General features: G+C 59.0%; 100 protein-coding genes, 11 tRNA genes and 7 rRNA genes (2 of these 118 cut by a window edge). 65 read left to right on the top strand and 53 right to left on the bottom strand.

The window, feature by feature from the left end; genetic code table 11:
* The 4 genes from ACP3TE_RS04990 to ACP3TE_RS04975 form a co-directional block, all read right to left on the bottom strand.
* Positions 1–133, bottom strand: the start of a protein-coding gene (locus ACP3TE_RS04990) for a CPBP family intramembrane glutamic endopeptidase (RefSeq protein WP_332595196.1). It extends 698 nt beyond the left edge of the window; 133 of the gene's 831 nt are visible here — the first part of the coding sequence; the start codon lies at positions 131–133; its stop codon lies beyond the left edge, outside the window.
* Positions 134–250: 117 nt separating this feature from the next.
* On the bottom strand, positions 251–934 hold the full coding sequence (locus tag ACP3TE_RS04985) for a response regulator transcription factor (RefSeq protein ID WP_332489276.1): 684 nt from the start codon (positions 932–934) through the stop codon (positions 251–253).
* Positions 931–1194, bottom strand: a complete 264-nt coding sequence (locus ACP3TE_RS04980) for an ATP-binding protein (protein WP_402697387.1) — start codon at positions 1192–1194, stop codon at positions 931–933. The genes ACP3TE_RS04985 and ACP3TE_RS04980 overlap by 4 nt, the downstream gene beginning before the upstream one ends.
* Positions 1179–2051, bottom strand: a complete 873-nt coding sequence (locus tag ACP3TE_RS04975; protein WP_426735598.1) for a histidine kinase — start codon at positions 2049–2051, stop codon at positions 1179–1181. Before ACP3TE_RS04975 ends, ACP3TE_RS04980 begins: the two co-directional genes overlap by 16 nt.
* 390 nt (positions 2052–2441) lie before the next feature.
* Here ACP3TE_RS04975 and ACP3TE_RS04970 point away from each other — a divergent pair, with 390 nt between their 5' ends.
* From ACP3TE_RS04970 to ACP3TE_RS04960, 3 genes are all read left to right on the top strand, one after another.
* Complete coding sequence (locus tag ACP3TE_RS04970) at positions 2442–2597, top strand: hypothetical protein (RefSeq protein WP_332504555.1); 156 nt, start codon at positions 2442–2444, stop codon at positions 2595–2597.
* A 53-nt stretch (positions 2598–2650) separates the two neighbouring features.
* Positions 2651–3193 carry a YaeQ family protein gene (locus tag ACP3TE_RS04965; protein ID WP_332504557.1) on the top strand — a complete coding sequence of 181 codons (543 nt, stop codon included), beginning with the start codon at positions 2651–2653 and terminating at the stop codon, positions 3191–3193.
* A 97-nt stretch (positions 3194–3290) separates the two neighbouring features.
* The gene (locus tag ACP3TE_RS04960) at positions 3291–4493 is read left to right on the top strand and encodes a glycerophosphodiester phosphodiesterase family protein (RefSeq protein WP_426735596.1); all 1203 of its coding nucleotides are present in this window, start codon (positions 3291–3293) and stop codon (positions 4491–4493) included.
* Positions 4494–4812: 319 nt separating this feature from the next.
* Here the strand turns inward: ACP3TE_RS04960 and ACP3TE_RS04955 are convergent, their stop codons facing one another.
* A complete protein-coding gene (locus ACP3TE_RS04955) occupies positions 4813–5628 on the bottom strand; it encodes a hypothetical protein (protein WP_426735594.1) in 816 nt (271 codons plus the stop codon).
* A gap of 711 nt (positions 5629–6339) precedes the next feature.
* Here ACP3TE_RS04955 and ACP3TE_RS04950 point away from each other — a divergent pair.
* Both ACP3TE_RS04950 and ACP3TE_RS04945 read left to right on the top strand, forming a co-directional pair.
* Complete coding sequence (locus tag ACP3TE_RS04950; protein WP_426735593.1) at positions 6340–6765, top strand: hypothetical protein; 426 nt, start codon at positions 6340–6342, stop codon at positions 6763–6765.
* 3 nt (positions 6766–6768) lie between these two features.
* Positions 6769–7347, top strand: a complete 579-nt coding sequence (locus tag ACP3TE_RS04945; RefSeq protein WP_426735591.1) for a hypothetical protein — start codon at positions 6769–6771, stop codon at positions 7345–7347.
* Positions 7348–7414: 67 nt separating this feature from the next.
* Here the strand turns inward: ACP3TE_RS04945 and ACP3TE_RS04940 are convergent, their stop codons facing one another.
* From ACP3TE_RS04940 to ACP3TE_RS04890, 11 genes are all read right to left on the bottom strand, one after another.
* Positions 7415–7810, bottom strand: coding sequence for a hypothetical protein (locus ACP3TE_RS04940; RefSeq protein WP_426735589.1), 396 nt, complete (start codon positions 7808–7810; stop codon positions 7415–7417).
* A 214-nt stretch (positions 7811–8024) separates the two neighbouring features.
* Entirely contained in the window at positions 8025–8642 is a 618-nt protein-coding gene (locus ACP3TE_RS04935) for a hypothetical protein (RefSeq protein WP_426735586.1), read from the bottom strand.
* Between the two features lie 220 nt (positions 8643–8862).
* Complete coding sequence (locus ACP3TE_RS04930) at positions 8863–9234, bottom strand: HNH endonuclease (protein WP_426735585.1); 372 nt, start codon at positions 9232–9234, stop codon at positions 8863–8865.
* A 73-nt stretch (positions 9235–9307) separates the two neighbouring features.
* The gene (locus ACP3TE_RS04925) at positions 9308–10243 is read right to left on the bottom strand and encodes a hypothetical protein (protein ID WP_426735583.1); all 936 of its coding nucleotides are present in this window, start codon (positions 10241–10243) and stop codon (positions 9308–9310) included.
* A gap of 11 nt (positions 10244–10254) precedes the next feature.
* Entirely contained in the window at positions 10255–10440 is a 186-nt protein-coding gene (locus ACP3TE_RS04920) for a hypothetical protein (RefSeq protein WP_426735581.1), read from the bottom strand.
* 4 nt (positions 10441–10444) lie between these two features.
* On the bottom strand, positions 10445–10762 hold the full coding sequence (locus ACP3TE_RS04915; RefSeq protein WP_426735580.1) for a hypothetical protein: 318 nt from the start codon (positions 10760–10762) through the stop codon (positions 10445–10447).
* Complete coding sequence (locus ACP3TE_RS04910; protein WP_426735578.1) at positions 10762–10941, bottom strand: hypothetical protein; 180 nt, start codon at positions 10939–10941, stop codon at positions 10762–10764. The genes ACP3TE_RS04915 and ACP3TE_RS04910 overlap by 1 nt, the downstream gene beginning before the upstream one ends.
* Before the next feature lie 5 nt (positions 10942–10946).
* Positions 10947–11084, bottom strand: coding sequence for a hypothetical protein (locus tag ACP3TE_RS04905; RefSeq protein ID WP_426735576.1), 138 nt, complete (start codon positions 11082–11084; stop codon positions 10947–10949).
* Between the two features lie 236 nt (positions 11085–11320).
* The gene (locus ACP3TE_RS04900) at positions 11321–12118 is read right to left on the bottom strand and encodes a hypothetical protein (protein ID WP_426735574.1); all 798 of its coding nucleotides are present in this window, start codon (positions 12116–12118) and stop codon (positions 11321–11323) included.
* A gap of 370 nt (positions 12119–12488) precedes the next feature.
* Complete coding sequence (locus ACP3TE_RS04895; protein WP_426735572.1) at positions 12489–12869, bottom strand: hypothetical protein; 381 nt, start codon at positions 12867–12869, stop codon at positions 12489–12491.
* A 448-nt stretch (positions 12870–13317) separates the two neighbouring features.
* Entirely contained in the window at positions 13318–13521 is a 204-nt protein-coding gene (locus ACP3TE_RS04890; protein WP_426735570.1) for a helix-turn-helix transcriptional regulator, read from the bottom strand.
* Between the two features lie 99 nt (positions 13522–13620).
* On the opposite strand from ACP3TE_RS04890, the gene ACP3TE_RS04885 reads away from it, so the two are divergent.
* Complete coding sequence (locus tag ACP3TE_RS04885) at positions 13621–14091, top strand: helix-turn-helix domain-containing protein (RefSeq protein ID WP_426735568.1); 471 nt, start codon at positions 13621–13623, stop codon at positions 14089–14091.
* On the top strand, positions 14078–15214 hold the full coding sequence (locus tag ACP3TE_RS04880) for a tyrosine-type recombinase/integrase (protein WP_426735566.1): 1137 nt from the start codon (positions 14078–14080) through the stop codon (positions 15212–15214). The genes ACP3TE_RS04885 and ACP3TE_RS04880 overlap by 14 nt, the downstream gene beginning before the upstream one ends.
* A gap of 57 nt (positions 15215–15271) precedes the next feature.
* Here ACP3TE_RS04880 and ACP3TE_RS04875 read toward each other — a convergent pair.
* A tRNA-Ser gene (locus ACP3TE_RS04875) sits at positions 15272–15362 on the bottom strand.
* A gap of 94 nt (positions 15363–15456) precedes the next feature.
* Positions 15457–15933, bottom strand: coding sequence for a tRNA adenosine(34) deaminase TadA (tadA, locus tag ACP3TE_RS04870; RefSeq protein ID WP_105658823.1), 477 nt, complete (start codon positions 15931–15933; stop codon positions 15457–15459).
* A 169-nt stretch (positions 15934–16102) separates the two neighbouring features.
* Between tadA and upp the strand changes: the two genes are divergently transcribed.
* Positions 16103–16750, top strand: a complete 648-nt coding sequence (upp, locus tag ACP3TE_RS04865) for a uracil phosphoribosyltransferase (RefSeq protein WP_105658822.1) — start codon at positions 16103–16105, stop codon at positions 16748–16750.
* Between the two features lie 35 nt (positions 16751–16785).
* On the opposite strand, the gene ACP3TE_RS04860 is transcribed toward upp, so the two are convergent.
* Together ACP3TE_RS04860 and ACP3TE_RS04855 are read right to left on the bottom strand one after the other, a co-directional pair.
* Positions 16786–18297: a sensor histidine kinase gene (locus ACP3TE_RS04860; protein WP_105662484.1), complete on the bottom strand. Its 1512-nt coding sequence runs from the start codon at positions 18295–18297 to the stop codon at positions 16786–16788.
* Positions 18294–19034 carry a response regulator transcription factor gene (locus ACP3TE_RS04855; RefSeq protein WP_105658820.1) on the bottom strand — a complete coding sequence of 247 codons (741 nt, stop codon included), beginning with the start codon at positions 19032–19034 and terminating at the stop codon, positions 18294–18296. Before ACP3TE_RS04855 ends, ACP3TE_RS04860 begins: the two co-directional genes overlap by 4 nt.
* A gap of 614 nt (positions 19035–19648) precedes the next feature.
* On the opposite strand from ACP3TE_RS04855, the gene ACP3TE_RS04850 reads away from it, so the two are divergent.
* From ACP3TE_RS04850 to ACP3TE_RS04835, 4 genes are all read left to right on the top strand, one after another.
* A complete protein-coding gene (locus tag ACP3TE_RS04850) occupies positions 19649–20434 on the top strand; it encodes a winged helix-turn-helix domain-containing protein (protein ID WP_105658819.1) in 786 nt (261 codons plus the stop codon).
* Positions 20435–20503: 69 nt separating this feature from the next.
* Positions 20504–21031 carry a SixA phosphatase family protein gene (locus tag ACP3TE_RS04845; RefSeq protein WP_105658818.1) on the top strand — a complete coding sequence of 176 codons (528 nt, stop codon included), beginning with the start codon at positions 20504–20506 and terminating at the stop codon, positions 21029–21031.
* 227 nt (positions 21032–21258) lie between these two features.
* On the top strand, positions 21259–22386 hold the full coding sequence (locus ACP3TE_RS04840) for a DUF1611 domain-containing protein (RefSeq protein ID WP_426735561.1): 1128 nt from the start codon (positions 21259–21261) through the stop codon (positions 22384–22386).
* An 8-nt stretch (positions 22387–22394) separates the two neighbouring features.
* The gene (locus ACP3TE_RS04835) at positions 22395–24008 is read left to right on the top strand and encodes an ABC transporter transmembrane domain-containing protein (protein ID WP_105658816.1); all 1614 of its coding nucleotides are present in this window, start codon (positions 22395–22397) and stop codon (positions 24006–24008) included.
* Here ACP3TE_RS04835 and ACP3TE_RS04830 read toward each other — a convergent pair.
* Genes ACP3TE_RS04830 through ACP3TE_RS04820 form a run of 3 tightly spaced genes read right to left on the bottom strand, consistent with a single transcriptional unit; the run spans position 24005 to position 27729 of the window.
* Positions 24005–24616 (bottom strand): TetR/AcrR family transcriptional regulator, encoded by a 612-nt coding sequence (locus tag ACP3TE_RS04830; RefSeq protein WP_105658815.1) that lies wholly within the window; start codon positions 24614–24616, stop codon positions 24005–24007. The two genes, ACP3TE_RS04835 and ACP3TE_RS04830, sit on opposite strands and share 4 nt — an antisense overlap.
* Entirely contained in the window at positions 24613–26943 is a 2331-nt protein-coding gene (locus ACP3TE_RS04825; RefSeq protein ID WP_426735559.1) for a YhgE/Pip family protein, read from the bottom strand. The genes ACP3TE_RS04830 and ACP3TE_RS04825 overlap by 4 nt, the downstream gene beginning before the upstream one ends.
* A 3-nt stretch (positions 26944–26946) precedes the next feature.
* Positions 26947–27729, bottom strand: coding sequence for an ABC transporter ATP-binding protein (locus ACP3TE_RS04820; protein ID WP_105658813.1), 783 nt, complete (start codon positions 27727–27729; stop codon positions 26947–26949).
* A 221-nt stretch (positions 27730–27950) separates the two neighbouring features.
* Here ACP3TE_RS04820 and ACP3TE_RS04815 point away from each other — a divergent pair, with 221 nt between their 5' ends.
* The 6 genes from ACP3TE_RS04815 (at position 27951) to ACP3TE_RS04790 (ending at position 36196) form a co-directional block, all read left to right on the top strand.
* A complete protein-coding gene (locus ACP3TE_RS04815; protein ID WP_426735557.1) occupies positions 27951–29867 on the top strand; it encodes an ExeM/NucH family extracellular endonuclease in 1917 nt (638 codons plus the stop codon).
* 328 nt (positions 29868–30195) lie between these two features.
* Positions 30196–31524, top strand: a complete 1329-nt coding sequence (locus ACP3TE_RS04810; RefSeq protein ID WP_388024335.1) for an ABC transporter substrate-binding protein — start codon at positions 30196–30198, stop codon at positions 31522–31524.
* Positions 31525–31620: 96 nt separating this feature from the next.
* A complete protein-coding gene (locus ACP3TE_RS04805; protein WP_400342927.1) occupies positions 31621–32784 on the top strand; it encodes a carbohydrate ABC transporter permease in 1164 nt (387 codons plus the stop codon).
* Positions 32777–33664: a carbohydrate ABC transporter permease gene (locus ACP3TE_RS04800; RefSeq protein WP_041648380.1), complete on the top strand. Its 888-nt coding sequence runs from the start codon at positions 32777–32779 to the stop codon at positions 33662–33664. The genes ACP3TE_RS04805 and ACP3TE_RS04800 overlap by 8 nt, the downstream gene beginning before the upstream one ends.
* Positions 33664–35082, top strand: coding sequence for a GH1 family beta-glucosidase (locus tag ACP3TE_RS04795; RefSeq protein WP_426735554.1), 1419 nt, complete (start codon positions 33664–33666; stop codon positions 35080–35082). The genes ACP3TE_RS04800 and ACP3TE_RS04795 overlap by 1 nt, the downstream gene beginning before the upstream one ends.
* Positions 35083–35182: 100 nt before the next feature.
* Positions 35183–36196, top strand: a complete 1014-nt coding sequence (locus ACP3TE_RS04790; RefSeq protein WP_286134377.1) for a LacI family DNA-binding transcriptional regulator — start codon at positions 35183–35185, stop codon at positions 36194–36196.
* Between the two features lie 77 nt (positions 36197–36273).
* Here the strand turns inward: ACP3TE_RS04790 and ACP3TE_RS04785 are convergent.
* The 3 genes from ACP3TE_RS04785 to ACP3TE_RS04775 form a co-directional block, all read right to left on the bottom strand.
* Positions 36274–36350 (bottom strand) — tRNA-Arg (locus tag ACP3TE_RS04785).
* A gap of 101 nt (positions 36351–36451) precedes the next feature.
* Positions 36452–37027 (bottom strand): GNAT family N-acetyltransferase, encoded by a 576-nt coding sequence (locus ACP3TE_RS04780; protein ID WP_332488285.1) that lies wholly within the window; start codon positions 37025–37027, stop codon positions 36452–36454.
* A gap of 59 nt (positions 37028–37086) precedes the next feature.
* A tRNA-Arg gene (locus ACP3TE_RS04775) sits at positions 37087–37163 on the bottom strand.
* A 317-nt stretch (positions 37164–37480) separates the two neighbouring features.
* Here ACP3TE_RS04775 and ACP3TE_RS04770 point away from each other — a divergent pair.
* The 3 genes from ACP3TE_RS04770 (at position 37481) to ACP3TE_RS04760 (ending at position 41088) form a co-directional block, all read left to right on the top strand.
* Positions 37481–39313: a phosphoenolpyruvate carboxykinase (GTP) gene (locus tag ACP3TE_RS04770; RefSeq protein ID WP_105658807.1), complete on the top strand. Its 1833-nt coding sequence runs from the start codon at positions 37481–37483 to the stop codon at positions 39311–39313.
* Between the two features lie 168 nt (positions 39314–39481).
* The gene (locus ACP3TE_RS04765) at positions 39482–40009 is read left to right on the top strand and encodes a PadR family transcriptional regulator (RefSeq protein ID WP_105658806.1); all 528 of its coding nucleotides are present in this window, start codon (positions 39482–39484) and stop codon (positions 40007–40009) included.
* Positions 40006–41088, top strand: coding sequence for an alpha/beta fold hydrolase (locus ACP3TE_RS04760; protein WP_426735551.1), 1083 nt, complete (start codon positions 40006–40008; stop codon positions 41086–41088). The genes ACP3TE_RS04765 and ACP3TE_RS04760 overlap by 4 nt, the downstream gene beginning before the upstream one ends.
* 68 nt (positions 41089–41156) lie before the next feature.
* On the opposite strand, the gene ACP3TE_RS04755 is transcribed toward ACP3TE_RS04760, so the two are convergent.
* From ACP3TE_RS04755 to ACP3TE_RS04740, 4 genes are all read right to left on the bottom strand, one after another.
* The gene (locus ACP3TE_RS04755) at positions 41157–42332 is read right to left on the bottom strand and encodes a globin domain-containing protein (protein WP_426735550.1); all 1176 of its coding nucleotides are present in this window, start codon (positions 42330–42332) and stop codon (positions 41157–41159) included.
* Positions 42333–42479: 147 nt separating this feature from the next.
* The gene (locus tag ACP3TE_RS04750) at positions 42480–42938 is read right to left on the bottom strand and encodes an RrF2 family transcriptional regulator (protein WP_332594999.1); all 459 of its coding nucleotides are present in this window, start codon (positions 42936–42938) and stop codon (positions 42480–42482) included.
* A gap of 77 nt (positions 42939–43015) precedes the next feature.
* Positions 43016–43486, bottom strand: coding sequence for a hypothetical protein (locus ACP3TE_RS04745; protein ID WP_105658802.1), 471 nt, complete (start codon positions 43484–43486; stop codon positions 43016–43018).
* A gap of 12 nt (positions 43487–43498) precedes the next feature.
* On the bottom strand, positions 43499–44932 hold the full coding sequence (locus tag ACP3TE_RS04740; protein ID WP_166650881.1) for a phosphomannomutase/phosphoglucomutase: 1434 nt from the start codon (positions 44930–44932) through the stop codon (positions 43499–43501).
* Between the two features lie 167 nt (positions 44933–45099).
* Here ACP3TE_RS04740 and ACP3TE_RS04735 point away from each other — a divergent pair, with 167 nt between their 5' ends.
* Entirely contained in the window at positions 45100–47220 is a 2121-nt protein-coding gene (locus ACP3TE_RS04735) for a RecQ family ATP-dependent DNA helicase (RefSeq protein WP_332498832.1), read from the top strand.
* A 30-nt stretch (positions 47221–47250) separates the two neighbouring features.
* Positions 47251–48165, top strand: coding sequence for a hypothetical protein (locus ACP3TE_RS04730; protein WP_426735547.1), 915 nt, complete (start codon positions 47251–47253; stop codon positions 48163–48165).
* A 159-nt stretch (positions 48166–48324) separates the two neighbouring features.
* Here the strand turns inward: ACP3TE_RS04730 and ACP3TE_RS04725 are convergent, their stop codons facing one another.
* Positions 48325–48576: a hypothetical protein gene (locus tag ACP3TE_RS04725; protein ID WP_426735545.1), complete on the bottom strand. Its 252-nt coding sequence runs from the start codon at positions 48574–48576 to the stop codon at positions 48325–48327.
* Between the two features lie 296 nt (positions 48577–48872).
* Between ACP3TE_RS04725 and ACP3TE_RS04720 the strand changes: the two genes are divergently transcribed.
* Positions 48873–49100, top strand: a complete 228-nt coding sequence (locus ACP3TE_RS04720; protein WP_426735544.1) for a hypothetical protein — start codon at positions 48873–48875, stop codon at positions 49098–49100.
* 708 nt (positions 49101–49808) lie between these two features.
* Here the strand turns inward: ACP3TE_RS04720 and ACP3TE_RS04715 are convergent.
* From ACP3TE_RS04715 to ACP3TE_RS04700, 4 genes are all read right to left on the bottom strand, one after another.
* Complete coding sequence (locus ACP3TE_RS04715) at positions 49809–50081, bottom strand: hypothetical protein (RefSeq protein ID WP_426735542.1); 273 nt, start codon at positions 50079–50081, stop codon at positions 49809–49811.
* A gap of 141 nt (positions 50082–50222) precedes the next feature.
* Entirely contained in the window at positions 50223–51329 is a 1107-nt protein-coding gene (locus tag ACP3TE_RS04710) for a tyrosine-type recombinase/integrase (RefSeq protein WP_426735540.1), read from the bottom strand.
* A gap of 89 nt (positions 51330–51418) precedes the next feature.
* Positions 51419–51507: transfer RNA gene (locus ACP3TE_RS04705), tRNA-Ser, on the bottom strand.
* 63 nt (positions 51508–51570) lie between these two features.
* The gene (locus tag ACP3TE_RS04700; RefSeq protein ID WP_426735538.1) at positions 51571–53658 is read right to left on the bottom strand and encodes a prolyl oligopeptidase family serine peptidase; all 2088 of its coding nucleotides are present in this window, start codon (positions 53656–53658) and stop codon (positions 51571–51573) included.
* A gap of 56 nt (positions 53659–53714) precedes the next feature.
* Here ACP3TE_RS04700 and ACP3TE_RS04695 point away from each other — a divergent pair, with 56 nt between their 5' ends.
* Entirely contained in the window at positions 53715–55730 is a 2016-nt protein-coding gene (locus ACP3TE_RS04695) for an FAD/NAD(P)-binding protein (protein WP_426735536.1), read from the top strand.
* 49 nt (positions 55731–55779) lie between these two features.
* Here ACP3TE_RS04695 and ACP3TE_RS04690 read toward each other — a convergent pair.
* Positions 55780–55867 (bottom strand) — tRNA-Ser (locus ACP3TE_RS04690).
* Between the two features lie 62 nt (positions 55868–55929).
* Here ACP3TE_RS04690 and ACP3TE_RS04685 point away from each other — a divergent pair.
* From ACP3TE_RS04685 to ACP3TE_RS04665, 5 genes are all read left to right on the top strand, one after another.
* The gene (locus ACP3TE_RS04685; protein ID WP_426736199.1) at positions 55930–56907 is read left to right on the top strand and encodes an NAD(P)H-quinone oxidoreductase; all 978 of its coding nucleotides are present in this window, start codon (positions 55930–55932) and stop codon (positions 56905–56907) included.
* A gap of 109 nt (positions 56908–57016) precedes the next feature.
* On the top strand, positions 57017–59251 hold the full coding sequence (locus ACP3TE_RS04680; protein ID WP_388024215.1) for a carbon starvation CstA family protein: 2235 nt from the start codon (positions 57017–57019) through the stop codon (positions 59249–59251).
* A gap of 2 nt (positions 59252–59253) precedes the next feature.
* Complete coding sequence (locus ACP3TE_RS04675; RefSeq protein ID WP_073707480.1) at positions 59254–59445, top strand: YbdD/YjiX family protein; 192 nt, start codon at positions 59254–59256, stop codon at positions 59443–59445.
* A gap of 153 nt (positions 59446–59598) precedes the next feature.
* Entirely contained in the window at positions 59599–60048 is a 450-nt protein-coding gene (locus tag ACP3TE_RS04670; protein WP_426735534.1) for a hypothetical protein, read from the top strand.
* A gap of 68 nt (positions 60049–60116) precedes the next feature.
* A complete protein-coding gene (locus ACP3TE_RS04665; protein WP_133835068.1) occupies positions 60117–60959 on the top strand; it encodes an aldo/keto reductase in 843 nt (280 codons plus the stop codon).
* A gap of 79 nt (positions 60960–61038) precedes the next feature.
* On the opposite strand, the gene ACP3TE_RS04660 is transcribed toward ACP3TE_RS04665, so the two are convergent.
* The 5 genes from ACP3TE_RS04660 to tmk all read right to left on the bottom strand — a co-directional run bounded on the left by ACP3TE_RS04660 (position 61039) and on the right by tmk (position 65580).
* Positions 61039–61791: a YqjF family protein gene (locus tag ACP3TE_RS04660; RefSeq protein ID WP_133835067.1), complete on the bottom strand. Its 753-nt coding sequence runs from the start codon at positions 61789–61791 to the stop codon at positions 61039–61041.
* 271 nt (positions 61792–62062) lie between these two features.
* A tRNA-Thr gene (locus tag ACP3TE_RS04655) sits at positions 62063–62134 on the bottom strand.
* Positions 62135–62216: 82 nt separating this feature from the next.
* Positions 62217–63752 carry an alpha/beta hydrolase gene (locus ACP3TE_RS04650; protein ID WP_426735532.1) on the bottom strand — a complete coding sequence of 512 codons (1536 nt, stop codon included), beginning with the start codon at positions 63750–63752 and terminating at the stop codon, positions 62217–62219.
* Between the two features lie 23 nt (positions 63753–63775).
* Positions 63776–64930 (bottom strand): DNA polymerase III subunit delta', encoded by a 1155-nt coding sequence (locus ACP3TE_RS04645; RefSeq protein ID WP_133835066.1) that lies wholly within the window; start codon positions 64928–64930, stop codon positions 63776–63778.
* A complete protein-coding gene (tmk, locus tag ACP3TE_RS04640) occupies positions 64927–65580 on the bottom strand; it encodes a dTMP kinase (protein WP_133835065.1) in 654 nt (217 codons plus the stop codon). Before tmk ends, ACP3TE_RS04645 begins: the two co-directional genes overlap by 4 nt.
* A gap of 147 nt (positions 65581–65727) precedes the next feature.
* On the opposite strand from tmk, the gene ACP3TE_RS04635 reads away from it, so the two are divergent.
* From ACP3TE_RS04635 to ACP3TE_RS04620, 4 genes are all read left to right on the top strand, one after another.
* Positions 65728–66885 carry a trans-sulfuration enzyme family protein gene (locus tag ACP3TE_RS04635; RefSeq protein WP_133835064.1) on the top strand — a complete coding sequence of 386 codons (1158 nt, stop codon included), beginning with the start codon at positions 65728–65730 and terminating at the stop codon, positions 66883–66885.
* An 85-nt stretch (positions 66886–66970) separates the two neighbouring features.
* On the top strand, positions 66971–67273 hold the full coding sequence (locus tag ACP3TE_RS04630; RefSeq protein ID WP_332499012.1) for a DUF2516 family protein: 303 nt from the start codon (positions 66971–66973) through the stop codon (positions 67271–67273).
* A gap of 128 nt (positions 67274–67401) precedes the next feature.
* Entirely contained in the window at positions 67402–68148 is a 747-nt protein-coding gene (locus tag ACP3TE_RS04625) for a phosphoglyceromutase (RefSeq protein ID WP_105658786.1), read from the top strand.
* A gap of 198 nt (positions 68149–68346) precedes the next feature.
* Positions 68347–68649 (top strand): DUF4193 domain-containing protein, encoded by a 303-nt coding sequence (locus ACP3TE_RS04620; protein WP_038993831.1) that lies wholly within the window; start codon positions 68347–68349, stop codon positions 68647–68649.
* Positions 68650–69074: 425 nt separating this feature from the next.
* On the opposite strand, the gene phoU is transcribed toward ACP3TE_RS04620, so the two are convergent.
* On the bottom strand, positions 69075–69728 hold the full coding sequence (gene phoU, locus ACP3TE_RS04615; RefSeq protein ID WP_133835063.1) for a phosphate signaling complex protein PhoU: 654 nt from the start codon (positions 69726–69728) through the stop codon (positions 69075–69077).
* 227 nt (positions 69729–69955) lie between these two features.
* Here phoU and ACP3TE_RS04610 point away from each other — a divergent pair, with 227 nt between their 5' ends.
* Together ACP3TE_RS04610 and ACP3TE_RS04605 are read left to right on the top strand one after the other, a co-directional pair.
* The gene (locus ACP3TE_RS04610; RefSeq protein ID WP_426735528.1) at positions 69956–71170 is read left to right on the top strand and encodes a sensor histidine kinase; all 1215 of its coding nucleotides are present in this window, start codon (positions 69956–69958) and stop codon (positions 71168–71170) included.
* Positions 71167–71847 (top strand): response regulator transcription factor, encoded by a 681-nt coding sequence (locus ACP3TE_RS04605; protein ID WP_105658784.1) that lies wholly within the window; start codon positions 71167–71169, stop codon positions 71845–71847. The genes ACP3TE_RS04610 and ACP3TE_RS04605 overlap by 4 nt, the downstream gene beginning before the upstream one ends.
* An 83-nt stretch (positions 71848–71930) precedes the next feature.
* Here the strand turns inward: ACP3TE_RS04605 and ACP3TE_RS04600 are convergent, their stop codons facing one another.
* Positions 71931–72470: a hypothetical protein gene (locus tag ACP3TE_RS04600; RefSeq protein WP_332488239.1), complete on the bottom strand. Its 540-nt coding sequence runs from the start codon at positions 72468–72470 to the stop codon at positions 71931–71933.
* Positions 72471–72823: 353 nt separating this feature from the next.
* On the opposite strand from ACP3TE_RS04600, the gene ACP3TE_RS04595 reads away from it, so the two are divergent.
* From ACP3TE_RS04595 to ACP3TE_RS04535, 13 genes are all read left to right on the top strand, one after another.
* Entirely contained in the window at positions 72824–73309 is a 486-nt protein-coding gene (locus ACP3TE_RS04595; RefSeq protein WP_038993823.1) for a CarD family transcriptional regulator, read from the top strand.
* A 119-nt stretch (positions 73310–73428) separates the two neighbouring features.
* On the top strand, positions 73429–74655 hold the full coding sequence (gene ispD / locus ACP3TE_RS04590) for a 2-C-methyl-D-erythritol 4-phosphate cytidylyltransferase (RefSeq protein WP_426735525.1): 1227 nt from the start codon (positions 73429–73431) through the stop codon (positions 74653–74655).
* An 87-nt stretch (positions 74656–74742) separates the two neighbouring features.
* Entirely contained in the window at positions 74743–76194 is a 1452-nt protein-coding gene (gene cysS, locus ACP3TE_RS04585; RefSeq protein WP_105658781.1) for a cysteine--tRNA ligase, read from the top strand.
* Positions 76195–76244: 50 nt separating this feature from the next.
* Positions 76245–77192 (top strand): 23S rRNA (guanosine(2251)-2'-O)-methyltransferase RlmB, encoded by a 948-nt coding sequence (gene rlmB, locus ACP3TE_RS04580; protein WP_105658780.1) that lies wholly within the window; start codon positions 76245–76247, stop codon positions 77190–77192.
* Positions 77193–77236: 44 nt separating this feature from the next.
* A complete protein-coding gene (locus ACP3TE_RS04575) occupies positions 77237–77482 on the top strand; it encodes a hypothetical protein (protein ID WP_426735522.1) in 246 nt (81 codons plus the stop codon).
* A 270-nt stretch (positions 77483–77752) separates the two neighbouring features.
* Positions 77753–79278, top strand: a 16S ribosomal RNA gene (locus ACP3TE_RS04570).
* Positions 79279–79875: 597 nt separating this feature from the next.
* A 23S ribosomal RNA gene (locus ACP3TE_RS04565) occupies positions 79876–83008 on the top strand.
* 151 nt (positions 83009–83159) lie between these two features.
* Positions 83160–83276, top strand: a 5S ribosomal RNA gene (rrf, locus tag ACP3TE_RS04560).
* The 16S, 23S and 5S rRNA genes sit together here, the layout of an rRNA operon.
* An 899-nt stretch (positions 83277–84175) precedes the next feature.
* Positions 84176–85600 carry an amino acid permease gene (locus ACP3TE_RS04555; RefSeq protein ID WP_359199746.1) on the top strand — a complete coding sequence of 475 codons (1425 nt, stop codon included), beginning with the start codon at positions 84176–84178 and terminating at the stop codon, positions 85598–85600.
* A 176-nt stretch (positions 85601–85776) separates the two neighbouring features.
* A complete protein-coding gene (locus ACP3TE_RS04550; RefSeq protein ID WP_332504510.1) occupies positions 85777–87153 on the top strand; it encodes an FAD-binding oxidoreductase in 1377 nt (458 codons plus the stop codon).
* A gap of 109 nt (positions 87154–87262) precedes the next feature.
* Positions 87263–87336: transfer RNA gene (locus ACP3TE_RS04545), tRNA-Pro, on the top strand.
* A 286-nt stretch (positions 87337–87622) separates the two neighbouring features.
* A tRNA-Gln gene (locus ACP3TE_RS04540) sits at positions 87623–87694 on the top strand.
* A gap of 48 nt (positions 87695–87742) precedes the next feature.
* Positions 87743–87818: transfer RNA gene (locus tag ACP3TE_RS04535), tRNA-Glu, on the top strand.
* Positions 87819–87876: 58 nt separating this feature from the next.
* On the opposite strand, the gene ACP3TE_RS04530 is transcribed toward ACP3TE_RS04535, so the two are convergent.
* Entirely contained in the window at positions 87877–88209 is a 333-nt protein-coding gene (locus tag ACP3TE_RS04530) for a hypothetical protein (RefSeq protein ID WP_426735520.1), read from the bottom strand.
* Between the two features lie 177 nt (positions 88210–88386).
* On the opposite strand from ACP3TE_RS04530, the gene ACP3TE_RS04525 reads away from it, so the two are divergent.
* From ACP3TE_RS04525 to rrf (ACP3TE_RS04500), 6 genes are all read left to right on the top strand, one after another.
* Positions 88387–88902 carry a GtrA family protein gene (locus ACP3TE_RS04525; protein WP_402735843.1) on the top strand — a complete coding sequence of 172 codons (516 nt, stop codon included), beginning with the start codon at positions 88387–88389 and terminating at the stop codon, positions 88900–88902.
* A gap of 519 nt (positions 88903–89421) precedes the next feature.
* Positions 89422–90947, top strand: a 16S ribosomal RNA gene (locus ACP3TE_RS04520).
* A gap of 597 nt (positions 90948–91544) precedes the next feature.
* A 23S ribosomal RNA gene (locus tag ACP3TE_RS04515) occupies positions 91545–94676 on the top strand.
* A 163-nt stretch (positions 94677–94839) separates the two neighbouring features.
* Positions 94840–94956: ribosomal RNA gene (rrf, locus tag ACP3TE_RS04510) — 5S ribosomal RNA — on the top strand.
* A 291-nt stretch (positions 94957–95247) separates the two neighbouring features.
* The gene (locus tag ACP3TE_RS04505) at positions 95248–96030 is read left to right on the top strand and encodes an SDR family oxidoreductase (RefSeq protein ID WP_426735518.1); all 783 of its coding nucleotides are present in this window, start codon (positions 95248–95250) and stop codon (positions 96028–96030) included.
* Between the two features lie 144 nt (positions 96031–96174).
* Positions 96175–96291: ribosomal RNA gene (rrf, locus tag ACP3TE_RS04500) — 5S ribosomal RNA — on the top strand.
* 128 nt (positions 96292–96419) lie between these two features.
* On the opposite strand, the gene ACP3TE_RS04495 is transcribed toward rrf (ACP3TE_RS04500), so the two are convergent.
* From ACP3TE_RS04495 to ACP3TE_RS04485, 3 genes are all read right to left on the bottom strand, one after another.
* Positions 96420–97487, bottom strand: a complete 1068-nt coding sequence (locus ACP3TE_RS04495) for an ABC transporter ATP-binding protein (protein ID WP_105659109.1) — start codon at positions 97485–97487, stop codon at positions 96420–96422.
* Positions 97488–97552: 65 nt separating this feature from the next.
* Positions 97553–98332, bottom strand: coding sequence for a trehalose-phosphatase (otsB, locus tag ACP3TE_RS04490; RefSeq protein ID WP_426735516.1), 780 nt, complete (start codon positions 98330–98332; stop codon positions 97553–97555).
* A 41-nt stretch (positions 98333–98373) separates the two neighbouring features.
* Entirely contained in the window at positions 98374–99837 is a 1464-nt protein-coding gene (locus tag ACP3TE_RS04485) for an alpha,alpha-trehalose-phosphate synthase (UDP-forming) (RefSeq protein WP_105659111.1), read from the bottom strand.
* Between the two features lie 400 nt (positions 99838–100237).
* On the opposite strand from ACP3TE_RS04485, the gene ACP3TE_RS04480 reads away from it, so the two are divergent.
* The 5 genes from ACP3TE_RS04480 to ACP3TE_RS04460 all read left to right on the top strand — a co-directional run bounded on the left by ACP3TE_RS04480 (position 100238) and on the right by ACP3TE_RS04460 (position 105150).
* On the top strand, positions 100238–101104 hold the full coding sequence (locus ACP3TE_RS04480) for a DsbA family protein (RefSeq protein WP_105659112.1): 867 nt from the start codon (positions 100238–100240) through the stop codon (positions 101102–101104).
* A gap of 171 nt (positions 101105–101275) precedes the next feature.
* A tRNA-Thr gene (locus ACP3TE_RS04475) sits at positions 101276–101349 on the top strand.
* 164 nt (positions 101350–101513) lie between these two features.
* The gene (locus ACP3TE_RS04470; RefSeq protein WP_426735514.1) at positions 101514–102464 is read left to right on the top strand and encodes a DUF808 domain-containing protein; all 951 of its coding nucleotides are present in this window, start codon (positions 101514–101516) and stop codon (positions 102462–102464) included.
* Between the two features lie 122 nt (positions 102465–102586).
* Positions 102587–104221 (top strand): HsdM family class I SAM-dependent methyltransferase, encoded by a 1635-nt coding sequence (locus ACP3TE_RS04465; protein WP_426735512.1) that lies wholly within the window; start codon positions 102587–102589, stop codon positions 104219–104221.
* Positions 104218–105150 (top strand): hypothetical protein, encoded by a 933-nt coding sequence (locus tag ACP3TE_RS04460; RefSeq protein WP_105659115.1) that lies wholly within the window; start codon positions 104218–104220, stop codon positions 105148–105150. Before ACP3TE_RS04465 ends, ACP3TE_RS04460 begins: the two co-directional genes overlap by 4 nt.
* Before the next feature lie 4 nt (positions 105151–105154).
* On the opposite strand, the gene ACP3TE_RS04455 is transcribed toward ACP3TE_RS04460, so the two are convergent.
* On the bottom strand, positions 105155–105772 hold the full coding sequence (locus ACP3TE_RS04455; protein WP_426735510.1) for a GNAT family N-acetyltransferase: 618 nt from the start codon (positions 105770–105772) through the stop codon (positions 105155–105157).
* Between the two features lie 409 nt (positions 105773–106181).
* Between ACP3TE_RS04455 and ACP3TE_RS04450 the strand changes: the two genes are divergently transcribed.
* Positions 106182–106258 (top strand) — tRNA-Val (locus ACP3TE_RS04450).
* A 56-nt stretch (positions 106259–106314) separates the two neighbouring features.
* On the opposite strand, the gene ACP3TE_RS04445 is transcribed toward ACP3TE_RS04450, so the two are convergent.
* On the bottom strand, positions 106315–107361 hold the full coding sequence (locus ACP3TE_RS04445; protein ID WP_402696643.1) for an LLM class flavin-dependent oxidoreductase: 1047 nt from the start codon (positions 107359–107361) through the stop codon (positions 106315–106317).
* A 201-nt stretch (positions 107362–107562) separates the two neighbouring features.
* Between ACP3TE_RS04445 and ACP3TE_RS04440 the strand changes: the two genes are divergently transcribed.
* Positions 107563–109233, top strand: a complete 1671-nt coding sequence (locus ACP3TE_RS04440) for a threonine/serine ThrE exporter family protein (protein ID WP_105659118.1) — start codon at positions 107563–107565, stop codon at positions 109231–109233.
* Here the strand turns inward: ACP3TE_RS04440 and ACP3TE_RS04435 are convergent.
* Entirely contained in the window at positions 109230–110003 is a 774-nt protein-coding gene (locus tag ACP3TE_RS04435; protein WP_426735507.1) for a uracil-DNA glycosylase, read from the bottom strand. The two genes, ACP3TE_RS04440 and ACP3TE_RS04435, sit on opposite strands and share 4 nt — an antisense overlap.
* Before the next feature lie 156 nt (positions 110004–110159).
* Here ACP3TE_RS04435 and ACP3TE_RS04430 point away from each other — a divergent pair, with 156 nt between their 5' ends.
* The 3 genes from ACP3TE_RS04430 (at position 110160) to groL (ending at position 113032) form a co-directional block, all read left to right on the top strand.
* On the top strand, positions 110160–110450 hold the full coding sequence (locus tag ACP3TE_RS04430) for a DUF3263 domain-containing protein (protein ID WP_105659120.1): 291 nt from the start codon (positions 110160–110162) through the stop codon (positions 110448–110450).
* 42 nt (positions 110451–110492) lie between these two features.
* Positions 110493–111098, top strand: coding sequence for a LytR C-terminal domain-containing protein (locus tag ACP3TE_RS04425; protein ID WP_105659121.1), 606 nt, complete (start codon positions 110493–110495; stop codon positions 111096–111098).
* A gap of 296 nt (positions 111099–111394) precedes the next feature.
* Entirely contained in the window at positions 111395–113032 is a 1638-nt protein-coding gene (gene groL / locus ACP3TE_RS04420; protein ID WP_105659122.1) for a chaperonin GroEL, read from the top strand.
* A 99-nt stretch (positions 113033–113131) separates the two neighbouring features.
* On the opposite strand, the gene ACP3TE_RS04415 is transcribed toward groL, so the two are convergent.
* The 3 genes from ACP3TE_RS04415 to ACP3TE_RS04405 all read right to left on the bottom strand — a co-directional run.
* Positions 113132–114022 carry a DUF4031 domain-containing protein gene (locus ACP3TE_RS04415; protein WP_426735505.1) on the bottom strand — a complete coding sequence of 297 codons (891 nt, stop codon included), beginning with the start codon at positions 114020–114022 and terminating at the stop codon, positions 113132–113134.
* A 43-nt stretch (positions 114023–114065) separates the two neighbouring features.
* Entirely contained in the window at positions 114066–114356 is a 291-nt protein-coding gene (locus ACP3TE_RS04410) for a WXG100 family type VII secretion target (RefSeq protein ID WP_038990044.1), read from the bottom strand.
* Between the two features lie 111 nt (positions 114357–114467).
* Positions 114468–115343: the 3' portion of a sensor histidine kinase gene (locus ACP3TE_RS04405; protein WP_105659124.1), read on the bottom strand. The gene runs 663 nt beyond the window's last position; the window shows 876 of its 1539 coding nt (coding positions 664–1539); the start codon falls outside the window, past its right edge — the gene reads right to left on this strand; it ends in the stop codon at positions 114468–114470.

Below are 115343 nucleotides of genomic sequence, written 5' to 3'. Positions count from 1 at the left end.
CCACCGGATTGCGCGGCCACGCGGCCAGGGCATTGGCCATCAGCATTGCGATGGCCATTCCAGTGACCATCAGGGTTGTGGAGATCCAGGTTTTATGCCTGAGGGAGGGCGATTTCTGCGTAGCTTCTGTCATTCTTGCTCCTTGTTCGCTACCCGATAGTGGGTGTGAACAAGACGCTACGGCGTTGGGGCGCGGGGCAAATCACCCGCGGGCAGGCACTTGGGATCCCCCGTTCGGGGGACCGGCGCGTCAGGACCAGTCGGCGAATCCCGTTTTGTGGGCGAGCACGACAGCTTGCACCCGGTCGCGCACCTGCAGCTTCGACAAGATGCGAGACACATAGGTTTTCACCGTTTCGGGACTGATCACCAGTTGCGCTGCGATCTCCGCGTTGGACAGGCCTTCGGCGATCAGCTGCAGCACTTCGCGTTCGCGCGCGGTCAGCGCCTCGAAGATGGCGGCGTCCTTTGCCGAGGGCCGCAGCCGGTCGCCGAAGCGTCCGATCAAGGAGCGGGTCAGCGCCGGGGCGATAAGCGAGTCACCGGCGGCAATGCTCCGGATGGCCGCGGCCAGTTCCGCGGGCCGGGCATCCTTGAGCAGGAAGCCGCTCGCGCCGGCGCGCAGTGCGTCATACACCAGGCCGTCCAGGGAAAAGGTCGTCACCACCAGGACCCGCGCCGCGTCGGAGGCCTGCGGCCCGGCAATTCTCCGGGTCGCTTCGATTCCGTCCAGCAGCGGCATGCGGATATCCATCACCACGACATCCGGGCGCTCACGGCGGGTGACTCGTACCGCTTCCTCTCCGTCCGCCGCCTCGCCGACAACCACGAGATCGGGTTGGGCGTTGATGATGGTGGAAAATCCGGTGCGCACAAGTTCGTGGTCATCGCAGATGACCACGCGGATTGGCGTGTTCGCTGGAGTGGAGGTCATCGAGGGATCCTCGCTTTGACCACGAACTGCTCAGCGAGCTGTTCGACCTGCAATTGGCCACCGGCCAGTTCCACGCGTTCTCGCATCCCGATGATCCCCCGGCCTCCAGAGTTCGATGCCGAGCCCCTGGCACGGCGGCCGGAACTGGCCACCTCGACCATGATCTCATCCTTGCCGTAGCTGATGCCTACCGTTGCGGCGCCATCGAGCGCATGCTTCAGCGCGTTGGTCAGGCTTTCCTGGACTACCCGGACAACCACCAGTCCCGTAGCCCCGGTGAGCGGGTAGGGCTCGCCTTGCTCCGCGAATTCCACATTCTGGCCGGAAGCCCGTGCCCGGGCGATGACCTCGGCGGCCTGCTGCTCGGCGGGTACCCGCGACTTTTCCGCTTTCCCGTCCAGTGCCCCGAGCAGGCTGCGCAAGTCCGCCAGCGTTTCCGGCCCCCGTCGGCGATGGAAGCCAGCAGCTGCTGCGTCTTGGCATCGAGCTGCGGGTGGAACCCTCCGGCCTCGGTCTGCACCACCATCGCCGTGACATGGTGCGTGACCACATCGTGCAGCTCGTGCGCGATGCGCGTCCGCTCGGCCAGGATGATCTCCCTTTCCAGCATTTCGGCGTGGCGCCGGCGCATCGCGGACTGCGAGCGAAGCCAGGAACCGAAGATCCACAGCGCCGCCAGCATCGCTCCGAAGGCGAAGGCGTCGGGTACCGTGAGCGTGGGGTCAATCCGAATCAGGGCCGCGACAAGCAGGACGTAGCCGGCTAGGAGCAGCGATACGGTCAGCGGCCGGTGCCGTTGCGCCAGCGCGCCGGCGCCTACCAGGGCCACCAGCAGGCCGAGCGCCGCGAACGTGGTGGGGAACCCGAGCAATTGGTAAGCGGCAAACGACGAAAAGGCGAGGGCCAAAGACCAATGCGGCCAGCGGCGCAGTACCGCCACCGAGCCGCCCTGGAGCACGATGAGCGCTATGCCAAGCAGATTCAGCGGGTGATCGGGGGAGTCCGCCAGCTCAAGGCCCTGCCGTGCCACCCCGGGGACGAATGACAAGCCGATGAGCACCGCAGCGGATACGGCGTCCCACTTGAATCCGGCCAGCGGCCAATGCACAGTCTTCACCCCAGAATCGTACACGTGCGCCCAGCGTTGCCACGGGCGAAAGATTATCCAGCAACTCTCCGGCGCCGGATCTCCAGCAGGTGGCCGGTGGGCTTTAAAGAAGACCATGCCGGCGGGACGTGAAGCCAAGGGGGGAACCGTGGCGTCGGCAGCCGGTCCGTGTGCTTGGGATAAGCGCACCACGCGGTATGCGCGCACCTCGTACGGGGCCTTTCGATCCTCGACGGTGGATAGTGCAAAGTGGGCTGTCAGATGAAACTGAGCGTAGTTCCGGTAGCTGCATGCCCAATACTGTTGAACTCTTTTGCCCGTGGCCAAGGGGGTGAGCGGAAAGCTGCCACCCGCTGAATAAATCTTTTATTCGTGAGCTGTATCAAATAGGATTTAGTTATGAAGACCCTGTTCGTTGTTTCTGCCATTCTTTTTGCTGCGTTTTCGGTACTTTCCTTTAGCGGGAATCCGATGGTTGGCATCTTTGCGGCCGTGGCCAGCTTGTCATCGCTGGCAGGTTTCTTCGTGGCTCGAAGCCGCGAGGCGAAAGCCTAGCCAGCTAGCCGCGCGTCGATCAGGCCATGGTGTTCACGGTAAACTCGTGAACTATGGCTATCGGCGCGACTATGCACACCTTTGAAATTCAACTTGCTGATGTGGATCGCGGGGTTTACGGGGATCTTTCGCTGCGAGTGGCGCAGCATCCTTCCGAAACCGATGCCTACCTGGTCACTCGTGTACTGGCCTACTGCCTCGAATATGAAGACGGTATTGCCTTCTCGGCCGGAGGCGTATCCACCGGAGAAGAGCCAGCCATTTTGGTCAAGGACCTGACCGGGCTCATTACCGCGTGGATTGAAGTGGGCGCCCCTGATGCCCAGCGCCTGCATTTGGGCAGCAAGCGGGCAGACCGCACCGCCGTCTACACGCACCGCGATCCTGCCAAGCTTCTGGCTTCTTGGCGTGGCAAGACGATCCACCAGTCGCAAGAGATCATGGTGCGCTCCTTCGACCCCAAGTTCATTGATGCAGCGGGCCAAGCATTGACCCGCCGCAATACCATGTCCGTCTCGGTGACTGAGGGGCAAATCTACCTTGAATTGAACGGGACGAATCTGGAAACCCAGTTCAGCACGCATGAGATTGAGTAGAAAAGCTTAATCTCTGATTCAGCTCAGTGTGGGGTCGCTGTCATCAGCGCGCGGAAACATGGCCGGTGTACACCAATGACACCAACGGAAGTGCTCCATGAAACTGCGCAATATCACCCTTGGCACGGCAACTCTGGCTTTGGCCGTCACCCTGGCCGCTCCTGCCGGAGCTGCTCAGATTGAACCGACTGGATCTGATCCACTGATTATCGGCCACCGCGGAGCCGCAGGTGTGGCACCGGAGAACACCTTGGCGGCCATCAAGGCAGGCAGCCAGTCCGGCGCCGAATTCATCGAGATCGATGTGCAGCTGTCCAAGGACGGAGTACCGTTCATCTTCCATGACGGAACGCCTTCCCGCACCACGAACGTGGCAGAGGTTTTCCCTGACCGCGTCAATGACCCCATCACGTCATTTACCTGGGAAGAACTGCAGCAGCTCGATGCGGGTTCCTACTTCTCAGACGAGTTCGAGGGAACGAAAATTCCCCATTTCGATGAGGTTCCAGGTGCACTGACCGGTGGCACGGGAGTATTCATCGAAATCAAAGATCCAGCCAAGTCCCCTGGCGTGGAGAAGCTGGTAGCCGACGCGCTGGCTGAGGATCCTGAATGGAAGGCACTGGCAGAGGCCAACAAGATCGAGGTCCTCAGCTTCGACGCAGCATCCAACCAGATCTTTGCCCAACTGGCACCTGAAGTACCACTGCAGCAGCTGACCGGAACCGTGCCTTCTGCGGCGGAACTGGCAACCTACGCGACCTACGCGGATTCTTTCGGCACTAGCTACCGCACCCTTGACGCCGCCGGTGCGCAGCGCGTGAAGGACGCAGGCTTGGGCCTGGGCGTCTACACCGTCAACGCCGTCGAAGCAGCCGATGCTGCACTGGCCCTGGGTGTCGAGCGAATCACCGGCGACTTCCCAGCACAGGTGAACCGCCACATCGCTGGCCAGAAGGATTTCCCTGCCAACAATGGCGTGGTGATTGCCAACGCGATCAATGACGTGCCGGGAGATGACATCGCCCCAGAAAATGGCGAGCACGTGATCCTGGAGAACACCGGAAAGCGCACCATCGATGTCAGCGGCTACATCATTCGCGATGCCGCTAACAACATCCTGGAAATTGGCGAAGGATACGAGCTGGAGACAGGCGATCAGCTGCGCGTGTACTCGGGTCCGGGTACCAACAGCGAAGAAGCCTACTACGTGGACGGACCGGGAATCCTGAACAACGGTGGCGACTCGCTGGCGCTGTGGGATGCCAAGGGCAAGCTCACCGATACCTTCGCGAACTAGCTCTAGGCACAGCAAAACCCCGGGGATCATTGATTCCCGGGGTTTTTCTGGCGGTGACTGTGGGATTTGAAACCTTTTAGATTAAGGGCGAGCTTGCAAAAACCGCGTAATTCCGAGCTTTTTGCTCACGTAGAGCGCCCCTCAATCACATTGAATTTAAAGTGAGTGTGCCCAAAATGTGCCCAAAAAATTAGGCAAGGCTGTAAGTGGGAACGAGTCTCTCACCTCGAAACTCGACACGAGAACTAGCGACGTCGGATTGCTATTGGTCAGCATTTGAGATGCGCCGCTATCGTCGTCCGCAATGTTCTGCCTTGGGCTACCCATGGGAAAGCTCCTGGTAGCGTCTCACGCTAAGTTCAAGCATTTTCACGACCTCAAGCAAGAAATAAGCCAGCACGCTGTAGTTGCCGGTTACTCTAAAGGTTGCTCCATATTCATGCTCCGAACCCGGAATTTGCTCTAGCATATGAGAGCTTAAAGTGGCCCAATTCTTACCATGCGCATGTCCGCTGGCCAGTTGCCACAATGCTAGCCAACTAAAGCGGGCAGCCCCGTGAAGACGCTCTATTTGCTTGAGAGTCTTAGTCATGCTTGGAAGTGGCGATTTTCGCAAACTCCATGATCCTAGTTCGGCTTCGCTGGCTATTTCCTGTAACCTCGCGAAGTGAGTTCTCTTGTACTCCCGATGTTCTATCCCCGCGCTTGCGCGGAATGACGAAGCTTTCATTACCTCGTCAAGATGCAGCATGAGCAACCGCTTGATGCGCAACGTGCCGTTGACGGGTTCCATAAGCCACAGCGCAGATGCAAGGCAATCTATCGCATTTCGTATCAGCGCGAAATAGCCATATGGTGCTATTGCTAACGAAACCTCGTCTTCTGATTCTCGTGAAATCATGTGCTCCAACGACTCCAAGCAGCCCGTCGCAACAACCAACTGACTATGCGCATAATTCGATACTCTGCGAGTAGGAACGCGCTGATCATCTTGATCTAGCTTTGATCCAAGTTCTGGAGCTGGCATATTCTCCAGCACCTCAGCTATGCTTGCGGCTCGTCGCAAAAGGCGATATACGAGCTGACTGTGTTCAATCTCTGTAGGGTCATTTTCTGGCACGGGATTATTGGTCATACGCTTAGCGTATATGCGCCCTCCAAGCCGATCATTTTCCCTGAAGACGGCAGTTCTTCGCCGGAATTGGCGTGGACGATAAGCGATGCTCACCCTTGGGTGTCCGCTAGCGCGTAGCACTCCTTGGCTCGCTCGTCTATCCTGTCCTGCGTTTTATGTAGACTCGCCGTAAAACTGTTTGAAGAAAGTGCGCATGAAAACCAAACCGCTAATAATCTTCGCGCTAGCCCTAGCTGTGACATTTCTGCCTATGCCGTGGTGGCTACGCTTTCCAGCTAGCCTGGTTATCCTCGCAACTGCGATTGCCTTCGTGGTGAAAGGCCACAAAGAGGAACTGGGAAAATGACCGTTCGTTACTTGTCGCTGAATGGCGTAGCTCAGCACCTCGGCATTTCTCCGCATACCGCTAAGAAATATGCGGACGAAGGGCGCTTGCCCGCTCCTGACGCGGAAATTGGCGACCCGCCCCGCAACACGCGGGGCTGGTTGCCAGAAACTATCGCCGCTTGGAACGCCTCGCGCCCTGGGCATGGCGGGCGGCCGAAGAAAACCAGTTCATAATGTCGCCGGTTGACGTTAGACTTTTATCAAACATCACTTGGAGGAATTATGTCGCGCTCAGCTAAGCGAATCCTAGGGAACATCTCCGTGCTAGTCGTCCTAGTGGCGCTCGCGACCGTTCTCGTAGTTTCAGCTACAAGCCCGTCACTGTTGAAGAATGACGCGAAGCTGACCGCCGAAGCCAATGCTGGTACGCCGATTGTTCAAGCGCCACGCACTCCGAAGCCAACCCCGGAGGCGGCCGCGTACACTTCAAGCGCACCAAAAACTATGAGCGAGCAAGGCCAGGACTGGGCAGACGAAAAGATCAACCAGTACCTGAACGGAAATGGCGCGCATAGCTTTAATGCTTTCCCCGGCAGTGTCCATGGTGACACGTTACGTTGGAGCTCTCCAGCGGACGGTGAACTATTGATCACTGTGAAGAACGGCTGGCCTTCAAGCGCCCTGGACTCCTACGCTAACCTGTTCCTAATTACAGTCGGGCACGAATCCCCTGAACTAACCAGTGTCACCGTTAAGACTGAAGACAATTCAGTGATTGAAACCGAAACCGACAAGACCCCTTGGGAATAGATCTTGAAAAAAACACTATTGCTTCTCCCTGTGCTGGCCGCTCTCGCGCTCACAGGTTGCTCTGCGGACAATCAGTCAGCGGACGCCAAGCCGAGCGCCACAGCAGCTTCCGGCGCCCCAACGACAGCCAGTGCAACACCAAGTGCAACCACGGAATCCGTTGCACAAACGCCGCACAAGCCAAAAGACACCGGAATAAAGTTCGCTGGCGCATCGGATGAACTGAAAAACTTAGCAATCCAGGAATACGCCGATTGGGACGAATACAACGAAAAGGACTCACACCGATTCCGTGGCGCCTATAAGGCCGGTCACGTGGTGATGCTTCCAGCCAATGATCCCGGCCTGGAAGGGGAGTTCATCAAGATTCTTGAATGGAACGCACCCGCAGAAAACGAGATTGTTGTGCGCATTGAAGGCAATAGCTGGTCGAAAAATGACCTTCGCGTTCCTGGTGACTCCGTATCATGTGCGCTACTAGATCCGAACGGTGAAAATTACTTTGCCACCTTCACAACTGCCAACGGCAAAGTGAGCGCTACGCGGGAATGCCGGAACATGCCACCTGAAGCTAACAGCTAGATCACTTAAATGACGAAAAGTCCCCACACGAGAAATTAACTCGCGTGGGGACTTTTCTATATTGCTCTTAGGTGTTGTAGTTGAGCCACTGCTGCCAGGTCTTCACCACGTTGGCGTCTGCCCAACCGATAGTGCAGCTGTAGCCAGCGCACTTGCCATACATGTAGTTTGGCTTGCCGGTAATACCAAACAGATAGCCAGCTGCGTCGCCCATGGCCGACTTGGTCATTGGGCCAAGCTCTCCATCAAGTTGCCCTTCATAGAAACGGGTGCCATCTGGGAACTTCTGCCACCGTAGGTACTGCTGAATACCCAGAGTGGTCCAATAACCCCACACGCCATCGCAGTCGCGGTTGCTTGCGTAGGCACCGCGTGCCTTCAGCCAGTGCTGAAGATTGACTTTGTTCTGCCAGCTAAACGTACCGTCGATGTTCGGATCGTCCTTGGCCGGATATGTAGCCATTTCAGTGGCTCCGTTCTGCCCATTTTTGGGCGTAAAAGAGCCCGCGCCGGTTGACGCGGGCTATGGATGAAACTTTCAGCCTGTTAAATCAGATCGAAAGTTGTTAAATTGGGATTACGTTCTGCTCCCTGTATCGGGTGTTTGAATCCCCGGCGTTATGGGTTAGCGCCGGGGATTCTTTTTGCCCTAATGCGGACGCTTACGAGCACATGACCTAGTCCGCTGATGCCTTGTATTTGTTAATTGAAGTACCAAGCTTGTTTATGGATTTCGTCATTTCTTTGATAGACCGGCTAACTTGCTGCATGGTTCCTGGTACTATCGCGGATGCACCTCGCCAGTCGTTCATGTCGATGACATATTTCAGTTCAGGTACAGGACCGAATGGCCCATCAGCATTAATAACGAACGTAAAACGCAAATCCTCGTCTTTGTCATTAAGGATTTCCCCGCCGAATCCAAGACCCCAGCTTAGTTCTCGTCCAGGCGCAAGTGATGCGTGTCCTGTGGAGAACCGGCCGATAGCATCCTGCAATAGTTCAGTAGCTGTAGAACCAACTGTCGGCAATGGCCGGTCAGTCTCAATTCGAATATTCTCTGCCAGTGTTTTGCCGCTGTTGCCAACATAGAGCATGAGGTGGGAGCCATCCGTTACGCTGGGGCGAACATCTGCCCAAACGTAAGGCTGAGCATCATCCTTAGCTATTTGTCGCTGCACTTTGACCTGCTCTTGAGCTGCATCGGAAGTATTCTTTGCATGCACTGTCGCAATCAATGCGACGCCCAGTGAGAGCACGGCAATAATTAACATTCCAAAGTCCGTAAAGTTCATACTCGAATCCTTGCGTTTAAATAGGCGAGATGTCTAGCGCCCCGCCTGTAGAGCTCAAAACACGTCAAAAAATGTCCATATGCCTAAAACAGGGCATTCTTGAAAAGCTGAACTGACATAGGGAAATGCTCGGGGGGAGAAAAAAGCTATGCCGGAGGGGCTAGCCTTCGACTGCTCTCTAACCCCCTCCCCCTACCCTTTTTGACGGGGCTGTGTGGCTTTACCATTGGCGACTGGTGCGAAGTGGCGTAGTTATGTCGGCTTTGGTGTTTGCGTTGCTCTGCTGGGCGCTGGTGGCTTGTGCTGGGTCGATGGTTACAGCGCGACCTAGTTGTATGTTGCGCCCTAGCTTTGCGCCCATGCGTCTGTTGCATCCTGCGCAGATGACGCGAAGGTTTGAAGCTGCGTTGGTTCCTCCGAGTGCAACGGGCGTGATGTGGTCTACTTCGGGTCGGTTGGGGTATTGCCGGTTATCCCAGTCCAGGGTGTTGTTGCATAGTGGGCAGGTTGTTTGCCCGTTGGCGCGTGCGTGCTTCAGGTGGTAGTTGCGCACGAATCGCCATTGGTTGCTGCCTGTGCGATTGCTGGCCATTGGTTGCTCTTTGGTAGTGCGAACGGCCAGCCTCCGTGTGTGGAGGCTGGCCATTGCGGGGCCGGGCTGTGTGCTAGTTGCGGGCTTCGTACATGAGGTTCTGAACTACTACGGGTTCGCCGCCGTCGAGTTCGGCTAGGGCTTCAGCTTCGGCCTTGCGGTATTCGCTGAACTCTTCGCCGTGGGTTGCCGTGTGCCATTCGTTGGCAGTTGGGAACCATAGTGAGTGTTGCTGATCTAGGACTTGCACCCACCATTGCAGGTTGTCGGTGGCAATGTTGCCCTTGAAGCCGGGCAAGGTCATGTATGCGGCTTCATCCGTGAAGGCTTCGGGCGCGTAGAGCATTGAGCGAAGCTGGCAAGCTTCATCAAGGGTCGCTGCAATGTGTGCGTTGGCTTCGATTAGTGCGGCGTGCGTGAAGTCCTTCGCATTCACTGCAATGTCTAGGTTCCACTGCTTGCCGGGGTGCTCTTCGATCAGTGCGATTAGCTCGGCCAGGGCGGGGAAGAATAGCTTTTCTCCGATTTGGCGGGTGATGTGGTCGGCATTGTCGTTGACGGCTTGAAGGTAGTTTGCGCGGGCAATTTCTTCAACACGTTCGGTTAGTGAACCAAACGTCTGGTTCCACGCTGTATATCGTGCGAGGTGCTTCATGGGGTCTTCCCCGTCAATGACTGCCAGCGCGGCATTGTCGAGATTTTGGCTGTGTTGGTTGCCAAGTTCCGTAACACGTTGTTTAGCTTTGGTGAGGGTGTTAATGAAGCCGTCATGCATGATTTGGGGCGCGTTGATTTCATGCTTCTTCACTGCCTGGCTGATGCTGCGAAGGCGTCGTGGAAGTCCGCGATTGAGGCCGGGGTACTTTGGGTTTGCGTCGGTGTTTTCGGTGAGCTGGAAGTTTTTCGGGCGGTAGGACTCTTCGATTGCCGGGTTATTGATCTGCTCTGCGCTGCTCATGGTTTCCTCGGTGTTGTCGGTGGCTGGGCGGCTGAAGTCTGGGTTGGTCATTTGTTGGCCTTTCAAATGGTGTGGCGGTTGGTTTCAGCTCGGGCGCTGAAGTAGGGGCGGGCAGTGCGGGATATGCGCTGGGCAACTGACACCATTAGGTCAGGGGCTAGCCCGTCGAGTAGTTCGGTGTCCTCTTCATCGAGGCCGTAGCTATCGGCAATTTTGTATTGCAAGTCTTCAAGGCTTTCTTCGCTCATTGGGTCATTCGCTTTCTGCTGGGCTGGTCGGTAGGGGTATTTCTTCGGTTCCATCGGCTGCAGTGAGTCGCGGGCGGGTTGCTGTACTGATTCTTTGAATGTTGTTCCCGTGCGATTCAATCCGGCGTACTGGTTCTAGGTCTGGCAGGTTCTCGGCCGCGTCAACGATTCGGTCAGCCAGGGCGAAGGCTTCGGCTTTAGTCAGGTGCGCCGCGATGCCTGCGAAGCCGAATAGAACGATTCCGCTGATGTGTTCGTCGCCTCGGGTGTTCCACACGTCTTTGTAGATTCGTGAGATGTGCGGGCGAAAGTCAGGTTGCATTAGTTGCCTTCCTCGGTGCAATAGTGTTCGAGCATTCGGCGCTCTGCGGATTCGGCGCGTGCCTTCCAGTAGTTCGCGTTTTGTTCCCAGTGCTTGGCACGTTCCCACAAGACGGCCGCTTGGGTAGGTTCCGGCCAGTGCTCGGATTGCAAAGTTTTGTCGGTGTAGACGTAGGCCATGGCGGTCAGTCCTCCTGCTCGGCAATATCAGCGAGAAAATGTAGTTCGCTGTGCAGCTCTGAGTTTTTGATTCCTTGGGCTACGTGGTCGGCTGCGCGGCGAAGCAAGCTCACGACTTGTTCAGTGCTGTTGGGGTCGATCATTTGCGTGTCCTTTGGGTAAAGCATTGGAGGCCACCTGAAGCGGGTTAGCGCTCCGGGTAGCCTCCATTTGTTGAAGGTTCGGTTAGAGGATTTTCGTTTATGGCCCCGCTTGCTCCAACAGACGGGGAACTGGCGCAAGTCGGGGTGAAGCGCTTCAGAGGTTTGTCCTCCCGCGATATGGTCGGCGCTTGTGCGCAGTAGCTTCACAACCTGCGCCCGGTTCAAGGGGTCAAAGGTTAGGCTGCATTTCCCTTGCACTGTCGTGCGAGGTTGGCGGCTTCAATGACTCGCTGAGTCAGCGATAGATCAGGATTCGACTCTTCTACGGTGGCCACTAGCCCGGCTCCGTTGTCTTTAAGAGTTTGAAGGAAGTCACGGGCGGCGGCGTATCGTTGCTCAATCGAAATTTCAGATTCATCATCGACGGAATCAAATTTCGAGTTGCGCGCCTCTAAACTTGCGTCCAAAAGCCGATTGTTTTCCTCCCAGTTGTTCCTAGGTGTTCCTTGGGTATTCCTTGGGGTAGCTAAATTGGCTACAGGTTGGGTAGCTGATTTGGCTACACCCTGCGTAGCTGATTCGGCTACAGGTTGTGTAGCCGATTTGGCTACGCTCGATGCCGGTTTAGCTTCATTCTGAGTAGCTGAATTAGCTACCCACGGGAGAGAGCGCTTTACGGGTTTCCACTGGACAGAGCGACCCTTGCCCACAGGCTCAAAAGTGGTTTCGAGGTCCAGAGATAGCGCATAGTTTGCACGAATGCCGGTTCGAGCTTGACCGCTAGACACGATTGCACCGGCCTTACGCAGGCCGCTTAGAATCTTCATGACGCTTGCCCGAACTGATTCGGGGTTTGCAGTGCCCCGGCTCAGTCCGATAGCCGTAGCCATGTCTTGGAGGTCGCCAAAAAATACGGGCGGGCAATCCTTATCTAGAGAGATGTTCGCCATGTAAACCAGTGCCAGCAATTCGCGTTGTGTCAGGCCCGACGCGGGCCAATTTACAAACACCTTGGCAACGTTGGTAGCTCCCATGCGCTCACCCCCTCTTTGATGCGTCGGTAATAGTGGTTCCTTGGTTTTTAGGCGTGCTCTGCTGGCACGAGGCGGTAAAGGGTCAGCGTTGCCCGTAGCCCGGCGATGTGAGCACGGCTAACAGCTTTTTCGGCCGGGGCAAGCGATAGGTAAATGCGGCGGCGATGCCGGGGCGGTACGTGGCCGCCCTGAAGCTTGGGCTGGCACTCGACCACGACGGCATAAACACCGTCCATGTTCGGCAACTCGGGTTCAGCGGGATTAGTAGACAATCGGTGCTCCTGCGACTAAAGCGATGATTTGGGGGATGATGACCAGGGCGAGGAAAATGCCCATGTAGAAGACGGTGCGGACTGCGATTTGAATCGTCTTATGCATTGTTTGCCCCGCCGTTCGGGATGAAGCCGAGCGAGGCATAAGCGTTGAACAATGCTTTGACGTCAACTGCAGTGTCGAGAGCGTAGCGAATGAGCTGGTGAACCGTAGTTCGTTCGGACGCGCCCCACTCGATCAAGCGGGCGTGCAATTCGTCTTCGGAGTATTCGGGCTCTTCGGACGCTTCTACGGGCTTAGGTTCATCTGGGGCGGTGTCGGCGTGCGCAATGAAGCGCGGGCGAATGTGTTCGACCTGTGGGCTGATGCGGTAGAAGCCGACGTAACCGAATTCATCTTCAGTAGACGCGACGCGGTAGAGTTCGCCGGTTTCGGTATCGCGCACAATGTCGCCGGGCTTGAAGGTAGAGTTAGACATGAAATCACGTTCTTTCTGAGTGTTGGTTTCGTTGGCCGTAGCGGTGACTTTGGCGAGTCCGCTACGGTCTTTTCTCTGCTTTGGCTAACGTCGTTTACACACAACATGCTTCAGCCTCGCGCCGTGCCCGGTAATCGGCTAGATACTGCTCTAGCACTACGTTTTGTACTGCGTTCTCGCCCGTCGTGTCGGCATAGGTAAGAGCGATTTTCTCGGCTGGTGCCGAGCGTTGAGCCTCTGAGGAAAATTCACTGAGCATAATCCCTTGCGCCAAACGGTGCGCCGTTCGATCTGAGATAGGTTCTCCCGTGTCGGCGTAACGCTTGCGGAGCTCACGTTTCAACTGGACAAAACTTGTTTTGGGCATGGCGAACTTTCTTTCTAGAGCCCTGGGGCTTGCCGCCAAACGGCGGGCTTTTGCGCTGCTGGTTTTACTGTTGTTCTCGCTCTAGGTGCGGTCTCGCGTCTGCTGGTCGAGCCAAGCTTGAACATCTGTAACTCGGTAGCGGACTTGCTTGCCGAGCTTGATGAATCGCGGCCCCTTGCCCATGTGTCGCATTTGAGCCAACGCCGGTACGGATAGCCCTAACCATTCGCTCAGTCCTGCTGGCGGTAGAAGCTTGTCGGCTTCTGTGCTGGTAATCGCGGTCAAAGTTCCTCCTGATGATATTGGTCTTATTGCTGGTAGGGATAATCATTAATCATAGACATGGCTAATGTCAACCCACAGAGGAACATGTAGGATATTCCCATGAGTGATATTGATGAAAAGGGGCAAGAGTCCGAATCTACTTACGTTCGGTTCGGTGAGATTGTCCGCAATCTGAGGATGAAAGCTGGACTGACTCAAACACAGTTATCTAAGGCCTTGGCTGAGTATGGATTGGACATGCGGCAGAACACCATAACCAAGCTCGAAAAGGGCGCTCGTCCAACTACCCTGAAAGAATGTATTGCCCTTGCGCAAGCGTTGGGGATGCAGCCAGCAGAACTATTTCAACAGGCGTTCCCTGCGACCGCCGTGCACTCGAATGAGCTTCAACGACTGCTTGCAAAGGAGGCGCAACTTGACAGAGAACTCGATGAAGTCGAATCTCAAGTATCGAAGACGTCCGAAAAGCTTGAAGCATTGAGGCTGGCTCATTCGAAGCTGGTAGAACAAATCTGGCACGTTCGGCATGAGATTATGCAGCTTGAGGGCTCCGCAAATGGCGACGATTGAGGGCTACGAGACTAAAGCCGGTCGCCGGTACATGGTGCGCTATCGCAAACCTGACCGAACTACGACAAAAAAGCGCGGCTTTAAAACTAAGCGCGATGCCAACCTATTTTTGGCGTCGGTAGAGGTCGATAAGGCTACGGGCGCATTCATTGACCCGGCGCTAGCCAATAAGACCATTGCCGAGCTGGGGCCGTCCTGGTTGGAACGAAAGCAAGGGCTGAAACCTTCGGCATATCGTCCGCTAGAGATTGCTTGGCGCGTGCATGTCGAACCGGTCTGGGGAAAGTTCCCAATCTCGAAAATCGTCTTTACAGACGTGCAAGCATGGGTAACCAATCTGTCAATTGGTGATGAGAAAGCGAAGCCCGCCAAGAAGCCCAAATCAGCGACAACGGTTATTCGCGCATACGGTGTGCTGGCCGCGATTCTTGATGACGCCGTTAAAGATCGACGGCTCCAGGCTAACCCGGCGCGAGGTGTCGACCTTCCGCGCAAGTCCAAGAAAGAACATGTGTTCTTGAGCCATGAGCAAGTGCGAGACCTGGCCGATAACTCTAAGTATCCTGCGCTAATCCGCGTGCTGGCCTATTGCGGGTTGCGCTGGGGCGAAGTTACCGGGCTGCGCGTGCAAGACGTAGATATGATTCGGCGCCGGTTCAACGTCAATCAAAACGCTGTAGACGTTGGCGGGAAAATTAAAGTAGGCACACCGAAAAGCCATGAGCGCCGGTCGGTTCCGTTTCCCGAGTTCCTTGCCCCGGCGATTGGTGAAGCGTGCAAGGGCAAACACCGCGAGGATTTGGTTTTCCCGAATCCTGATGGAACATACCTGCGGGCTATTAGTGGGGGCAGCGGGCGCGGTAGCTGGTTCCTCAAGGCAGTTCAGCGCGCCGGGGTTCCGCGAGTCACGCCTCACGACTTGCGCCACACGGCTGCAAGCTTCGCCGTGAGTGCCGGGGCGAACGTGAAAGCGGTTCAAAGAATGCTCGGCCATAGCTCCGCGTCAATGACGTTGGACGTGTACGCGGAACTGTTCGATGACGATTTAGACGGCGTAGCGGTAGCTTTGAATCATGTCGTGTCACAAATGGGTGTGCCCAAAACGTGCCCAAATCCTGCCTGAGAAAACAAAAAAGACCTTGAAACACCTATTTGACTAGGCATTTCAAGGTCTTTCTCTTGGCGGTGACGGTGGGATTTGAACCCACGGTACGGGGTTACCGTACACAACATTTCGAGTGTTGCACCTTCGGCCGCTCGGACACGTCACCAGACCTGATAACTCTATAACGAACATCAGGCGAAAACAAAAACGAGAGCGCTGTTTTTGGCCTGAAGTGTTCCGAAACACATCAACGTCGGTTTCTAGCCGCGCTTGCTCCGGAAGAATTCACGCAACAGGTCACCGCATTCTTCTTCCTTGACCCGCGAGTACACCTCGACCCAATGGTTCAATCGCGGTTCACGGACGATATCGAAGACCGAGCCGCACGCGCCGGCCTTCTCGTCCCAGGCCCCGAAGACCAATTTGGGAATGCGCGAAAGGACTATTGCCCCGGCGCACATGGCGCAGGGCTCAAGGGTCACCACCAGGGTGCAGTCGGATAAGCGCCAGCCATCATCTTGTCCCTTGGCTTCCAAGGCCTTGACCGCATTGCGAATGGCGACCACCTCGGCATGCGCCGTGGGGTCCTTGATGGCCTCGCGCTCGTTGCGTCCGGTGGCCAGGACTTCGCCTTCGGGGGAGAGGATGACGGCGCCGATGGGTACGTCATCAGTGGCCAGCGCTTCGCGCGCTTCAGCCAAGGCGAGGTCCATCCAAGCATCAAATTCGTGCACCATAGTGCTTTCACTTTACGTGTTTTGGGACGGTAGCCGGGCGCCCGGAGTGTGGTGCACTGCGCACTGCACTGAAGTTTGCTGTTTCCTTGGGCACACCAAAGTGCTTTAACGGCGGGAAATCGGGGATATCTCTCGATTTGCCTGAGTCGGTGCTGATAGATTTCTACTTATGCGCGTACAGGTAGTCGACCACCCACTGGTGGCACACAAGGTTTCGGTTCTTCGTGATAAGAACACCCCATCCTCGATTTTCCGCCAGCTGACCGACGAACTGGTCACCCTGCTGGCTTATGAGGCAACCCGCGAGGTGAAAACCGAAAACGTTGAGGTGCAGACCCCGGTCGCCACCACCACCGGTACCTCCATTGCCAAGCCGACCCCGCTGGTTGTCCCCATCCTGCGCGCCGGCCTGGGCATGCTCGAAGGCATGACCCGCCTGGTTCCGACCGCTGAGGTCGGCTTCCTGGGCATGGCCCGCAACGAGGCAACCCTGGACATCATCACCTACGCTGACCGCGTGCCAAATGACTTGGCCGGCCGCCAAGTGTTCGTGCTGGATCCGATGCTGGCCACCGGCGGCACCCTGGCCGAGGCCATCAAGTTCATCTTCGAACGCGGCGCAGAATCCGTTACCTGCATTTGCCTGATCGCTGCCCCTGAGGGCATCGAGCGTCTGAAGGAAATCCACGGTGGCGATCATCGCGTGCACATCGTGCTGGCAGCGATGGACGAAAAGCTGGACGAGAAGTCCTACATCATCCCAGGCCTGGGCGATGCCGGCGACCGCCTGTATGGCGTGACCCCGCCCATCGCCTAGTTCCAGCTAAGCGATGTGCCCGAAGGCTGCGGTGACTACACCGCAGCCTTCGGCGTTTCTTCACCGGTTTCGGGCGTGTCCAACGGAAGCCGGACCTCGAAGACGGTATCTCCTGGCTGGGAGGTGACCGTGACGGTGCCCCCGTGGGCTTCGACGATGCTCTTGGCGATCGGCAGGCCCAGCCCGGTCGTGCCATCGGAGCCAGAACGCGCCTTGTCGGCGCGGGTGAAACGTTCGAAGACCCGAGGCAGGAATTCCGGGGCAATGCCCTCACCGGTGTCGTGAACCCGGATGATGGCTTCATCGGTGTCTTCGTCTTGGTCCACCGAAACGGTGACGGTGTTTCCGGCCGTCGTGTGCTTGCGGGCGTTGGCCAAGAGGTTGGTGATCACCCGGCGAAGCGAGGCCGAGTCGCCATTGACAATGGTCTGCGGCGCCTGGCAGTCGAACTCCCAATGGTGGTCGCTCGCGGTGAGCTTGAAGTCCTCGGTGATATCCGATGTCAGCGAGCACAGGTCAATTTCGCTGCGTTTGAACGCATTCTCCTCATCCAGCCGAGCCAGGAGCAGCAGATTCTCAACCAGTGAGCTCATTCGGCTGCTTTGCTGCAGAACGCGGTCCACCGAGCGCTGCCCGTCCGGGGAGAAATGCTCAGTGGCCGAGAGCAGCTCGGTGTAGCCGCGGATCGCCGAGAGCGGAGTGCGCAGTTCGTGCGAGGCATCGGCGACAAATTGGCGCATCTGGGCCTGGGACTTCTCGCGGGCGGTCAGTGCGGTGGAGACGTTGCTGATCATCGCGTTCAGCGCATTGCCGACATTGCCCACCTCGGTACCGGGGACTGCATCTTGCGCCGGGACGCGCTGGGTCAGGTCCACCTTTCCTGAATCAAGCTCTTCGGCGGCAACCGAAGCAGCCACGGTGGCCACGCGCTTCAGCGAGGCAAGCGAGCGGGAGATCAGCCACGAACCGGCCAGGCCCGCACCGGCGATCAGGATCAAGGCGATGAACAGCGTCAGCCAGGCCATGCCGCGCAACGCCAGATCGGTGCTGTGCAGGGGCAATCCGACAATCAGGATGCCGTTGGATCCAGAGTCCTTGACTGCGACGAGGTAATAGTCGCCCACAGTCAGGTGGGCACGTACCGGCTTGAACTGCCCGCCGGCACGCAACGTGCTCAGCTCCAGATCCACCATCGGGATGGCATCTTCCTGGCTCAGCTGCTTCAGCACGCCGGTGCGTTCGTCCAGCACCCCGCCGTTGAAGACGTATTTGTCGACGAACCGCGCGGTCAGCGTGCCGGCGGACTGGCCGGGGGCATCAAGCCGGGAGTTCACCGCTGGTGCACCCTGCGAATAATTCAGCGCGCGTTCGGTGGTGAGCCGCAGCTGGCTGTTGAGCTGGTCCATCAAGGTCTGGCGCATGCCCGCGTTATAGAGCAGGCCGAGCAAGACAGATACGGCGGTGACCGAGGTCAGCAGGATGAGCAGCAGTTTGCGCTGCAGCGCGTGCGGCGAGCTCACCCTGGTATTCGGGGAAAAGAAACTCATGCAGCCGGCTTCAGCACGTAGCCAACGCCACGCACGGTGTGGATCATCGGTTCCGCGTCAACGTCAATCTTCTTGCGCAGGTACGAGATGTACAGTTCGACGATGTTCGCCTGGCCGTCGAAATCGTAGTGCCAGACGTTGTCCAGGATCTGCGACTTGGATACCACGCGGCGGGCGTTGTTCATCAGGTAGCTGAGCAGGTCGAATTCGGTGGCGGTCAGCGAAATTTCGCGGCCTGCGCGGGATACGTCGTGCGAGTCCATGTTCAGCACCAGATCGCCGACGACCAATTCAGCGGAATCCGCAGTGGCCGCACCGGAACGTTCCACGAGTCTGTGCAATCGGATCAGGACCTCTTCGAGGCTGAAGGGCTTGGCGACGTAGTCGTCTGCACCGGCCCCCAGGCCCTCGATACGGTCTTCAACCGCGTCCTTGGCAGTGAGGAAAAGTACGGGGATTTCAGGGAAGTGGGTGCGCACCTTGCGCAACACCTCGGGGCCGTCGAACCCAGGCAGCATCCAGTCGAGAACCAGTACGTCCGGCGCTAGGGAGCGAGCGGTGGCTACTGCTTCGGGCCCATCGTGGGCCATCGTGGCTTCCCAGCCGAGCATGCGGGTTCCCATGGCGACCAATTCCGCCAATGAAGGTTCATCATCGACCACGAGAACTTTGATTGCCGTGCCATCAGGGTGAGTCAGCCGGGGCAATTGCGAAGGGGAGAATCGTGATTCATTCATGTTAATCAGCTTGTCCTATTGCCATGGGCCGAGAATATGTTTTTGCTGTGTGCCAGCTATGACTATAAGTCGATTTTATGCGGGGAAAACCCGAACCGATAGTGGTTAATTTGGTCAACCCCTAAGAACGACGAATGATTGAAGCGTGGACGGACCATAGTGATGAATGAATATTCAGGCCTATGAATGGACCGGACATAATGACGAAGTTCTATTGATATGTTGACCATATTGTTTAGTTAAGCGCTTAGGTAGCCTAGAATTGTCTAAAGTGTTGTGCGTCACGTTTGGAAACATTCGTCTCACTATGTGGACGCAGGTGTTCATTGTTACTTGCAAGTTGCCAATGTTACGAGGAAACTAGAGGTGTGAGTACGGCGCAGGACGGTAAAAGCACCTCGGATTCCAACATCGAGTTGCCCAAGATCGTCCTCAACGAATGCTCGGCGTCCATGGCCTCCAAGCCGAATTATGAGTGATTTGTAATCCGATTTTGGGAGTTATTGACGGGAAACCCAACTGCTGAACGTGGACGAAGGCCGCGAACAGCGCAAGCAAAACCCGAAGCATGAGCGCCAAACCACTTGGCCTTCGCACTAAAAGAGGAAAAGATTATGTCGGCTGGTTCCGGATACGTCCACGTTTCAATTCGCAATGCGCAGAACCGCGCAGCAGCTGCGCAGCGTTCAGCTTCTGGCAGCTATGCACCAGCGGGTTACCGTCCGCTGCGCGCGGTTTCCAATGTTCATGAAACACGTGATGCATCGCATCAGCCGGCTAGCACTCCAGTGCAGTCAACAGGCCAGCCAAGCGCCGACACCTCCGCACGCGGCTTCGTGCTCTACGTGGGCCTGGATGAAACTGCCGCCCAGGCGCAGGGCACCTCGCTGGGCAAGCTGGCCACCCAGGTCCGCGCCTTCCTGGCCACCTTGTCGCCGCAAGCGCAGACCCATGCCGCCGTGGCACTGGCTCCAACTAGCGCCCAGGGTGAGCCCATCGATGTAGTTCGCCAGGCTTTGGGCGATCCGACGATTTCCCGCCGGCCACGCGCTGAAGCCCGTCCATCCACCCCGCGCCCATCTGGCGTGCTGATCGACCTCTCGCGCCGCGAAGTCTACCTGGATGGCGAAACCCTGAACCTGACCTTCAAGGAATTCGAGCTGCTGAACTTCCTCGTGGAAAACGGCACCCGCACCGTAGGCCGCGAAGAGCTGCTGGAAAACCTGTGGCGCAATGCCGAAGAAGTCCCTAACGAACGCACCATCGACGTGCATATCCGTCGTCTGCGTTCCAAGCTGGGACGCCTGGCCAATACCGTGCGCACCGTACGTGGCCAGGGCTACCGCTTCTACGAGCACCCAGAAGTTGTTGTCTGGGCAGCTCCGGAATACTCCATCTAGCATCAGCTGGCAGCAGTGGCGGGCAAACCGGGTTCGGTTTGCCCGCCACTGCTGTCTTAAGCTGGAACAATGAACACCATGCATTCCCGCAAGCTCATGCTGATGCGCCACGCCAAAGCCGACTACCCGCTGGGCGTCGCGGATCACGACCGGCCGCTGGCGGCCCGCGGGCACCGCGAAGCCCCGGCCGCCGGAGCCTGGCTTGTGGAGAATGGCCTGATACCGGACTACATCATCTGCTCCGACGCGCTGCGTGCGCGCTCCACCTGCGCCTGGGTGCTTTCCGAACTCGGCGAGAAGGGCCCGACCCCCTATGTCGATTCGCGCATTTTCACCGCAGGAGTCTCGCAGCTGTGCTCCATCATCAATGAAGTTCCCGATACGGTCAGCAACCTGCTGGTGATCGGGCACCAGCCGGTGCTCCAGGAATTGGCGCTGCGCTTGGCGGCAATGGACTCGGATGAAGAAGCCGTTTACGAGCTGGCGATGAACTATCCGACCCTGGGAACCACGGTGTTGGAAACCAAGCATCCGTACTCGCACCTGGATGCCCGTGATGCGCGCGTCACGCATTTCACCGCACCGCGGCCCGCATGAGAGAAGTCTCATCAAGTTTTTTCTAATGCACTAGTCAGCCCGTAAATAAGCGGTGATCTGCCTTTATGAGAAGCAGATGATAGGCCTCTCATCGAATACACCTCGCCGCCTCATGAACCGTTCACTTTCAGTTAACCATTGCTCGTTTCACTGGGAATCGTTGGCAGCACGGCCAGCACCGGCAAACCGCAACGGCGGGCCGGAAACACTGAAAGAGGAATAGGCAGATGGCCATCATCGCAGAATCACTTCCAACGCAGACCCCCGCAGCGCGCAATGAAGTGCAGCAGCAGATCGATGCACAGCGCGCCCGCACCATCCGCGCTGCCTACACCACCCGCTTCGTTGCAGCCGAGCTGCAGCGCAATCCGCAGGATTTCGAGATCGTGCGCCGCGCAAACATGGTGCCGCGTGCCGGCGACGTCGTCATCGCGACTGTGACCGAGCTAGGCAAGCACACGCACCTGCAGTCCCCGGTTTCCCGACGCCAGCTGATGTTCGTCGGACAGGAAATCATGGTCGCCTACGGCCACCGCTACGCACCAGACCAGTTCCTGGCCCATGTGCCGGATAACCTGGGTCCATGCCAGCTGGTTGCAGGCGGCGGTGTCGCCAGCGAAGTCATCGAACAGCACGCCTCGATCGATATGGCGACACAGCTGCAGCCCGCAGGCCTGCTGATGCGCCACGGCAAGGTCGTGAACCTGGTGGACTTCGCTCCACTGGGCATCGAGAACGCATCGCCGCGCGCAGCGCAGGTTGCCGCGCCGCGCCCGCCGGTGATCGCAGTGCTGGGCACCTCGATGAACTCCGGCAAGTCCACCACCCTGGGATGCCTGGTCAACGGACTGGTCAACTCCGGCATGGAAGTTGCCGCAGGCAAGGCCACCGGCACGGGTGCCGGCAATGATCCGAACCTGTTCACCGATGCCGGCGCCTTCAGCGTCTGCGACTTCACCGACTTCGGCTTCCCAACCACCTACCGCTTGGACTACGAAACCGTGCGCGACCTGCTGGTGGCGATGATCCGCGAGCAAAGCGCCACCGGCGCAGACGCAGTGGTCATCGAGATCGCCGACGGGCTGTTCCAGGGCGAAACTTCCCGCTTGCTGCGCGACCCGATTTTCGCCGAGCATGTAGACCGCGTGCTGTTCAGCGCCCAGGACGCCTTGGGCGCCCAGGCCGGAGAGCGAATCCTGCGCGAAGCAGGCCTGGATGTTGCCGCGGTTTCCGGGGTGCTCACGGCCTCCCCGCTGGCCGCGATGGAAGCCCAGGCGCAGCTGTCCACCCCGGTCATCGGGACCTTCGACCTGTGCCAGGCAGAGGTTGCCGCCGCCCTGCTGCCAACCCGCTAGGAGCCAAGATGCTGGACCAGAAGATCGCCGTTGAGCAGCCGGCGCAGCCTGGGCGCCTGCCGGCGCTGGTAGCGCCGGGGCGGCGGATGCTGCTGGCCGGATTGCTCAGCCTGGGCATTCTCGCCGGCTTGCTCTCGATTGCCATCGGCTGGCTGATCGGACAGCTTTCGGCCCGCATCAGCTGGGCAGCTCTTGGCGCGGTCCTGGGCTTGGTGGGATGCTTCTTCCTGGCCAAGTACGCTGAACGGGTGCTGGCCGAGAAGCTCGGCCAGCATTATGTGGCCCAGCTGCGCCGCGGGCTGGTCACGCACGCTTTGCGCAGTGCACGCGGTCCGTCCATGGGCATCACCATCGCCCGTTCCACCAACGACCTGTCCTCGATCCGCAACTGGATTGTGCAGGGCATGGTCCCGCTGGTCGCCGGCTTGCCATTGCTGATTGTCAGCGGTGCGGGCCTGTGGTTCCTGCATCCGCTCCTGGCCCTGAGCTTGGCCGCGACCCTGGTGCTCGAGGGCGTCCTGCTGGCGGCCTTGGCCGGGGGTACTTTCCTGAGCGCCAGGACCTTGCGCCGGCACCGTGGGAGCCTGGCCTCGCGCATTGCCGATACCGTCGCGGCGCGGACAGCTATTGCGGCCGGCGGCGGCGTGGAACGTGAAGTGCAAAGGGTGCAGGACTCCTCGCAGAAGGTGATCGATGCTTCGGTGCATCGCGCCCGGTTCGCCGCCGCCCTGCGTGGCGGGGCGCTGGCCATTCCGCTGCTGGGTACCGCGCTGGTTGTGGCAGCGGCCTCGATGGCGCAGCTTCCGCCAGCTGCCGTGGCGACCGCCCTGACGCTGATGGGAATTTGCGCAGGAACCCTGGGCGAGTGGGGCCGCGTGGTGGAGTACCGGCAGAATTACAAGGCGGGCCGGCGAATCATCGCGCCGCTGCTGGCCGAGCAGGAACGCTGGCGGGCCCGCGAAGAATCTTCGGCAAGCACCCGCGATGCCAAGGAGCTGATGCTCCAGCCTTCCTCGGTGCGCATCCAGGTGCCCGCAGGGATGGCCGACCAGTTTTCCACCCTGCGGGCACAGCCCGGGGAGCGAATTGCGCTGCGTGGAAGCCAGGGCCAATGCGCGGCGCTGCTTTCGGCCATTGCTACCGGCGCCCTGGTGCACGGCGCCGACCCGCAGGCCGGAGTCTGGATCGCCGAGGGGCGCAGCGAGGATCTGCCTGCTGCCGGCCGCCGCAAGCTCGTGGGCTCCGCGTTGGAATCCATGGTTCCCGAGCGCGGAAGCGTCGCCCGTGCGCTGCGGTATCGCCATCCGGGCGCTTCGCTGCGCAAGGCCGTGGCGCTGGCTGAAACCTGCGGTTTGAAGATGGCCGATTTGCCCGGTGGAGCGGAAGCCCGCTTGCGCCGGGGCGGCGAACCGCTTAGTTCCGGGCAGCAAGCATCGTTGCTGGTGGCACGGGCGCTGTTGCGCGAACCGCCCTTGCTGGTGGTCGATTCGCTGCTGACCCGCTTGCCCGATGGAGCCTACGGCGACGTGGCCGAACTGCTCAACGGCTATCCCGGGGTGCTGCTCTTCAGCGCCGGACTGCCTGGCATCAGGGAAACCGCCAGCTGGGACGCGCAGGCCTAGGAGCCGGCCGCCGGACGGGTAGCGCGAAGCCCATCCACGGTGAGCAGCACGGCGCGCACCGTTTGCCCGCGATCCAGGCCGGTCTGCCCCGAGGCGCGCATCCGGGCGGTAAACAAGGCGGCACCGAAAATACTGGTGGCTACCGAGAGCTTCTGGTCGGGCTCGAGCACGACCAGGCGTTCGAGCACCTCGATGATCAGCCCGGTCACCTGCGTGTGCAGCGGGGTGCTGGCGAACGCAGTGGCGGTGTCCGCGCTCAGCTGCTCCTGCATCCACAGATGGGCAAAGGAGGGGTAGCTGGCGACGAAGTCCATGGAGAATTCCACCATCTGCCTCAGCGCAAGGTAGGGGTCTTCCCCGGAGGCCGCACGTGCCAGTTCGCCCATGAGCTTGTGCGCGCCGTAGCTGAGGATCTGGCTGACCAGCTCGTCTTTGGAACCGAAATTGTAGTAGACCGTGCCCTTGGAAACGCCGGCCGCGGCCGCGATCTCGTCCACCGAGACGGACTCGGGGGAGCGCGAACCGAGCAGCTGCATGGCCGCTTCGAAGAGCTTCTCCTTCGAATCCGTGGCCCGCACACGGCGGCGTTGGCCCGTTGGCGTTGTCATTCTTTCAGCTCCGGTTGCAGTGTTTTCAAGCTCCAGGTCTTGTTCTTGCGTACCGCAAGCATACTCAAGACTAGTCCAATGGCGGTGTAGAGCAGCAACGAACCGGTAACCGATGGCAGCACTCCCAGATCCGCGCCGTACATCAGGTGGCGCATGCCGATCACCACATTGCTCATGGGCAGGATCCGGTGCAGCAGGTGCAGCGAATCAGGCAAGGTCTCCCAGGGGAAGGTGCCGCCTGAGGTGACCAGCTGCAGGACCATCAGTACCAGCACCACGAACTTTCCAGCGGTGCCCAGCAGCGCGAAGCACCCCTGGATCAGCGCACTGAAGCATAGGGCAGAACCGGCCAGCAAAGCCCAGATCAGCCACGGGTGGGCGGCATGCAGTCCCAGCCCGAATCGCACCACCGCGTAGAGCAGGCTGGTTTGCAGCACTGCGATGGCCGCGAAGGGCAACCAGCCGCCGATGGAAATTTTCCAGTTGCTGCCGTTGGAAGCCAGCGCGCGCTTGGTCATCGGGCGCATCACCTGGGTCAGGATCAGCACGCCGATAAAGGTCGCCAGGGTCATGAAGAAGGGGGCAAGGCCTTCGCCATAAGCCTGCGCTTCGGCCTGCTTGCTATTGGAGACAGCTACCGGATTGCCCATGACTTCGGCCAGTTGCCCGCTGGTGGACTCATCGGGGTTCGGCACCTTCCCGGTGCCGTCCTCCAGGCCGGCGGCCAATTCATCTGAACCGTCTTGCAGTTCTTCGGTGCCGTCCGAGAGCTCGCCGACTCCATCGGAGAGCTGCACCAGTCCGTTGTGCAGGGCTCCGGTGCCGGCGAGCAGCGTGCCGGCACCCTGATCCAGTTGGCTTGCGCCATCAGCCGCGTCGGTGGCGCCATTCAATGCGGACTGCTGGCCCTCGGCCAGGGTCTTTGCCCCGGTATAGGCTTCGGCGGCGCCGGAGGCGAGCTTCGCCGAGCCTTGGGCTGCCGAGCCGATGCCCTTCGCGAGTGCAGGCATGGCGTCATCCAACGCCTTGGTGCCATCCGCGAGGGTGCCCAGGCCGGTGGCCAGCTGCTGGTTTCCTTCGGCTACCTGCGCCGATCCGTCGGCGAGGGTGTGCAGCTGCGTTTGCAGGGTAGATAACTCGGTATTGACCTGGGTCACTTTGGTATCCAAGGCATTGCCGAGCGTAGAATTCTGCACGCTTTGGCTGACCGTGCTCTGGATGGAATCAGCCTGGTTCTGGGTGAGCACGCCACTGCTGACCAACTCGTCCAGGCGCTGCTGCGTATCTTCCTTGACGCTATCCAGCTGCGTTTTCGTGTTGGCCTGCAGCTGGTCGATTACCGCGATGGCCTCATCTGCCGTGCTGGCCAGCTGCTGGTTGCCGTCTGCGACCTGCTGTGAACCGGCAGCAAGCTGGTCGGCGGCTTCTTTCGCGCTGGCGGCGCCTTGATCCAGCTTCGAGACGGAACCGGGCAGCGCTTTGGTCTGCGTCTTCAAGGTGTGCAGACCGTCGCTCAGCTCTTTGCTGCCGTCGGCCAGCTGCGCGGTGCCGTCGGCCAGTTCGGCGCTGCCGTCGCGCAGCCGGGTTTGGCCGTCGACCAGTTGGCCCAACCCTCCCGACAGGTCGGCGGTGCCATTCTTCAGGGTCTTGGTGCCCGAGTTCAGCTCGGTGCTGCCATCGACGAGCTTGGTGGTGCCATCGGCCAAGGTGACCACGCCATCGCCCAGTCGCAGGGTGCCATCGTAGAGCTTCCCGGCGCCGTCTGCGGCTTCGCCCATCGAATCGTGGATGTCCACGAATCCGGCGATCATCGCCGAAGCCGTTTCGGTTCCCACTTCCTGGGCGACCGAGGTGCGCACCGTGGTAGCCAGCGTTTTGGCGAAGTTGGAAACCATGAAGTTATTGGCATCGTTGGTCAGCAGCTCGATATTGGCCTGTTCGGCATCATCGAAATCGCCCGGCGAGACCAGGGCCGAGGAAAAGTCCTCGGGCAGGATCAGCGCAAAGGCGTACTGGCCGGTGGCGACGGCCTGCTCGGCTTCCGCCTTGGAATCCACGTGCGCCCAGCTGAAGGTGCCGTCGTCTTCCAATTCCTCGACGACGTCGTCGCCGACTCGGGTTTTCTCGCCGTCCTGTTCGGCGCCTTCATCCAGATTGACCACGGCGGCCGTGACCTTGTCGAGGTTTCCCTGGGGGTCCCAGTTGGCGTAGAGGTAGAGCGCGCCATAGAGCAGCGGAACGCAGGTGACCGCGATGAGCGCCAGTTTGGGCAAGGTGCCGCGGCTCATCCGCTTGAGCTCGGAGAGGGCAAGTCGCAAAGTTGTCATGGGCTATTCCTTTGCTTCGCACTGAACAGCGTCAGCAAGTTCGTCGGCTGGGAGGAAGAAATCGTGGTTGTCCGCGATGCCCTCGGCCATGGCCAGGTGATCCAGGCCCAGATCGAGTTCGCCTTGGATGAACCCGGTGGATGGATCGGGCAGTGGGAGCACTGCTGGTTCCGGGTCGGCGGCCTGCCCGGTTTGCGGCTGCCAGCACTGGGGCAGCCGGCTGACGATAGCCAGGACTGCGAATTCCCGATGCGAGGAAGCGAAGTTCTCCAGGGTCTCGAGCCAATGCTCGTCTTCCAGATCGTGCCGGTCCGGTGAATCGACGATGAGCAATTCAAGACGGGGATTCTCGGCAGCCAGCAGGAGCTGGAGCTCGAAGAGGCGGCCCGGATCGATGGCATCGCTCCAGCAGCTGGCGATATCGTCGAATCCATGCTGCGCCATCCACTTCCTGGCGCCGGGCTTGCGCCAGCTTGGCCCCGGGATCAGCCCCAGATCTTCTGCGACAAGATCGCAAACCTTCAAGTGGGATTCGGGTTCATTGATCCCCGGCGAATCGACCAGAGCGCTGTGCTTGCGCAGGGTTCGCAGCTTCGGATCCGCATTCCACACCACCGTCCCGGAGCTGGGTGCCATGCGTCCGCTCAGTACAAGGGCCAGCGCGGTCCGGGAAATCTGCGGCTCGGATACCAGCAGCTGCAGTTCACCTCTTTGCAGTTGCACGGAGGTGGGCCCCACGAGCTGGTCGTGGCGTCCCTTGACGGTAATGGAATCTGCGGTAAGCACAGTTAAAGACTAATTGAACTGACCAGTCAGTTCAATTAGTGAAAAGGTTCCTTTAATCACTACTGGACGTAAAGCGTTTGATGACCTTTGATGGTTGTTGGGTACGTCACGAAAAAGCGGGGCAGAGTTCAGGTGCAGTTAATCGGGCTTTGCTTACCTTGGAACCAGGCCCATGCACGCGGCAGGGCCGCCGCTGCTTGAATATCTACCTAGGGAAAAACATGATCAATAGACGTCCCACTCGCATCGCTGCCGCGGTGCTGGGAACCGCGCTTGCGGTTTCGAGCTTCTCGGCGGCGCACGCCGATACTGCCGAAATCACCCCCATCGAACAGATCCAGGGGACCGGCGACAGCTCACCCATGGCTGGCCAGGACGCAACTGTGCGCGGTGTTGTCACCGGAGCCTACGCCGACGGCGGATTCCGCGGTTTCTATCTGCAGAGCGCTGGCAGCGGCGTAGATGCCTCGGGCCAGGCGAGCTCGGCGATCTTCGTGTACGCGCCGGACGAGGTTTCCTCGGTGAGCGTCGGCGACCATGTCCAGGTTTCTGGCGAAGTGTCCGAATACTATGGCTTGACCCAGCTCAAGGCCGGCAGCGTCGAGGTGCTCGATGAACCGGCGCAGGGCGTCAAGCCGCTGGCGATTTCACTGCCGAACAGCGATGCCGAGCGCGAGCGCTTTGAATCCATGCTGATCGAGCCGCAGGGCGAGTTCACCGTCTCGGACAATTACTCGCTGAACCAGTACGGCGAGCTGAGCCTGGCCATGGGCACCAGCGAGATCCTGCCCGGCGAACGGCTGCTGCGCCAGCCAACCGATGTCTTCAAGCCGGGCAGTGCCCAGGCCAAGGCTCTCGCGGCGGAAAACGAGCAGCGCTCGATCGTGGTCGATGACGGGGCCACGCTGAACTTCTCCACCAGCAAGAACAAGCAGATCGCCCTGCCGTACATCGACGCGCAGCAGCGCGTCACCGTGGGCGCTGACGCATCCTTCATCGCACCGGTCATTTTGGACTACCGCTACGATATGTGGCGTTTGCAGCCGCAGGGCCAGGTGGTCGGCGCCGATGATGCCGATATCGCCGTGAACTTCGAGCAGGTCGACAACGACGCTCCGCAAGAGGTGGGCGGCAATGTCAGCGTTGGCAGCTTCAACGTGCTGAACTACTTCACCACTACCGGCGACATGCTCGATGGGTGCTCGTACTACACCGACCGCGAGGGCAATCCAATCAATGTCCGCGGTGGTTGCGATGCGCGCGGCGCGGCGACCGCTGAAAGCTTTGAGCGCCAGCAGTCCAAGATCGTTGCCGCACTGGGCAAGTTCACCGCAGACGTGGTGGTCCTGGAAGAAATCGAGAACTCGGCACGCTTCGGACAGAACCGCGATGCCGCCCTGGCTCACTTGGTCAACGAGTTGAACCAGGAAGCTGGCCAGAAGGTTTGGAGCTATGTCCCGACCCCGTCCGTTGTGCCCGCTGACGAAGATGTTATCCGCACCGCGATCATCTACCGCGACAAGGCCGTGAAGCCCATCGACGAGTCGGTCATCCTCGACGATCCAGCATTCGTGAACGCCCGGGATCCATTGGCCCAGGCTTTCCAGCGTGTTGGCGGAAACCAGAACACCCGCTTCCTGGTCGTTGCCAACCACTTCAAGTCCAAGGGCTCGGATCCTGCTGATGGATCGGGCAATGCCGACAGCGGCGATGGCCAGGGCGCTTGGAACGAAGCCCGTGTCGGCCAAGCGGAAGCGCTGGTTGGCTTCGCGGACGAGCTGAAGAAATCGCGCAATACCGACCAGGTGCTGCTGGCGGGGGATTTCAACTCCTATTCGGCTGAAGATCCGATGCAGGTTCTGGTTGAAGCCGGGTACGTGGACCTGCGCGCCGCAGCCGATTCCCAGAGCTACCTCTACGACGGCTTGGTGGGCTCGCTGGACCACATCTTCGCTTCGGAGAAGCTGGCGGGCAAGGTGACTGGAGAAGACATCTGGAACATCAACGCCCTTGAATCCGTGGGCTACGAATACAGCCGCTACAACAACAACATCACTAACCTGTTCGCGGCTGACCAGTACCGTTCCTCGGATCACGACCCGGTGCTCGTCGGACTGCAGCTGGATAAGAAAAACTGACTTTTCCCGCCTGCGCGGTGGCCGGGCGCTCTTCTTCCCTGAAGAACGCCTGGCCACCTTCTTTTAACCCGCTTTGGGGAACCCAAAGGGGTGCTGGCTGCGGGGCGGAGAATTCTTTGGGGGAAAAGGCTTGACAGAAAACTTCCATCGTGGAGAATTGTTGGAGAAGATTTGTGAGAGCGCTCACAAAATGTTTGGCAGAGTCGCTTTCATCGTTTCAGGCATCCAGGAAATCGCAGGAATTTTCTTTTTTGCCGTATTTTGAGAGCGCTCTCAAACTTGTTGGCGCTCGCCCGCTCGCACGATTCATATCCGAAATGGAGTCACCGTGAAACCCTCACGCAAATCCCCACTGGCACTGGCCACGGCCGTTGCCGGAAGCATCGCCCTGGTAGCAACCGGCTGCGCAGCCGACGCAAGCAAGGATGCCCAGCCGGCCTCGGCTGATAACCCGGTCACGCTGACCGTGACGACCTTCGGCACCCAGGGACTGGACCCGCTGTACGAGAAGTACCAGAAGGAAAACCCTGGAATCACCATCGAGGCCACCAACATCGACACCGGTGGCAACGCGTTGACCGACTGGAAGACCAAGCAGGCTGCGGGTGCCGGCCTGCCAGATGTCCAAGCAGTGGAAGAAGGCTGGCTGGGCCAGGTGATGTCGGTTGCAGATTCCTTCACCGATCTGCGCGAGTTCGGTGCCAATGAGGTAGCGGGGGATTGGGTTGACTGGAAGGTCAAGCAGGCCACCGACCCAGAAGGCCGCGTCATTGGCTACGGTACGGACATTGGGCCGATGGGCATCTGCTTCAATGCCAAGCTGTTCAAGGACGCTGGCATGCCCAGCGAGCGCGAAGAAGTTGCCGAGTTGCTCGGTGGCGACGACGCAACCTGGGAAGACTTCTTCAAGGCAGGCAACGAGTATGTGAAGAAGACCGACAAGGCCTTCTACGACCAGTCCGGTTTCGTCTGGAATTCCATGGTCAATCAGCTCGACGAGGGCTACTACAAGGCTGACGGATCACTGAATATCGAGGGCAACGCCGAACTGCGCGAGCGCTGGGACCTGCTCTCCGATGCTGCGTCCAAGGGGCTGTCGGCCAACCAGACCCAGTGGGACTGGGGCAAGGGCCAGGCCTTCGTTGACGGTTCCTTCGCCGTCATGCCTTGCCCGGGCTGGATGCTTGGCACGGTCAAGGGCCAGGTTGAGGGTGCCGGCGGAGACTCCAGCGCAGGCTGGGACTTCGCAGATGTCTTCCCGGGCGGCGCGGCCAACTGGGGCGGCTCGTTCCTGACCGTGCCGACCACCTCCGAGCACCCGGCCGAGGCTGCGAAGCTCGCCCAGTACCTGACCAGCGCATCGTCGCAGGCGACCTCATTCGAGGAAGCCGGCACGTTCCCTTCGAACCTGGAAGCGCAGAAGTCCGAGGCAGTGACCGGCGCGAATGAGATGAGCGAATTCTTCAATAACGCACCGGTGGGCGAAATCCTGGGCAACCGCGCCAACGGCGTCCAGGCCCAGTACAAGGGCCCGCAGGATTCGGTGATCCAGGAGCAGGTCTTCGGCCCGGCTATCAAGGCGATCGATGCTGGCAGCGACAGCGAGACCGCCTGGAACAAGGCCCTCTCGACCCTGCAGGAACTGGAAATCAAGTAATCCCGTAGCCCGCTTCGAATCCAGGCAAGGGCCGCGGCACGCAACGAGGTTGCGGCCCATGCCTGGACAGCTACTGCAGCAGGAAAGATGCCACTGATGAGCACCACAACACACGATGCCCCGGAACAAGACCGGGACGCCAGCGCGCCCAGTCCGCAGCCCCAGCGTTGGAACAAGGGGAACAATGCTCCGGCCGGGGATACGCCGGCCGAGACCAGGGACGAGCGCAGGACGCGCCGCCGGCACCTTCGCGGGCGGTGGGATTTCAAGTACTCCCCATACCTCTACATCTCGCCATTCTTCATCCTCTTCGGCCTGGTGGGCCTGTTCCCCCTGATCTACACGTTCGTCGTCTCGATCAATGACTGGGATCTGCTCGGCGGAGCAGGAGCCTGGATCGGCCTGGAAAACTACAAAGCCGAACTGACCTCTCCGCTGTTCTGGAATTCCCTGTTCAATACCTTCAGCATCTTCCTGCTTTCGGCCATCCCGCAATTGGTGATCGCGACGTTCATCGCGGCCATGCTGGACCAGAACATCCGCGCCAAGACCTTCTGGCGCATGAGCGTGCTGGTTCCCTACGTGGTCACGCCGGTGGCCGTCACACTGATTTTCTCCTCGGCATTCGACGAGCAGTATGGCGTGCTGAACAACCTGCTGGCCGCCGTGAATATCGACCCGATCGCGTGGAAGACCGAGGTCTTCCCGTCGCATATGGCTATTGCGACCATGGTGAACTGGCGCTGGACCGGCTACAACGCGCTGATCCTGCTGGCAGCCATGCAGGCGGTGCCACGCGAACTGCATGAATCGGCGGCCATCGACGGCGCCGGCGTGATCCGCCGCTTCTTCTCGATTACCTTGCCCAGCATCCGCCCCACGATGATCTTCGTGATCATCACTGCCACCATCGGCGGCCTGCAGATCTTCACCGAACCCAAGCTGTTCAACCCCAGCAGCTCGGTTCCAGGCGGCCCGGACCGCCAGTACCAGACCACGGTGCTCTACCTCTGGGACCTGGCCTTCAATCGCGGGGACTTCGGACGCGCCTCGGCCGTGGCCTGGATCCTCTTCCTGATCATCATCGTGATCGGCGTGATCAATTTCCTGATCTCCGGATCCATCGCTTCCTCGGCCGACAAGAAGGGCGCCGGCAACACTGGCCGAACCCGAGCGGCACGTCGGGCAGCTGCCCGAGCCCAAGCCAAAGCAGCAAAGCCGGCCAACGGAACGCAGAGCGGAAGTGCAGCAAATGAGTAATGCAACAGTGGAACGCCCCGCGCGCCAGGTCCGTGCGCCCCAGCGCCGCGGCAAGAACTTCTCCATGGACCGCCGTCCTGGCTTCCTCACCTACGGAATCCTGCTGGCCTTCCTCATTGGCAGCACCTACCCGCTGTGGTATTCGTTCGTCATCGGTTCCTCCACCGGTGCGGTGTTCGCCTCGGCGTACCCGCCGCTGCTGCCTGGCGGCCAGTTCTGGACCAATGTCGCCGAAGTCCTGGACTCCGTCGATTTCTGGGCGGCCCTGGGCAACAGCATCATCGTCTCCTCGGTAATCACCTTCTCGGTGGTTTCCTTCTCCACCCTGGCAGGCTACGCTTTCGCCAAATTGCGCTTCCGCGGACGCCAGGGCCTGCTGGTCTTCGTGATCGCGACCTTGGCCGTGCCCACCCAGCTGGGCATCATCCCGATGTTCATGATGATGAAGCAATTCGGCTGGACCGGCTCGCTGGGAGCCATCATCATCCCGACCCTGGTCACTGCCTTCGGCGTATTCTTCATGCGCCAGTACCTGGTGGAGAACATCCCCGATGAACTGATCGAGGCCGCCCGCGTGGATGGCGCCTCCATGATCGGCACCTTCTGGCATGTCGGGGTTCCAGCGGCTCGCCCGGCGATGGCGATCCTGTCGCTGTTCACCTTCATGACCGCCTGGACCGACTACCTGTGGCCCATGCTGGTGGCACCGCAGAACCCAACCTTGCAGGTGGCGTTGAGCCAACTGCAGTCTGCCCGATACGTTGACTACACCATCGTGATGACCGGGGCCCTGCTGGCCACGATCCCGCTGCTGGTGCTCTTCATACTTGCAGGCAAACAACTTGTATCCGGAATTATGGCAGGAGCTGTAAAGGGCTAATGATGAACCACCTATCCCAAAAATTCGCGTGGCCTAAGGAATTCTTGTGGGGCTCGGCTACGGCAGCAGCCCAGATCGAAGGCGCTGGCCATTCCTACGGCAAGGAAGATTCGGTCTGGGACGCCTTCGCCCGGAAGCAAGGGGCCATCGCAGGAGGTGAGAACCTCGAAGTCGCAGTGGACCACTACCACCGCTACCGCGAAGATGTGCAGCTCATGCGCGAACTGGGCCTGGACTCCTACCGGTTCTCCACCAGCTGGGCTCGCGTGGTCCCCGGGGGCCGCACCGTGAACCCCGAAGGCCTGGATTTCTACTCCCGGCTGGTCGACGAGCTGCTGGAGAATGGCATCCTGCCGTGGCTGACGCTCTACCACTGGGATCTGCCGCAGGCATTGGAAGAGCGCGGTGGCTGGACCAACCGCGAGACCTCCTACAAATTCCTCGAATACGCGGAGGCTGTGCATGAAAAGCTCGGTGACCGCGTGAAGCACTGGACGACATTCAACGAACCGCTGTGCTCTTCGCTGATTGGCTACGCCGCCGGCGAGCATGCCCCGGGACGCCAAGAACCTCAAGCCGCGCTGGCAGCGGTGCACCACCAGCATCTGGCCCACGGGTTGGCCACCGCCCGACTGCGCGAACTGGGCGCGGAGCATATCGGCATCACGCTGAACCTGACCAACGCGGTCCCGAATAATCCCGGCGATCCGGTGGATCTGGAAGCAGCGCGCCGCGTCGACGCATTGTGGAACCGCATGTACCTGGACCCTGTCCTGCGCGGTTCCTACCCCGAAGACCTGCTTGAAGACGTCCAGGGTTTGGGGCTGGCTGAAGTCATTGAAGCAGGAGACCTGGAGATCATCTCGCAGCCAATCGACTTCTTGGGCGTGAACCACTACCACGATGACAACGTTTCAGGCCATCCGCTGCCCGCCGGCCAGCCGCAGCCCGTGGTGCCTACCGATTCGCCGAAGTCTTCGCCTTTTGTCGGCAGCGAGTATGTGACCTTCCCGGCACGCGACCTGCCGCGCACGGCCATGGGCTGGGAAGTGAATCCCGAAGGGCTGCGCGTGCTGTTGAACCGGTTGAACCAGGACTACGCTAACCTTCCGTCGCTGTACATCACGGAGAACGGCGCTTCCTACACCGATACGGTGACGGAGGCCGGAACCGTTGAAGATCCCGAACGCGAGGAATACATCCTCAACCACCTTGATGCTGTGGCCCGCGCGATAGAAGACGGCGTGGATGTCCGCGGCTACTTTGTCTGGTCTTTGCTGGACAATTTCGAATGGGCTTGGGGCTACGCGAAGCGCTTTGGCATTATCCACGTCGATTACCAGACCCAGGTGCGAACGATTAAGAATAGTGGCAAGGCCTACGCAGGGTTGATTGCCGCAAACCGTACAATGGCATAACACCTGAGCATGATGGTCCGCAGCCTGCCGATGGTGCTGCGGACCATCATCGTGTTTCACCGACGGACTACTTCAAGGCACCTGGATAAAGATCATGATCATGCACGAAGCGCGGAGCCCGAAACCGACCCTCGAGTTGGTGGCAGAACGCGCAGGTGTCTCACGGGCCACGGTCTCCCGTGTAGTGAACGGATCGGATCGGGTGAAGCCAGGGGCTCGCAAGGCTGTTGAATTGGCGATCCGCGAACTGAACTACGTGCCTAACCGTGCCGCCCGTTCGCTGGCGCAGGGCCGGACCAATTCCATCGCCTTGGTGGTTCCCGAGAACACCGCGAAGTTCTTCGCAGACCCGTACTTCGCCAAGGTCGTCCAGGGCGCTGCCCAGTACCTGGCCGATACCGAATTCATGCTCACCTTGCTGCTGTCCACCGAAGCGGATCCGGTGAAAACCACCCGTTACCTGCAAGGCAGCAATGTTGATGGCGCACTGGTGCTTTCGCACCACGCGGATGACCGTTCCTATGCGGATCTCGGAACTGTGTTGCCCATGGTTTATGGCGGACGCACCATGAGCACCGATCAAAAGGACATCTATGTTGTCGATATCGACAACATCGCCGCCGCCAGGCAAGCGACTGAGGTCATCCTTGGCCAGGGACGCACCAAGCTGGCAATTATTGCCGGGCCACAGGACATGGGCGCGGGACTGGACCGTTTGGTGGGATTCAAGCAGGCAGTTGAACGCGCGGGCCTGGAGCCTGCGGCTATTGAGATCGGCGACTTCACCCCGGCTAGCGGACGGCGCATCATGCAGCAGCTGCTGGACGCGGATGTTGCGGTAGACGGCCTGTTTGCCGCCAGTGCCCAGATGGGCTTCGGAGCTTTGCAGGCCCTAGGGGAAGCTGGTGTGAAAGTGCCGGAGGACATTTCGGTAACGTCCGTTGATGATGACTCTTTCGCGCGAAGCTCGACACCGCCGTTGACGACCATTGCGCAGAACCCGGAGCGCCAGGGCGAAATCATGGCGGAACTGTTGATCAAACGCATCAACGGAGAACAGGTACCCGAGTGGAGCATCATGGACACGAAATTGGTGTTGCGCGCTTCGCACTAGTCTGTTGCGGCACCGCTGCCGTTCCCCGCCGGGATTTAACAAAAAAATTCCCACTCGATCGAGTGGGAATTTTCAGTTGGTGCGCCCAAAGGGATTCGAACCCCTGACCTTCTGTTCCGTAGACAGACGCTCTATCCAGCTGAGCTATGGGCGCATATTCATTTATTAGCCGTCTTGACGACTTGAATAACTTTACACGAGATTTCCGGGGAGCAAGAACCAAAACAGCAAAAAGTGCCGTGATTCACAAAATAACTAGTCGACTACGGAATCACTGGGATTGGAAGCCGAATGATCGTGCAAGATCGCTTGGTAGAGGTTGTGGTTCTGCCAGCGTCCTTCGATCTCCAGATAGTTCGGCGCCATGCCAATTCGGACGAAGCCGTTCTTTTCAAGAACGCGCTGCGAGCCGTAATTGTGGGGGAGCGTACTGGCTTCCAGCCGGTGCAAGCCCAGATCGTTGAGCGCCACCGTGCGCAAGGTGGCCACGGCTCGGGAAGCCAAGCCCCGCCCGGTGTATTCATGATCGATCCAGTAGCCCAGGCTGGCGCTTTGGAATGCGCCACGGGCCACTCCGCTGATATTAAAGCGTCCGATGAGCGCATCCCGTTCGAAGAGCCCGAAGGGAAAGGCCAATCCGCTTCGGCGAGCTTCTGAGGCGGCTGCGAGGTGTGCCGCTTGCCGCGTCTCGGTGAAGAATTCTGCGGGGCGAGCCGGCTCCCAGGGCTCCAAGTGCTGTCGATTGCGCTGGTAGGACTCAGCGACTTGCTTTGCGTCGGCGACTTCCAGCAGGCGCAGGCTGAGCTGGCCGCCTAGAGCAAGCTGTGTCATCGGGCAATCCTTTGGGGGAAACAAAAAATTCCCACTCGAGCGAGTGGGAATTTTTCAGTTGGTGCGCCCAAAGGGATTCGAACCCCTGACCTTCTGTTCCGTAGACAGACGCTCTATCCAGCTGAGCTATGGGCGCATATTCTTTTGTGTGGCTTGTTCTCACGAACCTCGAATAACTATACAGGTCGATTTCGCGCTGTACAAATCGACGGGCAAAGCTAGTGGGTCCAGATGAACATAAGGTTATGTGAAGACGGTGAAAGGGTACCGGTCTACGTGACCTTCGTCACATAATCGAGTCAATTCGTTTAGACCAACCCCCGGAATTTCGGGAATTTTTTCCTTCTGGTCCTCCGGGTTTCACTTTCATGAGGTTTCGATCACACGGCGCTGGAGTTGAGCACCTAATAGCCTTGATTTATTGCAAGTTCAGCCCAATGGAGGGAATGGATAATGAGCACGAGCTCGGATCAGAACGTTATCAGCGCAGCACCTACTTCGCACGAGAAGTTGGCATCCTGGGTTGAGGAAGTTGCCGCACTGACGAAGCCGGATCGTGTTTATTGGGTTGATGGGTCAGCTGAAGAAAATGATCGCCTGACTGCCGAGCTGGTTGAAGCCGGCACCTTGGTCAAGCTGACCGATCCGAACTTCCCTAACTCTTACGCTGGTTTCTCGGACCCCAAGGATGTGGCCCGAGTCGAAGAGCGCACCTTCATCTGCTCCGAAAAGGAAGAAGATGCAGGCTTCACCAATAATTGGGAAGACCCAACCAAGATGAAGTCCATGCTCAGCGGCCTGTTCGATGGCTCGATGCGCGGACGCACCATGTACGTCATCCCATTCGTCATGGGCCCGCTGAACGCGGAAGTGCCTGCCTACGGCGTGGAGATCACCGATTCCGCCTACGTCGTTGCCTCGATGCGCATCATGGCCAAGATCGGCAATGAAGTACTGCGCAAGATGGAAGCCGAGGACGCTTTCTTCGTTCCAGCGCTGCACTCGGTAGGTGCACCCCTGGAGCCGGGCCAGGAAGATGTTGCCTGGCCATGCAACGAAGACAAGTGGATCGTGCACTTCCCCGAAGAGCGCGCCATCATGTCCTACGGTTCGGGCTACGGCGGCAACGCGCTGCTGGGCAAGAAGTGCTACTCGCTGCGCATCGCCTCGGCGATGGCCCGCGATGAAGGCTGGCTCGCAGAGCACATGCTCATCCTGAAGCTGACCAGCCCGCAGAACAAGTCGTACCATATTGCCGCGGCATTCCCGTCGGCCTGCGGCAAGACCAACCTGGCGCTGCTGGATCCAACCATTGAAGGCTGGAAGACTGAGACCCTGGGCGATGACATCAACTGGATGCGCATCGGCAAGGACGGCGAGCTGCGCGGCGTTAACCCCGAATACGGCCTGTTCGGCGTGGCGCCAGGCACCGGCTGGTCCACCAACCCGAACGCGATGCGCGCCATCTCCAAGGGCAACAACATCTTCACCAATGTTGCGCTGACCGATGACGGTGGCGTCTGGTGGGAGGGCATGACCGACGAGGCTCCTGCGCACCTGACCGACTGGTTGGGCAACGACTGGACTCCTGAATCCGGTCGTCCGGCAGCGCACCCTAATTCGCGCTTCTGCACCCCGATCGACCAGGTCGACATGCTTTCCGAGGACTACTACTCGCCTAACGGCGTGAAGATCGATGCGATCCTCTTCGGCGGCCGCCGCAAGACCACCATTCCGCTGGTGACCGAAGCCCGCAGCTGGACCAACGGCATCTTCATGGGTTCGACCCTTTCCTCCGAGACCACCGCAGCCGCTGCAGGTGCGACCGGAGTGATTCGCCGTGACCCGATGGCGATGCTGCCATTCATCGGCTACAACGCAGGCGACTACCTGAACCACTGGGACAAGATCTCGAACAAGCTCAACCCAGAGCAGATGCCGAAGATCTTCTTGGTGAACTGGTTCCGCCGCACGGCTGACGGTGGCTTCGCGTGGCCAGGGTTCGGCGACAATTCGCGTGTGCTCAAGTGGGCTGTCGAGCGTATCGAAGGCACCGCGGACGCCCGGGAAACCATCATCGGAAACGTCCCGACCGGCGAGTCCCTGGATTTGGCTGGCCTTGAAGGGTTCACCCCAGCCGACGTTGAAGCGGCAGTAGCTGTCAACAAGGATGAATGGGCTACCGAAGTCGAGGCCATCGAAGAGTGGTACGCCAAGTTCGGCGATGCGCTGCCGGCTTCGCTGCGTGCAGAGCTCGACGGCTTGAAGGATCGCCTGAACGCGTAGTTGACTAGGATCTCCAGCAGATCCGCACATGAGAACGCCCCGGTGACTGGAATTCCAGTCACCGGGGCGTTCTCATGCGCCACGGAGGAATTGTCACAATCCGGGTACAGTTTCCACACGCCGGGGCAAAGTGGGTGCAAAATCAACTATTTATGAAAAGATTGCTCTATGGTTTTGGCACGATTGATTCTCGGGCTGCTGTGCTTGTCGCCCATGACTGGCTACGAGCTCAAGAAGCACTTTGACTCCTCTATTAACCACTTCTGGAACGCAGACAAGGCGCAGATCTATCGCACTTTGGCGCAGCTGGTGGACAAGGGGTATGCCACCGTGCGCACCGTCGCGCAGTCGAATTACCCTGACCGCCAGGAGCACCACATCACGGAAACCGGACGTGCGGCACTGGCCCAGTGGCTTTCTGCTGGTGCGGTGCAGTCTCCCGAGCGTGATCCCTTCATGGGGCAGGTGTTCTTCGCCGCCGAACTCGAACGCGATGATATCCAGAGCTTGCTGGAGGAACGCCGCCAAGCCACGCAGTTCATCCTCGATGACTACCTCTCCCAGCGCGAAGGCATTGACATGCGAGCCGCTGCGGACCGTCGCAGCTTCCTGATGGCTGCCACACTTGACCATGCAATCCGACAACAAGCCGCGGAGCTGGAATGGCTCGACGCGGTATTGGAGTACTTGCCATGACTGCAGCCAAAGACCAGAACAAGACCCCTGCAAGCGGTGCCGGGCGCGATGCCACCGATTATCCGGAAGTGCATCCCGGGCGGCATCATGATGGGCAACGGTCGATGAAGACCCTGGTCTTCCTCCACGGCGGAAACGTCGGCAACTGGAGCTGGGACCCGCAGGTTCTGGCCTTTGGCGACTGCAACATCCTGACGCTGCACCTGCCGGCCTTTGGCGCCCGGTTCGAGGAGACCTGGGATGGCCTGGAATCCGCCGCCGATGATGTCGCAGCCTTGATCGCCGACGAGGTTTCCGAAGGCGGCGTGCACCTGGTTGGCATTTCCCTGGGCGGAGTGATTGCTTTGCACGTGGCCGCCCGGCATCCGGAGCTCGTTGACTCCGTGCTGATTACCGGCACTCCGGTGACCGGTGTGGGCCAGGCGGCCCGGGCTTTCCAGCGGATGCAGCTCAAGCTCATTGGCAGCGAGTGGTTCTGGCGTTTCCAGGCTGGTGCCTACGGAATGGTGGATGATGAGCGCGAGCTGTTCACCGAGCACGGCGTGAAGCTCAAAGCCGAGAACATGCGGGCCATCATGGACGAGATGGACCCGGGGGGATTGCCGCAGAAGCTCGGCTCCTACCGGGGCCCGGTACTGGCCCTCGCTGGAGCCAAGGAGCCGAAAGTTGTGCAGAAATCCTTTGACGCGCTGCGCGCAAGGCTCCCGCAGGTGATCACGCGCGTGGTTCCGGGCATGCACCACCAATGGAATATCGAGAACCCGATCCTGTTCAACTCGGTGCTGCGCAAGTGGATTTCCGATGCGGGCCTGCACCAGATCCTAGTTGATCCGCAGGCTGCGAAGCCGGCACCCGGCGCGAAAGCAACACCGGTGGAACAAGCCGCTGAAGCGCCGGCGAATCAGGACCTGGAAGCCGGGGAGCCAGCGCCGCCAGCTCAAGAAGCCGGGCAGAAGAAGCCTGGCAGGTTCGCCGGGAAAATCGATCCTCGAAAGCTGGACCCGAAAAAGTTCGATTTGAAGAAGAAGGCACCGAAACAGGGCGGCAAGCCGGATCCTCCTGCGGATACCGGAAAATAAAGGCAAAAAAAGTGCTGCAGGCGGATTCCCCATGGATCCACCTGCAGCACGGCTCTGTCACCAAGAAGCTAGGCGGCGAGCCATACATCCGGGCCGAAGACTTCGTAGTGGATACGCTCGGCCGGGATGCCGGCTTCCAGCGCCTGGTTGCGCATTGCATGCATGAATGGCAGCGGGCCGCACAAGTAGACCTGGGCATTCCCGGTCAGTGCGCCGGCGAGATCCATGTAGCCGGACGTGGCGTTCAGCCCCTCCGGCAATTCCCCGCGTTCGAACCAGGTGCCGATGGTGGCTTCTGGCAGCTTGCCGATGGATTCGAGCATCTGCTCGCGCAATGGCCAGGCGGTGGCCGTCTGGTCTGCGTGCAGCACGGTGACCTTGCGGGTGGAGCCGCGTGCGGCCAGGGTTTGCAATGCGGCCGCACTCGGGGTGCAGCCGATTCCGGCGGTGGCGATCACCAGTGGCGAGCCATCGTCATCGATGACCAGGTCGCCATACGGATTCGATAGTTCCACCACGTCGCCGAGCTTCAGGCCATGGTGGATCACCGGGGAGAATTCGCCGTTCACATCCAGTTTGACCGTGACGGTGCGGCGGTCGGTTCGCTCGATGTCGCCGCTCAAGGTGTACTGGCGAACCTGGCGCAGGCCGTCGGCCATCGGCATGCGGACCGAAACGAATTGGCCCGGCTTGGCGACGGTGGCAGGGGTCCGGTCAGCTGGCTCGAAGCTGAAGCAGACCGAATCAACGCCGGTTTCGATGCGCTCGACAAGCTTCCACGGGGTGTAGATCTCGGCGTTGGCCTGCTGCGCGTACAAGCCTTTCTCGATCTTGACCAGCGCGTGGGCCATCAGCCAGTAGACCTCGGTCCAGGCCTCGGCGATCTGCGGAGTCAGCGCCTCGCCCAGGTCTTCGGCGATGGCGTCGAAGAGGTGCTTGTAGACGATGGGGTACTGCTCCTCGGCGACACCGAGGGAAGCGTGCTTGTGGGCTACGCGCGCGAGCATGGTTTCCGGGGTGGTGCCCGGGTACTTGACCAAGTAGGTTGCGAAGACTGCGATGGATCCCGCCAAGGCCTGCTGCTGGGTGCCGTTCTTCTGGTTCGAACGGGAGAAGATTCCGTCGAGCAGTTCCGGGTGCGCGGTGAACAGGCGGTTGTAGAAGTTCGGGGTAATGCTGGAAATGCGCTCTGCGATGATTGGCAACGTGGCTTCAACGACCGGGAAGGACTTCGTGGACAGCATCGGGTCTCCTTGACGTAGGCGATAACTTGTATTACAGATACAAGATTTATGATTCATTTCTACGCCTAGTAGAAAAGGATTGCAAATCCACCGGCCGGTATTCGTAACAGAAATCGGCGATGCGACCCCCGGGGGGACGCAGGGGAATCAGGAAAGGGCGCGCACCGTCGGGAAGGGGAGCGCCGTGAAGGGCATCGCGGATGATGCCGGGCAGATGTCCTGGATGGTCAGCGGGTCCAGGGAAGCGTAGAAAGCTTCGCGAGCCTGCCGGAAGACTGCCCGCAAGCGGCAGTTGCCCGAAAGCGGGCAGTTGGATTGCGCGTCATGATCGGAGCAATCCACAATATCGGTGCGCTTGTCCAACTTGCGCAGCAGTGAGCCGAGGGAAAAATCCAGTGCTCCATCGCTCAGCTGCGCGCCGCCATTGCGGCCGCGGGTGACCTGCAGGATTCCCAGCGTGCGCAGTTCCAGGACGGCTTTGGCAACGTGGTTGTAGGGAACCCCCACGGACTCGGCGATCTGGCGGCTGGTCAGTTGCCCGGTGCCGGGCGTTGCAAGGACCATGACGGTTCGCAAGCATACGTCGGTGAAGGCACTGAGTTTCATGATTCCTACTTTACGTGGGAAAAGCATTCCGGGGTCAGCATAGTGACTATGCCGACCCCGGAATCACCAACTGCGGTCTAGAGCGCGTTGGCCCAAATGGCTTCCGCCGACTCTGCCGCTGGCTCGTCGAAGATCCATTCGCCGCCTGGCTCTGCAGGCATGGTGTACGGCTGCACGATGGCCAACGCCGCACCGACACGGTGCTCGGCCACAATGTGGATGGCGTCCTGGTCGTTTTCCTGGAGCAGCACATCCGAGGCGACGGCGATCGCCTGGAAGTGGGTGCCCTGCTGGTTCAGCACCTGCATCAGGTCCGCAACCATGGCTTCGGTGTCGATGTCGGCTTCCGGATCCTCAGGATCATCCGTTGGCGGAACAGCGATCAAGCGCAGCTCCGGCTCGTCTTCCTCTTCCTTCGGCTCCAGCGCGATCGCGAAAGGCAGGAACACACCCTGCTCTTCGAGCTGTTCGCGGGCCACGCCCAGGGCGGTGCCCAAGACCTTGTTCAGCGCGTCCTTGACGCCCTCATCCAGTTCTTCGAGGTTCATGTCTTCCCTTTGCTAGTTGGTGACGTTCTTTTCACGCACGATAGCCAGAACGGCATCGCGGATGGGCTCAATGATTTCTGCGGTCCGGCCTTCGCCGTTGAAACGCAGGAATGGTTCGGTGTTCGATGGGCGCAGATTGATCCACCAGCTGCCATCGGCCGCTGAAATGGTCGTGCCGTCCATGGTGATCACTTCTACTGGCTGGTCTTGGAAATGCGACACGACCCGGGCAGTGGCACCTGCCTTGTCCTCGACCTCTGAATTGATTTCACCGGTGGCAGCGTAGGGTTCGTATTCGGCACCCAGCTCGGAGAGCGGCAGTTCCTGCTCGCCCAAGGCGGCCAGCACATGCATGGCAGCGAGCATGCCGGTATCGGCATTGTAGAAGTCGCGGAAGTAGTAGTGGGCGGAATGCTCGCCTCCGAAGACCGCGCCCTGGGAAGCCATTTCAGCCTTGATGAAGGAGTGGCCTACGCGGGTCATCACCGGAACGCCACCGGACTTGGCGACGAATTCAGGCACCGCCTTGGAAGTGATCAAGTTGTGGATGATCACCGGGGACTCTTCGCCAGCTGCCTGCACACGGGCGATTTCGCGCACCGCGACCAGTGCGGTGATAGCCGAAGGGGACAGCGGCAGCCCGCGCTCGTCGATCACGAAGCAGCGGTCGGCATCGCCGTCGAAAGCCAGGCCGAGATCGGCCCCGTGCTCCAATACTGCGGATTGCAGGTCCTTGAGGTTTTCCGGTTCCAGCGGATTGGCCGGGTGGTTGGGGAAAGTGCCATCCAGCTCGAAATACAGCGGAACAATTTCGAGCGGCAGCTCAGCGAGCACCGTGCCCCCAAGAACTGCAGGGGTAGTCATGCCGCCCATGCCGTTACCGGCATCCACCACGATCTTCAGCGGACGAATGCCCGACAAGTCCACCAATTCTCGCAGGTATGCTGCATAGTCGGCCAGCACGTCGCGCTCGCTGATGCTGCCCTGCGGGGCGTCACCGGAGACCGGCAGTCCCTCGTCAAGGTACTGCTGGGCCAGGTCGCGAATGTCGAAAAGACCGGTAGCCGAAGAAATCGGGCGGGCGCCAGACTTGGACATCTTAATGCCGTTGTACTGGGCGGGATTGTGGCTGGCGGTGAAGACAACACCGGCGGCATTGAGCTTGCCCGATGCGAAGTACAGCTCATCGGTGGAGATCAATCCGAGCATGATCACGTTGGCGCCGCGGTAGGTGGCGCCACGAGCGAAGGCTTGGGCGAATTCTGCGGAAGACGGGCGCATGTCACCGCCAACCAGTACTTCCTTGCCGGACAGGGACAGGACGTCGACAAAGGCCGCGCCGATGGCTTCAATTGCTTCGGCATCCAGGTTCTCGCCGACTACGCCGCGTACGTCGTAGGCCTTAAAGCTCTGATTAAGATCAATTTCTTCACTCACGCCTTTCAGCCTACCGGTTTGACTGATTCAAATCATTGAGAACTAGGCGATTGCGGATGGGAAATGCCTAACATTTCAGCTATTTTCCCCTGTCGGCACCGCAGCTCGTGAGAGCTCATCCACAATTAGCGGACGCCACGGGCTAAATCGTGGGCAGGAACTGAAATACTGGAGGCATGGATGGCTCAACGCAAGTGGATCTGAAAACGCTGGCACTGCAGAAACTGCGCGCACTGGTGCAAAACCCGGACGCGCAGTTCCATGATGGCCAGTATGAAGCGATCAGCGCACTGGTGGCCGAGCGGCGCCGCGCACTGGTCGTCCAGCGTACCGGCTGGGGCAAGTCCGCCGTGTACTTCATCGCTTCCCTGCTGCTGCGAGAACAGGGCTATGGGCCAACACTGATCGTTTCCCCGCTGCTGGCATTGATGCGCGACCAGGTTGCGGCCGCGGAGCGTGCTGGGGTCCGCGCTGCGGCCATTAATTCGGCCAATGTGCTCGAATGGCGTGAAATCCTCGAAAAGCTGCAACGCAATGAGCTCGATGTGCTGCTGGTGTCCCCGGAGCGTTTGAACAATCCATCCTTCCGCGAGCAGCAGCTGCCGATGCTGATGCAGCGCTTGGGCCTGCTGGTCATCGACGAGGCGCACTGCATTTCGGACTGGGGCCACGATTTCCGCCCGGATTACCGCCGCATCCGGGACCTGATCGCTCGATTGCCTCAGGGACTCCCGGTTTTGGCGACCACTGCAACAGCGAACAGCCGAGTAGTCCAGGACGTTGCCGAACAGCTGGCCGGCGGCACCGAGGAGGTCTTCACGCTGCGCGGCACCCTGGCTCGCGACTCGCTGCGCCTAGGTGTCCTGCGTCTGGCTTCGCCGCGCATGCAGTTGGCCTGGTTGCTCAGCCACATCGAGGACTTCAAGGGCTCGGGCATTATCTATACCTTGACGGTGTCTGCGGCCGAGGATATTGCTCGCCTGCTCAAGGATGCCGGGCACGAAGTTGCTGCCTACACCGGGCGCACCGATTTGGAAGAACGCGAACGCCTTGAACAAGCGTTGAAGAATAACGAAGTGAAAGCGCTGATCGCCACGAGCGCCTTGGGAATGGGCTTTGACAAGCCAGACCTCGGTTTCGTCTTGCACATCGGTGCCCCCAGCTCGCCCGTGGCCTACTACCAGCAGGTGGGCCGTGCCGGGCGTGGGAGCATCAACGCAGATGTCCTGCTGCTGCCCGGGCCTGACGACTCGGAAATTTGGGAATACTTCGCCACCAGCTCCATGCCGGACCAGGTGCGCGCCACCCAGGTGCTCGAGGCCTTGGCCAAGACCGACGGTGCGATGAGTGTCCCGGCGCTGGAAAGCGCCGTGAACCTTCGCCGCTCGCCACTTGAGCTGTTGCTGAAGGTGCTGGCCGTGGATGGTGCGGTGGAGCGTGTTGCCGGCGGCTGGATGCGCACCGACATGCCATGGACCTATGATGCCGATCGGTACAAGCGAGTGGCGCAGAGCCGAATCCATGAACAAAACCTCATGGTCAGTTACGAGAACACTCGCGGATGCCGCATGCAGTTTCTGACCGACGCCTTGGATGATCCCCAGTCTGCTCCCTGCGGCCGGTGCGACAACTGCGCTGGCGTTTGGTTTGACGACCATATTCCTGACGATTCGAAGGACAGCGCGCAGGCGGCACTTGGACGGGTGGGAGTTCCTATTGAACCGCGCAAGCTGTACCCTTCGGGACTGGACCGGCTGGGGTACACGCTCAAGGGCAAAATCGCTATTGACGAGCAGGTGGCCACGGGCCGGGCGCTGGCTCGCCTGACCGACCTGGGGTGGGGCAACCGATTGCGCCAGCTCTTTGCTGACCCCACCGATTCCCCTATCGACAAGGCGATGTTCGATGCGTGCATCAAGGTGCTTGCCGAATGGAATTGGGAGGAACGTCCAGTGGGCGTTGTAGCCATGCCATCGAATAAGCGTCCCCAGCTGATCACCTCCCTTGCTCAGGGCCTAGCTGAGGTGGGACGGTTGCGCTACCTGGGGCAGCTCGAATATCGCGGTGCTGGACCACAGAATGGCCCGGGCGGGAATTCCGCTTTCCGTGTGGCTGCGGTTGCCGATGCTTTTGAACTTCCAACGCAGCTCGAACAGCTCATTGCCGACGCTCCAGGGCCGGTGCTGCTAGTTGATGATCTGGTTGATTCCCGGTGGTCCATGGCGATGGCTGGGCGGGCCCTGCGCATCGCCGGCGCACCGGGTGTCATGCCTTTCACTTTGGGCGTAGCCGGGTAATCGCACAGTTAAACAAAGTAGTCTGGAAGTATGGAATTTCTCATCTGGCTCGTTGTCCTCATCGCAGTGATTGCCCTGGGCTACTTCGGTCTGCAAGCGCTGCGCAAGAAGAACACTGCGCAAATCGCGCAGGCGATTTCCCGTGAAGCAGCGCAGGCGGCAAACGCGAGGCTGGATGATGCTTCACGCAATTCGGTGTACCGCAATCTGGCCAAGGGCGACGTCATGGGCGCGGTCAAGGATTTCCGCGCTGCTACTGGCGACTCGGTCAAGGATTGCGTGATTGCCGTACGCAGCCTCGACAAGTACCCGCAGACAGCCCCTGCCAAGGAATTGCCGAATGATGATGCCGAGATCAAGGCTTTGAGCGACAAACTCGAAGCTCAAGTTGAGCGCGAAGATCGTGAAGCGGCCGCCACTGCCGCAGAGGATGCCACACCAGCACCTGCCGATGACACTTGGGTTGTACCCCAGGAATGGAGCGAGCAGTTCAGTTCCCTTCAGGAACCAAGTGCTACGCACTTCAAGATGGCGTTCGAACTTGATGGCGAGAACCGCGAATTTTCCAGCGAACAACTGCCGGCAAATGAATACGACCAGCTATTCTCCATGCTGCGGGATTCCAATTTTGAAGAAGCGGCAAAGATCCTGCACGGCTATACGGATCTGCCGGTCGAAGACCTGGAGCGCATGATCGCGACGTCTCCCATGTCTGGCGCGAGCGCCAACGGCAATATTGCAGACTTCCGCTTTGAAGGCCAGGGCCCGGATGGTCCAGTGCATTTCGATGCTGCCGAACTTCCAGAAGCTGACCGCGAAGCGCTCTTCGACGCAATCGCCGATACCGATCTGGACCGGATGTCGGAAATCATTGTTCGCCACACGTCGTTGCCAGAGGATATCGTGCAGAACATGCTGCGGACCTTCGTGAAGCGCGACGACTAGTAGCGAAGAAACTGCTGTTCTGGAGTTTTTGAGAATCCCCCGAATCCACCGAAAAATCGGTGAATCCGGGGGATTTTCTGCACTCTGAATATTCTCTTCAAAAAGTGTCATATAAACGAAAAACCCCCTACCTGCGGGGCGGCTTTTTCTGCGTTACGGCTATTGCTTGCGGTACTGTTCTGCCTGCGCTTGCATGATCTGCATCTTGGTCTTGAAGTTCATGTGCATGATTACGCCGATAATGAAAAGTAACAAGCACACAGGAAGGACAAGCAGAAAAAGAATCACGACGTGCCAGCCCTGCAATCCACCTGAAAAAAGTATCAACAAGATTGTAAGAACAACAGCACCCAAGAAAATGTACAGTGCTGCGTTCATAAGAGTTTTTCCGGGAGATTTTATCTGTTCCATTATTGCTCCTAGGTATGAAATGCGAGTGAAAATACACTATTAGGATATTCAATCATCATCATAGTGAATGAGAGCTCACTATGACCTAATCTAGATCATTTACGCATAGCATTAGGTCCATTTCTGATGATCTTGCTGCCCTGTACGTGGCCGCCCTCTACCTTTGTTCCGGGTTAGCTACGGTATGCACTTTGAGAGCAATCTACTGCAGGGCGAAGCGTCGGTCTGCGACGGCAACTAGCAAGAGTACCCGACGAAAAGAAATTCAAGCCGACTTCAAAAAGGCAGCCTTAGGTTTGGACGCCTTCAGCGAGGAATTCAAGGATGCTGAAGCGGTGACACGGCAACGATATAAAGACGAGAATATTCCGATGCTTACCGCCGGAAACGTCGGAGAAGTGATCGCTTCTTCGGCTGAAGGTAATCCTTTGGCTGCAGTGGAAATAGCGAAACGAGATCTGATCTATGTGAGCCTTAGCGCCACCCTAGCAACAATTGCGAGCGTATGGTCGCTGTACCTGTAGGTGCCCCTGGGAACGTCGCCTAAATGATTTGGCCAATCTCCGATCACACTTCAGAGTCATGACAACCCCAGTTCGTTAAAGGCTTGTCCCCGTAATCTGGCCGTAGGTTTAACGCCGGATATATGTTTTTTGGGGAAACGGAAGCCCTTAGGGTCATGGATTGGGTCCATGCCCGGCGCAAAACTCGCAACCAGTCCTCGCCGAAATGAACCTTGGCGGGGCTGACCCAATTTAAGAGAAAATCGTCTAGTGCCCGAAGGGGCCGTACGCCTCAGCATCATGGCGGACCGAGGCTAAGAAAGTGCCCCACTCTGAAATAGGGTAGGGCACTTTATGCGTTAGTTATGGGCCCGATACCTTCACCACGGTCCAATCGCCAGTGGACTTTGAGAAATGCATCGTGCACGAGAAATTGCTGCGGACCATCGCACCGAATGAGTTCTGTGAATCAACTGTCATCTTCACTCGGAAATCAGTGTCGTCGTCTGGATTGTATTGGAAATTCTTATCTGAAAACTCTGCACTTGATGGAGATTTCAAGTGGGGCTCTATCGCTTCCTGACAATCGGTGTACGCCTGGTATTTGGTTGGCGAACTAGTGCCATTCAGACTTCCGAAGTATGAAATTGCAACAATCACGAGAGCAATAACACCGAACCATCCAAAGCACCCAAGCCTGAATCCCTGGCGGTTGCCTTTGCCGCTCACTTAGACTTCTGCACATTCGCCTGTGGGGACAGAAGGATGCCCGAACAACACCCAACTGGTTCCATCTTTTTCTAGCACGCTCACGTACGTCACGCCATCGAGTCCGGCAGCTGCTTCACAGATTTCGATAGCTTGCTTTGCTTCAGCGCTTCCATCCGCTGCGCGCGGATCAACGAGCGAGGTTTCAACGCTTATTCGTCCTGGCTCGGTTTCCTCGGCCTTAGTGATCGCGTCACCCGCGGTGCCGGCAGTGTCTCGAACGTCTGCAGTCACGTCCTTTGCTTCTGCAGGTGCGGCGGATTCAACGGTAGCTGGCTCTTTGGTTGGCTCAGGCTCAGCGCTGGACGAACACCCTGCCAGAAGCAAGGCCAAGACAGGGAGAAGCGCAAGTGATCGTTTCAAAATGGGTTCCTTTCACCCAAAAGCGGAGTCGGCAATGGAAGCGCCACGTGCGTGGGCGCCTTCCACCAAATGACTATATCGATCGACTGTTGTTTTTACGGATTCATGACCTAACCGCCTAGACAGCTCGTACATGTCCATTCCGTTGGCCAGCATCATCGAAGCGTGCGTGTGCCGAATATCGTGGGGACGCGGCCGGCGATCCTTCGCCACCCCAAGCCTGTCCCACGCCGGCCCCCAGACCTTGTGGTAGGCGGACGATCTGATCTGTCGGCCTTGGACTGTTTTGAACACCTGCTCGCCTTCGGCTATGCGGTCCAGGATTGGTTGCATCAACTCAACCGCGGGGCGGGGCAGCGAGACGGTTCGGCGGGCCTTCGGCGTTTTAGGTGGGCCGAGGAAGAACCTGTGGTTTCCGTCCTCCTTCCATGCCTTGGTCACGCGCACAACAGACGTACCTCCTAGGGTGGTGAAGTCTTCCTTTTGCAGTGCAGTGATTTCGCCGAATCGCAGGCCCGTGTAAAGCATCATCCTGGTCACCGGGTGGTAGTGCTCGGTCATGTGCGGGAGCATGTTCTGGAACTGGGGGAGCGGGATGATTCGCATGGGCTCTGTGATCCTGTCATCTTTGGGCAGGCGTACACCGGCGCAGGGGTTGACGGTGATCATCCGTAGCCTGATAGCGGTATCGAATGATGCTGATAGCAGGCCGCGGTGATTCGCGATGGTTTTCGCTGAGAGCCCTTTGCCTTGCATCATGCGCATCCAGTCCACGATGTGCTCTGACGTCACGAGGGTGACTTTGGTGGCGCCGAGGGAACCTGAGAAGTGCTGTTCGAGGGATCCGCGGTATCGCTTCAGCTGGTATTCGCCGACGTTGGTCAGCTGGTCTATGTGGCGTAGGAGCAGCTCGGTGACAGTGGGCCCGGACTCGATCTGGTTTGCGAGAGCTTCTCTGGCTTTCGTGGTGTTTCCGCCAGCTGCATCAATGATGCTTTGCCATTGCTTTGCATGCTTTTCGGTGTCGAAGGTTTGGGACTTGAGCGAACCGTTTGAGTACCAGCGGACGCGGTATTTGGTGTGTCCTTTTTGGCTGGTGTAGGTGTCGATGCTGGCCATGGATTCAGTATGGGGCATGGCTATGACATATTTGCCCGGCTCTATGACACAGACGCAAAAAAACCCCTAGCTGACTAGGGGTTTTATCGCGGACACGGGGGGATTTGAACCCCCGGTCGAGTTTTAGCCCGACCCTTCATTAGCAGTGAAGTCCATTCGGCCGCTCTGGCACGTGTCCATCCGCTGTTTCCAGCAGAATCTAGCCTACCCGAAGATGGGTGCGTGTTCCAAAACGAGAGAGCTAACGCACCTGTCGCCACAGGAATTCGTAGCTGGTCGCCAGCATCTTCGCGGTTGATTCGTTGTCCGTTGAACCGGCATGGCCCCCGTCCTGTGGCTCGTGGTACCGCACATTGGCAATGCCAAGATCCATCATTTTGGCTGCCATGATGCGTGCCTGCGAAGGGCCAACACGGTCATCAGAGGTCGTGGTCCAGATCAAGGAGGCAGGGTAGTCATCGGCAGGATGAGGCTGATCGGTGAGTCGATGCACGGGGGAGAAGGTCCGCAGGAACTCCCAGTCCCCGGGAACCTGCGGGTCGCCATACTCGGCAATCCAGGAATGGCCGGCTGCCAACTGGGTGTAGCGCTGCATGTCCAATAGCGGGACGCCGCAGGAAATTGCTCCGAACAAGCGCGGATAACCGGAGATCATATTGCCCATGAGCAACCCTCCGTTAGAACGCCCTGTAGCAGCCAAATGCGCGCGGGAGGTAACACGGCGAGCTACGAGGTCCTGGGCGATGGCTGCGAAATCTTCATAGGCACGATGGCGCTTTTCACGCAGGGCAGCACGATGCCAATCTGGCCCGTACTCCCCTCCACCGCGAATGTTGGTCATGACGTATACCGGCTTGCGTCCGTCATCGGTACGGCGCGATAACCAACCGGTGCCCATGGCCGCTGCATAACCAGGAGTCATGCTGTGCTGGAAACCGCCGTAGCCGTCCATCAGCACCGGGTTCTTCCCATCGTGGACCAGATCAGATGCCGCGACTTGGAAATAGGGAACCCTGGTACCGTCCGCAGAGGAGGCAAAATGCTGGGTGACTTCAAAACCGCCGGCATCAAAACGATCCGGCGATTTCTTCACGACCTTTGCTGCCGAACCAACTGTGCCGCGCAACAAGGTAGTAGGGGTAATGAATCCGGTGATGGTCATCCAATAGTCATCGCCATGCTCCGGGTCCTCATCATCAACGGCTCCCACCGAGACGCTGAGCATTGGATCCTTCAGCGGCATGTCCGACTGGCTGAAATCATCTGCCAGATCAATGATGCGCACTTGCGAAGCCACATCACACAATACGGTGAGCAGCAGATAATTGGCGGTAAAGCTCAGTGATTCCAGCGCAGTGTGCGCATCCGGGACGAAGAGAACCTTCTCGATGCTGCCGGACTCGAGGAATCTATCCAGCCGGGCGATAGCCAATGAACCCGCAGCGATCTTCTGGCCCTGGTGTTCCCAATTGGTTTGGGGAGCAAAGAGGACCCACTGCCGGTGCAGGCTGACCTGCACATCGGTTGGAACATCGATCAGATGGTGTTCCCCGTCGATGAGGACACCGGCAGTGGAATTGTAGAAGTCGATGGCATCAGTGGTGACCACGCGTTCGAATCCCGGAGTCGAATCGAAGTAGCCGAAGGCTGCGACATGTTCTCTATCGACTTGGAAGAGAATTGGCGCTTCTTCGATCTCCATGCCGCGGCTGAGCCTTCTCAAGGTATTCGCGTAGGTCGAACGGGTTGTGAACTGCTCGCTGCTGGCGGAACCGACAAGCAACGTATCGTGGTCAATCCACGAGGCTTGGGTCTTCGCAACGGGAAGGTCGAAACCGCCGGCAACGAAGCTCTTGGAGGCCAGATCGAATTCGCGAATGCGCACCTGGTCGCCGCCGTCAGGACTCAAGCGAAGCAACGCCCGCTGGTAGGCGCCACCGGCCGTTGGACGCAGGAGTGCTGAACCAGCGAAATGCCATTCGTGGCCTTCCAGCTGCGCATGCAGGTCAAGATCCAATAGGATTTCCCACTGCGGGTCGTCGCTGAGGTAGGAATTCCAAGTGGTGCGACGCCAAAGTCCAAGACGATGGGCGGAATCGCGCCAGAAGTTGTAGTAGTGATCGCCACGCTTGGTCACCATGGGAATGCGGTCTTGGGCATCCAGGACCGTTTTGATCCGCTCCGCAGTGGCATGGAACGAGTCGTCGTACAGCTCGGACTCGGTACGCTGGGTCTGATCCCGCACCCATTCGAGTGCCGTTTCGTCGTGAATTCCTTCAAGCCAGGAATACGGATCAGCGCTTGCAACCTCAGAATCATGCTCAGTCATGGCCATAGTCTATGCGTCTGGCCCATGCCCTGTTCCAAAGGTAATAACCTAGAGGAGTGAACAGCGAGAAAGCAACACCAAAGAACGAGTTCAGCCTGGCCCTTGTCGGGGCAGGCCCACGCGGCACGAGCGTGGTTGAAAGACTCGCTAACTTGGCGTTGAAACTCCCGGCCCAAGGCACCGTCCTGAAAGTTACGGTCTTTGATCCCTTCCCTCCGGGCTCCGGCCACGTGTGGAACCCGAAACAGTCGGAGCATTTCCTGATGAACACCCCTTCATCATTTCCGACAGTGGCCCCCGAACGGTTGGGCGATGAACCGGGGTTGAGCTTTCGCCAGTTCGTCGCACTGCGCGGCGATGGACGCAAGCTCACCGATGAGCATGCCAAGCTGATCGGGCAAATTGAACCCGGCTCCTATCCGTCACGCGCAATCTATGGCGAGTACCTCGAGCACGTGTATGAGCGCAGCGCAGCGATATTTGCCACCCACGAGAATTTCAGCATCGAACATGTAGCCGCAGAAGTCGTTGCGGTCCGCCCCGTCGGCAACGCCTATCAGATCGATTTCCGCAGTAACCTGGAGGGTGCCGAAACCCGTCAGCTGGCCGCTGACGCTGTGGTGCTGGCCTTGGGCCACCAGCCGGCAGAACTGAACCCATGGCAGAAGCAGCTCAAGGAAGCTGCCTCCCAAGCCGGGGCCACCTACCTGCCACCGAATGTTCCAGCGGACCTCGACTACTCCCAGTTCAAGGAGGGCCAGCCTGCGTTGATCCGCGGGTTGGGCTTGAATTTCTTTGACGGCATGGCCGAGCTGACGGCAGGCCGCGGCGGGATTTTCCGTGAGGCCAGCACCGAGCCGGGGCATCGCCTGCAGTACATCGGCTCAGGCCGGGAGCCGGCACTGATCGTAGCTTCGCGCCGAGGTACCCCCTACTGGGGCAAGCCAGTAGTGGAGCAGTTCATTCCTGATGAAATTGAACTACGCTACTTCGACGCTCCGGAACTCATCGGGCGCCTTGCCGAAGCACGCGCCACCAACCCTGCCTCCTCCTTGGTGTTCTCACGCCATATTTGGCCCAAACTGCACCGGGACATCTTGTTCGCCTACTACAGCACCTGCGCTCGCGCGCATGGTGCCCCGGAAGGTCTCGATGAGCGAGAATTCGTTGATCAGCTCGAAGCGATCCTCTCTGCGGAGCACCATGAAGGAAGCCAAGTGTGGCTTAGCGAACTGCGCAAGTTCGTCGGGCAGTTCCCGCAATTGCAGTGGCTCGATGTGCCAAAGCTGGCAAGGCCATTTGAAGAACTCGGGTTCAGCTCCGATGAGCAATACCAGCAGGCAGTACGCGACTACCTCGTGGGCAATGCCCGGCACAGCACCGGCGGGCTAGAAGACCCGTTGTCATGCGCCATCATGACGATGAATGCCGGACGCATGCTGGTCAAGGAGCTGATTGCTTCCGGCGTGATCGACGAGCAGTCGCGCATTGAAGAAATCCAAGCGCACTTCGAGCCACTGGTCGAAGGACTGTCCTCAGGCCCGCCGCTGGAACGCATTGAACAGCTGCTGGCGCTTTCGCGCGCCGGGATAGTAACCTTCCTTGGTCCGGACCCGGAGTTCGGCTTCGACGAGGTTTCCGAGCAATTCACCGCATCCTCGCCCTGGGTAGATGCGGAGGTGCACACTGCGAAGACCATGTGCGAAGCGATGATGCCCAGTAACCGCGTGCTGCAAAATAACGCGGCGCTGATAAAGCAGCTCTTGGGAGATCACGTAGCGCGCGTGCACACTTGGAAGAACACGGAAGGCGAAAGCCTGCCTGGATCCGGTTTCGACGTGGTCGGTGAACCATACCGTCTGGTCAACAGCGATGGGCTGGCGCACCGCGGGCTATTCGTGCTGGGATTGCAATTGTCATCAGCGCAGTGGGGGACCGCTATTGCCGCGCAAGCGGGCGACCTGCGCCACCCCGCGGCCCGAACCTTGCAAGACGCAGCCAACGTAGTGAACGAAGTGGCTCGCCTGGCGGGGCTGATCGCCAACGAAAGATTAAGCGCGGAGCAGCACTAAGCAGTTTGGCGGGCTGATCCATGGATCAGCCCGCCAAACTCGAAAAGCGCGGATGGTATGGGATTTGAACCCATGAGACGGGGTTGCCGCCTACTGGTTTTCAAGACCAGCTCCTTCGGCCGCTCGGACAACCATCCAACCCGAAAAAGTATACGGCATGAACCCCTGTTGAAAGGAATTGAAGGCTATGAACGACGTTATGAACGCCTATATCTACAACCGTGCCGGTGGGCCAGAAGTCCTTGAACTGGTCCAACGGCCAATGCCGGTCCCCGCAGCTGGGGAAGTGCTGGTCAAGGTCGAGGCCTTCGGACTGAACCGCGCGGATGTGCAGCAGCGCAAGGGAGTGTATCCGCCACCTCCCGGAGCCAGCGATATCCCCGGGCTGGAAGTCTCGGGCAGCATCGTGGAGATCGGCGATGGCGTCAGCGGATGGAAACCCGGAGCGCGAGTTGCCGCCCTGCTCGCTGCTGGCGGGTATGCGCAGTACGTCAATGTTCCGGCAGAACTGCTCATCGAAATCCCTGGAACGGTTTCGAGCATCGAAGCCGCCGGGTTGCCGGAAGTCGCCGCCACCGTGGTCTCCAACCTCTTCATCGAAGGCGGACTGGGCCAAGACCAGGCGTTGTTGATCCATGGCGGGGCCGGCGGCATCGGCTCCATGGCCATACAGCTCGCCAAAGCCGCTGGCGCCCGCGTCATCGTCACCGCTTCCTCGGCAGAGAAATTGGACTACTGCCGTACCCTCGGCGCCGACGAGGGGATCAACTACCGGGAAGGGCACTTTTCTGCACGCGTCAAGGAACTGACCGACGCCAGGGGCGTGGATCTGATCCTGGATGTCGTGGGCGCCAAATACCTGGGGGAGAACGTCAAGGCGCTCGCCGTCGGCGGACGGATGGTAGTCATCGGACTGCAAGGCGGAGCCAAGGGAGAACTGAACTTGGGGCTGCTGATGAGCAAGCGGGCGCGGATCATCGGCACAACTTTGCGTTCCCGCCCGCTGCATGAGAAGGCGGAGATCGTTCGCCAGACCATTACCCGCGTGATGCCGCTGCTGGAACAGGGGAAACTGGCACTGAACGTCACCAAGGCCTTTGGATTCCCGGAGCTGGCCGCTGCCCACGAATACTTCGATTCCGGTGAACATACGGGAAAAGTTGTCATAGAGGTTTAAAGCAGCGGGAAACCAGTTGTAAGGTGACTCAGTAGTCATTAATGCGTGACTAGCCTAATAACCGCTGGTCGCGCACATCACTTGCACTGTTCCTAGGAGGTTGCTCGATTTGAGTACCCAAAATACCTTGCCACCAGCGGGTGTCGATCCTGAGGTTGCCGAACGCGAAGAAAAGCGTTGGACCCCCGCCAAGATCGCCATCTGGGTTGCCATCGCGCTGGTCGGCGGAATCGCATGGTCGATTCTCGCCTTCTCGCGCGGGGAAACCATCAATGCCATCTGGTTCGTCTTCGCCGCTGTTGCGACCTACCTGATTGCCTACCGCTTCTATTCGAAGTTCATCGAGCGCAAGATCGCCAAACCGGATGATTTCCGGGCCACCCCGGCCGAATCGGTCAATAACGGCCGTGACTTCGTTCCCACCGATCGCCGCGTGCTCTTCGGCCACCACTTCGCCGCCATCGCAGGCGCCGGTCCGCTGGTTGGACCGATCCTCGCAGCGCAGATGGGCTATTTGCCTGGCACCATCTGGATTATCGTGGGCGTGGTGCTGGCCGGAGCGGTCCAGGACTATCTCGTCATGTTCTTCTCCATGCGCCGTGGCGGACGCTCGCTGGGCCAGATGGCCCGCGAAGAGCTGGGCCTGATCGGCGGCACCGCTGCCCTGATCGCCACCCTGGCTATCATGATCATCATTACCGCCATCTTGGCGCTGGTGGTCGTCAATGCACTGGGCGAGTCCGCGTGGGGTGTCTACTCGGTGGGCCTGACCATCCCTATCGCCTTGTTCATGGGCATCTACCTGCGGTTCATCCGCCCGGGCAAGGTCCTGGAAATCTCCATCATCGGCTTCGTGCTGCTGATGTTCGCGATCATCTCCGGCCGCTGGATTGCCGAGTCTGCGTGGGGTGCCGAGTTCTTCCACCTGGATCGCACCACCATCGCCTGGGCCATCATCATCTACGGCATCATCGCCGCGGTGCTCCCGGTATGGCTGCTGCTGGCTCCTCGCGACTACCTGTCGACTTTCATGAAGATCGGCGTCATCGGCCTGCTGGCCGTGGCGATCATCGTCGTCCGCCCGGAAATCGATGTTCCGGCCTTCTCCGAGTTCGCTGGCCGTGCCGATGGCCCGGTCGTTGCCGGGCACATCTTCCCATTCCTGTTCGTGACCATTGCCTGCGGTGCGCTGTCGGGCTTCCACGCACTGATCGCCTCGGGCACCACCCCGAAGCTGGTCGAGAAGGAAAAGCAAACCCGCTTCCTGGGCTACGGCGGCATGCTCATGGAGTCCATGGTCGCCATCATGGCGCTGGTTGCAGCGATTTCCATCGACCGCGGCATCTACTTCGCGATGAACTCCTCGGCTGCCGCTACCGGTGGCACGGTGGAAACCGCGGCGGCATTCGTGAACTCGCTGGGTTTGGCCGGCGTTAGCCTGGATCCAAACCAGCTGACCGAACTTGCCAATAACGTGGGCGAGAGCTCGGTTGTCTCGCGTACCGGTGGCGCTCCGACCCTGGCTGTGGGCATTGCGCACATCATGCACCAGTGGTTCGGCGGCACCGCGATGATGGGCTTCTGGTACCACTTCGCGATCATGTTCGAGGCACTGTTCATCCTGACCGCGGTTGACGCCGGTACCCGTGTTGCGCGCTTCATGCTGCAGGACACCATCGGCAACTTCTTCCCGAAGTTCAAGGACACCTCGTGGCGTCCGGGCGTGTGGCTGTGCACGTTGATCATGGTTGCCGGCTGGGGCTACATCCTGATCCTCGGCGTGACAGATCCCCTGGGCGGCATCAACACCTTCTTCCCGCTGTTCGGCATCGCCAATCAGCTGCTGGCTGCGATAGCGCTGGCCGTGGTGATGACCATCATCGCCAAGCAGAACAACTTCAAGTACCTGTGGGTCGTGGCTCTGCCGCTGGCCTTCACCGTGGTGATCACCTTCGTCGCGAGCTGGCAGAAGATCTTCTCCGCAGACACCAAAGTGGGCTACTTCGCCAACCACAACGCCTACAAGGAAGCTCTGGCCAATGGCGAGACTTCCCTCGGCTCGGCGGGCAGCGTCGAAGCCATGGAGGCCGTGGTCCGCAACACCGGTGTCCAGGGCTGGCTGTCCGTGGTCTTCCTGGTGCTGACCGCCATCGTGCTGGTATCGGCTGTTGTCGCAACCGCCAAGGCCAAGCAGAGCGGTGGTGGCAACAGCACCGAGGATCCTGCCGTGCCATCGAAGATGTACGCGCCCGCCGGCTTGATCTCGTCGCCTGCCGAAAAGGAACTTGAGAAGGCTTGGAAGCAAATCCCTGCCGAAGCCCAAGTCCAGCGAGGCGGCCACTAGCCATGGCGACGCTGTTGGAACGCCTGGGGCAAGCCAAGAAGTTTGTCGACGGGGTGCTCGGGGCCGACAAGTACCAGCACTACCTGGAACACCACGAACGCAATCATCCTGGCGCCAAGCCAATGACCGAGCGCGAATTCTGGAAGGACTACACCGACTGGCAGGAAAAGAATCCTGAAGGGCGTTGCTGCTGAACGCGACTGGTACCGGCCGTGAGAACCATTGGCGAAAGCGGATGGGGCTCGCGGCCGGTTTCGTTTTATGTCGACCCCGCTGCCGGGAACACTGCGGTGATCCCGGTAGGCTAGAACCAGTAATTCATCGGAATCCACCGGCAGAGAAGTGTAATGGCGTTCTTTTCACGACTGCGCGCTGAGCGTGCTGCTGCTCGCGAACTTGGCGAGGGCGTCTGGCGTCGCGCCCATGACCGTTTCCAGCGGTCATTGGACCGGGTCTTCCAGGTGGTAGAGGGCATCAACGATGACCAGGTTTACAACCAGCTGGTCCGAGAAGCCAATGAGATGACTGTGCTGTTGCCGACCGTGCGCCAGCTTTGCTGTGCGGCGCATCGGATCACCCCGAGCAATGACGACACGATCCCGCAGCTGACCTCTGCGGCGCATCGTTCGCTGACTAAGGCCGCCAACGATTTGGCGACGACCGCACAGGTCGTAGCGATGATGCGCATGCAGGCCGAAGCCGGCAAACCGATCGATATCGAAGCCGTGCGCCATCGTGCCACGCTGGTGAAAGAAGACGTCAGCCGGGCCGTGCAATTGCTCGCTTCCAGCGAATAATTGGGTTTTCCCGATCGCTCGCGTGGTGTTCCACCGCGCAGGGCGCATCAGTGGACTAAATTAGTTGCATGACCCAAACAATTCCTGAACTGAAGTTCCTTGACGGAAACACCATCGACCAGCTTGGCTACGGCGTCTGGAAGGTCGCCGACGAGGACGCGGAAGCAGTTGTTGGCCAGGCCATCGACGCCGGCTACCGCCACATCGACACCGCACGCATCTATGGCAACGAAGCTGGCGTCGGCCGCGCAGTTGCAGCCAGCACCGTGCCACGCGAAGACCTCTTCATCACCACCAAGGTCTGGAACTCGGACCAGGGTTTCGAGAAGACCCTCGCCGCAGCGGATGCCTCGCTGGAACGGCTCGGCCTGGAATACGTCGACCTGTACCTGATCCACTGGCTGCAGCCCAAGCGCGGCACCTACGTGGATACGTGGAAGGCACTGATCCAGCTGCAGAAGGACGGCAAGGCCAAGTCCATCGGCGTTTGCAACTTCACCAAGGAAGCACTGGAAGAGCTCTACACCGAAACCGGCGTCCGCCCGGTGATCAACCAGGTCGAAACCCATCCGTACTTCCCGCAGGGCGAGCTGCGCGCCTACGAGGCCGAGCACGGCATCCTGCACCAGTCCTGGTCCCCGCTGGGCCACGGCGGCGAACTGCTCAGCGACCCAGTGCTGGTGGGGATCGCCAAGAAGCATGAAGCATCGGTGGCGCAGGTAGTCATCGCGTGGCATCTGGCGGTAGGCAACGTGGTCATCCCGAAGTCGACCACCGAATCGCGCATCGTCGAGAACTTCGAATCGCTGAACGTGAAGCTGGACGAAGAAGATCTGGCTGCCATCGCTACCCTGGACCGCGGAGCGGAAGGCCGTATCTCGGCTGACCCGGCAACCGCCGACTTCGAGTAAAGAACCTAGGCAGAACAGAAGGCTGCCGGTTTCTTCCGAAACCGGGAGCCTTCTGCCGCAACTGCCTTGTGCCTGGCCTCTAGCAGTCCAGTACGGTTGGTCCAGCGAACAGCGTATCGACGCCTTCGGCGTACAGAACCGAGTCAGGAGCTCGATCAGCGAGAGTGGCGAAACCGGCGGCACGCAGCAGGCCATCGTCGAATTCAACGAGTTGTGCAGGTTGCAGCGGCCACGGTTCATGGTGGTTCCGGCAGTGCAAGGTGCGCCCAAGATGCCGCTGGTGGAACGCCCACTGTGCCGATAGCGCGATGGCGGTCTGCGAACCCGGGGTAATTGGATCGGCACTGGCAGAAGCTTCTACCGGACGCACGACGATGCGGGAACGTGCGCTCGGATTTCCGATGCGCCGTGTTGCATAGCTGATCGTGCCGGCCTTCTTCAGGATCTTCATGGACGACCACTGGTACTTCAACCCGAAGACTGCCCGCGCCATGAGCACAGGTAGCAGGCGTGATGCTTCAAGGTTCAGGAATACCACTGCGCGGCGTCCTTGATTGTCAACGGAATAGAGGCGCACATTGATCTCCGGGAAGTCACCCAACCACGGAATCGCAGGACCGGAGAAGAACGCACTGCGCGACATCTGGAAAGCGACGAGGCCCACCCAAGCGCTGCCGTCGACAATATCTGGCCGGCATCCTTCGGGCATGTACGGCGCCACCTCATCCGGGCTAACCCGCCAATGCAGGAACGCTACTTCGCTCCACCGTTGGCGCATGATCGCGTTGCCGCCTAGCGATGGCGGTTCAGGGGAGTACTGCAAGGATTGCATCAGTTTGGAATTCCTTGGAAATTGCTGTCGAAGGCTTATACCGCTATTGCCGGTCGCGAACCGGGATCGATGATCTGCTGATCGCGGAGTGAAGAATCGTTTGCCGGCTCTGGCCTAATTGAATATCCAAAAGCGCCGTTGGGCAAGATGCGGGATAAGAATGGACTGCGTGGGAATCGAAGACCCCGGGACCAGTCATGAAAATCCATTGAAAATTGCGAAAACCCCGGAATCATGCGGCAAGCGCGATTCCGGGGTTTTCTTCACAACGAGCCCCCTGCCGGATTTGAACCGGCGACCTGCTCTTTACGAGGGAGCTGCTCTACCCCTGAGCTAAGGAGGCCTGTACCTGCAAACAGGCACCACGTCACTTTATCCGAGGAATTGTCTGAACGTCAAAACGGCGACGACATCATCAAGCCCAATCAGCACCGGGTGCCGGCTTCGGGGACTTTGCCGTCAATCAGGTACTCATCCACCGCTTTGGTAATGCATTCATTGGAGCGTCCATATGCGGTGTGGCCATGGCCTTCATAGGTCAGCAGGGTCGCGTTATCCAGCTGCTGCGCCAATGCCTCAGACCATGCGTAGGGGGTAGCTGGATCGCCGACGGTGCCAATGACGAGGATCTCATTCGAGCCTTCCGCGTCGAGGACCTCAGGCTTGCCAGTGGCGTCGTGGTCCCAGGCCTCGCAGGTGATGCCGCCGTAGGCGAGATACTTGCCCAAGGTCGGGGCCGCACGCATCAACTCTGTTGCTTCGGCCTGCATCGCTTCTGGACTGGCGTCCATTGGACGGTCCAGGCAATTGATGGCGGTGAAAGCATCGGTGGAATTCGATGCATACGTGCCGTCGCCCTCGCGGTCCGCCGAGAGATCCGCGAAGCCGAGGATCATATCCACATCCGCGTCGTTGACGGCAGCGTTCGTCGCATCGGTCAAAATGGGCCAGCTGGAATCGTCATACAGCGGCAAGATGAAGCCGTTGATGAAGTCGATGATCGGCACTGCACGCCCGTCGCTGGCAGTCATTGGTTCGTTCTCCACCTGCGCAAAGAACTGCTGCAGCTGCACCTTGGCCTCTTCAACGGTTCCAGTGAACGGGCACTCACCGCTTTCAAGGCAATTGGCGAGCCACGCGTCGATCTCCTTCTCGAAGCCAACGGCCTGGGCCAAGGTGAGGTCCGAAGCTGTGCTGGTTGGATCCATGGCGCCATCGAGTACGAAGCGACCCACATTCCGAGGGAACAAATCAGCGTAGGTTGCTCCGAGGAAGGTTCCATAGGAGAAACCGAGGTAGTCCAGCTGTGCATCACCGAGCACAGCACGGATCACGTCCATGTCCTTCGCTGCCGAAACGGTATCGACGTGGCCTAGGAGATTGCCGGTATTGGACGCGCAGTCATCTGCGTAGTCCTCGGTATCCTCGACAATTTCGTCCTGGTCTTCAGGAACCCAAGCCCGCAGGTTTTCCTGGCGTCCCTCATCGGTCTCGGCACCGCTTTGGCAGGTGACCGGGGAGCTTTCTCCCACGCCTCGCGGATCGAATCCGATGACGTTGTAGGCGCGCTGCAGGACAGCGCTGAACATGCCTGGTACCGAGGACGCCACCAGATCCAGGCCGGATCCGCCTGGGCCGCCGGGGTTTACCAGCAGATTGCCTGTCGCTCCGTCCACTGCGCGGCGGTTCAACGCCAGATCAATGCTCTCGCCTTCGGGATCGGCATAGTCCAGCGGAACCTCTATGGTGGCGCATTCGATGATGCTGCCGCATTCTTCCCAATCGAGGTCTTGGCTGTAGAAGGATTCCAATCCTTGCGGCGTACTGGCGTTGGGCGCGGACTGCGACGCATCCGATGCGCCGGACTGCGAATCCGCTGTAGTGGAAGAGCAGCCGGCCAGGGTCAAAGCCAGAGCGGTCCCCACTGCGGCCAAGCGCATCATCGGTGAGCGTGCAGGCACTTTTAGTGTCTCCTTGTGATGGGTTAACGGCGTCCCGGCTGCGGCAGCAAACGGGTCATGAGTGCTTCCAGGGCCATGAGCTGGTTGACGTTGGCAGCCAAGCGGCTGCGCGTTTCATTGATGGCATCAAGCTGGGCCAAGGACTTCTCGCTGGACTGTTCCGCTGCGAAACGTTCGAGCTTCTCGCGCAGGTGCTCGTTGATCAGCTCAATTCCGGTATTCAGCTGGATGCTCAAAACATCGCGGAAGAATGTGGTCAGGTCTGTCAGGGTACGGTCCAAGGCATCGAAAGCCGCACGCCGAGCGAATCGCTTGGCATCATCCTCCAGCGCCTTGAACTGTCCACGCAATCCAGCGGGGATGTTCTCCTCTGGGCCCAAGCCGTTGGCGTGGCGCAGCTGGGCAATCTTGTTCTGCAGATCGGTGCCGGTAATGTTCTCGGCACGCTCGCTGGCCAGTTTGGAAATTTCTGCGGCAGCGGCCATCGCCTGCGGCAAGGTGGTGGTGCGCAACGGCAGGGTAACGACTTTTTCACGCTGGATGCGTGCTTGCTCGTCACGGGCCAGCAAACGGGCTACGCCAATGTGGGACTGCGAGACACGGGCAGCGAACAGCGCCTGTTCCGGTTCCAGCCCGTCACGGCGCACCAGAAGATCCGCAACATCCTGGGTGGACGGCACGGAGAGATTTATCGCGCGGCACCGTGATCGAATGGTCACCAGAACATCTGCAGGAGACGGGGCGCTCAGGATCCAGATCATCTTGGCGGGCGGTTCTTCAATGGCCTTGAGCAGCACGTTGGTGCTGCGCTCGGACATGCGGTCGGCATCTTCGATGATGATGATGCGCCAGCGGCCGGTGCCAGCACTTTCCTGTGCACGGGTAATCAGATGGCGGACGTCAGCAATCTGGTACTCGAATTTGTCGGTGGATACGAAAGACACATCCGGGTGCTCCGAATTCATGACCATTTTGCAGTTGGCGCACTGCCCGCAGCCGGCCGGGGCCTGGGTGCACTGCAAAGCCGCCGCGAAAGCCCGCGCCGCGGTGGTACGGCCCGAACCCGGGGGACCGGTGACCAGCCAGGCATGGGTCGGGTTGCCGCGATCAACCTCAGCGGTCAACGTGGCAATGACACGTTCCTGCCCGGCAAGTTCTGCGAAGACTGGCCGGGTCACAGCAAGCCTGCCAAATGCTGCGCAACCGACTGGTGCAGCTGCTCCACGCTGGCGGTGGCATCCAGGACCAGATAGCGCTGCGGATCACGGGCCGCCAAGTCGAGGAAGGCGTTGCGGATGCGTTCATGGAAATCATCCGGCTCGGATTCCAAGCGATCCGAATCCTCCACGCCGCCGCTGGCCGCAATGCGCCGGGCACGTCCCTGCGCGGCGGAGATATCAAGAATGATGGTGGCATCCGGCTTCAGTCCGCCGGTGGCGAAGTCGTTGATCGATGCGACGGCATCAAAGCCGAGGGCGCGGCCCATGCCCTGGTAAGCCAGCGAGGAATCAACGAATCGGTCGCAGATGATGTGGGTGCCGGCTTCCAGCGCGGGGGAGATGACCTGCTGGACATGGGCGGCACGCGCCGCCGAGTAAATCAGGGCCTCGGTACGGGCATCGATCTCGCCGTGGCCGTGTTCGAGCACCAAGGAACGCAGCTCTTCGCTGATCTGGGTTCCGCCTGGCTCACGGGTAGTGGTGACCTTGGCGCCACGGGACTCCAGCCACTGCTGGGCCAGGGCGACCTGCGTGGACTTCCCAGCGCCGTCACCGCCTTCAAAAACGATGAACAAGCCACGGGTTGGGGTACTCGATTCGATACTCACCCCACTAGCCTATCCAAGGACATTTAAAGATGTGCGTTGCAACGGCAGGATGTGCAACGAAAATGCACCCAGTGTGGTGGATCAGTCAGATGAAATGTAGTGAAATCCACCGGCTGGCAGCGTCAAAGGAAGCGTAGAGTTTTTTCCATGAACCCCCGCACCGCAGAATCAGGCGCCAATCCGGCCTGGGATCCGAAAACTTTGCTCGTTGCCGGTGGGCGTCCGGCCCATGGCTACGATGCTCCAGTCAACCACCCGGTGACCTTCACCTCGACCTACCACTCCAAAGGCCAGGCGGTGCCGGGTGAACGCGTATATGCGCGCTTCTCCAATCCGACCTGGGATCCGTTTGAAGAAGTACTGGGCCAGCTCGAAGCGGCAACGCTGCCTGCCCTGGTGTTCTCCTCGGGCATGGCAGCTATTGCCGCCGCACTGAGCATCGTGCCAGAGGCCGGCGTGCTGGTGATGCCGCAGCATTCCTATAACGGTTCGCTGGCGTTGAGCGCAGAGCTGCAAGAGGCGGGACGGCTGCGCATTCGCCCGGTGGATATTGCCAACACCGAAGAAGTGCTCGCTGCCTTGGAGGGGGCCGATGTGCTCTGGGTGGAATCGCCAACCAACCCGATGCTGGAAGTCGCCGACCTGCCGACCCTGCTGGCTGCCGCCAAAGCGAAGAACGTCGTGAGCATCGTGGATAACACCTTTGCCACCCCACTGCTCCAGCAGCCGCTGGTCCACGGTGCCGACCTTGTAGTGCACTCGGTGACCAAGTACCTGTCGGGCCACTCGGACGTGATCATGGGCGCGCTGGTCACCAGCGACGAGCAGCTCCACAGCCGCCTGCACGGGTACCGGACCTTGCACGGCGCGATCGCCGGCCCGATGGATACCTTCCTCGCATTACGCGGGGTGCGCACCATGGCCGTGCGCCTTCAGCGTTCGCAGTCAAACAGCCAGGTGCTGGCAGAACGCCTCGCGGCACATCCCAAGGTGCAGGCCGTACGCTACCCGGGACTGCCCAACGACCCGGGCCACGCACGCGCTGCGGAACTCATGGGCGGGTTCGGGTCGGTGATCGCCTTTGAAGCGGGAAGCGCCGCCGAAGAAGCGGACCGGGTACTGGAAGCCTTCAAGCTCATCACCGGCGCCACCTCGCTTGGAGGCGTGGAGTCCCTGGCCGAGCGCCGGGCCCGCCACGCTTCGGAGCCGGCCAGCGTCCCGGCCAGCCTGATCCGACTATCAGTAGGCATTGAAGAGGTGGAAGACCTCTGGGCCGATCTGCAGCAAGCGCTGGACCGGCTTTGATGCCCGCGGGCGCTGATTTCCGCGCGTGGCACAGCGCCCATCATTTGCGCCAAAAAGGTAGAGTACAAGCATGAACATGTTGCGCATGGCCCAAATAATCGAGTACTACATGATGATCGCTTTGAGCATTGTCATCGTTGCGCTCGCCGTCTGGGCTTTGGTTGATTGCCTGCGTCATGGCGCAGATCGTTTCGCCCAGGAAGGCAAGCGCACCAAGGGGTTCTGGCTTGGACTGACCGTCGCCAGCACCGCCGTGGCACTGCTCGGCATCTTCAGCCAGGGCGGAATCGGCTTCCTGCAGCTGATCGGCGCCTGCATCGCCTGCGTGTACCTCGCGGACGTCAAGCCTGCCGTCAGCGGCAAAGGCGGCGGCTGGTACAACTACTAGGCGTGCCAAGGCACCAAGTTTTCCCGAAGACCTGCATCCGCATCTTGGCGGATTGCAGGTCTTCGCACTTTAATCACGGGCCTTAACTTTCGCACGAGCAGGCTTGCGCATTGGTTAGGATGGATTACATGAGCCACACTTTGATTTTGCTTCGCCACGGACAGAGCGAATGGAACGAAAAGAACCTGTTCACCGGTTGGTACGACGTATCGCTGACCGAGAAGGGCCGTGCTGAAGCTGCCCGCGGCGGCCAGCTGCTGACCGAAGCTGGCTACAAGCCGGAGGTGCTTCACACCTCCTTGCTGACCCGCGCCATTGTTACCGCGAACCTGGCCCTGGAAGCCGCTGGCCGTTCGTGGATCCCGGTGAACCGCGACTGGCGCCTGAACGAGCGCCACTACGGTGCGCTGCAGGGCAAGGACAAGGCGCAGACCTTGGCTGAGTTCGGCGAAGAGCAGTTCATGGAATGGCGTCGCAGCTACGACACCCCGCCACCAGCACTGGATGATTCCTCGGAGTTCAGCCAGATCAACGACGAGCGCTATGCGGCATTGGGCGACTCCGCCCCACGCACCGAGTGCCTCAAGGACGTGCTGGATCGCATGCTTCCCTACTGGGAGAACAACATCAAGGCCGACCTGTCGGCAGGCAAGACCGTCATGGTCACCGCCCACGGCAACTCACTGCGTGCGCTGGTCAAGCACCTGGATGGCATCAGCGATGAAGACATTGCTGGCCTGAACATCCCAACCGGCATCCCGCTGGTCTATGAGCTGGATGACAACTTCCAGCCAATCACCAAGGGCGGAACCTACCTGGATCCAGCAGCCGCTGCGGACGCCATCAAGGCCGTTGCCAACCAAGGCCGCAAGTAGGACACGCTTTTCGGCGGCATCGGGGCTGCTGGCTACTCGCCAGTAGTTCGCGATGCCGCCGTCCGCTTGTTAACGCCGAGGTAACGCCAAGCATCCGGCTGTGAGCGAAACAACTGCGCACGATTGTATTTTTGGCATTAGTATGCTGTAATCTCCTATTTCGAATAGGCTCAATGGCTCACGTTAGGAATGCAATTCGTGGCAACTGATTACGATGAAGTCCGCCCAGACGTTGCTGAGGCACGTAAGGCTTCTCTGGATGCGGTGAAGTCCGCAAACGCACCGGACGCCAAGTCGGTGGTGCGCGAGCTCGACGAGACCGACCACACCGATGGCATGGATCTGCCAGGTGCGGATCTATCCAACGAGGAATTGACCGTTACGGTCATTCCGCAGAAAGACGACGAGTTCATTTGCGGCTCGTGCTTCTTGATTCGCCACCGTTCGCAGCTGGTGCGCGAAGAGGGCAATGTAGGCTTCTGCGTCGAGTGCGAAGGCTAGAAGCCCGCTAGACGCTGGCGCCACTTGCGCGCCAACAACCTGCGAGGGCAGTCCACCGATCGGTGGACTGCCCTCTGCTGGTTTAACGGGCTGGATTCCCCGGATGGGACCGGACTCCAACGGCGGTCCCTGGGGTGCCCAGCGCTGCGTCGTGCGTCCGTTGGCATCCTGCCGGGGCAATGGCTGGACGTGCGCTCACCGGGAGCGCGTGGAGCTGCATGGCCGGACGAGGCGCAGCACTGCCATGCCAACGGGGCCGTGGGCCACGGCACGGTACCCAGTTCGCGCCGCGATGCGAAGGCTTCCCGGACCCCGGACACCCAGTTTCAGTGCTGAATGAGCTGGAGAGCAAAAATGGCGCCTGCCATCCGGTGGTACCGGATGGCAGGCGCCAAGGCGCAGCCTTATATCTTAGGTCCGCGGACCTAGATCTCGGTGGGGTCCCATTCGCCGGTCACCAGATAGGTGACCTTGCGAGCTACGGACACACCATGATCGCCGAAGCGCTCAAGGTAGCGGCTGGTCAGCGATACGTCCACGGTGGTGGGTGCATTGGCATCCCAGTCGTCGGCCGCGACCAGGGTGAAGACGCTGGAGTGCAAGCGATCCAGCTGGTGGTTCAGCTCGATAATTTCGGTAGCGATCTGCAGATCGCGGGTGTCGAGCAAACGCGCAACGGCCTTGGCGATGTCAATATCGATCTTTGCCATCTGGGCAAAGGTGTCGGAAATCCTGGCTGGGATTGCCGGGTTGGGGAAGCGCAGGCGGGCCAGCTGCGCCAAGTGGCGTGCCAAGTCGCCCATGCGCTCCAGCGAAGCACTCATGCGCAGCGAACCGACGATCATGCGCAGATCGCTGGCTACCGGTCCCTGCAAAGCCAAAGTATCGATAGCGCGCTCATCGAGCTGGTTCTGCAGGAAGTCGATCTTCGCGTCCGCTGCGATGACTTCCTGGGCCAGGTCGACGTCGACGTTGGCTAGCGAATCCCAAGCTCGATCCATTGCGGTTGCGACCTGGTTGGCCATCTCAATGAGTTCTTCGCCAATTTGCTGCAGGTCTGCTTGAAATACCTTACGCACAGCAGTTCCTTTCGAGTGTCGGTATCCATGCCGGATGGTGGACTGCCGTGGCAGCCAACCGCCCCGAAACAGTTTTGTGGCATGGTGGAGGGTCTTGCTCCAGCTTGTCAGCGGGTGATTAACGAATATGCCACGAAAGGTGAACGTTTGGTGAACAGCGCGCCGAAATCGACTAAATCACGTCATTTAGGGCCGGTGCCACCCAAAGGTGAAGCTAGTCTAAAGATGTGAACGAAGTGATCTCGACTCTTATAGCCGGCGTCCTCGGCCTGGCTCTGGGGATCGTTGGCGTCATCGCCTTCCGGCTTTCCCAGAACCGCTCCTCGAAGCTGCCACAGGTCGACGAACCCGTGCTCCCCGAGGGAGCCGCCGCCGTCCTGTCGGTCATTGGACGCGCCTTCGTGATCCTTGATGACGTCGACGGGGTGGTCCGGGCCAACCCCGCTTCCTATGCCTACGGACTGGTGCGAGGACACACGCTCGTCCACAACGAACTGCTCTCGCTGGTGCGGCAGGTTCGCGCCGACGGCGTGATTGCCGAAAGCCAGTACGAGCTGCAACGCTCCACGCTGGGTGCCGGGCAGCTAATTGTCCATGTGCGCGTGGCACCGCTGGGCGACGAGTACATTCTCCTGCTGGCCGACGACCGTACCGAAATCACCCGTACCGAAGCGATGCGCAACGACTTCGTGGCCAACGTTTCCCACGAGCTGAAGACTCCGGTCGGCGCGATCGGCCTGCTGGCCGAGGCCATTACCGAGGCTGCCGATGACCCCAAGGCGGTACGCCGCTTCTCCACCCGGATGGACAAGGAATCGCGGCGCCTGGCCGCCCTGGTCCAGGACATTATCGAGCTCTCCCGCCTGCAGGCAACCGATGCCATCGTGCAGGGCCAGGAAGTGAATATCGACAGCGTCGTGGCCGAGGCAGTTGACCGCAGCCACCTGATTGCCGAGGAAAAGGGCATCGCCATTACCGTAGGCGGACATCTCGAGGAGCCGATCCTGGGCGATGCGGACCTGCTGATGACTGCGATCCGCAACCTGATCGATAATGCCATCCGCTACTCCCCGGAGAACACCACGGTAGGCGTGGGCATCCGGCAGCGTGATGGCTATGCGCAGATCTCGGTCACCGACCAGGGACCCGGGATTTCGGCCGAAGAGCAGGAACGCGTTTTCGAGCGCTTCTACCGCGTGGACTCCGCACGCTCGAGGCAGACCGGGGGCACCGGCCTGGGGCTGAGCATCGTCAAGCACGTGCTGGCCAACCACGGCGGCGAAGTGTCGCTGTGGTCGCAGCCCGGCCACGGATCCACATTTACCCTAAGACTTCCCCTAGCGGACGAAGAACCGGCGACCAGCAATGTGCTTGCCGGCCAGACGATGAAGGAACGAACGATCGAGACGAATGCGTCCGATCGTGAAGGAGGACGCCGATGACCCGCATATTGATCGTTGAGGACGAGGAATCGCTCTCTGACCCGCTGTCCTACCTGCTGGAACGCGAAGGTTTCGAAGTCCGGATCGCCGACGACGGCCTGAAGGCCGTGACCGAGTTCGAACGCCATGGCGCAGACCTGGTGCTGCTGGATCTGATGCTCCCGGGCCAGCCCGGAACCGAAGTGATCCGCCAGATCCGCCTGAACAGCCAGGTCCCGGTCATCATGCTCACCGCAAAGGACTCGGAGATCGATAAGGTCGTCGGCCTGGAGCTCGGCGCCGACGACTACGTCACCAAGCCGTACTCCTCCCGCGAATTGCTGGCCCGCATCCGTGCTGTGCTGCGCCGCCAGGGCGAAGGCGAAGAACTGATCAGCAATGTGGTCACCGCCGGTCCGGTGCGAATGGACGTGGAACGCCACGTGGTCTCGGTCGACAACACCGAGGTATCCATGCCGCTGAAGGAATTCGAGCTGCTGGAAATGCTGTTGCGCAACGCCGGTCGAGTGCTCACCCGAGGCCAGCTGATTGACCGCGTCTGGGGCAGCGACTACGTGGGGGACACCAAGACTTTGGATGTGCACGTCAAGCGCCTGCGCTCCAAGATCGAGGTCGACCCGGCGGTGCCCGAACGCCTGGTGACCGTGCGCGGGCTGGGCTACAAGTTCGTGGTCTAAAGCCAAAGAGCCAGGATACGCCAAGAGCCTCGGGCAGAATCTTTCGATTCTGCCCGAGGCTCTTGTTTTGTCTTGCGCGAAGCTTAGTGGCCCGAAGTGGAGTGGGTCTCTTCTGGAGTCAGGTGCTCGGTAACCGACTGGTCAGCACCGCCTGGTACGAAGTCGCGGTATTCAGCCAGGGTGCCATCGACAACTGGAACGCTGAATTCCACGTTCTCACCGGCAACGGTGAAGACCGAGTCGGCGTGTTCGCCAGCTGCAATGCCCATGTTCTTGATGATCTGCTGGTTCTTGTCTTCTTCAAGCTTGATGGTGCCGTCTGCAGGAACCTGGATGGAGACAGGTGCTGCGTTGTCAGCCTTGACCGACAGGGTCAGCGCGGAATCGCCGGCGTTGACTACGGAGCCGATCAGGCGGGCTTCAGTGTCGTCGCTGTTGGTGACGAACATCAGGTTGCGGACCTTTGCGTCTGCGACATCGACGTTGACGCCATCGCTGGCGGCGTAGTCGGTGTTGGTGGCCTGCTCGTTGATGGCGCCACAGCTGGTGACACCGAATGCCAGGGCAGCCACAGCGAGGGACGCGGCAATGCGACGTCCAGCGGTCATGCGTGCGGTGATCACGACACTAACTCCTCGGTGAGAAAAATGAGTTGCTTCGGTTCGTGGCCTGCTTAATCGAATGCACCTAGGGCAGGGGCAATCGAAAATTGGACCACGATTACCTCTAAGCCTAGCTGTTTTTCACGCAAAGACGCGATTTAGCGACGTGCAACACACGCATTTCGACAAGTTGTAGACAACCGATGCGGGGAAGGGGGTTGGTGCGCAGTCGACTGCCCTACCTTCTTCATAGCATGTTTCTCTTGCAAGTGGAAGAGGCATTTCCGCGTGAATTCGCGGTTATATGGGGCACAGTCGCAGGATCCGGAATAGCAAACATGGTAGACTAGGGCGTGGGAAAGGGGTTTATCCACATGGTTTTTGAGGTTGGCGAGACTGTTGTCTACCCGCACCACGGTGCCGCGATGATCGAAGAGATCAAGATGCGCAAGATCAAGGGCGAAGAGAAAATGTATCTCAAGCTCAAGGTGGCTCAGGGCGACCTGACCATCGAGGTTCCTGCTGAGAACGTTGATCTTGTTGGCGTACGTGACGTGGTAGGTCAGGAAGGCTTGGACCATGTGTTCGATGTCCTTCGTGCTGAATTTACCGAAGAGCCGACCAACTGGTCGCGCCGCTACAAGGCAAATGTCGAGAAGCTCGCTTCCGGCGATGTCATCAAGGTTGCAGAAGTAGTCCGCGACTTGTGGCGCCGAGAAAATGACCGTGGTCTGTCGGCAGGCGAAAAGCGCATGCTGGCAAAAGCTCGCCAGGTATTGATCAGTGAATTGGCCTTGGCCAAGGATCTGGACGAGGCCAAGGCAGAAGGCCTCTTGGACGAGGTTCTGGCTTCGGCCTAGCCCCGTTCCGGTAACGCATCGCCGTGAAACGCTCCCAAGCGTTTCACGGCTTTTGGCGTTAAAGCGGCCAAGGCCGAACCGCGCGGCACGATAAGCTGGGCGCTGTGAAGCAAAGCGAAGTGCATAACTCAAGCCTGATCCTCGTGGCTGCTGGAATGGGAACCCGCCTCGGCGCTGGCCTTCCCAAGGCGATGGTCCAGGTGGCCGGAAAATCCCTGGCTGAACATGCCGTGGACCGGGCGCTGGGAATTCCGCAGATCACCGAAATCATCGTGGTTACCCCGCCGCAGGACGAACGCCTGGCCGCGGCCATGGCGCAGTACGGGGACAAGGTGCGCACCGTGCCCGGTGGCGCCAGCCGCGCCGCGTCGGTCCGTGCCGGCTTGGCTGTAGCCAGTTCCGCCGCCACCAACATTCTGGTCCATGACGCCGCCCGTGCTTTTGCCCCGGCGAAGCTGCATGAACAAGTGCTTGGCGCTCTGGCCGACGAGCAGTGCAACGCCGTCATCCCGGCGCTGAACGTCACCGACACCATCTGCGTGGTGGAGCTCGATGCCGCCGGCGAGCACGAAATCATCAAGGAAACCCCGACACGTTCCATCCTGCGCGCGGTGCAAACCCCGCAGGGCTTTGACGCGCAGCTGTTGCGCGATGCCCACGCCCAACTGGATGGCTGCACCGAGGCAGAACTGGAGAAGGTTACCGACGACGCGTCGATCGTGCGGGCTTTCGGAGCCGAAGTCCATGTGGTGCCGGGATCGCAGCAAGCCATGAAGGTCACCTATCCCGGAGATCTCGACGCGGCAGGCAAGCTCGCGGCGAACCAGCCCGCAGCCACCCCAAGCGCAAAGGAAGAAACCATGATCCTGCCACGAGTCGGCAACGGCATCGATGTCCACGCGGTCAGCGAAGACCCGACTCGCGAAATGTGGCTGGCAGGACTGCACTTCCCGGGAGACACCGGGCTTTCGGGCCACTCCGATGGCGACGCGGTAGCGCACGCGGCCTGCGATGCACTGTTCTCCGCGGCGGGCATTGGCGATCTGGGCACGCACTTCGGGGTGGACCGACCGGAATTCGCCGGGGCCAGCGGTGTGAGCCTGATTGCAGAAGCCGCGCGCCTGGTGCGGGAGGCGGGATTCGAAATCGGCAATGTCGCGGTGCAGTTCGTTGGCCGCCGCCCGCGCTTTGCCGCGCGCCGCGAAGAAGCCAGCAAAGTGCTGAGCGAGGCTATCGGCGCCCCAGTCAGCGTCATTGCGACCACCAGCGACGGGCTGGGCTACGAGGGGGAAGGCAAGGGCGTGACAGCCTATGCCACCGCACTGGTCTACCCGGTATCGGGCTAGGCCCCTTGGCGCAACCGCGGGGCTTCGATCATCGAGAGTGTCACAAGTGAAGTACAAAGGGTGCATCCATCGGATAACCTTAAAGGCGTGAGCCTGCGATTCTATGACACCAAAACAGCATCCGTACGCGACTTCCAGCCATTGGCGGAAGGCGAAGTCAAGCTGTACTACTGTGGCGCCACCGTGCAGGGCATGCCGCACGTGGGCCACGTCCGCAGCGCCATTGTCTTCGACCTGTTGGTGCGCTGGCTCGAATACCGCGGCTTTGCCGTCACCACCGTCCGCAACGTGACCGACATCGATGACAAGATCCTGGAGAAGTCGGCGAAATCCTTCGCCGAGGACTTCGAGGCGGATGCCCATTACAAGCCGCGCGAAGAATGGTTCGCCCTGGCGTACCGCTTCGAGCAGGAATTCGCACGGGCCTACGAGGCTCTGGGTGTCCAACGCCCGACTTACGAGCCCCGCGCGACCGGCCACATCACCGAAATGCATGAGCTGATTGCACAGCTGATCGAACGCGGTCATGCCTACCCGGCGGCCGACAGCTCCGGAGATGTCTATTTCGACGTGCGCTCCTATGAGCAGTACGGCGCACTGACCCGCCAGAAGATCGAAGATATGCAGGACGCGCCGGATTCGGATCCGCGCGGCAAGAAGGATCCACGCGACTTCGCGCTGTGGAAGGGCTACAAGGGCACCGATCCGTTGACCGCTTCCTGGCCAAGCCCCTGGGGACGCGGCCGCCCGGGCTGGCACCTTGAGTGCTCGGCGATGGCTGGCAAGTACCTGGGCAGCGAATTCGACATCCATGGCGGCGGACTGGATCTGCGCTTCCCGCACCACGAGAACGAAATGGCCCAGTCCAACGCGGCTGGCCACGGCTTTGCAAACTTCTGGATGCACAACGGCATGGTCACCTATGAGGGTGAGAAGATGTCCAAGTCCATTGGGAACACCATTTCCCCGGAAGAAATGCTCGCGCTGGCCGACGCCCGCGTGGTGCGCTACTTCCTGGGCCAGGCGCAGTACCGTTCGATGCTCGACTACCGCCCGGACTCGCTGACCGAAGCGGGGGCAGCGGTCGAACGCATCGACACCTTCATCTCCAACGCGCGCTACCGCCTGGGTGCCGTCGCCGAGTCGATCGTGGCCACCGGGGTTCCGGAAGCTTTCGGCACCGCGATGGATGATGACCTGAACGTTCCAATGGCGCTGGCCGCGCTGCATGAAACCGTGCGGCTGGGCAATGCATCCTTGGATAGCCGTGACGACGCTGCCACTGCCAAGGCCTTGGGCCAGGTCTTGGCCATGACCCAGGTATTGGGCCTGGATGATGCCGGCAGCAATGAAAGCTCGAAATCTTCTGCAGAGCACGCAGCCCTGGATCAGCTGATCCAGGCCCAGTTGGCTGAACGCGCCGAAGCACGCGCTGCCAAGGACTGGGCACGCTCCGACGCCATCCGCGATGCGCTGGCATCCGCTGGCATTACCGTGGCGGACTCGGCCGATGGCGCTCGCTGGACTCTGGACAACTAGTCGCGAACACGCGCGGCACCAACGAACTCAAAACTAAAGGACATGAACCAATGAACAAAAAGGGCCCAACCAAGGGTAGTGGTGGCAAGGGACGTCGTTCCCTCGAGGGCAAGGGCCCGACCCCCAAAGCGGAGGACCGCCCGTACCACAAGGCTTACCGTGCCAAGCAGCTCTCTGAGCGCTCGGCCGCCAAGCGCAGCACCGGCCGTCGAACCGACCGCATCAAGGTCAACGCCGAGTTCGTCACCGGCCGCAACTCCGTCGTTGAGGCGCTGCGCGCCGGCATCCCTGCCAAGGCGCTGCACGTTGCCATCCGCATCGACGTCGATGACCGCGTCCGCGAATCCCTGAAGCTGGCTGCCGAGCTGGGCATCCCGCTGATGGAAGCATCCAAGCCCGAGCTCGACCGCATGACCGATGACGCGATCCACCAGGGCATGGCCCTGCAGATCCCGCCATACGAATACAAGGATGCAGTCCAGCTGGCTACCAAGGCCATCAAGGACTTCGACAAGGGATACACCCGGACCCAGCCGCTGTTCCTGGCACTGGATGGCATCACCGACCCGCGTAACCTGGGTGCGATTGTCCGTTCGGCCTCGGCCTTCGGCGCAGACGGCGTGATCATTCCAGAGCGCCGCAGCGTCGGCATGACCGCTTCGGCATGGAAGACCAGCGCCGGTGCAGCTGTACGCGTACCAGTAGCCAAGTGCAGCAACCTGACCAGCGCACTGAAAGAAATCAAGGCTGCTGGCATTTTCGTGATCGGCCTCGACGCCGGTGGCGACATGGAGCTTCCGAACTTCGAATTGGCTACCGGCCCGCTGTGCATCGTGGTTGGTTCCGAAGGCAAGGGCCTGTCCCGGCTGGTCCGCGAAAACTGCGACGCCATCGTTTCGATTCCAATCGACTCGGCAATGGAATCGCTGAATGCTTCGATGGCTGTTGGCATCTCGCTCTACGAGGTATCGCGTTTGCGCGCTGGACAGTCCAAGTAGTCTCCAAGCACCGTGAAGGGGCCATAACTTTGCCAAGGCAAGTTATGGCCCCTTTTCATTGGGGTGACCTGCTTCATAACAACAATTTTCCGTTGTTTTTAGCCGATATTCACCTTGGACCGCAGGGAATCCGCATGATTCCGGGGATTCTGCGCAGGAAAGCATGGAAACTGGCCGATTTTGCGTCGTGGCTGAACCCGTGTAGAGTTTTATCTCGCGCCGCTGATCCGGACAGCCTGAAAGGGCGAAACGGAAACGGCGGGGTGAACAAGACTGAAACGTCGAGTTGACAACAGTCAACTTGGTGGTAAGCTTGTAAAGTTGCTCCGGAGCGAAGCAGTCATCGATGGTTTGGTGGTTGTGGTGTCGAGAGTGTTTGTTGTTTGAGAACTCAATAGTGTGCCAAGTTTGTTGATACCGAATATTTTTATTTGGTGAATACATAACATTTGCTTGAGGCATTGCACCCCCGTGCAGTGTTCTTGAGTGTTTTATTATTCGCCAGGACTTCATTGGCTTCGCCCTTATTTTCCAAGGGGTTGCCGGTGGCTTTTTATTTTTTTATGGAGAGTTTGATCCTGGCTCAGGATGAACGCTGGCGGCGTGCTTAACACATGCAAGTCGAACGATGAAGCCCAGCTTGCTGGGTGGATTAGTGGCGAACGGGTGAGTAACACGTGAGTAACCTGCCCCCGACTCTGGGATAAGCCCGGGAAACTGGGTCTAATACCGGATATTACCTTTGACCGCATGGTTGTTGGTGGAAAGATTTATCGGTGGGGGATGGACTCGCGGCCTATCAGCTTGTTGGTGAGGTAATGGCTCACCAAGGCGACGACGGGTAGCCGGCCTGAGAGGGTGACCGGCCACACTGGGACTGAGACACGGCCCAGACTCCTACGGGAGGCAGCAGTGGGGAATATTGCACAATGGGCGAAAGCCTGATGCAGCGACGCCGCGTGAGGGATGACGGCCTTCGGGTTGTAAACCTCTTTCAGTAGGGAAGAAGCGAAAGTGACGGTACCTGCAGAAGAAGCGCCGGCTAACTACGTGCCAGCAGCCGCGGTAATACGTAGGGCGCAAGCGTTATCCGGATTTATTGGGCGTAAAGAGCTCGTAGGCGGTTTGTCGCGTCTGCCGTGAAAGTCCGAGGCTCAACCTCGGATCTGCGGTGGGTACGGGCAGACTAGAGTGATGTAGGGGAGACTGGAATTCCTGGTGTAGCGGTGAAATGCGCAGATATCAGGAGGAACACCGATGGCGAAGGCAGGTCTCTGGGCATTTACTGACGCTGAGGAGCGAAAGCATGGGGAGCGAACAGGATTAGATACCCTGGTAGTCCATGCCGTAAACGTTGGGCACTAGGTGTGGGGGACATTCCACGTTTTCCGCGCCGTAGCTAACGCATTAAGTGCCCCGCCTGGGGAGTACGGCCGCAAGGCTAAAACTCAAAGGAATTGACGGGGGCCCGCACAAGCGGCGGAGCATGCGGATTAATTCGATGCAACGCGAAGAACCTTACCAAGGCTTGACATGTGCCAGACCGCCTCAGAGATGGGGTTTCCCTTCGGGGCTGGTTCACAGGTGGTGCATGGTTGTCGTCAGCTCGTGTCGTGAGATGTTGGGTTAAGTCCCGCAACGAGCGCAACCCTCGTTCCATGTTGCCAGCACGTAAAGGTGGGGACTCATGGGAGACTGCCGGGGTCAACTCGGAGGAAGGTGGGGATGACGTCAAATCATCATGCCCCTTATGTCTTGGGCTTCACGCATGCTACAATGGCCGGTACAATGGGTTGCGATACTGTGAGGTGGAGCTAATCCCTAAAAGCCGGTCTCAGTTCGGATTGGGGTCTGCAACTCGACCCCATGAAGTCGGAGTCGCTAGTAATCGCAGATCAGCAACGCTGCGGTGAATACGTTCCCGGGCCTTGTACACACCGCCCGTCAAGTCACGAAAGTTGGTAACACCCGAAGCCGATGGCCTAACCACCTTGTGTGGGGGGAGTCGTCGAAGGTGGGACTGGCGATTGGGACTAAGTCGTAACAAGGTAGCCGTACCGGAAGGTGCGGCTGGATCACCTCCTTTCTAAGGAGCTAACCATTATTGGTTGCCCATGCTGGACACGAGTGTTGTCCGGGTGGGTTGCTCATGGGTGGAATATCAATGGACTCAATACCGGAAAACGTGCTGGCTGATGCTGGTGCGGGGTATTGGCTGTGGCCGCGTGGTGCTTGGGCATCTGCTAGTACGCATTGCAGGGGTTTTCTTCTTGCGGTGCTGGAATGCGGTGTGTGGGTGTTGCGTGGTTTGTATGGTTTGGCATGCTGTTGGGTTTTGAGGCAACAAGCCTCCTTTCCTGGTGAATGGTTGCCGGGGTTCTTCCTGTGGGGAGGGTCCTGGTGGTGTTCGCTTGGGTGAGGGGTTCTTGGTGTTTCGGTGTTTGTCCTGTGTTTGCTGCAAGGATGTCCTGTTGGATTGATGCTGGCCTTTGGTTGGTGTTGGTTTTGGGGTGTTGTTGCGGGGGTGCGGGGTTGTTGTTTGGGAACTGTATAGTGAACGCGAGCATCTTGCAGATGAGATGAGCTGGGTAGTCCTTTTCCTTGGATTGCCTGGTGTTGGAGTCTTGTCTGCGTGATTTTGTTAGATTGTTTTATTGCTCATATCTTTTGACTTTGATGTTGTGTTGAAGTTTTTAAGGGCGCACGGTGGATGCCTTGGCATCAAGAGCCGATGAAGGACGTGGGAATCTGCGATAAGCCTGGTGGAGTCGATAACCGGACGTTGAGACCAGGATTTCCGAATGGGGGAACCCCGCACCATGTTATGTGGTGTGACCTGCAGCTGAATGTATAGGCTGTGTGGAGGGAACGCGGGGAAGTGAAACATCTCAGTACCCGCAGGAAGAGAAAACAACAGTGATTCCGTTAGTAGTGGCGAGCGAACGCGGATGGGGCTAAACCGGTTGGTGTGTGATAGCGGATAGGCGTTGCATCACCGGGGTTGTGGGGTCGGCATGTACCAGCGCTATCTTGCTGGTGGGATGAGGTGCAGGCGTATAGGTGAATCGGTTGGAATGCCGGACCATAGAGGGTGATAGTCCCGTAGGTGTAATGCGTGTCTGCCGTTCTAGTGTTGATACCCGAGTAGCACGGGGCCCGTGAAACCTTGTGTGAATCTGCCAGGACCACCTGGTAAGCCTGAATACTACTTGATGACCGATAGTGAATCAGTACCGTGAGGGAATGGTGAAAAGTACCCCGGGAGGGGAGTGAAATAGTACCTGAAACCGTGCGCTTACAATCCGTTAGAGCTGGGGACTTGTTCCCTGGTGATGGCGTGCCTTTTGAAGAATGAGCCTGCGAGTTAGTGTTACGTCGCGAGGTTAACCCGTGTGGGGAAGCCGTAGCGAAAGCGAGTCTGAATAGGGCGTTTGAGTGGCGTGATCTAGACCCGAAGCGAAGTGATCTACCCATGGCCAGGTTGAAGCGCGTGTAAGAGCGTGTGGAGGACCGAACCCACTTCAGTTGAAAATGGAGGGGATGAGCTGTGGGTAGGGGTGAAAGGCCAATCAAACTTCGTGATAGCTGGTTCTCCCCGAAATGCATTTAGGTGCAGCGTTGCGTGTTTCTTGCTGGAGGTAGAGCTACTGGATAGGCGATGGGCCCTACAAGGTTACTGACCTTAGCCAAACTCCGAATGCCGGCAAGTGAGAGCGCAGCAGTGAGACTGTGGGGGATAAGCTTCATAGTCGAGAGGGAAACAGCCCAGAACGCCAACTAAGGCCCCTAAGCGTGTGCTAAGTGGAAAAGGATGTGGAGTTGCTGTGACAACCAGGAGGTTGGCTTAGAAGCAGCCACCCTTGAAAGAGTGCGTAATAGCTCACTGGTCAAGTGATTCCGCGCCGATAATGTAGCGGGGCTCAAGCACACCGCCGAAGTTGCGTCATTCAAATATTAACCTGGTTTCGATTGGGTGTTTGGATGGGTAGGGGAGCGTCGTGTGGACGGTGAAGTCGCGGTGTAAACCAGCGGTGGAGGCCACACGAGTGAGAATGCAGGCATGAGTAGCGAATGACGGGTGAGAAACCCGTCCGCCGAATGATCAAGGGTTCCAGGGTTAAGCTAATCTGCCCTGGGTTAGTCGGGACCTAAGGCGAGGCCGACAGGCGTAGTCGATGGACAACGGGTTGATATTCCCGTACCGGCGAAGGACCGCCCATACTGAGCTGTGGATGCTAACCATGATTGACGCTAGCTGTTGGTGCCTTCGGGTATCTTGCTGGTTGATGTGGTGGGAACCGATGCAGTGAGGTCAGCGTATTAACAGGTGTGACGCAGGAAGGTAGCCGAGCCAGGCAATGGAATTGACCTGGTCCAAGGGTGTAGGAAGAGTGGTTGGCAAATCCGCCGCTCATATATTCTGAGACCTGATAGGCGCCCCGTTTTCGGGGTGATTCGGTGATCCTATGCTGCCTAGAAAAGCATCGGCGCGAGGTCCAAGTCCGCCCGTACCCCAAACCGACACAGGTGATCAGGTAGAGAATACTAAGGCGATCGAGAGAATCATGGTTAAGGAACTCGGCAAAATGCCCCCGTAACTTCGGAAGAAGGGGGGCCTGCCCCGTGATGAGAACTTGCTTCTCTGATGCGGGTGTGGGCCGCAGAGACCAGGGGGAAGCGACTGTTTACTAAAAACACAGGTCCGTGCGAAGTCGCAAGACGATGTATACGGACTGACTCCTGCCCGGTGCTGGAAGGTTAAGAGGACTGGTTAGCAGTAATGCGAAGCTGAGAATTTAAGCCCCAGTAAACGGCGGTGGTAACTATAACCATCCTAAGGTAGCGAAATTCCTTGTCGGGTAAGTTCCGACCTGCACGAATGGAGTAACGACTTCCCCGCTGTCTCAACCATGAACTCGGCGAAATTGCAGTACGAGTAAAGATGCTCGTTACGCGCAGCAGGACGGAAAGACCCCGAGACCTTTACTATAGTTTGGTATTGGTGTTCGGTGCAGCTTGTGTAGGATAGGTGGGAGACTGTGAAGCTTGGACGCTAGTTCAGGTGGAGTCATCGTTGAAATACCACTCTGGCTGTACCGGTCACCTAACTTCGGACCATGATCTGGTTCAGGGACAGTGCCTGATGGGTAGTTTAACTGGGGCGGTTGCCTCCTAAAATGTAACGGAGGCGCCCAAAGGTTCCCTCAGCCTGGTTGGCAATCAGGTGTCGAGTGTAAGTGCACAAGGGAGCTTGACTGTGAGAGTGACAGCTCGAGCAGGGACGAAAGTCGGGACTAGTGATCCGGCGGCACCTCGTGGAAGGGCCGTCGCTCAACGGATAAAAGGTACCTCGGGGATAACAGGCTGATCTTGCCCAAGAGTCCATATCGACGGCATGGTTTGGCACCTCGATGTCGGCTCGTCGCATCCTGGGGCTGGAGTAGGTCCCAAGGGTTGGGCTGTTCGCCCATTAAAGCGGTACGCGAGCTGGGTTTAGAACGTCGTGAGACAGTTCGGTCCCTATCCGCTGCGCGCGTTGGAAATTTGAGAAGGGCTGTCCTTAGTACGAGAGGACCGGGACGGACGAACCTCTGGTGTGTCAGTTGTACTGCCAAGTGCATCGCTGATTAGCTACGTTTGGAAGGGATAACCGCTGAAAGCATCTAAGCGGGAAGCCTGCTTCGAGATGAGATTTCCATGCACCTTGAGTGTGAGAGGCCCCCAGCTAGACCACTGGGTTGATAGGCAGGATGTGGAAGCAAGGACTAAAGACTTGTGTAGCTGACCTGTACTAATAGGCCGATGACTTTCAACACACAATAAAACAATATTTGAACTGATGATTTCAATGCTGTTCGCGTTCACTATGCGGTTACGAGACAACAACCTCAAACCGAAAAAATACATGGCTTTTGCATGACACCGAAGGCAACACCAAACCGCAGGGTTTGTGTGCTTCGTGATTGTTACGGCGGTCATAGCGTGGGGGAAACGCCCGGTCCCATACCGAACCCGGAAGCTAAGGCCCACTGCGCCGATGGTACTGCACTCGTGAGGGTGTGGGAGAGTAGGTCACCGCCGGACTTAACTTGAGTAGATGGTTTGAGGCCCTGGTACCGTTTGGTGCCGGGGCCTCACCTGTTTAACGGGAAGGGGAGGGGGAATTGGGCAGCTGGTGCTGCCTGGTTCCTCCTCCCCTCCTGCTTTAACGAGCAGTGCGTCCAGGGTATTTGTGTTGGCCAAGGTTGCCGGCGAGCTCAGTTGCTTGCACCGGATGACGAGGGCCAGGTTACCCGAGAATTATTCACTGGAGTTCTTATCCAAATTGAAGATCAGGTTGTCGGCCCAGCCAGCCTTGCTGAGCCATATTTGTTCCCTGACGGGTATCGACTAAAAATGCCAGCTGGTCGACTGCGTAATTTGAGTTTCAGGCACCAAGGCGACAGCTCCGTTTCGGAAGACGATTCCCGCAGTTGCACCACATTCACCTGCCGGCGTGCAATGGTGAGAGCAACTGGCAACCATAGGTCTCGGCGTAAGGGGATTCGACCGACCAAGGGAACCAAGACTGCGAGAATTCACCGGGTCAGGCCAATGAACGTCATTGTGGACCTCGTCTTGGAAAGCCTTGAAAGCAATAGATACTGTCATCCACCGCCTGAAGGCACCGGTGTCATGTTTCTGAAGACGCGGACGCTTACGGACAGTAGATGCTTTCATGCCGGGATGTGTACTTCTATCGACAGCTCGCGAGTGGTCGAAATTCCAGAATGCCCATCACGCTGTCCCGAGATACCCGTTGGAAGAATTGCCGTCCGGTATCTCAGCTTCTTTTCACCAAGAGTCTGAGGTACCGGACTATCTTGTCTTTTTCCCCGCTCCAAGATGCGTGTGACTGCGATTACATGGATGTCGGGGTTGAAGCACACCATGAAAAGTGAGCGGCAAACCTCTGATGCAGTTAGGAATATCGGAGGAGCAGCATGCGTACTAGCCAGACAAGTCAAAACTTGAAACGTGGTTTAAGCACACGGCACATCAGGTTTATCGCTCTAGGGTCTGCTATTGGCACAGGCTTGTTCTATGGTTCCGCAAGCGCCATTCAAATGGCTGGGCCAGCGGTGCTGTTGGCATACATACTCGGTGGGGCAGTGGTGTTCATGGTGATGCGTGCGTTGGGAGAAATGGCAGTCCGCAATCCGACCTCCGGCTCATTCGGAAGCTATGCCACTGAATTCGTTGGACGCTTTGCTGGCTTTGCAACCGGGTGGACCTACACGTTTGAAATGTTTGTGGTGGCCCTGGCTGACGTGACGGCTTTTGGCGTATATATGGGTTTCTGGTTTCCCAACGTCGAACGATGGATCTGGATCCTGGCAGTTGTTTTCTTAATTGCCGCCGTGAACCTGCTCTCGGTCAAAGTCTTCGGCGAACTGGAATTTTGGTTCTCCTTGATCAAGGTCGTCGCTATCATGGCAATGATCGCTGGTGGCGTTCTCGTAATCGTCTTCGGGTTGGGCAACCAAAGCGAAGGAGCTGCAGGTCTATCCAATCTCTTTGCTGGCGACGGCTTCATGCCGCATGGTGTCTGGGGCATTCTCGCTTCCCTGACCATTGTCATGTTTGCCTTCGGCGGCACCGAAGTGATCGGCATTACCGCTGGTGAAGCGCAAAACCCGCGTAAAGTCATTCCGCAGGCAATTAACTCTGTGCCAGTGCGCATCTTGCTGTTCTACGTACTCACGCTCGGTGTCATCATGTGCATTCAGCCGTGGAACACGATTGATGGTAGTGAAAGTCCATTCGTTTCGATCTTCTCCAGCATCGGCTTCTCGTCAGCAGCAAATGTCCTGAACTTCATCGTCATCACTGCGGCACTCTCAGCAATCAACGCAGACATCTTCGGCGCGGGACGCATGATTCACGGTATGGCCAAACAAGGCCAGGCGCCACAGGTATTCACGAAGACCACGGCTAACGGGGTCCCATGGGTGACTTCACTATCGATGATCGGCGCATTGCTTATTGGTGTAGTGCTGAACATCTGGTTCGAAGATGAGATCTTCTTCCTCATTGCTGCATTGGCTACTTTCGCCACCGTCGTTGTTTGGTCGATGATCCTGATCTCTCATATTCGGATGAAGCACCGGATAGACAGAGATAATCTTGAACCATCTGCATTCCCAGTTCCGCTTTGGCCAGTGGGTAGCTACTTGGCGCTGGCCTTCATGATCTTCGTGATCATCTTAATCGGCATTATTCCGGATACGCGTAGTGCACTCATTACCGGTCTAATCTGGGTGGCAATCCTGGGCGTCTGTTATCGACTATTCGTCAGAGGAAAAGCTCTTCCAGCAGAAATCCAAGCAGCGCAATCGAAAGAAAATGCAGCAGCTGAACGGTCTTAGCCCGATAAATAATAGGGCAATGACGTATGCCGGCCCCGGACTGGCTGGCCATGAGGGTGCAAACGCAGTTTTGAACCGAGCTACTAGTAAATTGCCAAGTCATCAAGTTCGGCAAAGACCCTCAAAAGCCGTAGTCTCAGGTAAATACTTGCACGCAACGATCCGTGGAGATAAAGATGGCCGCTTCCCATGCCGGATTTCTAGATGCCCTCAGCGCGGCATTGCCAGAGAATGCCATTGAAACAGCGGGCCCGCTGCTTCGAGAAAACTCTAGAGACTTCGGTCAGTTGTCGGGGGATCCCATTGAACCGCTGGCCGTGGTTTTCGCCAGTTCCGTAGCGGATGTACAACACGTTCTACGCTTGGCTAGCGAATACAAGGTACCGGTCATTAGCCGCGGTGCCGGCACAGGTGTTTCTGGTGGTGTACACGTACTAGGTGATGCCGTCGTCTTGAACTTGAGCAAGATGAATAGAATCCTAGAGATCCGCCCGGAAGATGAGGTCGCTGTGGTTGAACCTGGCGTCATCAATCATCAGCTGAACGAAGCCGTTTCCGAATTCGGCCTCATGTACGCCCCGGATCCTGCTAGCTACAAGATGTCTACAATTGGCGGCAACATCGCAACCAACGCGGGAGGCCTGCGGTGCGCGAAGTATGGCGTAACCCGAGAAGCAGTGCTCTCCCTAGACGTAGTATTGGCAGACGGCCGACTAATCCGCGTTGGCAAGAATACGTTTAAGGGTGTAGCAGGGTATGATCTCGCCGCACTTTTCACAGGGTCAGAGGGCACGCTGGGCGTTGTCGTTCGCGCAGTTCTCCGATTGCGCTATCTCCCGGTAGACGAGCGAGACATAGCTCTATTGTTCCCCAGCCTGGAAGAAGCAGTCGAGGGCGTTCAACTGATTGCCAAAGCCAGAATTCAGCCTGCCATTTTGGAACTCATTGATCATTCGACTCTGCTCATTCTTGATGAACAGTACTCGACGAATTACGCAGGTCACGGCGGTGCCATGCTCTTGGCTCGACTGGATGGCTATGGCGCCGAGCGTGAAGAAACCGCTCTCCGCAGTGTTTTCGCAGACCGCAATGCCCAGCTAAGCAATTCGGCAGATCCGAGTGCTACGCAACTGATCGAAATGCGCCGAACCAGCCGGGGTGATACTAAAGACGATGCTTACCGGACTGGAGAGGATGTCGCGATTCCGAAAAGCAAGATGCTTGAATACGTGCACCGCGTTCAACGGGCTGCGCGGGACGAAAACGTAAACATGCGGATGATTTCGCATGTAGGGGATGGCAATCTGCATCCGACGTTTTCTGTAGAACCGGAAGACGGCAACGAGCCACTAGCGAGGCTTGACCGTGCAGTTGAAAGCTCCGTACGTATTGCACTGGAACTGGGCGGCACAATTACTGGCGAACACGGTGTCGGGCTGATCAAAAAAGATTGGTTGCAATGGGAACAAGCAACAGAAGTGATCGAACTCCAACAGCAGATCAAGAACCTTTTGGACCCGTTGAATATCTTGAATCCTGGGAAAGCTATCTAATGGTCTTAAGCTGCGAGGCCCGGCTAAGGACTTGGCGGCAAAGAAAAGAGTAGCTATGCCGGGCATTGATGAGAATTCTGCAGGGTGTATAGTGAAATGGTTGTAACCACGGGATATAGCGCAGCTTGGTAGCGCGCGTCGTTCGGGACGACGAGGTCGCAGGTTCGAATCCTGTTATCCCGACACACAGCTAAGGGGGAACTTCGGTTCCCTCTTTTGCATTAAGCAGTCGTCTCAGCACGCAGTGACAGGTCAAGTGGACCTGCCTCCTTCGGCGGCAATTTATCGGCTGACGTGTAGCGAAGCTCAGGTCTGTTACAGGCATTTCAATAAACGAGCTGCAGATCACTCGAGGATATTGCCCCAGGATGTGCGATCCGTGAATTTTTTAGGTATAGTTATATCTCGTGCTAAGGCGTTCAGCGCAGATCAGCTTCGGCTGCTGAAGCAAATGAATACCAAGTCACATTGGGATATGGTGTAATTGGCAACACAACGGTTTCTGGTTCCGTCATTCTAGGTTCGAGTCCTGGTATCCCAGCGCTTCACCAAAGAGATTTGGTGAGCTGAAGATTAATCTTCAGCATACGGCCCCATCGTATAGCGGCCTAGTACTCCGCCCTCTCACGGCGGCAACACGGGTTCGAATCCCGTTGGGGTCACCAAAGCAAAAATCGCGAAACTTATGTTTCGCGATTTTTTTATGCCCAAAAACCGAGGATTCTACGGAACCGACAGCGGCTTCCGCTGATACCTCCTTAAGCAGGGTAATCCGTCAGTAATGTAACGGCGCAGAGTTGCAGGTCTAGCGCGGGTGAGGGGAAACTGCCCGTTGAGCCCGTTGAGCCCGTTGAGCCCGTTGAGCCCGTTGAGCCCGTTGAGCCCGTTGAGCCCGTTGAGCCCGTTGAGCCCGTTGAGCCCGTTGAGCCCGTTGAGCCCGTTGAGCCCGTTGAGCCCGTTGAGCCCGTTGAGCCCGTTGAGCCCGTTGAGCCCGTTGAGCCCGTTGAGCCCGTTGAGCCCGTTGAGCCCGTTGAGCCGCAGGGCATAACAACTCATTGCCCCCATCCTGGCCATTGGACGCTGCCACGAAAATGTCCGACTCATACATCGCTGGAAGCTCATGAGCTTCAATCTGAGCATGCTGTGCAAGGTGACCCATATGGATAACTAAGAACCGACCTGATTAAGTTTCAATTTTCTATTCGCCGATCCTGGGATGTCTATGCTTGATCCATGAGTGGCAGAGCCAAAGCATTTAGCGATGAAGGCGCACGGGATCCATCGCGCCCAAAACAGTATCGGGAACGAAAGAGAGCTCTGTACTTCCTGGGCATAGGAGGATTCTGCTTCCTCCTGACCTTGGCAGTGAATTACGGATTGAAGTTCACGATTCTGGGGGCGCATCCAACTTCAGCTTTTCTTATCGCTAATGCAGCGGCCACGGTAGTTTCCTACTACCTCTCGAGACGGTTTACCTTTGGGGATGTCGCCCACGGCCTCAAACGTATTCAGTTCATCAAATTCGTCGGCATGTCTACGGTAGCTATTGGAATTACTGCGGCGCCGGTTTATGTATCCCGTTGGATCTTTGGAATCACGGAACCACACGTTTCTTTTATCGTCCAGGAGATCGCCGACTTTATCGCCGGACCAATTATCGGGACGTTACTTGGGATGATCTTCCGATGGTGGGCAATGAAGAAGTTTGTCTTCCTGAATACGCTCCATAAACGTACAGAGATCCTGTAAACCGCAGGAGCAAAGCAGTCGCGATTCCGCTGCAGATTTGTTCAACTGTCAGGGCGTCAGAGTACGCCCGCGGATTATGCCGCCACAGTGTAACCACGATCACTGTCAAAAGTGCCCTGCCGATTTGCGGAGCCCTGAAAACCTGTGTATAGTTTTTATCTGTTGCCGGAACGGAAACAACACGGAATCTACCGTTTGTTTACCCGGCAGCCAATCACTTTTCACTGAAGGTTTTCCGCCGATTTTGATCGGATCAGGAACTCTGGTAAGTTGGAAAAGTTGCTCCGGAGCGAAGCAGTCATCGAAGGTTTGGTGGTTGTGGTGTCGAGAGTGTTTGTTGTTTGAGAACTCAATAGTGTGCCAAGTTTGTTGATACCGAATATTTTTTATTTGGTGAATACATAACATTTGCTTGAGGCATTGCACCCCCGTGCAGTGTTCTTGAGTGTTTTATTATTCGCCAGGACTTCATTGGCTTCGCCCTTATTTTCCAAGGGGTTGCCGGTGGCTTTTTATTTTTTTATGGAGAGTTTGATCCTGGCTCAGGATGAACGCTGGCGGCGTGCTTAACACATGCAAGTCGAACGATGAAGCCCAGCTTGCTGGGTGGATTAGTGGCGAACGGGTGAGTAACACGTGAGTAACCTGCCCCCGACTCTGGGATAAGCCCGGGAAACTGGGTCTAATACCGGATATTACCTTTGACCGCATGGTTGTTGGTGGAAAGATTTATCGGTGGGGGATGGACTCGCGGCCTATCAGCTTGTTGGTGAGGTAATGGCTCACCAAGGCGACGACGGGTAGCCGGCCTGAGAGGGTGACCGGCCACACTGGGACTGAGACACGGCCCAGACTCCTACGGGAGGCAGCAGTGGGGAATATTGCACAATGGGCGAAAGCCTGATGCAGCGACGCCGCGTGAGGGATGACGGCCTTCGGGTTGTAAACCTCTTTCAGTAGGGAAGAAGCGAAAGTGACGGTACCTGCAGAAGAAGCGCCGGCTAACTACGTGCCAGCAGCCGCGGTAATACGTAGGGCGCAAGCGTTATCCGGATTTATTGGGCGTAAAGAGCTCGTAGGCGGTTTGTCGCGTCTGCCGTGAAAGTCCGAGGCTCAACCTCGGATCTGCGGTGGGTACGGGCAGACTAGAGTGATGTAGGGGAGACTGGAATTCCTGGTGTAGCGGTGAAATGCGCAGATATCAGGAGGAACACCGATGGCGAAGGCAGGTCTCTGGGCATTTACTGACGCTGAGGAGCGAAAGCATGGGGAGCGAACAGGATTAGATACCCTGGTAGTCCATGCCGTAAACGTTGGGCACTAGGTGTGGGGGACATTCCACGTTTTCCGCGCCGTAGCTAACGCATTAAGTGCCCCGCCTGGGGAGTACGGCCGCAAGGCTAAAACTCAAAGGAATTGACGGGGGCCCGCACAAGCGGCGGAGCATGCGGATTAATTCGATGCAACGCGAAGAACCTTACCAAGGCTTGACATGTGCCAGACCGCCTCAGAGATGGGGTTTCCCTTCGGGGCTGGTTCACAGGTGGTGCATGGTTGTCGTCAGCTCGTGTCGTGAGATGTTGGGTTAAGTCCCGCAACGAGCGCAACCCTCGTTCCATGTTGCCAGCACGTAAAGGTGGGGACTCATGGGAGACTGCCGGGGTCAACTCGGAGGAAGGTGGGGATGACGTCAAATCATCATGCCCCTTATGTCTTGGGCTTCACGCATGCTACAATGGCCGGTACAATGGGTTGCGATACTGTGAGGTGGAGCTAATCCCTAAAAGCCGGTCTCAGTTCGGATTGGGGTCTGCAACTCGACCCCATGAAGTCGGAGTCGCTAGTAATCGCAGATCAGCAACGCTGCGGTGAATACGTTCCCGGGCCTTGTACACACCGCCCGTCAAGTCACGAAAGTTGGTAACACCCGAAGCCGATGGCCTAACCACCTTGTGTGGGGGGAGTCGTCGAAGGTGGGACTGGCGATTGGGACTAAGTCGTAACAAGGTAGCCGTACCGGAAGGTGCGGCTGGATCACCTCCTTTCTAAGGAGCTAACCATTATTGGTTGCCCATGCTGGACACGAGTGTTGTCCGGGTGGGTTGCTCATGGGTGGAATATCAATGGACTCAATACCGGAAAACGTGCTGGCTGATGCTGGTGCGGGGTATTGGCTGTGGCCGCGTGGTGCTTGGGCATCTGCTAGTACGCATTGCAGGGGTTTTCTTCTTGCGGTGCTGGAATGCGGTGTGTGGGTGTTGCGTGGTTTGTATGGTTTGGCATGCTGTTGGGTTTTGAGGCAACAAGCCTCCTTTCCTGGTGAATGGTTGCCGGGGTTCTTCCTGTGGGGAGGGTCCTGGTGGTGTTCGCTTGGGTGAGGGGTTCTTGGTGTTTCGGTGTTTGTCCTGTGTTTGCTGCAAGGATGTCCTGTTGGATTGATGCTGGCCTTTGGTTGGTGTTGGTTTTGGGGTGTTGTTGCGGGGGTGCGGGGTTGTTGTTTGGGAACTGTATAGTGAACGCGAGCATCTTGCAGATGAGATGAGCTGGGTAGTCCTTTTCCTTGGATTGCCTGGTGTTGGAGTCTTGTCTGCGTGATTTTGTTAGATTGTTTTATTGCTCATATCTTTTGACTTTGATGTTGTGTTGAAGTTTTTAAGGGCGCACGGTGGATGCCTTGGCATCAAGAGCCGATGAAGGACGTGGGAATCTGCGATAAGCCTGGTGGAGTCGATAACCGGACGTTGAGACCAGGATTTCCGAATGGGGGAACCCCGCACCATGTTATGTGGTGTGACCTGCAGCTGAATGTATAGGCTGTGTGGAGGGAACGCGGGGAAGTGAAACATCTCAGTACCCGCAGGAAGAGAAAACAACAGTGATTCCGTTAGTAGTGGCGAGCGAACGCGGATGGGGCTAAACCGGTTGGTGTGTGATAGCGGATAGGCGTTGCATCACCGGGGTTGTGGGGTCGGCATGTACCAGCGCTATCTTGCTGGTGGGATGAGGTGCAGGCGTATAGGTGAATCGGTTGGAATGCCGGACCATAGAGGGTGATAGTCCCGTAGGTGTAATGCGTGTCTGCCGTTCTAGTGTTGATACCCGAGTAGCACGGGGCCCGTGAAACCTTGTGTGAATCTGCCAGGACCACCTGGTAAGCCTGAATACTACTTGATGACCGATAGTGAATCAGTACCGTGAGGGAATGGTGAAAAGTACCCCGGGAGGGGAGTGAAATAGTACCTGAAACCGTGCGCTTACAATCCGTTAGAGCTGGGGACTTGTTCCCTGGTGATGGCGTGCCTTTTGAAGAATGAGCCTGCGAGTTAGTGTTACGTCGCGAGGTTAACCCGTGTGGGGAAGCCGTAGCGAAAGCGAGTCTGAATAGGGCGTTTGAGTGGCGTGATCTAGACCCGAAGCGAAGTGATCTACCCATGGCCAGGTTGAAGCGCGTGTAAGAGCGTGTGGAGGACCGAACCCACTTCAGTTGAAAATGGAGGGGATGAGCTGTGGGTAGGGGTGAAAGGCCAATCAAACTTCGTGATAGCTGGTTCTCCCCGAAATGCATTTAGGTGCAGCGTTGCGTGTTTCTTGCTGGAGGTAGAGCTACTGGATAGGCGATGGGCCCTACAAGGTTACTGACCTTAGCCAAACTCCGAATGCCGGCAAGTGAGAGCGCAGCAGTGAGACTGTGGGGGATAAGCTTCATAGTCGAGAGGGAAACAGCCCAGAACGCCAACTAAGGCCCCTAAGCGTGTGCTAAGTGGAAAAGGATGTGGAGTTGCTGTGACAACCAGGAGGTTGGCTTAGAAGCAGCCACCCTTGAAAGAGTGCGTAATAGCTCACTGGTCAAGTGATTCCGCGCCGATAATGTAGCGGGGCTCAAGCACACCGCCGAAGTTGCGTCATTCAAATATTAACCTGGTTTCGATTGGGTGTTTGGATGGGTAGGGGAGCGTCGTGTGGACGGTGAAGTCGCGGTGTAAACCAGCGGTGGAGGCCACACGAGTGAGAATGCAGGCATGAGTAGCGAATGACGGGTGAGAAACCCGTCCGCCGAATGATCAAGGGTTCCAGGGTTAAGCTAATCTGCCCTGGGTTAGTCGGGACCTAAGGCGAGGCCGACAGGCGTAGTCGATGGACAACGGGTTGATATTCCCGTACCGGCGAAGGACCGCCCATACTGAGCTGTGGATGCTAACCATGATTGACGCTAGCTGTTGGTGCCTTCGGGTATCTTGCTGGTTGATGTGGTGGGAACCGATGCAGTGAGGTCAGCGTATTAACAGGTGTGACGCAGGAAGGTAGCCGAGCCAGGCAATGGAATTGACCTGGTCCAAGGGTGTAGGAAGAGTGGTTGGCAAATCCGCCGCTCATGTTTCTGAGACCTGATAGGCGCCCCGTTTTCGGGGTGATTCGGTGATCCTATGCTGCCTAGAAAAGCATCGGCGCGAGGTCCAAGTCCGCCCGTACCCCAAACCGACACAGGTGATCAGGTAGAGAATACTAAGGCGATCGAGAGAATCATGGTTAAGGAACTCGGCAAAATGCCCCCGTAACTTCGGAAGAAGGGGGGCCTGCCCCGTGATGAGAACTTGCTTCTCTGATGCGGGTGTGGGCCGCAGAGACCAGGGGGAAGCGACTGTTTACTAAAAACACAGGTCCGTGCGAAGTCGCAAGACGATGTATACGGACTGACTCCTGCCCGGTGCTGGAAGGTTAAGAGGACTGGTTAGCAGTAATGCGAAGCTGAGAATTTAAGCCCCAGTAAACGGCGGTGGTAACTATAACCATCCTAAGGTAGCGAAATTCCTTGTCGGGTAAGTTCCGACCTGCACGAATGGAGTAACGACTTCCCCGCTGTCTCAACCATGAACTCGGCGAAATTGCAGTACGAGTAAAGATGCTCGTTACGCGCAGCAGGACGGAAAGACCCCGAGACCTTTACTATAGTTTGGTATTGGTGTTCGGTGCAGCTTGTGTAGGATAGGTGGGAGACTGTGAAGCTTGGACGCTAGTTCAGGTGGAGTCATCGTTGAAATACCACTCTGGCTGTACCGGTCACCTAACTTCGGACCATGATCTGGTTCAGGGACAGTGCCTGATGGGTAGTTTAACTGGGGCGGTTGCCTCCTAAAATGTAACGGAGGCGCCCAAAGGTTCCCTCAGCCTGGTTGGCAATCAGGTGTCGAGTGTAAGTGCACAAGGGAGCTTGACTGTGAGAGTGACAGCTCGAGCAGGGACGAAAGTCGGGACTAGTGATCCGGCGGCACCTCGTGGAAGGGCCGTCGCTCAACGGATAAAAGGTACCTCGGGGATAACAGGCTGATCTTGCCCAAGAGTCCATATCGACGGCATGGTTTGGCACCTCGATGTCGGCTCGTCGCATCCTGGGGCTGGAGTAGGTCCCAAGGGTTGGGCTGTTCGCCCATTAAAGCGGTACGCGAGCTGGGTTTAGAACGTCGTGAGACAGTTCGGTCCCTATCCGCTGCGCGCGTTGGAAATTTGAGAAGGGCTGTCCTTAGTACGAGAGGACCGGGACGGACGAACCTCTGGTGTGTCAGTTGTACTGCCAAGTGCATCGCTGATTAGCTACGTTTGGAAGGGATAACCGCTGAAAGCATCTAAGCGGGAAGCCTGCTTCGAGATGAGATTTCCATGCACCTTGAGTGTGAGAGGCCCCCAGCTAGACCACTGGGTTGATAGGCAGGATGTGGAAGCAAGGACTAAAGACTTGTGTAGCTGACCTGTACTAATAGGCCGATGACTTTCAACACACAATAAAACAATATTTGAACTGATGATTTCAATGCTGTTCGCGTTCACTATGCGGTTACGAGACAACAACCTCTAGCCAGCAAATACGGATGAGTTACAAGACTTTGTAGCACCGGAAAACATTGACCAGGAAACGTTTTGGTTTGTGTGCTTCGTGATTGTTACGGCGGTCATAGCGTGGGGGAAACGCCCGGTCCCATACCGAACCCGGAAGCTAAGGCCCACTGCGCCGATGGTACTGCACTCGTGAGGGTGTGGGAGAGTAGGTCACCGCCGGACTTAACTTGAGTAGATGGTTTGAGGCCCTGGTACCGTTTGGTGCCGGGGCCTCACCTGTTTAACGGGAAGGGGAGGGGGAATTGGGCAGCTGGTGCTGCCTGGTTCCTCCTCCCCTCCTGCTTTAACCTCGATAGCTGCTAAGCGACTAAGGCAACCCCAAACACTTGACTTAGGCATCATTGTTCAAGGGGCCACTCGAAATGGGCATAGTGTGGGATATGAGCGAGGCTGCGACTGACTCATCGACGGTGACTCGACTCGTCTTCCAATTGCGAAAGAGGGAAACCGAACGTGAGAACTTATGTCGTTACTGGCGCTGCTTCCGGTATTGGCGCGGCCACTGCAGAATTGATTCGAGAACGTGGGCACAAGGTCATTGGAGTTGATCTACGCGATGCCGAGGTCACTGCTGACCTATCGACGCAGGCGGGCCGGCTAAGCGCCATCAGCCAGACCCTAGAGCATTCCGAAGGCAAGATTGACGCGGTCATCGCGGCCGCAGGCATCTCGGCTCCTAAGGCGATTACCGTCTCGGTAAACTATTTCGGCGTAACCAGGTATCTGGAAGGCCTGCTGCCTGCATTGGGACTCTCGCAGTCACCACGCGTGGCCGTGGTTTCCTCGATGGCCTCGATCCAGCAGAATTCCGCTGAACTCGTTGATGCGTTGCTTGCAGGCGACGAGGAAGCAGCCCTGGCCATTGGTGCAGCCTTGGAAGCCGCTGGCCCGCGATCCGGTTACCTGAATTACCCGTCCTCCAAGCGTGCGCTGAGCCGCTGGGTTCGCCGCGAGTCCATCTCGGAGAAGTGGGCCGGCGCAGGGATCCCATTGAACGCTGTGGCTCCTGGCACCGTGATCACCAACATGACTCGGGACCTATTGGCGACAGAAGAAGGCAAATCGATGGTTGACCAGAATGTGCCGATGCCATTGAACTACCACTCTGAAGCCGTGGTAATTGCCAAGCTACTGCTGTGGCTAACGAGTGCAGAAAATACTCACGTCACCGGGCAAACGATTTACTGCGATGGCGGTGCCGAGGCTACGCTCCGCGGGGACGATATCTGGAGCTAGCCCAATTAGCCGGGTATGGCGAAGGACACTATTGGTAACGCGTTCTGAAGTGGCGCATCCACTGCGTGCTTGATATAGTTATGGAGTTGTCGCAATCGCGAATGACACCGTAGTTTTCCCATGGCTAGCCATGAGGTATAGAGTTACGGCGATCATAGCGTGGGGGAAACGCCCAGATCCATACCGAACCTGGAAGCTAAGACCCACAGCGCCGATGGTACTGCACTCGGGAGGGTGTGGGAGAGTAGGTCATCGCCGGGCATAATTTGCCGAAGGCCCCGAACTTTTGTTCGGGGCCTTCGATGTTTAACCGGACTCTCGTGCAGCGGACTTAAAGCCAATGGCGGCTTGGAGTTCAATTTCCAAGCCGCCATTGGCGCTAGCCAGTATTAGGCGTTGTCCAAGCGCAGACCGCTTTCCGTATCAAACAGGTGCGCGTGCTGCAGATTTGGTGCAATATTGATGCGCTGTCCACGTGCGGGAGGCGTACGGCCGTCAACACGAACCACGACTATCTGAGTTTCGCCGCCTAGCTCTGCCGAACCGTAGATGTAGGCATCTGCGCCGAGCTCTTCAACAACGTCGACAACAATCTCCACACCTTCGCCGGCACCGACAATCTCGATGTCCTCTGGACGGAAGCCCAAGGTGACTCCACCCTGTGCCCCAGGCGCATCGATAACAGCTGAACCGAAAGCAACCTGTCCATTGGCAGACTGCAACTGCACCAGGTTCATGGCAGGGGACCCGATGAAGCCTGCGACGAAGACATTGCGTGGGCGATCGTAGAGCTCACGAGGAGTGCCTACCTGCTGCAACTCGCCGTCCTTGAGTACGGCAACGCGGTCACCCATAGTCAAGGCTTCCACCTGGTCGTGGGTCACGTACACGGTCGTGACACCGAGTCGGCGGGTCAGCGACGCAATCTGGGTACGGGTCTGCACGCGCAGCTTTGCATCGAGGTTGGACAGCGGCTCGTCCATCAAGAACACCTGGGGTGAACGAACGATGGCGCGACCCATGGCCACACGCTGACGCTGGCCGCCAGACAAGGCCTTGGGCTTGCGGTCCAAGTACTTCTCCAGATCGAGAAGCTTGGCTGCTTCCAGCACGCGCTTCTTGCGTTCCTCCTTGTCGACGCCGGCGATCTTCAAGGCAAAGCCCATATTCTCGGCAACGGTCATGTGGGGGTACAGCGCGTAGTTCTGGAAGACCATGGCGATGTCGCGGTCCTTAGGCGGAACGTTGGTCACATCCTTATCGCCAATGAGAATACGACCGGAGTTTACTTCTTCCAAGCCCGCGAGCATGCGCAGGGTGGTGGACTTGCCGCAACCCGAGGGGCCGACCAGGACAAGGAATTCTCCATCTTGGATTTCCAAGTCGATAGCGTCGACGGAAGGCACAAGTGCGCCCGGGTAGATGCGGGTGGCCTTTTCAAAGGTCACAGTTGCCATGATGACAATCCTTTCACGGGCAGGTACGTGCCCGACGATCCGTAGTGAAAGTGAGTTGGGACACTTCAGTGTCGCATGGAAATCAGACTTTTCAAAAGGTGTGGTAATTCACTTGGCGAAAGGATATTATGCGCGGCCGCAGTTGGTCCAGGTCCCACCTTGATGCCCAGATCCGCTGCGCCAAGAACCTTGAATCCGTTCTCGTCGGTCACGTCATCACCGACAAAAAGGACCGCTTGGACGTCGAGTACTTCACGCAACCACTGCAGGCTCTGGCCCTTATCGCCGTGATGCACGGTGGCCTCTAGCACCGCTTTGCCTTCAAGCAGTTTGATGCCGTCCAAATCACCTAGCGCCTGCCGCGCCTGTGCCAGGGCCTTGGCGGCAACATCAGGTGCTGCCTGGCGGACGTGCAGGACCGTGGCCGACGGTTTGTACTCCACGCTGGCGTTCGCGTGCATCGCAGCAACGCGTTCCAGGCGCTGGGTAATTTGCCCGAGCAGCTCGGACTGCCTAGCGGTCAGCGGCTCATCGTGCCAGATCGCGCCCAGCTGTGGCGGAACCAAGCGCTCGGCACCGTGCGAACCAATGCGAATCTCTGGACGAGGCTCAGGATAGACCTCGCTCAAGGACTGCAGGTTACGCCCCGACACCACCGCGGTGTATACCCCGGGACTGGAAGCCAGCTGCTCGAAGGCAGCAGCAGACTCTTCCAGCGGCCGGGCCTCTCGCGGCCGGTCAACCAGCGGGGACATCGTTCCATCAAAGTCCAAAGCAACTAGTACCCGCTGATGGCCAGCAAATTCAGCCAGCGCGGCCTGCAGGGCAGGGTCAAGGTCAGGCAATGGTATTCCTCATCGGAGATCAGGATTCCTGTCGGAATCTTCTAGCGAACGATTTCGTGCACGGAGGTGGCCGCGTTGATCTCGGCCAGCTCGGCTAGGAAATCCTCGGACCACTTCGAGACGTCGTTGAGTGCCAAGTGGCGGTTCATGCGTTTCATCCGGCGTTCCTGCTCTGCCTCATTCATCTGAACCGCTTCAACGATCCTGGCCTTCATCCCGTCGATGTCGTGCGGGTTGACCAGGACAGCCTGGGTCAGCTGATCGGCAGCGCCGGTGTACTCCGAGAGCACCAGTACACCGCGACCATCCTGGTGCGCAGCGACGAACTCCTTGGCCACCAGATTCATCCCATCGCGCAGGGCCGTGACCAGCAGGACATCGGCTGCCAGATACATGGCGATCATTTCGCGCAGCGGATAGGACTGGTGCAGGTAGCGCAGGGTGGTGTGGCTCAGGGTGTCATGCTGGCCGGTGATCTGCCCGACCATGAGCTCCACCTGGTCACGCAGCTCGATGTAGCTGTCCACGTTTTCCCGGCTGGGGCTGGCTACCTGGATCAGGCAGACATCACCGGCGCGCAGAGTCTGGTCGGAGAGCAGCTCGCCATAGGCCTTCAGGCGGTGGCGAATGCCCTTGGTGTAGTCCAAGCGGTCCACGCCCAGCATGATGGTTTTCGGATTGCCCAGCTCATGGCGGATCTGGGCAGCACGGGCAATGATTTGCGGATCGCGTGCGAGCTTGGCGATTTGCTCGGTATCGATGGAAATCGGATGCGCATTGGCACGGCAGAGATTCTGCATGTCGTTACCGGCTGGGGGCGAAGCCACATCGCCCTTGGTGGAGTAGTCGGTGAAACGGCGCAAGCAGCGCAGGAAATTGCTCGCATCGGTTTCGCGCTGGAACCCGACCAAGTCCGCGCCGACCAGTCCCTGCAAGATCTGGGTGCGCCAGGGCAGCTGCGAAAACAGGCTGGCCGCCGGGAACGGTATGTGCAGGAAGAAGCCGATTTTCAGATCGGGTCGCGCCAGCCGCAGCATCTGCGGAACCAGCTGCAGCTGGTAGTCGTGGACCCACACGGTAGCGTTCGGAGCAGCGATTTCCAGTACGGCATCGGCGAATCGCTGGTTGATCCTCTTGTAGCGGTCCCACCAGGTGCGGTGGTACTCCGGTGGCACGATGACGTCGTGGTAGAGCGGCCAAAGCGTCGAGTTGGAGAAGCCCTCGTAGTAGAGGGTCAGGTCATCCTCATCCAGGGGGACCGGAACCAGATGGATGTCATCCTTGTCGAAGCTCTCCAGCTTCTCGCCGATACCGCCATGCCAACCCACCCAGGCACCTTCGGACGCAGCCATGACCGGTTCCAAGGCGGTAACCAAACCACCGGGCGAACGCTGGAATCCTTGCGATCCGTCAGGATTGGTGATGCGATCCACCGGAAGGCGGTTGGCTACAACCACAAAATCGTAGGAATTTTCGGTCTTTGTACTCGGCGCTGGGTTACCCACTGCAAACCTCCTGGTTTGTTCAATCTGGTTCACCGGCGTGGTGCAGATTCGTCGGTTCTGAGTGAATGACTTCTCGTCAAATTTCCTCGCTCTTGCTATTTAGCCTAGTGAAAACTGACTGCTAAGGGAACGAAGGGACGGATTTCTCCGTCATACGGGCTACTTCTGCGCATGTGCCGCGTGGTCAGCTAAGGACCGGCAGCAAAGAAACGATATCCGCCGATGACTTGGTTTAACGCTCAACTTAAGGTTTTCGAAGCACTTTGGGTGCTGTATGCGAAAGATATGTGAGTCCTGTGAAGGTGGGGGAATCTTGAGTTTTCAAGGATATTGGCGCTCGGAGTTGGCTAAGCTTGACTCCAGATGATAGTTGTCCGCTGACCAAGGAACCGCCAAATTTATGTCTACAAATAACCCGCGCCCATCGAAGGCAGAGCGAACCGCGAGTGCCCGAGAGAAGGCGGCGCAGATGCGTGCCGCTCAAGATGCCGCTCAGAAGCGCAAGTCGCTTTTCGTGAAGCTGGGCGTATTGGCCGCAGTCATTGTGGTCATCGCACTGGTAGTTACCTTGATCGTGCAGAACAACAACGCAAAGGTGGCAGACTCCGGCGCCGTGCCGCAGGGCGCTACCGCAGCCGGTGGCATCATGGTCACCTCGCCGGACACTGTCGCAGAGAAGTCCATCGAGAATGTGGATATCAAGACGCTCGAAGCACCTGCCGAGGCGCCATCGCCTGCTACCCCACGCGACCTGACGGTGGCTGAAAAGGGCGAACCGATCAACATCGCCATGTACGTTGACGCCAACTGCGTTCACTGTGCAGACTTCGAGGCTACCTACGGGGACCAGATCGAGGAATGGCTGGCCAACGGCGACGTCACCGTTGAATACCGCAACGTCGGCTACCTTGACCGGGGTTCAGCAACCAACTTCTCCTCGCGCGGCGCCAACGCATTGGCTTGCGTCGCCGACGAAAGCCCAGAAGCCTACATGGGCTTCGTCAAGGCACTGTGGGGCCACTATCCAGAGGGCGAGATGAAGAACGCCGAGCTGGCCGATCTGGCGATCCAGAATGGCGCTGCGCAGTCCGTTGAAAGCTGCATCGCAGATGACAAGTTCCGTCCATTCGTCCAGTACACCACTACTGCCGGCCAGTACGATGGCGTGGCTGGCACCCCATCGATCTTCGTCCAGGGCAAGGTAGTCGATCTGGCAAAGGAAGACTTCCCAACCGCAGTGAAGGAAGCAATCGCTGCCAACAAGTAAGTCGAACCGGTAGACTCTGGACAATTGTTCGGGATCCGGTAGTATCCTTATTGATCTCGCACCCCGACCGATGGGAAGGAAGCCAATGATGGCTTCCTTCCCATCGGCATTTAACTCGGAGCATCGCCAATTCGCAGTGCCGCAGGGTTTTCGGATATTCTTATTCGGTACGCCCCCTTAGCTCAGCTGGCCAGAGCGTCTGTCTTGTAAACTGAAGGTCACCGGTTCGAATCCGGTAGGGGGCTCTGACCTGGTCCTGGACCAGCAACGGGAACCGTGTCCATGAATCTTCGTGGCGCGGTTTCTTTTTTTAGCCCCAGGTCTTGCCCGAGCCAGCGTCGCGCCTATGGCAGGCTCAAAGATCCCGCCGGTAGAATTTTGCGCAGAACCTATATTTGAGGAGCCGACCATGGCCGGAGGCCTTGCAGCACTATTGGACGACGTGGCGGCGCTGGTGAAAGTCACCGCGGCATCGCTTGATGACATCGCGCTGGGCGCTGGCAAGGCCAGCACCAAATCGCTAGGCGTCGTCATCGACGATGCGGCAGTCACCCCGCAGTACGTGGCCGGGCTCTCGCCCAAGCGCGAGCTTCCAATCATCTGGAAGATCGCCGTTGGGTCTATCCGGAACAAAATGCTGTTCATCCTTCCGGTGGCGCTGATCCTATCGCAGTTCGCTCCATGGGCGCTGACCCCGATCCTGATGATCGGTGGCGCCTATCTGGTTTTCGAAGGCGCCGAGAAGCTGCTTGAGGCGATGGGCGCGATCAAGCACCACACTCCGGGCGGCAAGGAGGGAGTGCGCGACGAGAAAGCGATCATCGGATCGGCAGTGCGCACAGACCTCGTGCTTTCCGCGGAGATCATGGTCATCTCGCTGAACGAGGTGTCCCACGAGCCGTTCTTGAATCGCGCGCTGATCCTGATTGTGATCGCCATCCTGATGACCGTCGTGGTCTATGGCGCCGTGGGCTTGATCGTCAAAATGGACGACATCGGCCTGCACATGGCCGCCAAGCCGCGCCAGCTCACGCAGAAGATCGGGCGCGGCCTGGTCAGGGCGATGCCCATCGTGATGTCCATCCTGAGCAAGGTCGGCGTGATCGCGATGCTCTGGGTCGGCGGGCACCTGCTGCTGGTCGGCATGGACGAACTGGGCTGGCACGCACCGTACGGCTTCGTGCACCACGTGGAACTGCTGGTCCACGACGCGACCGGCCAGGCCGGCGCCGTGCTGGGCTGGCTGGTGAACACCGCCTTCTCCTGCCTTGCCGGTTTCATCATGGGTACCGTGATTACCGTCATCATCCTGGGCATCCAGAAGCTGCGCCACAAGGGCAAAGCCGAAGCAGACCACTAGGAACAGGAATCAGCCAGATGCCCGCGCACGTAGAATAGAGAAGTTGCCGCCCGGACTCGGTCTACCGGTCCAGCCCAACTGTCTGGCCTACGTGGAAAGATCGATGCGTGTTGAGTAGAGAATTGACAGATCAGGCCACCGCCCGCCATGCGCGCGGAGCCTACTTCACCCCGGAACCCGTTGCCAGCTTCATGGCGCAGTGGGCGCTGGGGGAGCAAGGATCCAAGGTCCTGGAACCCTCCTGCGGTGAAGCGCAATTCCTTGCCGCTGCCCATCCGGTGCTCGCAGATGGCCGAGACCGGGTCGAGCTGGTGGGCCTGGAACTGCACGAACCATCGGTGCAGGCCGCCCGTGAACGGATGAGCGCCGCCGGGATCGACGCGCGCATCGAGCACGCCAACTTCTTCGAGGTCACCGGCTACGCCGAGTACGACGCTGTCATCGGCAACCCTCCCTACGTGCGCTACCAGCTGCACCGCGGGGCTGACCGGCAGCTCTCGCGCGCCGCGGCCAAAGCCTCGGGCGTGGAACTGAACGAGCTTGCCAGCATCTGGGCCGCTTTCGTCGTGCATGCCACCAGCTTCCTTGCCGTCGGCGGGCGCCTGGCCCTGGTGCTTCCGGCAGAGCTGATGTTCGTGAACTATGCCGGGCCTGTCCGCCAGATGCTGCTTGAACGCTTCGCCAGCGTGCACCTGGCCGTCTTCGAAGAGCGCTTGTTCGCCGACGCGCAGGAAGAAGTGGTGCTGCTGCTGGCCGAGGGCTTCCGCGAAGGGGCTAGCGGTTCCTTCAACCTGCACCAATTCCGCAATGCGCTGGATCTGCAAGCCCTGGGCGAAGGCACCCGCCACACCCCGGTGCGCATGAACGAGCGCTGGACCGGTTCCCTGGTCGGCCTCGAAGCCCAGGGGATCTTGTCGGCGGCACTGGCCGCCGGCCGGATGGCGCCGCTGCAGTCCTGGGGCGAAACCTCGCTGGGCGCGGTCACCGGCAATAATAAGTGGTTCACCCTCTCGGCCCAGCAGATCCAGGACCTGGGGCTGGCCCGCGAGGACCTGATCCGGATCTCGCCTCCGGGCTCGCGCCACCTGCGCGGGCTGGAATTGAGCGAGGACGGCTGGGAAAAGCTCGCCGAGCACGGGGCAGCTGCCTACATGTTCCGCCCCGGCGCGGAACCCAGCGGTGCTGGTGCGCGCTTTGTGGCCAGCGGTGAACTGCAGAACGTCGACCAGGCCTACAAGTGCAAGGTGCGCTCGCCGTGGTGGCGGGTGCCGGTGCTCTCGGTGCCGGATCTGTTCATGACCTACATGAACGCCGACACCCCGCGGTTGACCGCCAACGAGGCCGCGGTGCACCACATCAACTCGATCCATGGGGTGTACCTCGGCGCCGATGCGCGCGAGCTGGGCCGCGAGCTGCTCCCGGTGGCATCGCTCAATACCCTGACCATGCTCGGAGCCGAAATGGTGGGCCGCTCCTACGGCGGCGGCATCCTGAAGCTGGAACCGCGTGAAGCCGACCAGCTGCCGGTCCCGGCGATCGGCATGGTGCAGCGCTATGCCCGGCAATTGCGTGCCATCAAGCCGGCGGTGCGTGAACTGCTGGTGCAGGGGCGCAAGCAAGAGGCCACCGACCTGGTGGACGGCGTGGTGCTCGAGCAGCTGCTCGGCTTGGAGCCGGATGCGCTGGAGGCGGTCCGCACTGCGCGAATGAATATGCTCGAACGCCGCAAGGCCAGAAGCAAAGCCGTGAGGGGATGAACGTGGCCAATCCTGCGATCGAAAAGACCTTGGCCTTTGCCGAATTCGATACCACGTTGATGTCAGCGGCGAAGGATTCGCCCTGGCTGGGCAATGGCGCGGTAACCGAGGAATTCAACCCGTCCTTCCCGGTGCTCGAACGCCTGCTGAGCATCCCGGTCCGCAACAAGGCGGTCACCCGATCGGGCCGCTTTGCCCAGGGCGTGGACGCATGGCTGGCCCATGAATTGCGCCGTGCCGGATTCGATGCGGATCTGGTGTGGCCGCGTCCCGAGGCGCCCCGGGTCTTGTCCAGCGACATACTGGAACTGCTGCGCAAGCTGCCGGAGCGGCTGGCCGACGAGGTGCACGAGTCCATCATGGCGGGCAAGGCGGGCAGCATCGACGCGCGCATCCTGGGCCGCGCCTACATGAAGCAAACCGACGTGGTGATGACCCATTGGTCCACCGGTCCCGAACTGCTGCTCAGCACCAAGGCGATGACCTCATCCTTCGGCAAGAACCTGGCCAACCGCTATGAAGAGGCCTATGGGGATGCGGCTAACCTGCGGGCCCGCTACCCGCTGGCAGCCGTCGGGTTCTTCTTCGTGCAGCGTGCCACGATCCTGGAATCCGAGCCGGCCGCCTTCCGCCGCACCGTGGACATGATCCGCAAGCTGCGCGACTTCGGCGACGGCTTCGGATACACCGCCACCGGCCTGCTGCTGGTGGATTGGGATGAGAGCGCAGAGGATCCCGAAGTGAAATGCGTCCACGCTCCGGTGCCAGCGGATATTGCCGCGCCGCAGTTCCTCAACGCCATGGTCGATGCGGTCCTGAAGGTCACCCCGATTGACCTGCACGAGGCCGCTCGCGCTCGCCGGGCCGGAGAAGTTGCCCCGCTGCCGGGCCACGGCTCCGTGGACGAACAGCAGGACGCCCTGTTCTAGGCGGTCACATCACCGGCACGGCGGAGGCCGGATCATCGGATCCGAACTGCGCGGCGAATCCCTGGACCGGGGCCGGGCCGGCCATGAGGCTCGGGGCTGGCATCGCACTTTCGGGAAGGTGGATGGCCACGTGGTCCTCGGAGGCCTGCGGCAATTGCGCGGCCCACTGCCGTGCGGCCTCGGTGGCCCGGTAGATGAACTTCAGCTGCCCATCGTGCTCGAAGCTGCGCTCGCGCTGCCACAGTTCCGAGCGCTCGTAGAAGGCCCAGGATGCCGGGTTCTGCGAATCGATGACGCTGATCGGGGTTTTGCCCGAACGCAGCGCGTGGGCAAGGCGCAGCGACGTCGTATGCTGGCGGATGCCCAGGCGGCGGTAGTCCGGGCGCACGGCCATGCAACCGAGCTCCACGGCGTTCATCGAAGAAGTCGGGGCAATGATGGAATCATGCACGAGGCCTGCGGCAACCAAGGTGCCCTGGTCGCGCACGGTCACAAGCAGCGAGAGCCGGTCGAACTTCTGGTTCCAACGCTGGTCGACCAGGGGGTAAAGGGTCGCTAATTCGGCGCGCTGGGCCGGCTGAACGCATAGGGATGACAAGGAAAAGTTCAGGTTTTCAAACACTGGGTACGGTCCTAAATTCTAAGAACGAACGAAAGATGAGGCTTTTGCGCGGTGGAAAAATCCACTGCGCGGTTTCGTTGGCCTTGAGGGGACCGATGCCGGCGGCTTCCGGCAACTTCCTTGTAGGGTCCAGTTTGAGCTCGATGAGCTAGAAAAATTATGGAGTCTAAAGTCCCTTTTTGACAAGTGGAAATGGGTACTTTTAGGTGAATCGCAAATAAACTATTCGGCGCTGTTTTTCTGCTCTACTCATTGCCTGAACCGCGACTGTTCGAACCTGCGCTGGAAGCGGCATTTCGGCGTGTTCCGGGGACGGATTCCGGGCGCTGGAACCGGTGGCCGATTTGGAGTGAGGTCCACGGCCCGGTAGGATTGCTTATGCGCTTGGCTTGCAAGTCAGGGCGCAGATGGATCTTTAGCTCAGTTGGTTAGAGCGTTCGCCTCACACGCGAAAGGTCGCTGGTTCGAGTCCAGTAAGATCCACCAAGAACGAAAGCCACCGCAATGCGGTGGCTTTCGCTGTTTCCGGGACAGCCAGGATCCTAGGCGCCAAGCAGCTGGTGCACCATGGGCTTGACCTCTTCTCCGAGCAACTTGATGCTGTTCATCATCGCCTCGTGCGGCAAGGAACCGGCAGAGTACTTGATGTCAACGCGCGACAAGCCCAGCTGCTGGGCCACCTTGGCCATCTTCCGTGCCACAGTTTCCGGGCTGCCGGCCATCATGGCTCCCTCGGGCCCCATGGAAGCCTGCAAGCGCATCTTGCTGGCCGGCGGCCAGCCTCGTTCGGCGCCCAGCCGATTCATGGTGCGCTGGTAATGCGGCCAGAGGGTTTCCAGGGCCTCCTGGTCGGTGGAAGCCACCAAGCCATGGAAGTGCGCCGAGACCGGCAATTCTCCATGGCCGAACTCCTTCAGCGCACGGCGGTAGAGGGTGGCCAAGCCTTCGAAGGCCGAGGGCTGGCCGCCGATAATGGCCAAGCACAACGGCAAGCCATGCCGGGCCGCGCGGGTGACCGACTGCGGGCTGCCACCCACACCCACCCAGGTGGTCAAGGGCTGGTCTTCCAGCAGCGGGTAGATCTGCTGGTTGCGCAAGGCGGCGCGGTGCTTGCCCTGCCATGAAACCGGCGTGCCGTGGCGGAGCTTGGCCAGCAGATGCAGCTTCTCTTCGAACAGGTCCTCGTAGTCTTCAAGATCCAGGCCGAAGAGCGGGAAGGATTCGATGAAGGAGCCCCGGCCTGCGATGATCTCCACTCGCCCGTTGGAGATCGCGTCCAAGGTGGCAAAGCGTTCGTAGACGCGCACCGGGTCGTCGCTGGAGAGCACGGTCACCGCGGTGCCGAGCTTGATGCGCTGGGTAGTGCTGGCCAGGGCGGCCAGAACGATTTCGGGGGAGGAGATGGCATAGTCATCGCGGTGGTGCTCGCCGACACCGAAGAAATCAAGGCCCGATGCTTCGGCCTGCTGCCCCTCGGCGATGACATTGCGGATCACCTGGGCATGGCTCAGCGGGTTGCCCTGGGCGTCCTCGGTGATGTCGCCGAAGGTCTCGGCTCCGATTTCTGGCAAAGGGAACTGCGTATTCATTGGATCCTCCGGATTATATGCAAACACATCTAACTTCTGCATGGTGCAACCAACTGCCGAGCGCCGGTATTCCAGTGGCCGAAAATACCCTTAAATGTGTTCGGCGATACCTCCCGAATTCGCCAGGTTCCCGACAACTTTTCATGCACGGGTTGTATGGTGAATCCCATGGGAAAAACTTTGGATGAGGGGGCATGATTCGTGGCGCATCGATCTAGCGAGGAACAGGCCGCCTCGTCGAATGCCGTAGGCGAGGATCCGGCTCCGCTAGCTGGCGTCTTGCCCCGCATTGCCACTAGTGAGATCAACATGGGCTTCCATCCGGCAGAGCCCGCCGAAGAGCCGGCAACGGCATCTGAACTACCGCTCAATACGGCGGTCAGCGCCAACGTGGCGGCTGCCGATGTCTCGGATATCGAGTGGCGCACCGGCCAGGTTCACACCACCGATGAGGGCATTACCCTCATGCCTACCCGCGCCAACCCGGTGGCCCGTCGGCTGCTGGCGAAAATGTGGATCTCGGATACCCCTCCCACCGAGGCGCTGAACATCGTTGAGCGCCTGCAGGGCACCCCCTACGCCAACCCCAAGGTCAACGTGGACCAGGACGCGTCCAACCGGCGCACCATGGAGTTCGCGCTGGATTTGGGCGAGACCTTGATCCGCTACGGCGCAGGCGCCTTGGAAGTGGAAACCAGCGTGATCGCGGTGACCGCGGCACTGGGCCTGAGCCACTTGGATGTGGACATCACCAACCAGTCCCTGCATTTGAACTACAGCCCGCCGGATGCCGAAAGCTACTCGGTGCTGCGTGTGGTCCGCTCCTACACCTCGAACTATGCCGGCATGGTGCTGGTGCACGAACTCGTCTCGGATATCATTGCCGGCGGCGTTTCGCGATCCGTTTCAGCGAAGCGGCTGAAGGACATCACGCGGCAGCCCAAGCCGTTCCCGCGCTGGATCGTCGCCTGCGGCCGGGCCGTGTTCGCGGCCGCGTTCGTGCTCTTCATTGGCGGCTCGTGGGCTGGTGCGCTGGTGGCGATGCTGTCCTCGAGCCTCGTGACGCAGATCGGCCGATACGGCTCGCGCTGGAGAGTGCCCGAGTTCTTCACTATCGCTGCCTCGACATTGGTGGTCACCGGCATTGCCTTGCTGGGGCATCAATTCCACGCTCCGCTGGATCCGGCGCTGGTGGTCTCTGGCGGCATCTTGCTGCTGCTTCCGTCGGGCAGATTCGTTTCGGCATTGCAGGATGCCATCAACGGCTTCCCGGTGACAGCGGTAGGCCGGTTGTTCTCGGCCAGCCTGATCTACGGGGCGATCCTCTGCGGAATTGCTACGGCCCTGGTGATCTCGGATCTGCTCGGGGGAGAGAAGGTCGACGTTCACCAGATCGTCCAAACCGACTATCCGGCCTGGCTGCTGGTGGTCTTGGTGGGCGTGGCCATTGTCGCCGGTGCGGTCACCGAGCAGAGCGCGCTGCGCCTGCTGCTGCCTACCGCCGGCATTGCGGTCGGCGGCTACCTGGTGCAGCTGCTGGCCGAAAGCATTGGACTCGGAGACCGGGCCACCCCGGCGCTGGTCGCCACGGTGATCGGTTTCGCCGCGCGGCTGGCAGCGGACAAACTCCGCTCGCCGCAGCTGGTGCTAGCGGCTCCTGCGGTCATGTTCCTGCTTCCGGGCCTGATGATCTTCCGAGCAATGTACGGCATCGTCATCAACGTCAATGACACCGCCACGGGACTGGTGGAGATGTTCAACGCCATGGCGATCATGCTCTCCATCGCTGGCGGCGTCGTCTTCGGCGATACGCTGTGCCGTCCATTGACCTCCAGCGCCCGGCGTGAGCGCCGGCGGATCCGCCGACGCTAGGCTTTCGGCAACGACCAGTCAATCGGCTTCTGTCCGCTGTCGGACAGGAGCCGATTGATGCTTGAGAAGGGCTTGGAGCCGAAGAACCCGCGCGAGGCTGAGAGCGGCGAGGGGTGGGCGCTTTGCAGCTGCACGGCGTTGGACAGGGACTCGGAGAGTTTCTGCGCATGCTTGCCCCAGAGCAAAGCCGCCGGAGGCCGCGGACGTTCATTGAGCGCGGTGAGGATGGCATGCAGAATTGGCGCCCAACCCAGCTTCTGATGCGAGCCGGCATTGCCAGCGGCTACGGAGAGCACCTGGTTCAGCAGCAAGACGCCTTGGGAAAGCCATGGACTGAGGTCTGGATGCGCGACCGGCTCCAGCCCCAGATCGGACTGCAATTCCTTGTAGATATTGGCCAAGGAGCGCGGCAGCGGACGCACCTGCTTGTTGGCCGCGAAGGCCAAACCATTTGCGTGGCCGGGTGTCGGATATGGGTCTTGGCCAATAATTAGGACCTTGACTTCGGACAATGGCAGGCTCAGTGCGCGGAACATCACCTCCGGTGCCGGCAGGATCTGTTCACCGGCCGCCGAACGGGCCGCCAAATCGGTGGCCAGGGAACGCAGCAACGAGTCCTGCTCGCAGAGTGCCCGAACCCAGTCTGCAGCGATAAACCCGTGGTCGGCCACGGATTGGGCGCCATGGTAGAACGGGAAATCAGCCGCTTCGTACACTGGTGTCCGAGCTGGCTGGGGTGCATCGAAAAGTGCTGGCTGCAAATCGTCCATAGGGGTAATTGTGCCGTTTTTCTGGCGTGCCTGTGCTCGGCCACACGGTGTTAGGCAAGCAGATTGGTTAGAATATCGGTGGTATGTCTACCGATGGTGGATTACATGCATAACCGAAACCTGAGAAAACTGGTCCAATGACAGAGGTGAGAACGTATGGCTGAGAATGAATTGCTGGTGGATTTCGTCATGAACCCGGATTCGGAATTGGATGAGCGTTCGCAACAGATCCTCAACCTGGAAAAGTTGTGGTGGAAGTATGCCGGGGCCAAGGAACAAGCCATTACCAAGCAGTTTTCGATGTCGCCGACGAATTATTACCAGCTGCTGAACCAGCTGATTGAAACCGACGCGGCACTGGCCTACGACCCGATGTTGGTCAAGCGCCTGCGCAGAGCACGTTCCACAAAACGTCGCGTGGGCGGTAAGGTCGGCACGGGACGATAACCCTGCCTGCCGTGACCAATCAGACCTCGAGCAAGGACAAGAATGACCAACTACCCGCGTGACGAATTTGATCGCGTTCCGGAGTTCAGCACCCGTGTGGGTTCGCACCACGCCCACGGATGGGCGCAGTCCGCCGCGTCGAAGTCAACCGGTGGGAAATTGCGCTGGGTAGTGCTGACCGCTGTACTCGTGCTGGTGATCGGTGCCTTGTCCTTCATCTTCGGCCCTCAGCTCAAGGAGACCCTCGCGACTTCCACGGGAAGCGACACCTCGCAAACCCAGGAAGTCACCGCCGAGCCCTCCGTGGAACCCACACCTAGTGAATCCGCATCGCCAACGAGCACCATCGATGACGAAGACGTGCTCTACGGCCAGCTGATTGGCGTGTACAACGCGGCAAGTGTTGCCGGTCTGGCTAATGAAGGCGAAGACGCCATGGCCGAAGCCGGGTTCACCAGCATTGTGGCCGACAACTGGACCAGGCCCGCAGAAGTCTCCACGGTTTATTACATGTCCGAGTCCTACCGCACTACCGCTGAAAAAGCTGCAGAAATCCTGAATATCGACGAAGTTCTGCAGACCAGCAACATTCCGAACCGGGTCACCGTGGTTCTGGGCTCCGATGACACCCTGGGGCTAAACGAATAATTCGTTCATAATTCCATTCGCTCAGAGCCGATCGGCTTGCACTCGCCATGCGAGAGTGCCAATATTTGTATTAGCACTCATGCGTTGCGACTGCTAACGCCGGTCGGCTTTTGCGTTCTCCAAGAACTCCATGAAGCACCGGACAGCGGACGCAGGGCGTGGGCGTGGAAAATACCTCAGATAGCGAGAGCTGAAACGGTTGCTGGCCCGATGCCGCACCGGTCCACTCGTCCGTCGCGGGCGCTGTCTGTCGGTTGCATTTTCGCAAAATCGTCCCGAAAGGACCGTACGCCACAATGGCTAAGATGATTGCATTTGACGAGGAAGCACGCCGCGGACTTGAGCGCGGCCTGAACACCCTTGCTGACGCGGTGAAGGTCACCCTGGGCCCACGCGGCCGCAACGTTGTTCTGGAAAAGAAGTGGGGCGCTCCTACTATCACCAACGACGGCGTGTCCATCGCTAAGGAAATCGACCTCGAAGAGCCTTACGAGAAGATCGGCGCAGAGCTGGTCAAGGAAGTTGCCAAGAAGACCGACGACGTCGCTGGCGACGGTACCACCACCGCAACCGTGCTGGCACAGGCACTGGTCAAGGAAGGCCTGCGCAACGTTGCCGCAGGTGCTGACCCAATCGCACTGCGCCGCGGTATCGACAAGGCCGTAGAAGCTGTTACCGCTGAACTGTTCGCCGCTGCGAAGAAGGTCGAATCCAAGGAGCAGATCGCTGCTACCGCTTCGATCTCTGCTGGCGATCCGGAAATCGGCGCACTGATTGCTGAAGCTCTCGACAAGGTCGGCGAGCAGGGCGTTATCACCGTTGAAGAATCCAACACCTTCGGCCTGGAGCTGGAGCTGGCAGAGGGCATGCGCTTCGACAAGGGCTACATCTCCGCTTACTTCGTCACCGACGCTGAGCGCCAGGAAACCGTTCTCGAGGACCCTTACGTCCTCATCGTGAACTCGAAGATCTCCTCGGTCAAGGACATGGTGACCTTGCTGGAGAAGGTCATGCAGTCGAACAAGTCGCTGCTGATCATCGCCGAAGATGTCGAGGGCGAAGCCCTGGCTACCCTGATCCTGAACAAGATCCGCGGCCTGTTCAAGTCCGTTGCTGTCAAGGCTCCGGGCTTCGGCGACCGTCGCAAGGCCATGCTGACCGACATCGCTATCCTCACCGGCGGCCAGGTTGTTTCCGAGGAAATCGGCCTGTCCCTGGACAACGTAGGCCTGGAAGTCCTCGGTACCGCCCGCAAGGTCGTTATCACCAAGGACGAGACCACCATCGTTGAAGGTGGCGGCGAAGCCGACGCCATCGAGGGACGCAAGGCCCAGATCGCAGCCGAGATCAAGAACACGGACTCGGACTACGACCGCGAGAAGCTGCAGGAGCGCCACGCAAAGCTCTCCGGCGGTGTCGCTGTGCTGAAGGCCGGCGCTGCTACCGAGGTAGAGCTCAAGGAGCGCAAGCACCGCATCGAAGATGCCGTGCGCAACGCCAAGGCAGCTGTTGAAGAAGGCATCGTCGCCGGTGGTGGCGTTGCACTGATCCAGGCTGGCGCTGCAGCATTCGAGAAGCTGGTTCTGGAAGGCGACGAAGCTACCGGTGCGAACATCGTCCGCGTTGGCATCGAAGCCCCGCTGAAGCAGATTGCCCTGAACGCTGGCATGGAGCCAGGCGTTGTCGCTGACAAGGTCAAGGGCCTGCCAGCAGGCCACGGCCTGAACGCTGCAACCGGCGAATACGTCAACCTGCTTGAAGCTGGTGTCAACGACCCAGTGAAGGTGACCCGTTCGGCACTGCAGAACGCGGCATCGATCGCTGGCCTGTTCCTGACCACCGAAGCTGTTGTCGCAGATAAGCCAGCTCCTGCTGGCGCTGCCCCAGCCGGTGGCGATGACATGGGTGGCATGGGCGGAATGGGCGGCTTCTAAGCTTCCCGCACGCACTAAGCACGCAGTAATCGCGCCGATGGCCCGGATCCTTTCGAGGAATCCGGGCCATCGGCCGTTTAACGTGGGACAAGCGTTGCACTATAGCCAGCTGTGCAACAGCTCCAGCTCGGTGCCCAAATTATTCCGCGCGCGCTGCTCCCAGCGCCGGGATCCGGATTGGGTGCCGTAGATCAGTTCTTTCTCCAACAGGCCGCTGAGAATCTTGCTGCGCCCGGCAGCAAGCACATGGCGGGGAAGATGCCCGTACTCCTTGTAGATGGCCTCGGCATAGCGCTGGTAGGCCGGAGCGGGGCGGGCCAGGACCTCCAGATCGGCATCGCAGAGGATATGGCCCAGGCGATCGGTTTCTGCCGGGGCATGCTTGGCGGTGAGCATGACCAGCCCGCTGACCTTCGAGACGGCACCAGGGGAGAGGACTCCCCATAGCCGTTCACGGGCCAAGGTGGCCGATTTGAACTCGTCTTCGCTGGTTCCTGCGTAGACGGCGTCGTGGAACCACGCAGCGAGTTGGAGCAGCATGAGCTCTTCGGGATCGGCCTGGCCTTCAGCCAGCCAGTCGATGGCTTCGAGCACCGAGAGCAGATGCACCCGGTCGTGGTAGTGGCGATGGCTCTCGGACCAATAGCCCAACAGCTCGGTTCCGAGCTGAGGCTCGGTGGGCAAGGTGCGGGACCACCGCCGGGTGAGGACGGTTCCCAGCTTCTCCGGGCGGTATTTGGCTGGTATCCGAATCCCGGACTTGACCAGTGCGCGGACCAGCTCGGATCCCGAGACTTCTAGGGCGCCAGCTGCCACGAGCCGATCGTAGCGTTCGCGAGGCACATCGTAGTGATCCCGGTCGAAAGCGCGGCGGGAGATTTCTTGCTGCCCGGCGAACTCATGGAGTTCAGCCAATGAAGTATCCGACACCAAGTGGGCAAAGAGCGTGCCGTGGGCAGGCCAGCGCGGCGGGTCGATCAGAATGCTCATAAGGCTAAGCCTACTGATCAACCGGCCGTCGCGTCTGCGGTTTTCAGTAACGGAACAGCGAGGTGTTGACCTGCTCGACCTCTTCGTACTGCATGGAGGCATGGTTCAAGGCCGTGGCAATGCTGCTCAGCGCCTCTTCGATCTGCACATGGGTTGAGCGCCATTCGGCCACGATCGACTGGAAGGAGGCCGCGGCGGAACCCTGCCAGGTGCTTTGCAACTGGTCCAAGTTCATTTGCATGGTCGAGACCTCATTGCGTAGCCGGTCAATGGTGTTCATGACGGCCTGGGATTTAACCTGCATCTCGCCGGTGTTGGTGGAGAACGTACTCACTGGAATCGTCCTTTCTGGAATGAGCGGTTTGATCACTGATGCACTCACCTTAGAAACACCACACCCCGTGCCGGGCAAAACCGGCACGGGGTGTGGAGAAAGCCATCGGCGCTAGTCTTCCGTATCGTCGACTTCCGGTGCTTTCGGTTCGCGCAGCGGCACGTAGGGCATGGAGATGGACATCGTGGCGCCACCGCCAGGGGTATCTGCCAACGCCACCGAACCTCCGTGCTGCTGGACGATGGCCGCAACAATGGCCAAGCCCAGGCCGGAACCGCCGGTCTCGCGTTGGCGCGAGCTATCGGAGCGGTAGAAGCGTTCAAAAATGCGCTTGGAATCCTCGGCCGGGATGCCCGGGCCGTGGTCGCGGATTTCAACGACCGCGTCCAGCGTTCCAGCCACCAATGAACGCACGCCGACGGCAATTTCCAAGGGGGAACCTTCCGGGGTGTAGCGCAGCGCGTTGGTGAGCAGGTTGGCGATGATCTGCCGGATGCGGGCATCATCACCGACGGTGCTCGCTGGGCTGGGGCGTTCGGACACGAGCCCCACAAGTTTGACGGTTCGGTCCGGTGCACGGACCTTGGTGTCTTCCACCGCGTCCTGGCCCAGGACCAGCAAATCCACTGGCTGCTTTTCCATGGGGCGTTGCTCGTCCAGGCGGGCGAGCATCAAGAGGTCCTCAACCAGGCGGGCCATGCGCTTGGATTCGCTTTCGATGCGGCCCATCGCCGAGTCCATGGCCTCCGGATCCGCCAGCCCGCCGTAGCGGTAGAACTCCGAATAGCCCTGGATGGTGACCAGCGGGGTACGCAGCTCATGCGAGGCGTCCTGGATGAAGCGGCGCATCTTCTGCTCGGAAGCCTCGCGGTCGTTGAACGCCTTTTCAATTTGGGCCAGCATGGCGTTGAGCGAGCGCGAGAGCCTGCCCACTTCGGTCTCAGCGGGATAGTCCTTCACGCGCTGGGACAGATCGCCATCGGCGAT

The sequence above is a fragment of the Glutamicibacter sp. 2E12 genome, from assembly GCF_050030965.1.
GTDB lineage: Bacteria > Actinomycetota > Actinomycetes > Actinomycetales > Micrococcaceae > Glutamicibacter.
The sequence above is the reverse complement of the archived record's forward strand: the minus strand, read 5'-3'. Positions and strand labels throughout refer to the sequence as shown.

Bases quoted from the DNA above. Each gene is read 5' to 3' on its own strand.
- ACP3TE_RS04815 (WP_426735557.1), top strand. From the start codon at position 27,951: ATGATCAATAGACGTCCCACTCGCATCGCTGCCGCGGTGCTGGGAACC.
- ACP3TE_RS04935 (WP_426735586.1), bottom strand. From the start codon at position 8,642: ATGAACTTTACGGACTTTGGAATGTTAATTATTGCCGTGCTCTCACTG.
- ACP3TE_RS04430 (WP_105659120.1), top strand. From the start codon at position 110,160: ATGGCTGAGAATGAATTGCTGGTGGATTTCGTCATGAACCCGGATTCG.
- ACP3TE_RS04940 (WP_426735589.1), bottom strand. From the start codon at position 7,810: ATGGCTACATATCCGGCCAAGGACGATCCGAACATCGACGGTACGTTT.
- ACP3TE_RS04425 (WP_105659121.1), top strand. From the start codon at position 110,493: ATGACCAACTACCCGCGTGACGAATTTGATCGCGTTCCGGAGTTCAGC.
- ACP3TE_RS04930 (WP_426735585.1), bottom strand. From the start codon at position 9,234: ATGGCCAGCAATCGCACAGGCAGCAACCAATGGCGATTCGTGCGCAAC.
- ACP3TE_RS04845 (WP_105658818.1), top strand. From the start codon at position 20,504: ATGAACACCATGCATTCCCGCAAGCTCATGCTGATGCGCCACGCCAAA.
- ACP3TE_RS04790 (WP_286134377.1), top strand. From the start codon at position 35,183: ATGCACGAAGCGCGGAGCCCGAAACCGACCCTCGAGTTGGTGGCAGAA.
- ACP3TE_RS04595 (WP_038993823.1), top strand. From the start codon at position 72,824: ATGGTTTTTGAGGTTGGCGAGACTGTTGTCTACCCGCACCACGGTGCC.
- ACP3TE_RS04850 (WP_105658819.1), top strand. From the start codon at position 19,649: ATGTCGGCTGGTTCCGGATACGTCCACGTTTCAATTCGCAATGCGCAG.
- ACP3TE_RS04800 (WP_041648380.1), top strand. From the start codon at position 32,777: ATGAGTAATGCAACAGTGGAACGCCCCGCGCGCCAGGTCCGTGCGCCC.
- ACP3TE_RS04960 (WP_426735596.1), top strand. From the start codon at position 3,291: ATGAAACTGCGCAATATCACCCTTGGCACGGCAACTCTGGCTTTGGCC.
- ACP3TE_RS04635 (WP_133835064.1), top strand. From the start codon at position 65,728: ATGAACCCCCGCACCGCAGAATCAGGCGCCAATCCGGCCTGGGATCCG.
- ACP3TE_RS04445 (WP_402696643.1), bottom strand. From the start codon at position 107,361: ATGAATACGCAGTTCCCTTTGCCAGAAATCGGAGCCGAGACCTTCGGC.
- ACP3TE_RS04575 (WP_426735522.1), top strand. From the start codon at position 77,237: ATGGCCCCTTTTCATTGGGGTGACCTGCTTCATAACAACAATTTTCCG.
- ACP3TE_RS04630 (WP_332499012.1), top strand. From the start codon at position 66,971: ATGGCCCAAATAATCGAGTACTACATGATGATCGCTTTGAGCATTGTC.
- ACP3TE_RS04915 (WP_426735580.1), bottom strand. From the start codon at position 10,762: ATGCAACCTGACTTTCGCCCGCACATCTCACGAATCTACAAAGACGTG.
- ACP3TE_RS04985 (WP_332489276.1), bottom strand. From the start codon at position 934: ATGACCTCCACTCCAGCGAACACGCCAATCCGCGTGGTCATCTGCGAT.
- ACP3TE_RS04965 (WP_332504557.1), top strand. From the start codon at position 2,651: ATGGCTATCGGCGCGACTATGCACACCTTTGAAATTCAACTTGCTGAT.
- ACP3TE_RS04900 (WP_426735574.1), bottom strand. From the start codon at position 12,118: ATGGGAGCTACCAACGTTGCCAAGGTGTTTGTAAATTGGCCCGCGTCG.
- ACP3TE_RS04460 (WP_105659115.1), top strand. From the start codon at position 104,218: ATGAACGTGGCCAATCCTGCGATCGAAAAGACCTTGGCCTTTGCCGAA.
- ACP3TE_RS04435 (WP_426735507.1), bottom strand. From the start codon at position 110,003: ATGGACGATTTGCAGCCAGCACTTTTCGATGCACCCCAGCCAGCTCGG.
- upp (WP_105658822.1), top strand. From the start codon at position 16,103: ATGCGCGTACAGGTAGTCGACCACCCACTGGTGGCACACAAGGTTTCG.
- ACP3TE_RS04855 (WP_105658820.1), bottom strand. From the start codon at position 19,034: ATGAATGAATCACGATTCTCCCCTTCGCAATTGCCCCGGCTGACTCAC.
- ACP3TE_RS04665 (WP_133835068.1), top strand. From the start codon at position 60,117: ATGACCCAAACAATTCCTGAACTGAAGTTCCTTGACGGAAACACCATC.
- ACP3TE_RS04660 (WP_133835067.1), bottom strand. From the start codon at position 61,791: ATGCAATCCTTGCAGTACTCCCCTGAACCGCCATCGCTAGGCGGCAAC.
- ACP3TE_RS04840 (WP_426735561.1), top strand. From the start codon at position 21,259: ATGGCCATCATCGCAGAATCACTTCCAACGCAGACCCCCGCAGCGCGC.
- ACP3TE_RS04675 (WP_073707480.1), top strand. From the start codon at position 59,254: ATGGCGACGCTGTTGGAACGCCTGGGGCAAGCCAAGAAGTTTGTCGAC.
- ACP3TE_RS04735 (WP_332498832.1), top strand. From the start codon at position 45,100: ATGGATGGCTCAACGCAAGTGGATCTGAAAACGCTGGCACTGCAGAAA.
- ACP3TE_RS04765 (WP_105658806.1), top strand. From the start codon at position 39,482: ATGGTTTTGGCACGATTGATTCTCGGGCTGCTGTGCTTGTCGCCCATG.
- ACP3TE_RS04895 (WP_426735572.1), bottom strand. From the start codon at position 12,869: ATGTCTAACTCTACCTTCAAGCCCGGCGACATTGTGCGCGATACCGAA.
- ACP3TE_RS04905 (WP_426735576.1), bottom strand. From the start codon at position 11,084: ATGATCGACCCCAACAGCACTGAACAAGTCGTGAGCTTGCTTCGCCGC.
- ACP3TE_RS04770 (WP_105658807.1), top strand. From the start codon at position 37,481: ATGAGCACGAGCTCGGATCAGAACGTTATCAGCGCAGCACCTACTTCG.
- ACP3TE_RS04550 (WP_332504510.1), top strand. From the start codon at position 85,777: ATGGCCGCTTCCCATGCCGGATTTCTAGATGCCCTCAGCGCGGCATTG.
- ACP3TE_RS04725 (WP_426735545.1), bottom strand. From the start codon at position 48,576: ATGGAACAGATAAAATCTCCCGGAAAAACTCTTATGAACGCAGCACTG.
- ACP3TE_RS04760 (WP_426735551.1), top strand. From the start codon at position 40,006: ATGACTGCAGCCAAAGACCAGAACAAGACCCCTGCAAGCGGTGCCGGG.
- ACP3TE_RS04920 (WP_426735581.1), bottom strand. From the start codon at position 10,440: ATGAGCGAAGAAAGCCTTGAAGACTTGCAATACAAAATTGCCGATAGC.
- ACP3TE_RS04685 (WP_426736199.1), top strand. From the start codon at position 55,930: ATGAACGCCTATATCTACAACCGTGCCGGTGGGCCAGAAGTCCTTGAA.
- ACP3TE_RS04970 (WP_332504555.1), top strand. From the start codon at position 2,442: ATGAAGACCCTGTTCGTTGTTTCTGCCATTCTTTTTGCTGCGTTTTCG.
- ACP3TE_RS04880 (WP_426735566.1), top strand. From the start codon at position 14,078: ATGGCGACGATTGAGGGCTACGAGACTAAAGCCGGTCGCCGGTACATG.
- groL (WP_105659122.1), top strand. From the start codon at position 111,395: ATGGCTAAGATGATTGCATTTGACGAGGAAGCACGCCGCGGACTTGAG.
- ACP3TE_RS04830 (WP_105658815.1), bottom strand. From the start codon at position 24,616: ATGACAACGCCAACGGGCCAACGCCGCCGTGTGCGGGCCACGGATTCG.
- ACP3TE_RS04670 (WP_426735534.1), top strand. From the start codon at position 59,599: ATGGCGTTCTTTTCACGACTGCGCGCTGAGCGTGCTGCTGCTCGCGAA.
- ACP3TE_RS04730 (WP_426735547.1), top strand. From the start codon at position 47,251: ATGGAATTTCTCATCTGGCTCGTTGTCCTCATCGCAGTGATTGCCCTG.
- ACP3TE_RS04710 (WP_426735540.1), bottom strand. From the start codon at position 51,329: ATGGCCAGCATCGACACCTACACCAGCCAAAAAGGACACACCAAATAC.
- ACP3TE_RS04885 (WP_426735568.1), top strand. From the start codon at position 13,621: ATGAGTGATATTGATGAAAAGGGGCAAGAGTCCGAATCTACTTACGTT.
- ACP3TE_RS04750 (WP_332594999.1), bottom strand. From the start codon at position 42,938: ATGAAACTCAGTGCCTTCACCGACGTATGCTTGCGAACCGTCATGGTC.
- ACP3TE_RS04805 (WP_400342927.1), top strand. From the start codon at position 31,621: ATGAGCACCACAACACACGATGCCCCGGAACAAGACCGGGACGCCAGC.
- ACP3TE_RS04480 (WP_105659112.1), top strand. From the start codon at position 100,238: ATGTCTACAAATAACCCGCGCCCATCGAAGGCAGAGCGAACCGCGAGT.
- ACP3TE_RS04625 (WP_105658786.1), top strand. From the start codon at position 67,402: ATGAGCCACACTTTGATTTTGCTTCGCCACGGACAGAGCGAATGGAAC.
- ACP3TE_RS04605 (WP_105658784.1), top strand. From the start codon at position 71,167: ATGACCCGCATATTGATCGTTGAGGACGAGGAATCGCTCTCTGACCCG.
- ACP3TE_RS04825 (WP_426735559.1), bottom strand. From the start codon at position 26,943: ATGACAACTTTGCGACTTGCCCTCTCCGAGCTCAAGCGGATGAGCCGC.
- ACP3TE_RS04525 (WP_402735843.1), top strand. From the start codon at position 88,387: ATGAGTGGCAGAGCCAAAGCATTTAGCGATGAAGGCGCACGGGATCCA.
- ACP3TE_RS04530 (WP_426735520.1), bottom strand. From the start codon at position 88,209: ATGAGTTGTTATGCCCTGCGGCTCAACGGGCTCAACGGGCTCAACGGG.
- ACP3TE_RS04835 (WP_105658816.1), top strand. From the start codon at position 22,395: ATGCTGGACCAGAAGATCGCCGTTGAGCAGCCGGCGCAGCCTGGGCGC.
- ACP3TE_RS04700 (WP_426735538.1), bottom strand. From the start codon at position 53,658: ATGACTGAGCATGATTCTGAGGTTGCAAGCGCTGATCCGTATTCCTGG.
- ACP3TE_RS04795 (WP_426735554.1), top strand. From the start codon at position 33,664: ATGATGAACCACCTATCCCAAAAATTCGCGTGGCCTAAGGAATTCTTG.
- ACP3TE_RS04555 (WP_359199746.1), top strand. From the start codon at position 84,176: ATGCGTACTAGCCAGACAAGTCAAAACTTGAAACGTGGTTTAAGCACA.
- ACP3TE_RS04780 (WP_332488285.1), bottom strand. From the start codon at position 37,027: ATGACACAGCTTGCTCTAGGCGGCCAGCTCAGCCTGCGCCTGCTGGAA.
- ACP3TE_RS04415 (WP_426735505.1), bottom strand. From the start codon at position 114,022: ATGAGCATTCTGATCGACCCGCCGCGCTGGCCTGCCCACGGCACGCTC.
- ACP3TE_RS04910 (WP_426735578.1), bottom strand. From the start codon at position 10,941: ATGGCCTACGTCTACACCGACAAAACTTTGCAATCCGAGCACTGGCCG.
- ACP3TE_RS04925 (WP_426735583.1), bottom strand. From the start codon at position 10,243: ATGACCAACCCAGACTTCAGCCGCCCAGCCACCGACAACACCGAGGAA.
- ACP3TE_RS04745 (WP_105658802.1), bottom strand. From the start codon at position 43,486: ATGAACCTCGAAGAACTGGATGAGGGCGTCAAGGACGCGCTGAACAAG.
- ACP3TE_RS04495 (WP_105659109.1), bottom strand. From the start codon at position 97,487: ATGGCAACTGTGACCTTTGAAAAGGCCACCCGCATCTACCCGGGCGCA.
- tadA (WP_105658823.1), bottom strand. From the start codon at position 15,933: ATGGTGCACGAATTTGATGCTTGGATGGACCTCGCCTTGGCTGAAGCG.
- ACP3TE_RS04955 (WP_426735594.1), bottom strand. From the start codon at position 5,628: ATGACCAATAATCCCGTGCCAGAAAATGACCCTACAGAGATTGAACAC.
- ACP3TE_RS04755 (WP_426735550.1), bottom strand. From the start codon at position 42,332: ATGCTGTCCACGAAGTCCTTCCCGGTCGTTGAAGCCACGTTGCCAATC.
- ACP3TE_RS04470 (WP_426735514.1), top strand. From the start codon at position 101,514: ATGGCCGGAGGCCTTGCAGCACTATTGGACGACGTGGCGGCGCTGGTG.
- rlmB (WP_105658780.1), top strand. From the start codon at position 76,245: ATGAACAAAAAGGGCCCAACCAAGGGTAGTGGTGGCAAGGGACGTCGT.
- ACP3TE_RS04860 (WP_105662484.1), bottom strand. From the start codon at position 18,297: ATGAGTTTCTTTTCCCCGAATACCAGGGTGAGCTCGCCGCACGCGCTG.